Origin of the sequence: Paraburkholderia tropica (genome assembly GCF_014171495.1) — a bacterium.
Classification (GTDB): Bacteria; Pseudomonadota; Gammaproteobacteria; order Burkholderiales; family Burkholderiaceae; genus Paraburkholderia; species Paraburkholderia tropica.
Window position 1 is genome coordinate 1204447 of record NZ_CP049136.1, and the last position, 114048, is coordinate 1318494.

The window sequence follows — 114048 nt, forward strand, 5'->3', positions numbered from 1 at the left end:
CGCGTGCGGCATCACCGTCGCGCCGACGATCCCCGCCGAAAGAATCAGCGCGCCGCCGCCGGGCATCGACGGAATCAGCGCATGGCGCGCGACGTCGCTCCACGCAACGGGCGCGATGAACATCTCGACGAGATAGCACAGGCCGATCACGGCAACGAGCGCGCCGATGGCGATTTCCATCGGACGGAAGCCGTTTTTCTCGAACAGGAGGATGGCGTAAGTGACGACGGCGGTGATCGCCATGCCGGCGATCAGCGGGAGATTGCAGAGCAGGGCGAGCGCGATTGCGCCGCCGAGGAATTCGGCGAGGTCGGTCGCCATGGCGGCCACTTCGCTCACGACCCACATCGCGTAGACGGCCGGACGCGAGAACTGCTCGCGGCACAGCTCCGCGAGATTGCGGCCGGTGACGATGCCGAGTTTCGCGGACAGCCCCTGAAACAGCATCGCCACGAGATTGGCCGCGAGCACGACCCACAGCAGCGAGTAGCCGAAGCCCGCGCCTGCCTGAATGTTCGTCGCGAAGTTGCCCGGGTCCATGTACGCGATCGACGCGATCACGGCCGGGCCTGCGAACAGCAGCATCGAACGCGGTCCGCGTGGGCCGCCCGCGAGCACTTCGCGGATCGCCGTGGTGGCACGCCCGGTGAGCGTGCAGCTGTCTGTCGCCGTGTTCATCGAGCCTCCCGCATGACGCCGGGCGCCATGCGCGTGTTGCGTGTCGTTATGCGCGTGCGGCGGCGTATCGGCGAGCGACTTCCGCCCAGTCGATGACGTTGTAGAAGGCGCCGATATATTCGGGACGCCGGTTCTGGTACTTCAGGTAGTAGGCGTGTTCCCAGACGTCGAGGCCGAGAATCGGCGTGTTGCCCGACATCAGCCCGGCCATCAGCGGACTGTCCTGGTTGCCCGTGCTTTCCACCACGAGCTTGCCATGAGGATTCACGCTGAGCCACGCCCAGCCGCTGCCGAAGCGCGTGAGCGCGGCCTTCGTGAAGGCGTCCTTGAACGCCGCGAAGCCGCCCAGATCGGCGTCGATCGCGGCGGCCAGCGCGCCATCGGGCTCGCCGCCGCCGCGCGGCGACATCACGGTCCAGAACAGGCTGTGATTGGCGTGGCCGCCGCCGTTGTTGCGCACAGCCGGACGCAGCGCTTCGGGCAGCGACTCGACGCGCGCGACCAGCGCTTCGACCGGTAGATCCTGAAACTCGGTGCCTTCGAGCGCGGCGTTGAGATTGTTGACGTAGGTCTGATGGTGCTTCGAGTGGTGAATCTCCATCGTGCGGGTATCGATGTGCGGTTCGAGCGCGTCGACCGCATACGGCAGATCCGGCAAAACATAGGACATCGAAAGACTCCTTGCGAGGCTGGCCGCGTGGCGCAGCAAAAAGTTCAGTGGAGGGTCAGTGCTGCGTGGGACCGTCGACGTTCAATGCGAGGCAGGCGCTACGCAGGACGCGCGTCACGAGCGGATGCGCGCCGTGACTTGCTACGTGAGCGACGAGCGCGAGGTGCGTTTCGCGACTGTGGCGCAACGCGGCCTGGCGCAGCGAGGCGGTTCGGGTGTTGTCGAGGATCAGCGCGATGAGCGCTTCGTGCGCGCGGCAGAGATAGCTGGCGGCCGTGTCGCTGTCGCCTTGATCGATATGCAGATCGGCGAGGTTGTGACATGAGACGACGAAGGCCGCCACGCAATCCTCCGCGTGCGCGGGCGGCGGCGCGGCGAGCAGTTGACGCGCGATCCACAGCGCTTCCTCGTGGCCCGCAAGCGACGAGGCCGCCCCGGTTTCGCGCGCCGCGGCGATTGCCCGGCGCGTGATGGTTTGCCACTGGGTCAGGCTCGAATCGCGTGCGGACGGGTGGCTGGGAGCAGGCATGGCGTGCCGTTGCATGATCGAGGCTCCTGTAGGTGCCCTTTACGCAGACCGGGTGTCTACGTCGTCAGGATTTGTAAATGATAACCATTATCATTTATTGTGGGCGGAATAACCGGAGCGGCAGTTGGGTTATGTCAGTTTTTGGCGGGGACGGAAGGCGATGGACGGAGGGGAGCGGCGCGCTTATGTCGCCGATGCGCGCCGATGTCTTAGTGTGGTGCGGCCAACGCCAGTAGCGGCGCTCAGGCCTCGATGCTGCCGCTTTGCCCGGCGGCGGCGCGTGCGCGGAGGGCGCGCGACGCCAGGTTTCTGAGGCGTCTGAGACCTTTGCGCACCGGGCTGTTGGCTGAAAAGAGCGCAGTGGCGAGCATGATGACGCCGATTAAGCCCGTCGCGATCTGGTCGAGCCCGCCGAAGCCCGCGAGGATGCCGCCCGCGCCCACGGCGGCCGCGCAGGCCGACAAGGCGTCGATGCGCGCGTGCCAGGCGCTCGCGCTCAGGACGCTCGCCGCGTGGGCGTCGGTATCGGAAACCGACTCGGCGGTCGCCCCGAGCCGACGCGCCATGTACTCGCGGATCGCGATGACCGGCAACGCCGCAAGCAGCACCCAGCTTTCCGAGCTTCCACCAGTCGTCGCCGATGTTGCCGCTGCCGCTGCCGCAGTCGGATCGCCGGAGAACGCGCCCATGCCCTGCGCGAGAAGCGTCGCGCCTGCGAACGCGGATAGCGCCGTGCACAGCGTGGCCGGCGTCCACGACAGGGCGCGTGCGGGCATCCCGCGCCATTGCCGCAGGCGCAGAAAGAGCGAAGCGAACAGCACCGCGTCGACGAGCAGATCGACGAGCGTATGCGTGCCGTCGGCGATGATGGCCCGCGAATCCGCGCACCAGCCGATCGTGAGCTGCAGGGCCACCAGCGTGGCGCTCGCGAGGACGCTGAAACGGACGGCGCGCACGGATGCCCGATCGCACACTGGAGTGACGGATTGCATGCGAATCGCAGAGGGGAGTTTTCGTGACCCCCGAGCGTACAAGCCGCTTATGGCATGTTGATGACGGTGGGCGTCGCGGCTGCGGTTTGATGCGTGCGCAACGATCCATGCACTCCGCCCGTCGCCGTCGCCATCGTTTCAGCTCGCGTCCGCGAATGCCGTCAGCAGAAAATCCATCAGCAGTTTGACGCGCATGGGCACGCGCCGGCCGGCGGGATGCACCAGATGCGTGGGCAGCGAGTCGCGCTGAAACTGTGGCAGCAGCACCTGCACGTCGCCGGTGGCGATCTCCGGCGCGACGACCCACGCTGGCACTTGCGCCACGCCGAGCCCGCTGAGAATGGCCGCGCGAATCTGCTCGGCGTCGCCGGTCGTGAACGGGCCGCGCGGCAGGTAGGCCATCGCCTCGTCGCCCGAGCCGAATATCCACGGACGACGCTCCCGGCCATGCGCGAAGACCACGCACGCGTGCGCATCGAGGTCGTCGGGATGCGCGGGCGCGGCATGCGTCGCAAGATAGGCGCGGCTCGCCACGAGCACGAACGGCGAGTCGCACAGTTTGCGGGCGATCATCGCCGAATCCTGCATGCGGCCGTGGCGCACGGCGAGATCGATGCCGTCGCCGATCAGATCGACCTGGCGCTCCGAGACCGACATCTGGATTTCCACATCCGGATAGCGCCGGAAGAACGCGGGCAGCAGCGGCGTGATGCACAGGCGTCCGTGCACGGGCGACGTGCTGAGCCGGATCAGGCCGCGTGGTGACTGCTGCCGCACGCCGACCGCCGATTCCGCGAGATCGAAATCGTCGAGCAGCGCCTTTGCCGAAGCGTAAAACGCCTGCCCGGCGTCCGTGACGCTCACGCGGCGCGAGGTGCGCGCAAGCAGCGGCGCGCCCAGATAGCGCTCCAGCGCGCCGATCTGCTTGCTGACGGCCGGTTGCCCCATGCCTTCGGCGCGCGCCACGGCCGTGAAACTGCCGGTCTCGACCAGCCTGACGAAGAGGCGCATCGCATCGAGTCGATCCACGGGGTTGTTCCTTGTCGTCAATTCCAGAATGGAATGGATGGTATGTCCATTGTGGCCATTTTCGCAATGGATGCGGACCGTTAAGGTGAGGCTTTTTCGGGAGGAACAGAACGATGAAAGCGATTTGCGTGACCGCGACGCGGGACCTGGAAGTGCGTGACGTGCCGGCTCCGGCGCAGGCGGCGGCGGGCCATGTAGTGATCGAGATGACGGCGTCGGCGATCAATCACGGCGACAAGACCTTTCTCAAGCGGCCCGCGTCGGTGGGCGTCGCGCTGCCCGCGATTCAGCATGACGTCTGGGGCGCGTCGGGCGCGGGCAAGGTGATCGCCGTCGGGGAAGGCGTGCCGTCGCGCTACGTCGGCCGTCAGGTGGCGATCTACCGCTCGCTCGGGCGCAGCGCGCAAAGCGTGGGCTTGTGGTCGGAGCGTGCGCAGGTGCCGTACACCAGTTGCCTGATCCTGCCCGACCACGTCGAGTCGCGCGATTACAGCGGCTCGCTCGTCAACGTCATGACGGCCTACGCCTTTATCGAGGAGAGCGTCGCGGCCGGACATCGCGGCATCGTGGTGACGGCGGGGCATTCGGCGACCGGCAATGCGCTGGCGGTACTCGCTCGCCGTCGCGGCCTGCCGGCCATTTTCCTCGTGCGCACCGACGCGGCGCGCGATGCGCTGCGCGCGGCGGGCGTCGAGCACGTGATCGTGACCGGCGCAGGCTTCACGGCTGAACTCGCCGAACGCGCGCCCAAACTCGACGCGACGGCCGTGTTCGATGGCGTCGGCGGCAGTTTGCTCAGCGAAGTCGCCACGGCGTTGCCGGTGAATTCGACCATCTGGTGCTACGGCTTTCTGGACGGGGCGTCGCCAGTCTCGTTTCCGAGCGCGCTGGTGATGATGAAGAATCTCGTCATCCGCCGCTTCAGCAATTTCGACAGCGCCACCGTCAAGGATCGTGGGCGGCTGGAGGCCGCGCTGCAGGCGCTGGAAACGGTGATCGACGATCCGCTGTTTCGCACGCGCATCGGCGACACGTTCCGTTATGCGCAGATCGACGCGGCGATGGCGTACGAAGGCGCGGGTGGCGCGAAGGCCGTGCTGGTGCCGTGAGGCAGTTCCGGCGGGCGTCGCTCACGCTTCGGATCGCGCTCGACGCGCCAGGCGTTGCTCGCTCCGGGCGTGGACCGGATATGCATGCTCGGCATGATGGCCGTTCATGTGGGGATTCAGCAAAACGACGCAAGCGATGACATAAAAAGCCGTCGCGACCGGGGTGGACGCGACGGAAAGACCTTTTCCGGAGCGGAATCGATCTGGAGGTATCCGCGGCAACCACGCCACGGACACGAAAACGGTAACAGGGCGACGGATGCACGTCCATTTACGTAAATTACGACGGCTTACGTAGCGGATAGATGCGAGGGTGTCCAGCGAATCAATCGTTCTGGCAACTTATCCGGAATATTTGGAAATGAAGTGTTGGCTGTAGCGATTTAGCGCAGTTGATGCAAATCTTACCGTCGATTACCGTCTTGGCACGCCGTCATTCACGAACGGCGATACGCTGGAATCTGAGAGATCTCCATTGACCGACGAGTTCGCATGCCGCACTGGCGGCGGGCGGACTCGTTTGTCGCCTTCCTGAATCGGCGCTTCAAAAGCATTCACCGCGTTAAAGCACGACGAAACCACGCTCGCCTGTCATGTTTATGCAAGCCTGTTTCGCCAGTTGGCGTGATTGCACAAAAATAATCACTGCCTTAACATACGCCGGTCGCCGCAATGGTGATCGTAAGCGTTTACGTCAATCAACGCGTAACTGATCGTCAGCCTGTGGCTTGGGGCGATGATGCACTACGCCCGATTGCCGCCATGAAACCGCTTTTCGACTTTCTCGTTGTCATACCCGCCAGTTTCCTTTCGCACGTTATCGATTTCGGTGATGCCGGTCGATGGGCGAAATCGCGTTCGTCTTCAGCCATTGACGCCGCGTCTTTTCGTCCCAGTGAATCTATTCGGCGTATTTATTCGTAATCCGGATTGAATATTCGAAAGGAGTGGGCCATGACCATTACTCGCATCGATAGCACCGATATTCGCGCCGCGCTGGCCGGGATCGCGTTCGAATCGTTTTATTCGCGTCATTAAAAACGACGCACCGCCGGAGTCTGAGATTGCAAACGCACATTGAACAACCGCAACGCCCGGCAGAAGGGCAAGGCTTGCCGGAGCGCCAACGATGGCTCGTCATGGGCTGCATTCTGCTCGGCATTCTGCTGAGCAACCTCGACAGCGCCATCGCCAATATCGCGCTGCCCACGCTCGTCCGCGAACTCGGGACCAGCGATGCGGCGGTCGTGTGGGTCGTGAACGGTTATCAGCTTGCCGTGGCCGTGTGTCTGCTGCCTGCGGCGGCGCTGGGCGAGATTGTCGGGCATAAGCGCATTTACGCCATCGGGCTGGTGCTGTTCCTGATCGGCTCGGTGTGCTGCGCGAGTGCGCCGTCGCTGTCGTTTCTCGTGGCCGCGCGCGTGCTCCAGGGCGTGGGCGGCGCGTGTCTCGCGGCATTGGGTCCGGCGCTCGTCAGGTCGATTTATCCGCGTAGTCTGATCGCGCGTGGCTTTGCGTCGATTGCGCTGGTGGTGGCGATGTCGGGTGCATTGGGCCCGACGGTGGCGGCGCTCATTCTCTCGGTTGCCGCGTGGCCGTGGCTCTTTCTCGTCAACGTGCCGGCCTGCGTCGTGGCGATTCCGCTGTTTCTCGCCGTCGCGCCACGCGGTCAGGGCGTCGCGCGTCCATTCGATCTGTCGGGCGCGTTGCTCAACGCGATTGCCTTGGGCCTGCTCGTACTGGGCGTCGATATTCTCGGCCACGATACGGGCCGGGCAATCGCCATGCTGGCGGTGGGCGCGGTGTTCCTGATGGGCCTCGTCTGGCATCAAAGCCGGCGGGCGGCGCCGCTGCTGCCGCTGGATCTGCTGCGCATTCCGGTGATTGCGCTTTCGGGCGCGACATCGGTCTGTTCGTACGCGGCGCAGATCATCGCGTACATCTCGGTTCCGTTCCTGTTGCAGACCTTGCTGCATCGCTCGGCGGTCGAGACGGGCTTGCTGGTCACGCCCTGGCCGCTGCTCGTCGCCGTGGCGGCGCCCATCGCCGGCCGTCTTTCGGCGCGCTATCCGGCGGCGGTGCTCGGCAGCGTGGGCCTGGCAGTGCTGGCCTGCGGCCTCGTCTCGCTGGCGATGCTGCCGGCGTCGCCCGGCGACCTCGACATCGCGATCCGCATGGCGGTGTGCGGCGCGGGCTTCGGCTTCTTCCAGACGCCGAACAACACCACCATGATGACGTCCGGACCGGTCGCGCGCAGCGGCGCGGCGGGCGGACTCGTGGCGGTGGCGCGAACGGTGGGCTGGTGTCTCGGCTCGTCGCTCGTGACGATGCTGTTCCAGTTGAACGTTGCCGACCGGACGACCAAATGTCTCGCTGTGGCGGCGGCCTTCGCCGCAGCGGGCGCGGTCGTCAGTCTCGCGCGTGGCTTGACGACGAGTGGCGCGAGCGTGCCGACGCGCAGCTAGGCGAATCGCCTCGGTGTTCAGGCGCGCGCGTGCGGCCTGAGCACCGCTAGCCTCAGTCGGTGATGGCGATGTGCGTGCTGTCGTTGGCGTCGAGCCGGATCTCGTTGACGCGGCCGGCGCGCACGTCGAGCAGCAACCGGTCCAGCGCCTCGACCTTGGCGGGATCGCGCCCGACCGGCTTGATGAGGGTCGGCGCGCTGCCGCCGCGCGCCGTCGCGTGGGCCTCCAGCAGCAGGTGGATGACTTCCTCGCGGGTCATGAAGATGCGGTTCATGCGGTTTCCCCTGTGTGACGAAAACGATGGCCGGTTCGCCGGGCGGATTGCCGCGCCGTGGTCCGGTCCGTTATCTGGTCTGGTATTCGTATTCTGTCCGAGGGAATTGTACTCGGGCGCGGTGCAATCGGCTCCGGAACTCGACGACGCCGGACGCGAGGTCGACGCGCGCGTGCAAGCCGCCGCGCTCAATGCGCGCTTTGGATAGCCGATGCGCCGTTGAGCGGCGCATCGCGACGACCGAAACCAGGTGGCGGCAGGATTTCGGAAACGCGCATCCACCGACTGCGGCGCGTACCGGCGAGCCGCGCGAGCAAGGGCGCATCGGACACCGCGCATTCGACGGGAAAACACGGCGTGCCATGCGATGCGAGCCACAGCGCGCGCGCCACGCCGTCGATCACCGAAATGTAGGGACGTGCCGTGGCATGCGCAGCGACAAGGCGGGGCCGCACGCCGCAGCGCACTTCCACGAGCGGCACGGGATCGCTGATGCCGAGCCGGAAACCTTCCTCGGCCAGCTCGATCTTTTCGTTGAACATTGCGTCGTCGCGGCCTCGGGCCGGAAACGCGCGCATCGCGTCGGGCAGGTCGTTGCGCCACAAACCGAATAGCGCGTCGCGCCGAACCTCGACGACCGCGCGTTCGTCGTTGCCGAACTCGGTGCGGCTGACGCTCATGAAGACCTCGCCCTGGCCGGTCGTGACCTTGAACAGGGCGAGTGTCTGGCCGTTGGCCGCGCGATGCGGACCGAGATAGGTTTGCACGACGATGTCCTGATGAACGAGGCGGCGGCGCGTGCGCGACTCAGCTATACACGGGGAAGCGCGTCGTCAGTTCGGCGACCTGCGCTTTGACGCGCTCGATCGTGGCGGCGTCGTTCGGGGCTTCGAGTACGTCGGCGATCAAGTTGCCTACGCGCTCCGCTTCCTTCACGCCGAAGCCGCGCGTGGTCATCGCCGGCGAGCCCAGACGGATACCGCTCGTCACGAACGGCTTTTCCGGATCGTTCGGGATCGCGTTCTTGTTCACGGTGATATGCGCCGCGCCCAGCACCGCTTCCGCAGCCTTGCCGGTGATGTTCTTCGCGCGCAGATCGACCAGCATCACGTGGCTTTCCGTGCGGCCCGAAACGATACGCAGACCGCGCTTGACCAGCGTTTCAGCCAGCACGCGCGCGTTCTCGACCACTTGCTGCTGATAGGTCTTGAACTCCGGCGTCGCGGCTTCCTTGAACGCCACGGCCTTGCCCGCGATCACGTGCATCAGCGGACCGCCCTGAATACCCGGGAAGATCGCCGAGTTGATGGCCTTTTCGTGCTCGGCCTTCATCAGGATCACGCCGCCGCGCGGGCCGCGCAGGCTCTTGTGCGTGGTCGTGGTGACGAAGTCGGCGAACGGCACCGGGTTCGGGTAGACGCCCGCGGCGATCAGGCCCGCGTAGTGCGCCATGTCGACCATGAAGTACGCGCCGACGGCCTTGGCGACCTTGGCGATGCGCTCGAAGTCGATGCGCAGCGCGAACGCCGACGCGCCCGCGATGATCAGCTTCGGCTTCGTTTCGTGCGCGCGCTTTTCGAGCGCGTCGTAGTCGATGTCTTCGTTGGCATCGAGCCCGTAGCTCACGACGTTGAACCACTTGCCGCTCATGTTGAGCGCCATGCCGTGCGTGAGGTGGCCGCCTTCGGCGAGGCTCATGCCCATGATGGTGTCGCCCGGCTTCAGGACGGCGAAGAACACGCCCTGGTTGGCCTGCGAGCCGGAGTTCGGCTGGACGTTGGCGGCTTCCGCGCCGAACAGCGCCTTGACGCGGTCGATCGCGAGCTGCTCGACGATATCGACGTTTTCGCAGCCGCCGTAATAACGCTTACCGGGATAGCCTTCGGCGTATTTGTTGGTGAGCTGCGAACCCTGCGCGGCCATGACGGCGGGCGAGGTGTAGTTTTCCGACGCGATGAGCTCGATGTGCTCTTCCTGGCGGCGGTTCTCGAGTTCGATCGCGGCGAAGAGTTCGGGATCGACGTTGGCGATGGAAACGGCGCGTTTGAACATGGTTTTCCAGTTTCGGTTTGACGAGGCAGCCGCGATATCGGGCGGTGTATCGGCTCTCAGGTTCCAGCGTGGTGTTGATTGCCCCAGGCCGTGCAGCTATTTAAGAACATGCGCGCCGGGCGCGATAGAACGATTGCGACAAGCCGCAGGGATGGGTTTCAGGCTTCGCACATTGCGCTATCGAGCGCATGCGGACGCGTGGTGCGATAAGCGCCCGGCGACGCGTCGAATTCCTTGCGAAACTCGCGCCCGAGATGCGAGGCGTCCGAGAATCCGCACGACATGGCGATATCGGCAACCGTGCGGTCGGAGCCGGTCAGCATCCACGCGGCCATGCGCACGCGCATCTGGCGGCCGTAGACATTGGGCGATTTGCCGGTCTCGGCAACGAACAGCCGCTCGAGCTGGCGCACGGAGGTGTCGACGCGCCGCGCCAGTTCGGTCAGCGAGAGCGGATTCGCGATGTGCTGTTCCATGATGAGAATCGCGCGGCGCACCTTCGGATGCGAAGCGGGATCGAGACCCGGCGGATAGGGTTGGGGCGCGTTGCCGCGCTGCGCATCGTCGACGATCAGGATGCGCTGGGCTTTCTGCACGATCGCCGCGTCGAGATGCCGTAAAAGAATCGCGGCGGCCACGTCGATCGACGCGCGACCGCCCGAGCAGGTGATGCGCGCGCGATCGATCACGAACAGACGGTCGGCGATCAGGTTCGATTCGGGAATCAAGGGAAAGCGCTCGACGAAATCCCAATAGTGAAACCAGCTCACGCAGATCCGGTAGCCGTCCATCACGCCCGCGCGGGCGAGCGCGAATGCGCCCGTGCAGATGCCGACCAGCGTGGCGCCGCTCGCGGCGGCGGCGCGAATGAAGCGATGCGTCGCCTCGCTGGCCGAGGGCCCGGAATGCAGCAGACCGCCCACCACCAGCAGGTAATCGAACGTGCCGGTTTCGTCGAAGGTCGTCCACGGCGTGACCTGAATGCCGCAACTGGCGCGAATGGGCGCGAGCGATTCGGCGACGATGGTCCACGAGCAGCGCACGGGGCGGCTCATATCGCCGTCGTCGCTCGCGAGGCGCAGCAGATCGACGAATCCCGAGAACGCGGTCAGCGTGAAATTCGGCAGCAGGACAATGCCGAATCGAATCGGCTGACGCGTTTCGGAATGAAGAGGGGCGATCGGGTGAGACATGGAAAACCGGAGTTAAACGCCGCGATTCAGTGCGGCTGCATCGCGTCGTGCTCGACGGCGACGACGTTGCGGGCCGTGCGTGCGCGCAGTCCGAACGTGACGTAATAGAGTACGCCGGGCACGAGCAGGCTCGGAATCCAGCTCACATCCGCGCCGATGAGTTTCGCGAAGTAGCTGTGATAGAACGAGAGGTCCATGAATGGCAGCGTGCTGGCGAATCCGGCGCAGTAGATTGCGATGGTCTTGTAGTTGAAAGTGCCGTAGTGGCCGCGCGCGTCGTACATGTCTTTCACGCTGTATGCGCCGCGGCGCACGAGGTAGTAATCGACGAGATTGATCGAACTCCAGGGCACCAGCACATAAATCTGCGCGTTGAGAATATCGGCGAAATAGTCGGAGAAGTGATATTGCGTGGCGATTGCGATCCACGTCGAAACGGCGAAAAGCAGAAACAGCACGCCGAATTTGGTGGAGCGGCGAATGCGCGTCATGCTGCGAAAGCCGCTGAAAATCGTCACCGACGACATATACGCGCTATACAGGCTCAATACGTTGAAAACGAGTACGCCGAGCACGATTACAATGAGCGCCGGGCGCGCCCAGCCGCCGAACAACGCGGCGATGGCCGTGCCGGGATCGTTGACCACGGAGGTCGATACCGTGGCGAGCACCGCGCCCAACACCATCACGGCGAGCGAGCCGAGCAGGCCGCCCAGATAGGTGTACCAGAACGTGTCGCGCGTGCGCACGCTGTCCGGCAGATAGCGCGAATAGTCCGCGACGTAAGGGCCGAAACCGAGCGTCCACGAAGCCGCTTGCGCGACCACGAGATTGAAAGCGCCCACGGAAAAGCCGTGTTTCGCGGTTTGCAGCGTGACGTGCACGTGCGGCGAGAAAACCAGAATCAGCGCGGTGGCCGCGAAGACGAGAATCGACAGCACCGTCATGGTCGCGCCAAAGCGGTGAATCAATTCATAGCCGATATAGCTGATCACGAACGTCAACCCGCCGAATACGATAATCGCGGCATTGTCGGACATCGGGTAAATCGACTTGATCGATTCGCGCATCACTACGCCGTCGGCGGCGACGAACAGCACATAGGCGAGCGTCACGATCACGAGCGGCAATGCCGCGCCATACACGCCGAATTGCGCGCGGCTCTGGATCATCTGCGGAATGCCCAGATGCGGCCCTTGCGCGGAATGCGCCGCCATGAAAATCGTGCCGATCACATTGCCTACGACGAGCGCGACGAGCGTCCACGCGAGACTCATGCCCGCGACGATGCCCAGCGTGCCGACCACCAGTGCGGTCACCTGCATGTTGGCGCTGAACCAGATCGTAAACAGCCGCTTGGGCGTGCCGTAACGCTCGCCATGCGGAATAAATTCGATGCTGCGATTTTCGACATCCATGACGGGGTCTCCCTCCGGGTTGACCGTCACGCGTGCGTGCATGGCGCGCGTGACGGTGTGATGCGCCCACTCTAGGAGAGGCTTTTTTTGGCCACTATCGGATATCGGCAACCCAGGGTCGATACGGAACGCGGGGCGCGGCGCGAAGAATCAGAGCGCGGAAAAACCGTTGTCCACGAAGAGATGTGCGCCATTCACGAAACTCGATTCGTCAGACGCAAGAAAGAGCGCGGCGGCGGCCACTTCGGACGGTTCGCAGAGTCGGCCCTGTTGCTGCGCGATCGAGTTTTCCGACACATCGACGCCCATCGCGCGCAATTGATCGATTTCGCGAATTCCGTGCGGCGTGCGAATGAAACCCGGCGCGATGGCGTTGCAGCGGATGCCGCGTTCGCGATATTCGATCGCGATCGCGCGCGCGAACATATGGCAGGCGCCCTTGGTGGTGTCGTACAGCACTTCGCCGGGCGTCGCGCACACGGCGGAAATCGACGACGTGCAAATGATCGTGCCCGCCGCTTTTTCCAGCATTTGCGGCAGGACCGCCTGCGTCATCAGATACATGCTTTTGACGTTGACGGCCATGAGCCAGTCCCATTCGTCTTCTTCGATATCGAGGAATGGTTTGACGATCAGGGTGCCCGCGTGATTGAACAGCACGTCGGCGGGGCCGAAGGTTTCGCGCGCGGCGGCAACGGCACGCGCGACGTCCTGTTTGCGCGCGACATCGGCGCCAAAACCGGCGGCGCTCAAACCTTCGTCGCGCAGTATCGAGGCGAGCGTTTCGGCGGCGTCGCCGTCACGGTCGATGATCGCGACGCGCGCACCCTGCCGCGCGAACAGCGTCGAAGCGGCCGCGCCGCATCCTCCCGCACCGCCACTGATGATGGCGACCTTGCCGGCGAGCCGGCCGTCGAGTCGAGCGTTCATGATTCGTTATCCTGTGTTGCATGGCGCATGAGCGCGCCAAGGGCCAGTCGGCGCGACCGCTCGAAAGCGGCGCGGCGTGCGCATCGCAGATTAGATTTCGGCTGAACGCGTGACTATCGGATTTCGGCAATCGCGGGTTTTCCCCGGTTTTTGCAGGGTATTTTGACGCGCGAGGGTTTTCGCTAGAATGGACCGGATAGTGAATGAGTGAATTCCGAGTTCCGAGCCTGATGCGTATGCGCACCGATTCCCGTCTTCTCGCAGATCAGCCCGAGCGCGCCGTCCAGGCGATGCGTTCGGTCGCGTTTTGCGCCTTCACGGACGTGGATGAACAGGCCCGCATTTTCAATGGCTGGGATCTCGATTACACGCAGATTTCGCGCGGCGCGTTCAGCGGCTCGTCGTCCATTGCGTCGATAGGCGGCGTGCGCGTGCTGGTCGAGCATCTCGACAAGGTCATTCTTCAGCGCGGCTCGGTGCCCGCGGGGAGGATTGCGATTGCGGTGCCGCTCGAACTCGACGGCCATGCGCGCATGTGCGGACACGCAAGCGGTCGCGACAGCCTGCACGTATTTTCGAGCGTTGAGGAATTCGAATTCTTTTCGCCCGATCATCACGTGCTTGCGAATGTCGAAATTCATGTCGATGAAATCGACAGCGACGCGTTGCGTGTATTTGCGGGCTCGCTTGCCAAAACCGATATGGCGCCCGTCGTGCCGATGAGCGAAGCCACGGCGCAGCGTTTTCGCGACGTGCTGCGCCACGCGCTGTCGATCACCGTGACGCAGACCGGGCGCGAGCGTGCGATGGCGTTGCAGGGCGCGGTGTTGTCGCTGTTGTCGGAGGTGCTGGAACACGGCGCACGCGATCAAACGCGCAGCGTTGCGCCGCACGCGAGCCATGCCGCGCTGGTCGCGGCCACGCAGCGGTGTCTCGAAGTGGCCGAAACCTGCCCGCTGTCGATCGCGGAGTTGTGCGGCCAGCTAGGCGTGAGCCGCAGAACGATTCAGTACGCGTTTCAGCATGTGCTCGATCTGAATCCCGTGGCGTATCTGCGCGCGGTTCGGCTCAATCACGTGCGCCGCGCATTGCGCAGCGGCGATTCGGTCACGGCGGCGGCCACGAAATGGGGCTTTCTGCATCTCGGCAGTTTCGCGCAGGACTATCGCACCATGTTCGGCGAACTGCCTTCGGAGACGGTGCGCCGTTGCCGGCGTGCGAGCGTTTGAATGTCGCGAGGTTTGAATCACCCGTGGATCACGCTTGATTCAGGCGCAATTCATTCAGGCAAAACTCAGCGGCACATCCAGACCTTCCGGAATCGCATAGTCGGTCATATGACGGCGCGACAATTCCCAATGCGCTCTCACGAGTTCGCCCGCGCGTTCGGTATCGCGGCGCTCGATCGCGTCGATGATTTCATCGTGCTGATCCGCTGCCTGATGCATCTCGTGCTGCATGTTTTCAGTGGCGGGGTAGCGATAAAAGGTCTTGCCCAGACGCGCGTGATCGATCAGCAGGCGGCGCAGGCTGGGCATCAGATAGTCGTTCTGCGCCATCGTGCCGATTTCGAGGTGGAACTGGTCGTTGTAGAGCACCCGGTTTTCCACGTCGTGCGCGTCGATGGCCTGGCGGAAATGCTTCTGGATGGCGCGCAGTTTCGCGATGTCGGCGGCGGTGGCGTTGGCCGCCGCGAGTTGCGTCGTCGCGACGTAAATGAGCGGTGCGGCCAGAAAGAAACTGCGCAGCGAGTGATAGTTCATCGACGACACTCGCGCCGCGCGATTGGCTTCCAACTCGATATAGCCTTCGGCGGCCATCTGGCGCATCAGTTCGCGCACGGGCGGGCGTGAGAGGCCGAATTCCTCGCACAGCGCCAGTTCGTCCACCACGGCGCCCGGCTTCAGTTCCATGCTGACGATGCGGCGGCGCAGGGTTTCGGCTAAAACCGCCTTGCGGTCGATGGGGGCGTTGCTGTCGATCTGGAACTCGTCGGGGCTCGATTTCATGGGGATTCTCTGTCTACCTTTTGTGTACTATAAAGCGGCGGACAGAAAATCTCCAGATGACGCCCTGGGCGCGGTTTGCGCGAGGCGTGCTCCGCGGCCGGTCAAACGCGCTCCCCAATTCGCTTTTCTACGGCTTCGGCTTCGTTCGCGGCGGCCTTGCGCGCGGCCTTTCCCGGTCGGCGAGGGCGCGTGGCGATCCAGCACAGAATCGATCCCGCGCAGACCATCAAGGCGCCGTGCCAGAACGCGTCGGAGAGCGGCGCGTGCAGCAGCGTGGCGGCCAGGGCGGCGGAAATCACCGGAATGAAATACGACGCGCCCGCGAGCACCGTGGCGTTGCCATGCAGAATGCCGATGTTCCAGGCCGCGTAGCCGAAGCCCATCGCCGCCGCGGCCAGGAACAGATAGATCAGCGCGGGCGTGTCGAAGTGCATCGCGCCGCCGCCTTCTAGCGCGAATTTGAGCCACAGCACCGCCGAAACGAGCATGAAGAACGGCGTCACGCCGTTCTTGCCGTTCGCGATGCGCGCCGTCACCGTGCAATACGCGGCCCAGATCAGCGCGCCGCTGAACGCGAGGCCATAGCTCAGCGGATTGTCCTTGACGTTGCCGAGCATGCCCGCGAGGTCGATGCCCCGATCGCCGCCCAGCACCCAGCCGATGCCGAGCATCGAGAGCACGAAACCGGGCACGACGAGCAGATTGGCCTTCTGCTTGTTGAACACGATGGCCGAGACCAGCGTGAAGGTCGGCCACAGATAATTGACCATGCCGACTTCGATCGCCTGCCGGCCGTTATCGGCATAACCGATCGAGAGCGAAAGGCACAGTTCGTAGGCGACGAATAGCAGACTTCCCCAGATCAGATAATTTCGCGGAAATTGCCTGAAATTGGGGAAGCCGACCGTCAACGCGAGAAAGACGGACGCCACCGTGTACATCATGGCGGCGCCGCCGGTCGCGCCCAGACTTTCGCTGACCCCGCGAATCAGGGCGACGATCGACGCCCACAACATGATTGCGACGAGCCCGATCAGCGTGGCCGTATCCTTTTTCATACCTCGAACCTGCCTTGATAATTCATATTCCCCACGCGCGCGCCATGGCCGGCAGCGCAAATCCGGCCACGGCGCGCACGCCGAATGCACCTGACCGGTCAAGCGTCAGGCGGGTGCAGGCATTCACGCGGGCGTATCGATCCAGATCGTCTTGATCTCGGTGTATTGATCGTGCGCCCAGATGGACTTGTCCCGGCCGCCGAAACCCGACTCTTTGTAGCCGCCGAACGGTGTCGTGATGTCGCCTTCGCCGAAGCAGTTGACGGTCACGACGCCCGCGCGGATCTCGCGCGACAGGCGGATCGCGTGGTTCAGGTTGCTGGTGTAGACCGAAGCGGCGAGGCCATAGACCGAGTCGTTCGCGAGCGCGATGGCTTCGTCGAGGTCCGTGAACGTCGTGACGGCGAGCACCGGTCCGAAGATCTCTTCCTGGAACAGACGGCTCGTCGAACTCACGCCGTCGACCACGGTCGGCTCGACGAAGATGCCGCGCTCCGTGTCGCCGCCGAAGGCCACGCGCAGTTGCTCCGTCTGCGCCTGCACGAGATACGAGCGGACCTTCTCGAAGTGCGACTGGCTGACCATCGCGCCGATGCGGTGTTCGGGATCGAGCGGATCGCCCATCTTCCATTCGCGCATCTGCACGCCGATGCGTTCGAGCAGCGCGTCCTTGATGTCGGCATGCACGATCAGGCGCGAGGACGCCGAGCAGTTTTCGCCCATGTTCCAGAACGCGCCGTTGACGACGTGTTGCGCAACGGTATCGAGATCGTCGGCGTCCTTGAGCACCACGGCCGGATTTTTGCCGCCGCACTCTAACACAATCCGCTTCAGATTGGACTCGGCCGCATAGTGCAGGAAGCGCCGGCCCGTGGCGGTGGAGCCTGTGAAGCTCACCATGTCGACGTCCATGTGCAGGCCCAGCGGCTCGCCCACTTCCTGGCCGCCGCCCGGCAGCACGTTGAAAACGCCCGCCGGCACGCCCGCTTCGTGCGCGAGTTCGGCCACGCGCAGCGCCGTGAGCGTGGTTTCCTTCGCGGGCTTCACGACGATCGAGCAACCGGCGGCCAGCGACGGACCGATCTTCCACGCGAGCATCAGCAGCGGGAAATTCCACGGCAACACGAGACCGACCACGCCGATCGGCTCGCGCACGACCAACGAGAGCGCGCCCGATCCGACCGGCGCGGTGGAGTCGTAGATCTTGTCGATCAGCTCGGCGTGCCAGCGAATCGTATGAATCGTTTCGGGCACGTCGGTGTTCTGGCACTCGCGAATGGGCTTGCCGCTGTCGAGGCTTTCCATCGTCGCGAGTTCGTGCGCGTTTGCTTCGAGCAGATCGGCGAACTTCAGCAGAATCGACTTGCGTTGCGAGGGCGGCAGCTTGCGCCAGCGGCCGTCGCGATACGCCGCGCGGGCGCTGGCCACGGCGCGATCGACGTCGGCGGCGTTGCAGGCGGCGATGTGCGCGAGCACCTCGTTCGTGGCCGGGTTCGTGGTGGCGAACGTCGCGCCCGACACCGAAGGCTGGAATGCGCCGTCGATGAACGCCTCGGTCGGCAAGGTCAGCCGCGCGGCCAGCGCGGCGTATTCCTGAGCGGAAAGCAGATCGGCCATCAGCCCTGGCCTCCGGTCACGGCCGCCACTTCGCGCTTGAGCGCCGTGACGATGGTGTGCAGGCGCTGCTTCTCGTCGTCATTGAGACCCTTGAGCGGCGCGCGCACGCCGCCACTGCGCAAGCCGATGATTTCGCAGCCGTGCTTGATCGACTGCACGAACTTGCCTTCTTCGAGGAAGTCCATCAGCGGCAGCATCGCGGACATGATGCGGCGGCCCTTGTTGAAATCGTTTTCCACGGCGCACGCCTGGTACAGCGCGATGTGCTCGGCGGGCAAGAAGTTCGAACCGGCGCAGACCCAGCTGCGCGCGCCCCATGCGAAGAATTCCAGCGCCTGATCGTCCCAGCCGCACGACACGGACAGAGTCGGAAACTCGCGCGCCAGCATGTGCAGTTGACCCGTCTGGCCCGAGCTTTCCTTGATCGCAACGAAGTTCTTCGAAGCCTTCGTGACGATCTCGAAGAATTCGCGGCCCATCGAAACGCTCATGCGGCCGGGGTAGTTGTACAGCATGATCGGCAGGTCGGCGGCGCGGTCAATGGCGAGCGCGTGCTCGGCGTTTTCCTGCTCGGTCGGCAGCGCATAGGGCGGCGAGCCGACCAGAATCGCATCGGCCTTGATCGCCTTCGCGGCCTTTGCGTATTCGACCGAATCTTCCGTGCGCACGGCGCCCGTGCCGATGATCAGCGCGGTGCGCGAGCCGATCACTTCCTTCGCGAGCTTGCCGAGATCGAAGCGTTCCTGCGCGGTGTGCGCGTAGTACTCGCCCGTCGAGCCGCCGATGATGATGCCGTGCACGTCCGCGGCAATCAGCGATTCGAGCACTTCGGCAAAGGCTTTGTTGTCGATCTGTCCGGCGGCGTCGAGGGGCGTGATGGCCGGGGTGTAGATGCCTTCGAATTTCATGATGACTGTTTCCGTGAAGATTGAAATGAGGGAGCGTCGGATCGACGGGTTCAGTGATTGAGCGAAGCGGCTTCCTGCAGGCTCAGCGAACGCGTTTCAGGCGCGAGCGCAAGCGAGGCAGCAAGACCGACGAAGGACACGGCCGCGGCCGCATACATGGTGTTGCCGATGCCGATGCTGTTGAGCGCGATCGGCACGAGCCAGGTGCCGATCGCCGCGCCGATGCGCGAGAGCGATGCGCCCATGCCTACCGCGAAGGCGCGGATATCGGTCGGGAAAATTTCGTTGGGGTAGACGAGTTGCAGCACCTGAGCGCCGCCGATCAGCACCGCATAGGCGCCGAACAACACGAGAATCAGAATGGCCGAGCCGTTCGAGCACGCGCCGAGCGCGAGCAGCGCGAGCGCCGACCACAGGAAGCTGTGGATCACCATCGCGCGGCGGCCCAGCACGTTGATGACGCGCGTGGCGATGATGCAGCCGACCACGAACAGCAGCGTGATGGCGACCGAGCCGAGCGATTCCCAGCGGCCGGTCAGATTGAGCGCTTCGAGCACGCGCGGCGCGAACGAATAGACCGCGAACACGGGAATCACCGAGCAGCTCCAGAACAGCGTGACGAACAACATGCGCTTGCCGTAGCCGGAATGCAGCAGCGACCACAGCGAGATCTTCTTTTCGGCCTTTTCTTCAGGCAGATTGTTCAGCGAAAAATCGGGACCGTAGACCTTCTTGATGATCGCTTCGGCTTCGGCCTTGCGTCCCTTGCTGAGCAGCCAGCGCGGCGACTCGGGCGTGCCGATGCGCACGACGAACAGCACGATGCCGATCACGGCGGGACTCGCGAGCACCCAGCGCCACGCATCGTGCGCGCCGCTGCTCAGAATCAGATTGCCGACGATATACGCGAGCGCCGCGCCGAGGAACCAGATGATCGTCAGCAAGGCGAGACGCGGGCCGCGATATTTGCGCGGCATGAATTCGACCAGCAGCGAACCGGCCACCGGATATTCGATCCCCACGCCGATGCCGATCAGGAAGCGCAGGAAGAACAGCGCCTCGCCGGATTGCACCCAAAGCTGTGCGAGCGAGCAGACGAAGAAGATAACGGGCCCGAAAAAATAGGGCTTCTGGCGACCCAGGCGGTCGGACAGCCAGCCGCCCGCGAAGCCGCCCACGAAGATGCCAATCAGCGCCGAAGCGGCCACCATGCCTTCCCAGAAACTGGTCAGACCGAGCGCCGAGGAAAACTGCACCATCGCCACGCCGATGATGCTCAGGACATAGCCATCCATGAGCCAGCCGCCGCTCGAACGGATGGTCAGCAACTGATGGAATCCATTGAGCGGAACGTCCTCGATGGATACGTGATTGTTCGACATTGCCAGTCTCCTTCCATGAAAAGGGACGCAATGATTCGTTATACGAATCATGTCTGTCGCGTCCTGTGCTTCGTATAAGGTGCGATCGGTCTATATGCTGATTTGCCGGTTTATCGCGTTGCTTCGCGGTCGATATGCGAATCTGGATGCAAATCAGGCTTCGAGTCCTGCCTTGCGCTGTCCCCACCAGAGTGTTGCGTTCACGCCCACCGAGAGGAACGGCTCGGGCGGCGCCTTGTTGGGGCCGGACGTGTCGAGCAGGAAATTCGTCAGTTCATTGGGCTTGCCCGCGAGCCAGTCGGCGAGCAGCGTGCCCGTGACCGTGCCGCGCGTGATGCCGAGTCCGTTGCAGCACAGCGCGCCGTAGACGTTCGGCGCGAGTTGCCCGAAAAAGCCCTTGTGATTCTGCGAAAGCGCGAGCGAACCACTCCAGGTGTACTCGAAATCGACCTGCGGCAACATCGGGAAACGCCGTTCGAACGACAGGCGATGACGTTGCGCGAAGCGGTCGAGGCATTGCTCTCTGGGGCGGCCGTCGGGATTGAACGAGAAACTGTTGCGCACGAGGATGCGGTTGTCGTGCGTGCGGCGCAGCGTGCTGCCGAACGGGTCGGCGGGAATCACGCCCCAGACCGGCTTGCCGCCGAGTTCGGCCTGCTCCGCGGCGGTCAGCGGCCGCGTGAGGCTCGCGTAGAGAAACACCGGCAGCATCGTGCGCGCGAGGAAGCCGAAGCGCATGCCGAACGCGTTGTTGGCGAGCACCAGTTTGTCGGCCACGATGCGGCCGTTGCGATGCGCGAGCACGATCTTCTCGCCGTAATCGACGTCGGTGATCGCGGTGCGTTCGTAGAGCGTGACGTTGGGCGGCAGGCAATCGGCGAGACCCTTGACGAGACCCGACGGCTGCACGAGCACCGTGCCCGGCGTGAACAGCGCCTTGCGATAAAACGACGTGCCGATATGTTCGGGCAGCGCCGCGCCGTCGATCACCTGATACGGCTGACCCAGTTTGTCGAGACCTCGGCGATACGCGTCGAGCACGGCCACGCCGCGTTCTTCCACGGCCGCCTGGTATTTGCCGGACGCGGTCATATGGCAGTCGATGCCGTGCTCGTCGACCAGATCGCGCAGGATGGTCTGGCCGAGCAGGTTGAGCTTGAGCGTGGTGCGGGCGGTGTCGATGTCGCCGATGTAATCGTCCGCGCCGATGTCGTGCGGCAGGTCGATCGCGAAACCGGCATTGCGCCCCGAGGTGCCGAAGCCGACCTCCTGGGCGTCGATCAGCACGATTTCGTCGTCGGGGAAATTCAGGGCGAGCTGCCGGGCGGCGGCGAGGCCGGTGAAACCGGCGCCGATGATCGCCCAGCGAGCCTGCGATTCTCCCGTGTGGCCAGGCCTGGGCGTGCGTGCGCGACTCGTGTGATACCAGCCACACATCTTGTCGTCCGCGGGGAGCGAGGTAACCGTTTGCATTGCTAATTCCAATATCGCTTTTGAAACCCACTGCACCTTCGGGTGATCGCGCACCGGATGCATGCGCTGCCCCCTCGGGGCCGTACAGCGCGACGGCGTCTTCCAGACCATCGGTTGGATTCTGTATTCCGTCGTCCAACATTGCTGTATACAAATTGTAGACGCAGTATAGGTTTGAATAAGACTGAACCAGAATAAGGGTTTACGCGCTGAGATTACGCATCGCCGGCGAGACGGTACGCGCCTGTATCGGGCAAGGGTTTTCCCTTGGACTGAGCGGCGAAAGAGGGTGGCAAGGCAGGCCAGGCGAGGCGGCGAGCGCAAGCCGCGGGTGGGGGCGCACTGTCGCGACCGTTATAGGGACGGTCGGAACGGTTCTATATCCGGCGTTATTGGCTCGGGATCATGAAGGCGATCAAAGGCAATGGCCTGACGATGTCCCCGACAAAAACACGGAGGAGGAAGACAGATGCGACAGATTGATAGGCAAGCCGGTTTGATCGATGGCGCGCCCGCGGGTTACGCGGAACCTGGCCGCAGCGCTGGCGCGAGTTCCGGGTCGCACCGGCTCTCCGATGGGCTCAAGCAGCGGCATGTGGTGATGCTGTCGATCGGCGGCAGCATCGGCGCGGGGCTGTTCGTCGGTTCGGGCCACGCGATTGCGGAAGCGGGGCCCGCCGCCGTGCTGGCCTATGTGTTCGGCAGCCTGCTGGTCGTAACGGTGATGCGCATGCTCGGCGAGATGGCGTGTGCGATGCCCGATTCCGGCTCGTTCTCCACCTATGCCGACAAGGCGATCGGCTCGTGGGCCGGTTTCACGATCGGCTGGATGTACTGGTGGTTCTGGGTGCTCGTCGTGCCGCTCGAAGCGACGGCCGCCGCGCACATTCTGAACGGCTGGGTGCCCGACGTGCCGGTCTGGCAGATCTCGGTGCTCGTGACGGCCGCGCTCACGGTCGCGAACCTCGCGAGCGTCAAGAATTACGGCGAACTGGAGTTCTGGTTCGCGATCATCAAGGTGGCCGGCATTCTGCTGTTTATCGGCTGCGGGATTGCGGCGATCGCGGGGCTGATGCCGTCCGTCCACCTCACGCCGTGGCACACGCTGACCGGTCATGGCGGATTCATGCCGCGCGGCATGGCGCCGATCGTCGGTGCGTTGCTGACGACGATGTTCACGTTCCTCGGCACTGAAGTGGTGACGATCGCTGCGGCGGAATCGGAAAATCCCGCGCGGGAAATCGGCCGCGCGATTACCTCGGTGGTCTGGCGCATTTCGCTGTTCTATATCGGCTCGGTGCTCGTCATCATTTGCACGGTGCCCTGGAACGACGCCGATCTGACGGGTCTCGGCGCGTATCAGGCCGTGCTGCGCAGCTTCCATATTCCGTACGCGCGACTCATTACCGACGGCCTCATTCTGGTCGCGGTCGGCAGCTGCCTGAACTCAGCGCTGTATACGGCATCGCGCATGATGTATTCGCTCGGCCGGCGCGAGCAGGCGCCGCGCTTCGTCACGCGCACGACCGCGAGCGGCGTGCCGGCGCGCGCCGTGATGGCGTCGAGCCTCGTGGCGTTCGTGGCGTGCGGGGCGAATTATCTTGCGCCGAAATATGTCTTCGACGCCTTGCTCTCGACGACCGGCGCGATCGCGCTGCTGGTCTACCTCGTGATTGCCGTGAGCCAGTTGCGTCTGCGCCAGCAACTCGTGTCCGCCGGGCCGTTGAAGGTGCGGATGTGGCTGCACCCCTTCCTGGGCGTGCTGGTCGTTGCGTTGATCTGCGGCGCCTTCGTGGTGATGGTGCTCAGCGAAGATCACCGCGGCGAAGTGATCGCCACGTTGGGGTGTTGCGTGGCGCTCGCGGCGGTGGGTTATCTGCGTCAGCGGCGCGCTTGAACCACGACGTCCTCGCCCGTTTGCGTGCGCGGGCGAGGGCGTCGAATGCGTCTTGCGATGTCGCGTGATTGCGCGTTCAACGATCGGATTGCAGCGCCGGCAGTTCGTCGTAGCGTTTCAGGCGGTAAATGAGGAACGAAATCACCCACGCAAAAATAAACACGCCGATGATGACGAAGCCGAGGTTGTTGAAATTGTCGTTGAGGCTGCCGATTACGTTCCAGAAGCCGCCCTTGAGGTCGAAGTGATCGGCGAGCAGACCGAGTGTTTCGATACCGCCGATGAGCACCGCGACCGCGACGGAAACGAGCGTGATCGTGAGGTTGTAATAGAGCTTGCGGATGGGGCGCACGAAGGCCCAGTCGTAGGCGCCGAGCATCAGGATGCCGTCGGTCGTATCGACGAGCGACATGCCCGCCGCGAACAGCACCGGAAACACGAGCACCACGCCCATCGACACGCCTTGCGCCGCCTGGCTCGCGGAAATGCCCAGCAGGCTCACTTCGGTCGCGGTGTCGAAACCGAGCCCGAACAGAAAGCCGAGCGGCAGCATCCACAGCGGTCGAGACACGAGGCGAAACAGCGGGCGGAACAGGCGCGAAAGCAGGCCGCGGCTGTTCAACAGCAGATCGAGGTCGTCGTTGTCGTAGCGCTCGCCGCGCCGGACCTTGCCGAACGCGCGCCACACGCCGCGCAGAATGACGATGTTCATCGCGGCGATCAGAAACAGAAACAGCGCGGAGACGCTCGTCGAAATGACCCCGCCGATATCCTTCCACGCCTCGAAGCGGCTTTCGAGCGCCGCCGCCGTCGCCGCGACGGCAATCGCCACGAGCAGCACCACGGCCGAGTGACCGAGCGCGAAAAAGAAACCTACGGAAACCGGACGCCGGCCGTCCTGCATCAGCTTGCGGGTGACGTTGTCGATGGCGGCGATATGGTCGGCGTCGACGGCATGACGCAAGCCGAAACCATAGGCGAGCAGGCCGGTGCCGAGCAGCAGCGGCTGCGCGTGAAAGGCGATGAACGCCCAGATCCACGCGCCGATATTGAAGACCGCGAGCACGGCGTAAATGCCGGCGACGCGACGGCGAAGGGTTCCCGGCGCAGCGGCCGGTTCGAGAGCGATGGACATGTGACAGATCCTGAGGTCGGGGCTGTCCTGCAACGAAGCACCGCGCGAAGCGGTGGTTTGCGCATTGGGACACCCCGCCCGTTGCGGCTGCATGGACCTCGGTCGATGGCAGGTCTCCTGGCTTGCGGGTCACGGTTCTCATGCCCGCCTTCCCGGTTTCCCAGTGGCGCCGAATGGCACGAACTCGCCGCTTACAGTTGCGGGGGCAGCCGCAGACTCGACGCAATGCGTCGTCACTGCGTTCCCTTTTGATCCCGTCGCCGGGAACCATCAGCCCGCAAGCGTAATGGGCGGACGGCCCAGACGTCAATTGCACACGAGAAAAAAGCCTGGATTCGATGGCGAGGTATTCGATGGCGTGCGCTTGCGCTTGCGGTTGCCATTGCCGGTACGTCAGGCTTCGCGCCCGGCCCTGTCGATCATCCATTGCCCGAAGGCCACGACGGCTTCGTCGCGCGCGCGATCGGCGTTCATTACCAGCGTGTAGTCGGGTGCGCGCCATCCCGGCGCGGCAATCGGGCAGACGAGCCGCCCGGCGGCGATGTCCCGAGCAATCAGCGGCAGCGACGCGAGCGCGACGCCCAGGCCTTCTACCGCGCTCGCCAGCTGGAGATAGGTGTGGTCGAGTTCGATTTCACGGTGCGGCTGTAGATCAGCGGCGCCCGCCTCGCGCAGCCAGCTCGCCCATGCGGACCGCGTGGTGCTCGAATGCAGCAACGTGTGGTGGCGCAGGTCCGCCGCTTCCCGAATCGGATGCCGATGCAGAAGCGCCGGGCTGCACGCGGGTAGCCGCACGTCGGCCATCAGCGCACGGGAGATCACACCGTCGCCGGTTTCCGGCCCCGCGCGCACGCCGATATCGAACGCGTGGCCGATGTAGCGCAATTTGCGCGAGGTCGTCGACAGCCGCAGATCGATCTCGGGATAGCGGCTGCGGAAATCTTCCAGACGCGGCAGCAGCCATCCCAGTGCGAAACTGGGCTGCACATTCACGCGCACGATGCCCGACACGCGAACCGGCACATCATGGCGGCGCAAGCGGCTTGCCGCCGTGGCGAGCCGCTCGAATGTGCTGCTCACGTCGCCGAGCAGCGCGGCGCCTTCGTCGGTCAGGACCACGCCGCGCGCACGCCGCTCGAACAGCGGCACGCCGAACCAGTCCTCCAGCAGACGGATCTGCTTGCCGACCGCCCAGTGCGTGACGTGCAGGCTCGCCGCCGCCGCGGTCAGGCTGCCGTGCTGCGCGACCGCCTCGAAATAGCGGAGCGCATTGAGTGGCGGAAGCTTTTCGCCGCTTCCTGACGTGTTTCTGGTTCGCGTCATGATGTGACTTTAATTCTCATCTGCGGCGATATTAACTCATTTGATATAAGCTGCCGCCGAACCTACGATTGTCACAATTGTGGCGATCCAGTCCGCGAATTCCCGGTTATTTCTGTCAGCATTCATGCATCGAGGGGCACATGCGCTTCAACTTGTTTTCCGTGTCAGCAGCATTGTCGTCGTCATACCGGACGGATGCCGGCATGCGCTTGCGTGAATGGCGTCAGCCATGACGGGGTATCTGCTGGTTCTGGTCGTCGGCGTGATGGCGGGAACGCTCAGCGGCGTCATCGGCACCGGTTCGTCGATGATGCTGATGCCGCTGCTCGTCTTCTTTTTCGGGCCGCAACAAGCCGTGCCGATCATGGCGATCGGCGCCGTCTTGGGCAACCTCGGCAGGGTCTGCGCCTGGCGAAGCGAGATCGACTGGAAGGCGTTCGGCGCGTATTGCTCGACGGCCGTGCCAGGCGCGGCGCTGGGTGTGCATACGCTGCTGGCGCTGCCCGCGCATTTCGTCGACGTCGCGCTCGGCGTGTTCTTTATCGCCATGATCCCCACGCGTCGCTGGCTCGCGCATCGCGCGGTGAAGATCAAGCTCTGGCAACTGGCGCTGATCGGCGGTCCGGTGGGGTTTCTCACGGGCATCGTCGTCTCGACCGGTCCGATCACCGTGCCGGTGTTCACGTCCTACGGCCTTGAACGCGGAGCGTTTCTTGCCACGGAAGCCGCCGGATCGCTGGCCGTTTACGCGACCAAGATCGTGGCGTTCAAGACGTTCGGCGCGCTGCCGCTGAGCGTGTGGAGCAAAGGGCTGATCGTTGGCGCGGCGTTGATGTCGGGATCGTTCTTCGCGAGAAGCCTGGTCATCCGCATGAAACCGTCGACGTTCCGGTGGCTTGTCGACGGCTTGATGCTGGCGTCCGGCAGTTCGCTGTTGTGGGCGGCGGCGATGCGGTAGCGGGGATAACGTGCGCCGCGGGTTGTGTTATCTGCCCCCGCGTGGCTCGACTCAACGCGATAACTGGACGGGCTTTCACCGCGATCTTCGGCGGCTGCATCGTCTACGCGCGTTCGTCGATCTCGCGGTTCAGCATCTTGTCGATTAAATTCTCGTTTGACGATGGAAGGATAGCGCGCATGAACTCGCCAATCTGTGCAGTGCTTGTGTACGTGCCGGATGTGCCCGCAGCATTGGACTGGTATCAGTCCGCGTTTCGAGGCGCTGTGCGTCGCTCGCTTGAAGCGTTCAATCTGACTTACCTCGAATTCAATGGCGTCAGACTCGAAATCGTTCCTGCCGATGCGAAACTCTCGGCGGGATCGGCGGGTACGGTTGTCTACTGGAGCGTCGATGACTTCGACGAAGCGTTACGGCATTTCCTGCGCGTCGGCGCCACGCTTTATCGAGGGCCCGCACATGTGGAAGACGGCAAGCAGATGTGCATGCTGCGCGACCCCTGGGACAATTGCATCGGCCTATACGGCTAGGTCGAACTCCCCGTTCAACTTGAACCGCTAGCAAAAGCCGTCACCGCCTCGCGGCTTTTCAAACACACCTTGTTTCACGAACGGGAATCCCGCGCAAGCGTCCTGCCCATGACTGCCGAGCCGATATTCAGGTTGACGGCATGCGTGACGTTTTTTGAGGGTTATACGACCTTTGAGTCAATCCGCCTCGGTTCCATAATTTGCGCAGACACCACGCCGGCACACGAGCACCAACGCGATGACGTTCAGTGCTTTCGGCGTGGTCAAACTCGAGCAAAGAAAGGAACTGAACATGAGGCTCAAAAACAAGTCAGCGTTGATTACGGGCGGCACCAGCGGCATTGGTCTCGCGACCGCGAAGCTTTTTATTGCAGAAGGCGCGCGCGTAGCGGTGACAGGCCGCGACGAGACCGTATTCGATCGCGTGAAGGCCGAGCTTGGCGAGCATGCGCTGGTGCTCAAAGGCGATGTGCGGTCGATCGACGACATGCGGGCGATTGCCGCCGAGATGAAAGCGCAGTTCGGCGGCCTGGATATCGTGTTTGCCAACGCTGGTTGGGCGTTCCCTTCCGCGCTCAACGATATCGACGAAAAGCTTTACAGCGAGATCATGGATATCAACGTGAAGGGCGTGGTGTTAACGCTTCAAGCGGTGCTGCCGGATTTACGTGAAGGATCGTCAGTCATCCTGAACACATCGTTCGTCGCGCAGACCGGTAAGCACGGTATTTCGTTGACCGCCGCGGCGAAAGCGGCGGTACGATCGCTCGCCCGTAGCTGGTCTTATGAGTTCCTCGACCGGAAAATCCGTTTCAACGCCATCGCGCCCGGTGCGATCGACACGCCGTTGATCAGCCGATGGGGCATGTCCGAGGAATGGGTTCGCGACCGCAAAGCGGAGTTTGCCGAAGCCATTCCCGCAGGCCACCTGGGTCGCGCGGAGGACATTGCCTACGCTGCGCTCTATCTCGCCAGCGACGAATCGGCCTATGTCATTGGCACCGAATTGATTGTCGACGGCGGCGCTTCGCAGCTTTAAGTCCGCCCCTCGCGATTAAAGTGCTTCCGGCTCGCCTATACCTCGATCCCACGTCCACCACGCTTTCACGGTGTGGTGGCTTTCAATCCGGCCCAACCAGGTTGTGCACACGGATGGGCCGACGCGCAAGGAGAAATCATCTTGACCGACAGTAGTGAAAACAAGGCCGCGGACAAATCGCTGAGCGGGGCAGGTCGTTCGCGCCGCGACATGCTGAAGTTCGGCAGCATCGCCACGCTGGGCGCCGTGCTCGGTGGAGGCGCGTTGCTCGGCCACGCGACGCCTGTTTCTGCGCAGGCAGCCGGCAAGGCCGAACTCGCGCCCAGTGATCCGCTCAACATTTTGATTGTCAATTACGACGGCGGCACGCTGCTCGATTTTGCCGGGCCTAGCGAGATTTTTCATCGTCTGCCGAATACGAACGTTCGCTACGCGAGTCTGAATGGCGGCAACGTGACGCTCGAATTCGGCGTCGTGTATGGCAACACGGAACGACTGGCCGATATCGACAAGACCGATCTGATTCTGGTTCCCGGCGGCTCCAATTTAAGCGCGCCGATGCAGCCGGAGTATCAGGCGCAGATCCGGCGTCTGGCGGAAAGCGCCAAACACGTGACGTCGGTGTGCAACGGGTCGCTGGTGCTTGCCGCCACCGGCATTCTCAATGGCAAGCGAAGCGCCTGCCATTGGGCTTTCGTCAACAAGCTCTCCGAGTATGGCGCGATTCCCGTGCCGGATCGTTTCGTGGAAGACGATAACGGCCGCTTCATGAGCGGCGGCGGCGTAACGGCAGGTATCGATTTCGCGCTTCGCGTCGCGGCGAAACTGCGCGGTCAGCAAGCTGCCGAATTCACGCAGCTCGTGATCGAATACGATCCCGCGCCGCCGTTCCATTCGGGGCATCCGCGAGATGCACGGCCCGAAATTGTCGCGATGGTGGACAAACAACTGCCCGGTGCGTCCCGTGGACTCGCCCGTATTCCGGGCGTTCGCTGAAATGCGCGGCCTCGTTCGCACACACGCAACGCCTTCGATTCCCACTCCGATTGGACATTCTTCAATGCAACAGATTCGTCGATACGCTGCCGCCGTTGCAGCCTGCTTGACCTTGTGCGCGTTTGCCGCGCCGGCAATGGCTGCCGGCCCGCAGCCGCAAACCGAAGCCGCCATCAAAGCCGAGAACGCGCGATGGGCCGATGCCTTCGCACGCGGCGATTATGAGGCGATAGGTCATCTTTATACGCATGAGGGCGCGCTCTTGCCGCCTGGCGGCGACAGAGTGACGGGCGGCGATGCAATTACCGCGTACTTCGTGAAAGCGTATGCTGCGAAAAAACCGGGCGCCGTATCGTTCAGCCATTACGAGTTCTACGGCAATGAGCAGGCGGTAACGGAAGTTTCGGATGCGGAAGTCCGCGACCATGACGGCGAGCTTACCTATCGCGGCAAGCAGATTCTCATTTTCCTGAAGGAAAACGGTGCGTGGAAATTGCAGCGCGACATGTGGAATGATTACGCCGCGCAGCCATCGAATGGAAATTGAGCGTCTGCTGATTTAAAAGTATGACGCCATATCAGCGCGTGCTGTTCATTCGGCTCTCGCGCCGGATCGCCTGCGGCGGGTGGCCATGCAGTTTGATGAAAGCCCTCCGCATCCGCTCCGGATCGGTGAATCCCACGGCCAGCGCAATTTGCTCGATCGGTTCGCTGCCATCTTGAAGGCGCAATCGCGCCGCTTCGACACGCAAACGTTCGACCGCTTTCGCAGGCGTTTCTCCGGTTTCGCGGCGAAATGCGCGTCCAAATTGCCGTGGACTTAAATTGGCGGCATCGGCGAGTCGCTCCACAGGCAGCGCTTCCGCCAGATGTTCGCGTGCGAAGTTCAGCGCAATGCGGATGCGATCCGATTCCGGCTCCATCTGCGACATGGCGGAGAATTGCGATTGGCCGCCCGGTCGACGATACGGCACGACCAGCAGCCTGGACACCGCACGCGCGACGTCCGCGCCCATGTCGCGCTCGATCAGTCCGAGCGCCAGGTCGATTCCGGAGGCAATGCCCGCCGATGTCCAGACGTGGCCGTCCACGATATAGATGCTGTCGCCTTCGACGCGCGTGCGAGGGAAGCGCGATTGCAGCAACGCGGAATATCGCCAGTGCGTCGTGGCTTTTAAACCATCCAGCAAGCCGGTTTCCGCAAGCAGAAAGGCGCCGGTGCAGACGCTCGCGACTCGCGACGCCTTCGCGCCCAATTTCTTCGCCGCTGCGATATTTTCCGGTAACTGCATGGGCTCGATATCGCCGCCGACGAAAACGACGGTGTCGAACCTGCGCCTGCCGACAGGGCGCGTCTCGATGGCAAGACCCGTATTGCCGCGAACCGGGCCGCCCGACTGTGAGATGACTTGCAGATCGTACGGCGTATGGCCCGCGGCGGCGGCCACCTGATTGAATGCCGATAGCGGGCCGCCGAGATCGAGCGCGTCGTGGCCGCTGCAAACAAAGAATCCAATGCGATGCATGGTGCAGTCGTCAGCCGGATAGGAGGGGAAGTCTTATTTTACTGAAATCCCTCGAATTGCGCCTGACGGCTGCCGGACCGGAATAGCGCAACCGGTCCGGCTCAAGCCGAGCGTTAGAGGCCGTTCGATGCGAAGGCCGCGTACGCGTCGCCCGCACCGGACGAGCTCTCGTTTTTGATCACCACATAGCGGCCATAGAAGAACGGCATGCCGAAATCCATGCCGCTATCGACCAGTCCGTACACGGCGATATCGTCGAACGCATAGACGCCGCTGGTGCTCAGCAGCGACACGACGTTGCCGACCTTGAACGAGCCGGTATACGAGCCGCTGGAATCGCTTGCGCCGCTGTTCGGCGTGAACGTCACGGACTCGGTCTGGACCGACGAGGGGCAATAGTAGTCGCTATTGGAACCCGTGCAGCGCGTCAGTGTGCTGTCCTGGAAGTACAGGAAGTTCGTGCCCGAATCGATGAAGCTGCTCTGGTTGGCGGTGCCGCCATACGTCGCCTTGAATTCGAAGCTCGTGTCGAGCGGAATGCGATCGGCCGAGTCCAGCGTGTTGTTCGTCTGCGTGCCGACGCCGAAGTAAAGCGTACCGGTCGCGAGCGCCTGACCGCTATCCGACACGCTCGGCATCGAGAGGACGATGCCGTTGTTGTCGCTGCTCAGCATGCTGACCGGGTTCGTCACCTGCTGGCTCAGCGGCACGGCGCTCGACGTCGAGCAGCTCGAACCGGTTGCACACGCGTAGTACAGCGGATAGGCACTGGTGGCGCAGGTCGAGCCGCAATCGCGGATCTGCCCCTGCACGCCCAGAATGCCGTTCGCGCCCATCCCGGTGGTCGAACCCATGTCCGAGCCGGTGCCGGTGCACGCGGACGGCGCCGAACCGGCATCGGAATCGCCGATCACCTCGACCGGCACGCTCGAAGCGGTTTTGCTTCCCATCGTCACATCGGCGAGACGCAGCGAGCCCCACGTATAGCCGCTGACGAACTGGCCGCATTCGTCGATGTAATTACCCGACGACGCCAGTTGCTCGCGCGTCATGCCAGCGAGCGTCGTGGCGCTCAGCGACGAAGCCAGCACGCGCAGACCGGTCGATCCGGTATCCAGCAGGACGTGATCGATCGTGTCGCAAGTGGTGGTGCCGGGCGCGCAAACGGTCACCGTGACGAACGGTTGGTTCGGATAGGAGCCGAGGCTTTTCTGCACGATGACGGTCAGCGTGTTGCTGCTGCTCGACGAACTGGTGTTGTTCGACGAATTCGCAGAACCGGTCGTCGTCGATGTGCTGTCGCTCGACGAACCGCCGCCGCCGCACGCCGCCAGCGCGAGCAGCAGGGCGTACGCAGCGACCTGGGTGACCGGGCGGCGCGGCAACAACCGGAACGTGCGCGATACGTGGCCGGCGGAGAAGCGATGCGCGAGCAGCGCGAGACCGCAGGCGAGCACCGCGAGAGAAGACATTGTCGTCATGACTGGACAGTGGCGAGAAAAACGAGTGCGAAAGAAAGCGTAAGGGAGTGCAAGAGAGCCCATCGGCGCCGCGCGGCTTCGCATGAAGCCCGCGCGGAAGCGAGGCGGGCGTTACTGGATCACCGACGTGCTGACGCCGGTCGGCAGCAGCGACGGCAGCCAGGCCCGGCCGCGGAAGTGTCGTTGATGGCCTTGCACCTGCACGACGAAATCATCGGTGCTGATATTCACGCCACCGCTGCGCGTGCGGTCGGTCTGATTCTGCAGCGCGCTCACGTATTCGGAGAAGATCGTGCTGCCCATGAAGCTGCGCAGATCGGGCATGAAGGGACCGTCCCACGCCAGGGCGAACACGGTGCCGTCGACGTTCAGGTATTCGCGTTCGGTGATGCCGTTTGTGAGCGTCGATTCGCGCACGGTATAGGCGGTCGACGTGCTCGTTGCCGACGTGCTGCTCGTCGCCTTCAACGACACGGCGCTCGACGCCTGGGCGCTGGTCGCGGGCAGTGTCGGCGGCCCGCCGAGTTCGGCATGCGCACCGATGCAGCACGCGCTGCCCGCGACGAGTACGAGAGCATGGACAGCGGAGCGCGCCATGGCAGAGGCGCGGGCAGGAATGACGGCGGAGACATCCGCCACACGACGCAAGCTATTCACGAAGCAATCTCCTGCGTCTGTGCGAGGCAGCCGGCGGTGCCTGTCTGAAACGGCATTGCTTCGTCATTCGGGTATTGGCCGCGCAGAGAATCCGTGGCGTTTTCCATTCTTCGTTGTTCCTCTTGATCTGCAAGGTCGGTGTCGCGTGCAAGCTGATCCCACACGACGTGTCTGCAATGTTAACGGACATGCTGCAAGGAACTTGAGTCTTCGCGATGGCGTGCCGTGCGGTCGTTCATCGTGATGGGCGGTCTCGCAGATGTCGCTCTCGTGACACCTGGAAAGCCGCGAAAAAAGCTGATACCGTCGAATGCATGCCATCCCGGCAAGCGGGTTATGTCATCTGCATACATGAGTGTCAGCCATGGATGAATTGCTTGAACGTCTTTCGCAAAAGGTGGCCGCCGCACAGAGCCTGGAAGGTTTGGTGCGCCCGCTGCTCGAAATGCTGGGGACAATGACCGGACTCGAATCGACGTATCTGACGTCGATCGATTTCAGCCGCGAAGTGCAGACCGTGCTTTATTCGCGCAATGAAGGACGCACGCAGGTGCTCGAAGGCTTGCAGGTCCAATGGTTCGACACTTTGTGCAAACGCAGTCTGGAAAGCGGGCAGCGTGTTGTCAGCAACGTCAAGGAAATCTGGGGCGATTCGCGCGCGGCCGCCGAGCTGGATATCCGGACTTATGCGAGTGCGCCGGTCTGCGCCGAAAGCGGCGCCGTGATCGGCACGCTATGCGGTATTAGCCGGGAAAGTCTGGAAATCAATTCGCGTGCGCGTAGCGCGTTGAATGTGTTTGCGAAACTGATTTCGGAACATATCGAGCGCGAGCGATTGATCGAACAATTGACGCTTGCTAACGAGCATCTCTCTCAGCGCGCGCTTACCGACGATGCGACGGCGTTGCCGAATCGGCGCGCATTGCAGGAAGCGCTTGGGCGTTTGCTGGCGAATTCGTCGACGGATGGTTCATATGTGGCGCTGTGCATCGTCGACCTGGAGGGCTTTTACGCGCTGAATGACCGGCATGGCTATGCAGTCGGCGAACAGCTTCTGCGCACCAGCGGCGAACGGATGCTGGCGGCGAGTTCAGACGACGGTCAGCTTGCGCATATTGGCGCCGGACGTTTTGCGTTTGCGGGCGCATTGCCGTCCGATTTTGCACAGGCTTCCGTACAAGCCGAGGCGATTGCGCAGCGCTTGTCCGAGGCGGCGGCCGGCGACTATGTTTTGGCGAACGTGAGAATGCATTATCAGAATGCATTGGCGGGCGGCGTCGCGGTTCGCTTCGTGACGGTCGCGCAGGCGCTCGATCAGGCCGATCAGTTGATGCTGCGGCTCAAGCGGAATCGCGGCGGGGAAAGGTAGGGCGCATCGGATGTGCAAGATGCGCCTGCCTTGCCTGCGCGACTTCGACAGGCAAGGCAGGCGTAACGCGACCTTACATCAGAACTTATGGCGAATGCCGACGATCACCATCGACTGACTATCGGTGCCGCTGCGGCCGTATGAACCGATCGACGCCACTGCCGTCTGCAGCGTGCCGTCGGCTTTGCGTTGCGTGCCGCTTGCATGTTGATAGCCGGCAAGCGCATACACGTCGGTGCGCTTCGACAGGTTGTAGTCCGCGCCGAGACTGATTTCGTTGTAGGTCGCAGACGTATCGCCACCCGCCTTCACGAATTCATAGCCAACACCCGCGAGCAGCGCCGGCGTAAAGTGATAAGCGAGAAACGCTTTGCCGATGTTGTAGTGCTGCGTGCCCGAGAAATTGGAAGCCGCGTCGCTCTGATATTGCACGTTGCTGTACGACGCGCCGATCAGCAGCGAACCCAGCGCATATTGGGCCGCCGCCGACGCGACGCCCATTGCCTTCGCCGACTGATATCCCTGATTGATCGGGCTGACGAACAGCGAATCGCCGCTGCTGGTCCAGGACGTGCGCGTGGCACCCGACGACGGTTCGTTGGTCAACCGCATGTACATGGCCGCCAGATTCACCGGGCCATTCGCGTACGACACGCCGCCCGAATAGGTGTAGCCCTGACCTGTCTGGCCCGCGAGGCCGCTGAAACCGTAGACCAGTTCGACCTGCACGCCTCGCCAGTTCGGGCTGAGGTATTTGATCGAATTGTTGACGCGCATGTCGTTGTCGTTGTTGTCGAGATCGCCCGGCGTTGTAAACATCGTGCTGAAGTAATTGTCGCCGGTGATTGCCTGAATCATGTCGACAGACGCTTCGTATTGACGACCCGCCGTGAGCGTGCCCCAGTCCGCGCTGCTCAGGCCCACGTACGCGCGTCGGCCGAACAGACGCGATCCCTGACCGGCCGCGCCGGTATTCATGTTGAAGCCGCTCTCGAGCTGGAACACGGTTTTCAGACCGCCGCCGAGATCCTCCGAACCTTTCAGCCCCCAACGGCTGCCGCTCAGATTGCCGCTCGACATCGCCACGGCATTCTTGCTGCCGCTGGCGTGGTTGATGTACGCGATACCCGTATCGGCGACGCCATAGAGCGTCACGCTGTTCTGCGCATGAGCGAAACTTGCGCCAGCGAGAAGCGCGACGGAGAAACCAGCGCCAAACGTGTTGCGGGTGGACTTATTCATTTGCGAGCTCCAGGTGGTAGCGTGTGTTTAAAATTTCGTAGTCCGGATTGATCGGAAATCAGCGAGCGGAAAAGCGTTGCGGACGATCGGCATTTCCGCGCTGGGGCGGTTCAATTCAGGCGTTCAATTGGAGCACGCGAAAACCGGGGCTTTGTTCTGTATAAAATGCGCAGAAACGCGATAAATGTGATTTCGTGCCGCGATACGGCATAGGCTGCCGTTTTCGCCATAAAGGGGCGGCCTGCACAGTCGTGAATGGACTTGCGGACGGCATGCACTTTCCCGGTGATCGCCGCGAACATGACAAAAGAAAAATCCCCAGCAGTTGGCCCGCTGGGGATCGTGATGCGTCGTCCTTGAAACTCAATAGCCGAAGTCGGCAGCGTAGACGTGTTCCAGTGCTTGTCCCGCCCGGTCGGCCAGAATCGCCTTGACGACCTGGCGCGCCTTGCTCTCGCGCGACACGGCCGAAGCGATGTGCGAACTCAGCCACAGTTTCGGGTGTTGCCACAGCGGATCGTTCGGCGTTAGCGGTTCGGGGTCGAACACGTCGAGAAACGCGCTGTGCAGATGTCCGCTATCGAGGCTGGCCACCACGGCCTGAATATCGACCTGAGGCGCACGGCCCACGTTGATCAACGATGCGCCACGCGGCAGCGCGGCCAGAAAGCGGCGGTCGATCAGATTGCGTGTGGCCGCCGTATCGGGCAGCAGATTGACGACGATATCTGCATTCGCCACGCACGCGTGCAGGCCGTCATCGCCGGCAAAGCTTTCGCACTGCGCAATCTGTTTGGGCGTGCGCGACCAGCCTCTGACGCGAAAGCCATTGGCCGCAAGACGCAGCGCGCACGCGACGCCCAGATTGCCCAGACCGAGAATCGCCACGGTGGTCTCGCTTGCACGCCGACCGACGAGACTTTCGTCCCAGCGGCGCGCCGTTTGTGCGTCGCGCAGCGCGGGAAAGTCGCGCACGATGGCATAGGCGCACGCCGTGACGAAGTCGGCCATGCGCTCGCCGGTTTCGGGCGTCACCATCCGGACGATCGGCAGATGCGCGGGCACCGAAGGATCGCGCGTAATGTGGTCCACGCCCGCTGCGCTGCTCAGGATGACACGCAGCGCGGGAAATTGCGCGAGCCGTCCGGGCGTCGGCTCCCAAACCATCGCGTACTCGACCCTGGCGGGATCGAGCTCGGGATCGTCCCAACCGACGATTTCCAGTTCGGGCAACAGCGACCGGTAGAGCGATCGCCATTCCGGCATTGCTGCCGGGCCGCCCGATTTGACGACCATTAGCATGAGTAGGTCCTTTCGAAATGCGCCTGAATTCGATCGTGAATCAGGCGTCAGCCTTTAATAACACGTTGCGCGGCGCAAGCGTAGTCTTAGCGGAGTTTCGCCGATACCTTCGTCACCGCATTGCGCAGGATTGCCAGCGCTTCATTGACGATCGCATCGCTCACGGTCAGCGGCGCGAGCAGACGCAACGTATTGCGGTGCACGCCGCATTTGATCACCAGCAGACCGTCTTCACGGCATTGATCGATGACGGCCTGGGCGAAGTCGGCGTCGGGCTGGAACGGGTCGCTGTTGCGCACGAATTCGAGCGCGGCCATTGGGCCGAGACCCCGCACCGTGCCGATCGCCGCGTGGTCGCGCGCGATCTGTTCGAGACCGGCGTGAAGCTTCGCGCCGAGCGCGCGGCCCTTCGCCAGCAACTGTTCTTCTTCGAACACATCGAGCACCGCGAGCGCCGCCGCGCAACCGAGCGGATTGCCGCCATACGTGCCGCCCAGGCCGCCAGGCAGCGGCGCGTCCATGATCTCCGCACGGCCCACAATACCCGAAATCGGCAGACCGCCCGCGAGACTCTTCGCAACCGTGATGACGTCGGGTTGAATGCCGAAGTGCTGGAAGCCGAACATCTCGCCGGTGCGTCCGAAGCCCGCCTGGATTTCATCGCAGATCAGCACGATCCCGTGGCGCGTCGTCAGTTCGCGCAGCGCCTGCATGAACTCCTTGCCCGCCGGGAGAAAGCCGCCGTCGCCTTGCACCGGCTCCAGAATGATCGCCGCGACGCGGTCGGGCGCGATCTGCGTGGCGAACAGGTCTTCGAGCGAGCGCATCGCATCGGCCGCGCTGAAGTTGCGGTACGCGTCGGGATAGGGCGTGTGATAGACCTCGCCCGCCATCGGACCGAAATTCTGCTTGTACGGCGCGCTCATGCCGGTCAGCGTCGAGCCGAGCAGCGTGCGGCCGTGGAAGCCGCCGCGGAACGCGATCACGCCCGGCACCTTGCGCCACGCACGCGCGACCTTGATTGCGTTTTCGACGGCTTCCGCGCCCGTCGTCGAGAAGAACGACTTGTAGTGTGCGCCGTTTCCCACGAGCGTATTGAGGCGCTCGGCCAGTTGTGTGTAGACCTCGTAGCCGACCACCTGGAAGGCCGCGTGCGTGACCTTCGCGAGTTGCTTCTGCACGGCGTCGATCACGCGCGGATGGCTATGGCCGATGTTCTGCACGCCAATGCCGCCGACGAAGTCGATAAAGCGGCGGCCTTCGACGTCCCACAGTTCTGCACCTTGCGCGTTCTCGACGAACAGCGGATGCGCGGTGACGACGCCGCGCGGCACGTGATGCTGGCGATGTTCGATCAGGGATTGATTGTCGCGGGTCATGTCAGGTTCTCTCTGGTTTGTTTGATACCGTATTCGGACGGTGTTGAGCAAAGGTAGATCAGGCCGTTACGCGGGTTCGTCGGTGGGGGTACGCACGGGCGGGTTCGCGCTGGCGATGGCTTCTGCAAGATGCTGTGCAAGATGCTGCGCCGTGCGGCCGGTGAGCTTGCCAATCTGCGAGCGGCAGCTGAAACCGTCGGCGACCACGATGGCGTCGTCGGGCAGCGCGGCGAGCTTCGGCACGAGTTCCTTTTCGCCGACCGCTTTCGCCACGGCGGCGGTTTTGTGGTGATAGCCGAATGCGCCTGCCATGCCGCAACAGCCGGTATCGAGCACTTTCGCGCCGAGGTTTTTCTCCGCGCCCGCGCCGCCGCATGCACGCTGATGGCAATGCGTGTGCACATGCACAGATTCTGCGCGAGAACCTTCGCCAGGCAACGTCGATGGAAGATTCAGCCCGTTTTTCTGGGCATATTCTGCAACGGTGATGCACGCCGACGACAATTTGCGCGCGAGTTCGCCGGCCTCGGCATCATGGCCGATCAACGCCAGCATTTCGTCGCGGAACACGGAAAGACAACTCGGTTCGAGAATCAGCACGGGCACGCCGGCGGCAACCGGCGCGCGCATCATCTCGACGATATCGAGCAGGTTCTTCTTCGCCTCGTCGAGCAGGCCGACGTCGTAAAGCGGACGCCCGCAGCAGACATGACGCGGCGTGAGGCGCGGCGTGCCGCCTGCGGCTTCGACCACGCGCAGGGCGGCGTCGAGCACGGCGGGCGAGAAGCCGTTGTTGAACGTGTCGGTCCAGACCACGACGTCCTGTGCGCCAAAGCGCGTGGGCCACGGCGCGATCAGCTTTTTCGCCGCCGGCGTGTCGCGGAAGGCCTGCGAAGCAATGGCGGGAAACGCCGCGCCTTCAGCCAGGCCAAAGCGCTGCGATGCCTTTTTGACGAGCCTGTTGCGCATCGCGCCGTTGACGAGTCCGCTTACGCGCGTGGCAACCGGCAGCCATGCGCCGATCCTGCCGACCGCCGCATCCATCAGCGGACGGCGGCGCGTCTTGTAGTAGCGATGCAGAAATTCCGCGCGGTACTTGGGAATATCCACGTGCGTCGGGCAATCGTTTTTGCAGCCTTTGCACGAGAGACACAGATCCATCGATTCCTTCACGGCTTCGGCGTCACGCGTTTCGTCGATCACCTCGCCGTTGAGCATTTCGAAGAAGAGGCGGGCGCGTCCGCGCGTGGAATTGCGCTCCTCGCGCGTCGCCTTGAAACTCGGACACATCGTGCCGCCGTCCATCGAGCGACATTTGCCCATGCCGATGCAGCGCTCGGTTTCGCGCCCGTATCCGCGTTCTTCGAGTGTGTCGACGGGCGCGTCGTTGCTGGCGGGATTTGCCGCCATCGGATACGTGAACATGCCCTTCACGTTCCCCTGGCGATACTGCGGACCCATGCGCAGGTTCTCGTCCACCAGCATCGCGTCGATCAGCTTGCCGGGGTTCATCAGCCCTTGCGGATCCCACAGCGCCTTGAATTCGCGGAACGCCTGCATGAGGCGAGGCGTGTACATCAGATGCAGGAATTCGCCCTTGGCCTGGCCGTCGCCGTGTTCGCCGGACAGCGAGCCCTGGTACTTGACCACGAGCTTTGCGGCTTCCTCCAGGAATGCGCGCCAGTCGCGCACGCCGCTGGCGGAGCGCAGATCGAAGGTGATGCGCGAATGAATGCAGCCATCGCCGAAATGGCCGTACAGATTGGTCTTGTAGCCATAGCGCTCGACGAGCGCCGTGAATTCGCGCAGATATGCGCCGAGCAGTGCGGGCTCGACGGCGGCGTCTTCCCAGCCGACCACCGGGTCGGGCGCGGCGGGATCGCGCGACAGCGAGGTCGCCGACGCGCCGGTTTCGCGGATCGTCCACAGCCGGTTCATCAAGGCCGCGTCTTCGACGAAACGCACGCTCGGCTGTTGCGGGAAACGCTGCGCCGCGTCGGCCATCGCGCGCGCCTGGGCGATCGCGGCGTCGCGCGTGCTCGCGCCGAATTCGACCAGCAGCCACGCGTCGCCGGCGGGCAGTTCGGCGATGTCGTCGAGCTTGAGCCCCAACGCCTTGAGGCCACCGACGATGCCTTGGTCGAGCCCTTCCATCGCAATCGCACCGAGCGGCAGCAGATGCGGCACGCTGTCCGCAGCATCGAAAATGGTATCGAAGCCGAGCACGACGAGCACGCGCTCGGGCCGACCTTCGACGAGCGTGACCTGCGCGCGCAGCGTGGTGGCGAGCGTGCCTTCGCTGCCGACCAGCGCGCGCGCGATATTGAAACCGTTCTCCGGCAGCAACTGATCGAGGTTGTAGCCCGAGACGCGGCGCTTGAGTTTCGGAAAGCCCGCGCGGATATCGTCCGCATAGCGCTCGGCGAGTTCGCGCAGACCCTTGACGATGCGCGCGCGTTCGCCACCGGCTGCGAGATGCTCGGCGTACGCGGCGTCGTCGGTCGGGCCGACCCAGAAGCGCGCGCCGGTCGCGGTCAGCACGTCGAGGCGTTCGATGTTCTCGACGGTCTTGCCCGCCATCACCGAATGCGCGCCGCACGAGTTATTGCCGATCATGCCGCCGAGCGTGCAGCGGCTATGCGTGGCGGGATCGGGACCAAAGGTCAGACCGTGCGCGGCCGCGGCTTTTTTCAGCTGATCGCAGATCACGCCCGGCTGCACGATCGCGTGACCCGCTGCGGCGTCGATCGATTCGATCGCGTGCAGATACTTCGAATGATCGATACAGATCGCTGCGTTGACGGCCTGGCCGCACATCGACGTGCCCGCGCCGCGCGGCAGGATCGCCACGCCGAGTTGCGCGCACAGTTCGACGGTGGTTTCGAAGTCGTCGATCGTGCGCGGAATCACGACGCCGATCGGCGGCTGGCGATAGTTCGACGCCTCCGACGCATACATCGCGCGCGTGGCCGGATCGAAACGGATCTCTGCCGTGGTCTGCGCGCCGAGTTGCTGACGCAGCATCAGCATCTGGTTGAGATCCGGCGCGCCGGAGGTCTTGGGTCGTGTCATGGAGCGGGTTGCGATAGGTGGCCGGTTCGGCGTTTTCCACTGAGAAAAAACAGCACGTGAAGCAGTATAAAAATGGCGGCAGTTCACAAAGAATTGAAAACGCCCCTTGCCACAGCACCCCGTATCGAAATGAGCGGTCGAAACAGCAGAATGCACAGCGCCGCCGTTCGACCGCTCATCGCGAGAATGCTCAGTCGAGTTGACCCTGGCAGACGTACTTGATGTGCATGTATTCCTCGATGCCGTGCGTCGAACCTTCGCGGCCGTAACCGGAGTCCTTTACGCCGCCGAAGGGCGCAGATTCGGCGGCGAGCGCACCTTCGTTCACACCGACGATGCCGCTTTCGAGCGCATCCGCGAGACGCCAGATGCGGCGCACGTCCGTCGAATAGAAGTAGGCGGCGAGGCCGAAGGGCGTTGCGTTCGCCTGTGCGATCACATCGGCTTCGGTGTCGAAGCGCGTGATCGGCACGACCGGGCCGAAGGTTTCTTCGCACGAGCAGTCCATCGACGGCGTCGCGTCGATCAGCACGGTCGGCGCGAAATAGTTCGCCGAGGCGCACTGTTCCGACTGCACGCGCGTGCCGCCCACGATCACTTTCGCGCCGTTTTCCACGGCATTGCGCACGTGGCGCTCGATCTTGTCGACCGCGCGCGCGTTGATCATCGGGCCGATCTGCGAGGCGGCGTTGGTGGCCGGACCGACGACGAGCGCGCCCACGCGCGCGGCCAGTTTGGCAACGAAGGCGTCATGCACGCCCGCCTGCACGTAGACGCGGTTCGGGCACACGCAGGTCTGTCCGCCGTTGCGGAACTTCGAAATCATCAGACCTTCGACGGCGGCGTCGAGATCGGCATCGTCGAACACGATGAATGGTGCGTTGCCGCCGAGTTCGAGCGAGAGCTTCTTGAGCGTGTCGGCGCTGCGGCGCGCGAGATGCTTGCCCACGGGCGTCGATCCGGTGAAGGTGATCTTGCGCACACGCGCGTCGTCGAGCCAGACGTCGACCACGGCGGGCGTGTTTTCGCGCGAAGCGGTGACGATGTTCAGCACGCCCGCAGGCACGCCGGCTTCTTCGGCGAGCTTGACCAGCGCGAGCGACGTGAGCGGCGTGTCTTCGGCGGGTTTGCAGACGACCGTGCAACCGGCGGCGAGCGCGGGCGCGATCTTGCGGGCGATCATCGCGGCCGGGAAATTCCACGGCGTGACGGCGGCGATCACGCCGACCGGTTCGCGCAGCGCATACATGCGGCGGCCCGGCACGGGCGCGGGAATGATGTCGCCGTTCGTGCGCGTGGCTTCTTCGGCGAACCATTCGACGTAGCTCGCCGCGTACAGCACTTCGCCCTTGCCTTCGGCGAGCGGCTTGCCCTGTTCGCGCGAAATCAGTTTGCCGAGGTCTTCGGTGTGCGCGACGATCAGATCGTTCCAGCGCTTGATGATCGCGGCGCGCTGCTTCGCCGGGACCTTGCGCCAGGTGGCGAATGCGTTGTGCGCAGCGTCCACGGCGCGCTTCGCGTCTTGTGCGCCGCTGTTGGGGACTTGCGTGAACACGGCGTCGGTGGCCGGATCGCTGACCGGGAACGTGCTGCCGTCGACGGCTTCCACCCAGGCGCCGTCGATGTAATTGCGGCCCGGGAGCAGGGAATCGTTGCTGATGCTCAGAGACATGTTGCTTTCCTTGATCTCGTGAAGAGTGAGGGTATGAGGTCGCGGCTTGTAGCGTTACGCGACGGTTTCGGTCTTCGGCAACTGGACTTCGTCGATCCAGCCGCGCCGCAGCTCAGGCACTGAGCGCGAAAGTAGTTCGTAGTACGGATGATGTGGACCGCGATCGTAATCTTCGCGCGCGACCTGCGTCACCTTGCGGCCATGCTGCATGACGACGATTTCATCGCAGATCGCACGCACCGTATGCAGATCGTGGCTGATGAAGAGATACGACACGCCGAGGTCTTTGCGCAGATCGGCCATCAGATCGAGCACGGCTGCGCCGACGACCGTATCGAGTGCCGAAGTGACTTCGTCGCACAGCAGCAGATCGGGTTCGGCGGCCAGCGCGCGGGCAAGGTTGACGCGCTGCTTCTGTCCGCCCGAGAGCGCAGCCGGTGGGCGCTCCATCAGCGTGCGGGGCAGGCGCACCATGTCGAGCAGTTGCGCGATGCGCGTGCGCAGCGCCTTGCCCTGAAGGCCATGATAGAACTGCAGCGGCCGCGCCAGAATGCGCTCGATGGTATGCGCGGGATTCAGCGCGGTATCGGCGATCTGGAACACGATCTGGATACGGCGCAGCTCGCCGCGGCTGCGCTGATCGAGCTGCGGCGACATGGTCTTGCCGTCGAACGCAATGCGGCCTTCGAACGGTGCGATCAGACCGGCCACCGCGCGTGCGAGCGTCGTCTTGCCGGAGCCCGACTCGCCGATCACGCCGATCGCCTGCCCGCGATAGAGCTTGAGATCGACCTTGTCGAGAATGCGATTCTGCGGGCGGCCCTGCGCGTCGAGCGGACCGTAGCCCGCGCAAAGCGCGTCGATCTGCAACAGCGGTTGCGGGGCGCGGCGCGTGCCTTCGGGGTCCGTGCGCAGCAGCGGGGCGTCGGCGCGCGCGTGGACCGCATCGTCGGGTGCATCGGCGTGACGCTCCTTCGGGCGCGCGGCGGCGAGCAGGCTGCGCGTGTAGTCGTCGGCGGGCGCATGCAGAATCTGATCCGACTCGCCGTATTCGCGCATCTTGCCGTGGCGCAGCACGAGAATATGATCGGCCACCTGCGCGACCACCGCCAGATCGTGGCTCACATACACGGCGCTGGTCTTGCGCTGCTGCACCACGCGGCGGAACGCGCGCAGCACTTCGACCTGGGTCGTCACGTCGAGCGCCGTCGTGGGTTCGTCGAGAATCACGAGATCGGGGTCGGTGATCAGCGCCATCGCGGCCATCAGCCGTTGCAACTGACCGCCCGACACCTGATGCGGATAACGCGCGCCGATGGTTTCGGGATTCGGCAAGGCGAGTTCGCGGAACAGTTCGACGGCGCGTTTTTCGGCTTCGGCGCGCGGCATCGTCTTGTGGATGCGCGCCGGCTCGACCACCTGATCCATAATCGTGCGCGACGGATTGAACGATGCCGACGCGCTCTGCGCGATATACGTGACCACGCGGCCACGCAGTGCGCGCTGGGCGGCGACATCGAGCGCGGTAACGTTGCGCTCGCCGACATTGACCACACTGTCCGGCGCGATCGCGCAACCGTCGCGCGCGTAGCCCATCAAGGCGAGCGCCGTGGTGGTCTTGCCGGAGCCGGATTCGCCGATCAGGGCGAGCACCTGGCCCGGCGCGATATCGAATGCGAGGCGATCCACCAGCACGGATTCGCCTGCCATGATCGTCAGGTCCCTGACATGAATTGCCGCGCCCATTTAGCGTGCCTCCCCATCGGTCGTGGCGGCGATCTGCGCACGACGCGAAGCGTTGAATTGTTCGTTGAGCTTCGCCTGGCGACGTGCATCGCGGCTCGCCTTGCGCGCACCGCCCGGCAGGTTGTCGATCACGAGATTCACGGCGATCGTCAGGCTCGCGATGGCGAGCGCCGGCGCGATCACGGCGAGTGCGCCCTCGGCGAGTCCGTCGAGGTTTTCGCGCACGAGCGAGCCCCAGTCGGCGTCGGGCGGCTGGATGCCGAGACCGAGAAAGCTCAGGCTGGCGAGCAGCAGCACGACGTAGACGAAACGCAGCCCCAGATCCGCGAGCATCGGGCTCAGGATGTTGGGCAGGATCTCTTGCAGCATGATGTAGGCCGTGCCTTCGCCGCGCGTGCGGGCGACCGCCACATAGTCCATCGCGTGAATGTTGACGGCGAGCGAGCGCGCGATGCGGTACGCGCCGGGCAGGTAGATGATCGCGGCGGTCGCGGTCAGCATGACGGTCGAGGAGCCGAACGCCGCCACCATGATGAGCGCGAACATCTTGCTCGGAATCGCCGTGAGCGTATCGAGCGTGCGGCTCATGACGGCGTCGAGCTTCGGGCCGCCGACGATCGCCAGCAACGCCAGCGCGGTGCCCACGCCGCTGGCCAGCAGCGTCGCGATCAGCGCGAGTCCCACGGTATAGCGCGCGCCCATCATCACGCGATCGAGCATGTCGCGGCCCAGATAGTCGGTGCCGAGCAGATGGTGCGCGCTCGCGCCCGCGAAGATCTGCACGTTGTCGGTCGATGCGCTGGCGCCGTCGCCGGCCAGCGGACCCGCGATCGCGGCGGCGATCCATACGAGCACGATCGCGAGGCCGATCCAGCCCGGCACGCCGAGTCCGCTCAGCGTGCGGCGCAGGTGAATGAAACGCGGGTGCGCGCTCAGGTCGGCGGCGGCGTCGGCCGGAGGCGGCGCGAGTTTGCCTTCAGAGGTCGATTGGGTCATCTTGGTGAGCTCCACAAACGAAAGGGTGAGGTCGCGTTAGCGGTGGCGCAGACGCGGATTGCCCAGAATTCCGCAGACGTCGGCGAGCGTGACGAGGACGAGGTAAGCGAAGCAGAAAATCATCGCGCAGGCCTGCACGACCGGCATATCGCGCTGACTGACGCTGTCGACCATCAGCTTGGCAATGCCCGGATAGTTGAAGACGGTCTCGATGATGATCACGCCGCCGAGCAGGTACGAGAGGCTCAACGCAACGGCATTGGCGATCGGTCCGATCGCATTGGGCAGCGCGTGGAACATCACCATGCGGAACGACGTGGCGCCTTTGAGCCGCACCATCTCGATGTAGGGTGCCTTCAACTGATCGATCAGCGCGGCGCGCGTCATGCGCACCATCTGCGCGACGATCACGCAGCACAGACACATCACCGGCATCGCCAGCGCGCGCAGCACGCGGCCGAACGGCGCGCCATCGTCGAGATAGGCGAGCGCCGGCAGCCATTGCAGCTTGACCGCGAAAAGCAGCACGGCGAGCGACGCAACCAGAAACTCCGGCACCGAGACGACTGCAAGCACGCCGACGCTGACCGTGCGATCGAACGCGCGGCCGCGCAGCACGGCGCACAGAATGCCGAGCGCGAGCGCGATCGGCACGGACACCAGCGTCGTGATGCCGGCGAGGAGCAGCGAATGCGACAGGCGATCGCCGACGAGGCTCGCCACGCTCAGATGCGTGAGCATCGATTCACCAGCATGGCCCGTGAGCATGCCGGTCAGCCAGTGCCAGTAGCGCACGGGCGCGGGCACATCGAGGCCCATTTGCGCGCGTAGCGCCGCGACGGCTTCGGGCGTGGCGTCCTGGCCGAGCTGCGATTGCGCGGCGTCGCCGGGCAACACCGCGGTGATCGCGAACACGATGGCGGAGATCGCGAGTAGCGACAGAACGGCAGCGCTCACGCGGCGCGCCAGCAGGCGAACAATCACAGTGTTCATATCGGACACCCCTCAAATGGACCGCTCGCCGCCCATCCCTGCGATAGGCGGCGAAGTGTGCTTCGATTGCGGATCAGGCGGACAGCCATACGTGCTCGCCGAACGCGTAACCCATCATGCCGCCGAGCGGAATCGGCGACAGGCCCTGCAGCTTGTTGCTGTGGCCGTCGATGGTGGCGAGGAACAGCGGAATGCCGATACCGGCGTCGCTGCGGATCATCGTCTGCATGTCGGCGTAAATCTGCTTGCGCTTCGCGACGTCCATCTCGGCGCGCGCCGAGAGCAGCAACTGGTCGAACTTCGGATCTTTCCAGCGCGACTCGTTCCACGGCGCATCCGACTTGAAGAACTGCGTGAAGAGCGTGTCGGCGTTCGGGCGCGGATTGACCGTACCGAAACCGACCGGCGCGCTCAGCCAGTAGTTCGACCAGAAGCCGTCGGCGGGCATGCGCTTGACGTCGAGATTCAGGCCGACCTTGCGCGCGGTCTGTTGCAGGATCAGCGCCATGTCGACCGAATACATCGCGGCGGGCGACGCGACCACGGGAATCGGCGTGCTGCCGAGATTGGCCTTGGCGAGGTAGAACTTCGCCTTGTCGAGATCCATCTGCGTTTGCGGCAGGCCCGGCGTATAGAAACGGTTGGTCGGATCGATCGGCTGATCGTTGCCGGTGACCGCATAGCCGAGCGCGATCGACTGCTTCATCAGGTTGCGGTCGAGCAGCAGTTTCATGGCCTGCACGAAGTTCGGATTGGTGCCGGGGCCGGTATCGCGATGCATGATCAGATCGGTGTACTGACCCGACTGCGTGACGAAGACGCTCGCATTCGACGAGCCTTTGACGCGCGCCACCGAACGCGGATTGATCGACGCGACCAGATCCATGTCGCCCGAGAGCAGTGCGTTGACACGCGCGCTTTCGTCGCCGATGCCGACGAATTCGATTTCGTCGAGATACGGCAGGCCGGGTTTCCAGTAGTTCGGATTCCTGACGACGATCGAGCGCACGCCTGGCTGGAAGGTCTGCAACTTGAACGGGCCGGTGCCGATGCCTTTCGTAAAGTCGGTCGTGCCGTCCTTGACGATATGGAAGTAGAACGTGCCGAGAATCACCGGCAGGTCGGCGTTCGGCGCGGAGAGCGTCACCGTGACTTCGTTCGGGCCGGTTGCTTTCACGCTGTCGATCTGGTCGGCGAGCGTCTTGGCCTTCGACGCGACGGCCGGGTCCTTGTGGCGCATGATCGAGTAGACCACGTCGGCGGGCGAGAGCGCCTTGCCGTCGTGGAAGGTCACGCCCTTGCGCAACGTGAAGACCCACACGCGCGCGTCGGTCGTCTTGAACGACTCGGCCAGAGCGGGGCGCGGCGCGAGCGTGCCGTCGAGTTCGACGAGGTTGTTGTACAGCATCGTGCCGCGGCAATAGTCGGTTTTGTTCGACTGTTTGGCGGGGTCCAGCGTGTCGTTCGCCGAGCCGTTGTCGCCCGCGACGCGAATCTTGCCGCCCTTGCGCGGCGTTTGCGCGTACGCGGCGCCCGCCACGCCGTCGAGCGTGCCGGCCATCGCGAGCTGCATGCCGCCCGCTGCGAGCAGGCGCAGCACGTCGCGGCGGGTTGCGCCGTGCTGGAGCGCGCCGATCAGACGATCCGATTCCGGTGCGCCAACGAGAGTTTCGAGTTTTTTACGTTCAGACATGGCTACACGTTCCTGGAGGCAAAGTCATGGTTGAAAACGGAATTCGCTTGCGCGGGTCGTCAGGCAATGGCGTCTTTCATCTTGTAGTAGAGGCCGATCAACGGCAGGAACCACGGCGGCCCGAAGTGGCCCGGCACCGCCGGCCAGTCGCGCCCGGCCCACGGATTGGCCGCGCGCTCGCCGAGCATCGTGCGGGCGATGCAGCGGCCCGTATGCGTGGACATCTGCGTGCCGTGGCCGCTGAAGCCCAGTGCGTAAAACATGCCGTCGCGCTCGCCCGCGTGGGGCAGCCGGTCCTGCGTCATATCGACGATGCCACCCCAGCAGTGCGTGAGCGGCACGTCCGCGAGTTGCGGAAAGGTGGCGAGCAGCCCTTCGCGCAGGATCTCCCCGCTGGTGGCATCGGACTGCGGATTGGACACCGCGAAACGCGCGCGGCCGCCGAAGATCAGCCGGTGATCGGGCGACACGCGGAAGTAGTGATGCAGATTCGAGGTCGTGACGTAGGTACGGCGCTCGCGCAGCAGCGCGCTGGCGCGTGCTTCGCCGAGCGGCGCGCTCGCCACGATGAAGCTGCCGATCGGCACCACGCGGCGGCGGATCCAGCCGAAGCTGCCGTAATTGCCGTGGCGCGTTGCGCCCGTCGCGAGCAAGACCTTGTCGGCTTTCACGGTGCCGCGTGCGGTCTGCACGCGATAGCCGTGCGCCGTCTGCGCGATGCGCTCCAGACGCAGCGCCGCCGTGCGCGTATGAATCTGCGCGCCCGCGCGGATCGCGGCATCGGCGAGTCCCTTGCCGAAACGACCCATGTGCATCTGGGCGCTTTTTTTATAGAGCAGACCGCCGTGATAGCTGTCGCTGTTCACCTCGGCGCGCACGGTATCGCGGTCGAGCAGTTCGATGTCGGTGTCCACGCCATCGGCGATCAGCCGTTCGTAGCTGCGCGCGAGCGTGTCGTAATGCGCCGGACGCGACGCCAGTTTCAGCTTGCCGTGACGCATGAAATCGCAGTCGATCGCTTCTTCGCGCACGATGCTGTCGACGGTATCGACGGCGGCGTCGTAAAGCTGATAGAACGCGCGCGCTTTGTCCGCACCGATCTTCGCGGCCAGCGCCGCGTAATCGACGGCGAGCCCGTTGTTCACATGACCGCCGTTGCGGCCGGACGCTTCAGCGACCACGGTGTCGTTGGCTTCGAGCACCACCACGCGCGCGCCGGCGCGGGCCAGCGTTAGCGCGGCGGAGAGTCCGCAGAATCCTGCGCCGATCACGACCACGTCGGCGCTCGACGGCAGCGCCGCGGCGTGCTCCGTCAGTTCGACACCTTCCTTCCAATACGAATCGAGTTTCATCGACTAATGCGATCTCCAGGGTCATCCAGATTCAATCGACGCATCGTTCACGCGGATCGGCTTGCGTTTTCGGCGTGGCGACAGGGTCGGGCGGTCAGTGACCGCGCGGGTGATGAACAGTGCTGAAATTGAATCACGCCAAAACAGAGGCTTCGCGTCGTATTGACCGGTTCGCACAGGCGGAACTGCGGTTTATGGGGGCTCGACAGCATTGTTTGCCGTGCGGCGAAAATGACGTCGCGCCTGCTCGCCGATTCAGCAGCGAGTCGAAAAAATGCGCGAGTTTGCTATTGAGGTTTGTGCTAATGGACGGCGTTTTCACGCAAAAAAACAGGTGGCGTTTTTCCTATCGCGTGCAAATTCCGGCGAGTGATCATGGGGCAGATACAACCATTCGACCTTCATGAACGATTCGAACCAACATGAGCGGGTAGACGCCGCGCGCTTTTCGCTGCGCGATCTGTGCGAGGCGGATTTGCCCGTCGCGCAGCAATTCTCGGAAGAAGCAGGCTGGCCGCATCGGCTGAGCGACTGGCAGTCGTTGAGCGCGCTCGGAATCGGCCGCGTGGTGATGTGCGACGGGCAGATCGCGTCGCTCGGGCAGATCTTCGTGTGGGACGAGCACGCGGCTTCGATCAGTCTGCTGGTTTCGGACGCGGCGCATCGCGCGGGCGAGGCCGAAGCCGTCTTGCTGCGCGATCTCCTCGAACGCGCGGGCACACGCGGCGTGACGGTGCATGCGTTCGGACACTGGCGCCACGCGGTCGAGCGCCTCGGCTTTCGCGAAAGCGGCGCGGTGCTCCAGTATCAGGGCCGTCCGCGTTCGGCGCCGCTGATCGCCCTTCCTGCGGGCACGCGTCTGCGTCCGGCGAATCACGCGGATGAAGCCGCGCTCTGCGAACTGGACGCCCGCGCCAATGGCATGCGGCGCGAACGACTGATCGCCGCGTGGCTCGATCAGCACGTTCAGGCCATCGTGCTCGACAGCGAATCGTCGGATGAAGGCATTCGGGGTTTCGCCTTCCTGCGCCGCTTCGGGCGCGGCCTGCTCATCGGTCCGGTCGTCGCGTCGGAGCCGCAACTGGCGCAAGCGCTGATCGCGCATCTCTGCGGCAAGGCCGCCGGCAAATTCGTGCGCCTCGACGCGGTCGAACACTACGCGGTGCCGATCGGCGCTTGGTTCGAAAGCCTTGGGTTGACCTGCGTGAATCGTGTCCCCAAAATGACATTCGGCGACGCCGCGCATGGCGCCGCCGACCTGCACACCTTTGCCGTTGCTGCTCAGGCTCTGGGTTAGACGACCCGTATCGGAACATTAGGGAACCGCGGTATGAGTACAAATATGCAGCTGGACCGACTGGATTTGCGGATCCTGAGCCAGCTTCAGAATAACGGGCGCATGACCAACGTGGATCTGGCCGAAGCGGTCGGGTTGTCGGCGAGTCCGTGCCTCAACCGGGTCAAGCGCCTGGAGCAGGCGGGTTTTATCAGCGGATACAGCGCGCAGATCTGCATGGAGAAGATCGGTGACATCCTGACCGTGTTCACGGAAGTCACCTTGTCCGACCATCATCGCGAGGATTTCATCCGCTTCGAAAAAGCCGTCAAGGAACTCGACGAAGTGATCGAATGTCATCTGGTGAGCGGCGGCTACGATTATCTGCTCAAGGTCGTGGCGCGCGGCGTCAATCACTATCAGGAAGTCATGGAAGGGCTGCTGGAGCGCAACGTCGGCATCGAGAAATACTTCAGCTATATCGTGATCAAATCGCCTTTCATCAAGACGCATTATCCGATCGAGAAAGTCTTTGGCGGTAAAGTCTGAGTATGCCGTGACATACGATGCGCTCTCGCGATGAGAGCGCATCGTCATTCAAATGCTACGAAGTCCGAATCAATATTAATTAATATTAGTTATCGGCCATGACGACATAGACCTTGCGCAGCGGGGTCTTGATATCCCAGACGCCGGTGGTGTTCGCCGGAAAAAACAGCGTGTCGCCTGCCTTGATCGCGCGCGCTTCGCCGCCGGTCGGCGTGAACGTGCATTCGCCCGCGAGAATGTGCATGACTTCGGCATTGGCCAGATGACGCGAGAAGCGTCCCACTGACACCTCCCACAGTCCCGAGCGATTGTCGCCCGAGCCTTCGAGCGGCACTTCCAGCGTCTGCGTCGTGCAGGCCGGTTCGGTGAGCGGCGCGCCCACCGCGCCCGCGGGCGTGAGGTCCTGGCATTGCGCGCTTTGCGAAAGAATGGTGATCGGCATGATGTGATCGTGCGTCCCGTTTATTGGCCGGCTTCCACGGCATCGGCGAGTTGCGCGAGTGTGTGGAAGTGGTAGTCGGGGACCGTGTGAGCGGACTCGATCGTGCCGCCCGAGCTGGGCATGCCATGACGGCGCTCGATCCAGCAGCTCGTGATGCCCAGCTCGCGGGCGATGCCGATGTCGTGATACTGGCTCTGCGCCACGTGCAGATTGTCTTCCTGGCGGAAGCCCCAGGCCTGTTCGTAGCGACCGCGCGCGTACGCGAAATAGCGCGCGTCCGGCTTTTCGCACAGCGCGTCGTCGCAGGCGAGCAGCATCGAGAACGGCTCGCCGAGCGTCTTCGAGAAATGCGCGAGCGCCCACGTTTGCGCGTTCGTCATCGTCACCAGCTTGAAGTGCTGGGCGAGGCGCTTGAGTGCTTCAACGGAGTCCGGAAATGCGGGCCATTCCGAGACCGAATCGCGAAAGCCTTTTGCGACCTCGTCGCTCTCGGGCAGGCCGAGGCGCGGCGCGATCAGCTTCCAGCACAGTTCGAGATCGTCGGGATACCAGATCGTGCCCGCGCGCTTGCGCGCCTCGCGATAGGCGGCGAGGAAATCTTCGTCCGAGACTTTGGCGTCGCCGGCCACCTGATGCAGGTAGTTCAGCATGCCGCGCTCGAAATCGATGAGGGTACCGACGACGTCGAACGTCAAGACTTTGAAGCGTTTCAGACTCATGTATAGCTCGCGGATGAAAGGGAAGAGAAGAGAGCCGACGTGTCGCCGGTGTGATGTTGCTGAAACTGTTTGGGGCTCATCCCGCAGCTCGCTTTCATGCTGCGCGACAGATGACTCTGGTCGTAGAAGCCCGACGCCTGCGCGGCGTCGACGGGCGTGACGCCCTGGCGCAGCAGGTTCTGCGCATGCCCAACCCGAACGCGCGTCACATAGCGATGCGGCGATTCGCCGGTCAGTCCTTTGAAGATGACGGTGAAGCGCCACATGCTGAGACAGGCGCGTGCGGCCAGCGCCGCGACGCTCAGATCGCTGGCGGGGCTGGCGTGAATCTGCGCAATCGCGAGTTCGACGCCCGCACGCGTGCGCAAGCCGTTCAGCGCGCGCGTGCCGCCGGTGCGGACGCAAGATGCGTTCATGGCTGCAGCGTTGGCGGCGCTCGCTGCCTGAGCAAGGTCGGACATGAATTTCATAGTGGAGAGCTTACGATTGCTCGTGCCACCGAAAAAACTCATTTGCCCGCGTCAGGCAGTATCAAATCGCGATGACGGAGGGCGGCTCCGTAGAAAATGCGGGGGCAAGCGGGGCATCACGTCGTACAAGAAAGCGCCGCGGCGAGCCCGAGCGACGGATACGCGCTGTCGACCGCGGCGAGGTCGGCGCGCATCTCGGCCAGCAGCCAGTCGCGCACTTCCGCGACGATGGGCCGAAGCGGTCGTCCCGGCGCCCACGACAGGCAGCACAGCCGGTTCGTCACCTGCAGTTCGTCCACGGCGGGCACCAGCGCGCGTTGCGCGAGCCAGTGCATCACGACGTTGACCCAGCCGAGCGCGAGGCCCTGACCGAGCAGCGCGGCCTGCACGACGATGGCGTAATCGTTGAAGCTCAATACGCTTGCCGCGCGCCGCGTCTCGTTCGCGAACGCTGCGAAGCGCGCGTGCCAGCCGCGTTCCTCGTCGTCCATGACGATCACGGTGTCGCCGTGCGCCAGCCAGTCGACGCCGCGCGCGAGTTCCTGATAGTGCGGATTGCAGACGGGCAGCAGCACCTCAGGCATAACCCTGATGCTGTTTTCCCCCATTTCCGCTTCGTGCAGAAAACGCATGCCAAGATCGACGTCGCCGAGCGGGCCGCCGATCCGGCCCGAGATCAGCTGAAAGCGCAGATCCACGGAAGGAAACGCCTCGTTCAGGCGGCTCATGCGCGGCATCAGCCAGTGCGTGGTGAAGGCGGTCGACACCGACAGCGTGACCGGCTCGACGCCCGTCGCGCGGGCCTCGATATCGAGAATCGCTTCCTCGATGCCGTTCAGTCCCTCGGAAATCTTGCGGTACAGAATGCGGCCGTTCTCGGTCAGCTCGATGCCGCCATGGACGCGCTCGAACAGCCGCACGCCGATGTGATCCTCCATGCGCGCCAGCATGCGGCTCACGGCGGGCTGGCTGACATAGAGCTCCTGGGCGGCGCGCGTGAAGTTCCCGCAACGCGCCGCCGCCTCGAAGACGAACAGCGCGTTGGCGCTCGGCAGTTTTCGGCGAAGGTTTGGCATGACCTGATGTTATGCCTGATCCAACAATTCGGGAATTGCCGCCAAAAAAATCGCCGCCTATTCTTGGTTGAACACTGACTGAAAGGCGGGAGCACGACGATGGACGCACGAGTAAAGGCAGGCGTATCGATTCGATCGGCGGTCAAACGTTATGGCCATGTCGTCGCGCTCGACGATGTGTCGCTCGACGTCGCTCAGGGGGAATTCGTCTCGCTGCTCGGGCCGTCCGGCTCGGGCAAGACCACCTTGCTCGGGATTCTCGGCGGTTTCGTGCAGCCGTCCAGCGGCAGCGTCTGGGTCGGCGAGCGCGACATTACATTCGCGCCGCCGCACAAGCGCGACATCGGCATCGTGTTCCAGAACTACGCGTTGTTTCCGCACATGACGGTGGGCGAGAACGTCGCCTTTCCGCTGCGCGCGCGCCGCGAGCCGAAAGCGGGCTGGGCCCGCAAGGTCGCCGACGCGCTGGCGATGGTCGAATTGCGCGGCTACGAGGGCCGGCGCATCAGCGAACTCTCGGGCGGCCAGCGCCAGCGCGTCGCGCTGGCGCGCGCGATGGTGTTCGAACCGCAACTGATCCTGATGGACGAACCGCTGTCCGCGCTCGACAAGCAATTGCGCGAGACGATGCAGATCGAGCTGCGCGCGCTGCATCGCCGGCTTGGCGCGACGATCGTCTATGTGACGCACGACCAGCGCGAGGCGCTGACGATGAGCGATCGTGTCGCTGTCCTGAAGAATGGCAAGCTGGTGCAGATCGACACGCCCGAGCGCCTGTACGACCGGCCCTGCAATGCGTTCGTGGCGAGCTTTATCGGCGAGGCGACCTTGCTGCCCGTCACGCGCGCGGGCGACGACGCGGTGCGCCTCGGCGATGCGGTGCTGCGCTCCGCCGAACCGCTGCCGGACGCCGACAAACTGCTGCTCGCGGTGCAGACCGAGAAGCTCGTGATCGACAGCGGCGACGCCGCGCCCGACGCCAACCGCCTCTCGGCGCGCGTGACCGAAGTGCTGTATCAGGGCGAGAGTCTGCGCGTGTTCGCGAAGCTCGCGGACGGCACGTCGCTCAGCCTGCGCCAGCCGGGCAATCACGATGCGCGGCATCGGATTCCTGCGCCCGGCTCTCCCGTTTCCGTCGCCCTCAGTCCACGCGACACGATCGTCGTACCGGCGTGACCGTGCGGCGCGATCGCCGCGCATGCCGTCTTTCCAGCCAACCGCAACGCAATCAAGGATCCATTCATGAAGCTCACCGATTTCAAGGTGCTGACGTTCGACGTCGTCGGCACGCTGATCAACTTCGAACAAGGCGTGCTGACTTCGGTTCGCCGCCTAGGCGGTCCGGCCGCGAAGGATCTGACCGATGACCAGATTTTCGCGCCGTATCTGCGCGGCCGGGCGAAGTTCTACGGCCGGTCGAGCCACGAAATGGCCAACGTGTGGCTGTCGCTGGCCGCCGAACTGGATCTGCCGGGCGATGCGACGACGGCCGCCGCGTTCCAGCGCGACGTGCTCGACTGGCCGGCGTTCGAGGATTCGGTCGAGGCGCTGAAGCGGCTGCGCAAACACTTCCGCCTCGTCGCGATGACGAACGCCGACCGCGTCGCGCTCTCCGCGTATGCGCACACGCTCGGCGATCCGTTCGACGACACCGTCTGCTGCGACGAAACCGGCGTGGCCAAACCCGATCCGCAATTTTTTGCCTATAACCGTGGCCGCCAGGCGGCGTTCGGCTACAAGTTCGGCGAAATCCTGCACACGGCGCAGAGCCAGTATCACGACATCGGCATTGCGACCGAACTGGGTTATTCGACCTGCTGGATCGAGCGCCGACGCGGCCAGGCCGGTTTCGGCGGCACGCCGGAGCCGGAAAAAGTGACGACGCCGACGTTCTGCTTCCCGACGCTCGCGGCGCTCGCCGACGCCGTCGAAGCCGAACTCTGCGCGGCCTGACGATGCTCGCGCCGCCCGTTTCGACCTCGCCGCAGCCGGATTCGCTCTGGCGTCATCTGGCCGGCGAGGCCGGTTCGTTCGACGCGCCGGTCGGCGCGGGGCCGCTCACGCGCGATCTGCAGGTCGATGTCGCCGTGATCGGCGCCGGTTATTCCGGCCTGTGCGCCGCCCATGCGCTCCATCAGCGCGGCGTGTCGTGCGCGGTGCTCGACGCGAATCCGGTCGGGTGGGGCGCGAGCGGGCGCAACGGCGGCGTCGTGTCGTCCAAGTTTCGCCCGTCGTTTTCGGCGATCGCCAGCGCGCACGGGCTCGACGTTGCGAAGCGCATGCATCGTCTCGCGCACGACGGCGTGCGCACCGTCGAGGCGCTGTTGGAGGAATGCGGCATCGCGCGCGCGCGGTTCGAACGCACCGGCAGTCTGCGCTGCGCCCACACCGAGCGCGCGCTCGCGTCGATCGTCGCGGAAGCCGAGTGGGTGCGCGCATCGCTCGGCGACCGCTCGATGACCGTGCTGTCGCGCGAGGCAGTGCGCGCCGAAACCGGCTCGACCGGTTTTGTCGGCGGCGTGCTCAGCGCCGATGCGGGCACGATCCTGCCGCTCGAGTACGTGCTGGGCATCGCGCGCTCGCTCGCGGCGCGCGGCGTGCCGATCCACACCTCGACGCCCGTGCTCGCGATCGACCGCGCGCCCGGCGTCGCGGGCGTCACGCTGCGCACGGCGGGCGCGACGGTGCGCGCGCGGCAGGTGATCGTCGCGACCAACGCCTATTCGGACCTCACGCCCGCGACCGACGCCATGCGTCGCGAGCTGGTGCCGTTTCGCAGCGCGATGATCGCGACCGAACGTCTGCCCGCCGCGCTCGACGCGAAGCTGATGACGCAGCGGCGCAGCTATACCGAAACGCGCCGCATGATGAAGTGGTTCCGGCGCGCGGACGGTCGCATGCTGTTCGGCGGCCGCGACGCGTTCGGCAAGGAAGGCCAGGACACCGGCTTCGAGGCGCTGCGGCGCGCGATGGTCGGACTGTTTCCGGATCTCGCCGATATTCGCGTGGAGTTCCGCTGGTCCGGTTATGTCGGGATGACCTTCAATGCGCTGCCGCATGTCGGCCGCGCGGACGACGCGACGGTGTTCTGCGTCGGTTATAACGGCGCGGGCGTGGCGATGGCGAGCCTGATCGGCCAGCACGCGGCCGCGCTCGCACTCGGCGAGACGCCCGATCTTGCGCTGCTCGCGCAGGACGGGCTGCGTCCCGTGCCGTTCCACGCACTGCGTGCGCCAGGTGTCAGACTCGTGGCCGCGTGGTACCAGTTCCTCGATGCCATGGGGGCATGATGACGACTGCCAGAGCGTTTGTTTCAGACTCCGGATCCGCACCGATGCAACACGACGAGACCGACGCGGCGCGGCACCATCAGCGCCGAGAAAACCGCACGATGCTTCTGCTGATGACGCCGGCGCTGGCCGTCGTCGTGATTCTGCTCGTCGTGCCGCTCGCGTGGCTGTCGTGGCAGTCGGTCCGCCAGGACGGCGGCTTCACGCTCGCGAACTACTATCGCGTGTTCAGCGGCACCTATCTCGACACTTTCCTGCTCACGTTCAAGCTGAGCCTGATCGTGACGGCCGCGACGCTGCTGCTCGGCTATCCGGTCGCTTATCTCGCCGCGTCGGTGCGGCCGCGCTTCGCCGCGCTGATTCTCGGCATGGTGATCCTGCCGTTCTGGACCAGCGTGCTGGTGCGGACTTACGCGTGGCTCGTGCTGTTGCAGCGCACCGGCGTCGTGAACAAGCTGCTGCTGGCCTTCGGCCTCGTCGATCGCCCCGTTCAGCTCGCCTACAACGAGTTCGGGACGATCGTCGCGATGGTTCATATCCTGCTGCCGTTCATGGTGCTGCCGCTGTATTCGGCGATGCAGAAGATCCCGACCAATCTCTCGCAGGCGGCCGCGAGTCTCGGCGCGACGCCGCTGCACGCGTTCCTGCGCGTGTTCCTGCCGCTCTCGCTCGGCGGCGTGGTCGCGGGCGTGACGCTTGTTTTCGTGCTGTGCCTCGGCTTCTACATCACGCCCGAGCTGATGGGCGGCGGCAAATCGATCATGGTGTCGATGGTGGTGAGCCGCAACGTCGAAATCTATAACAGCTGGGGCGCGGCGAGTTCCGTGTGCGTCGTGTTGCTGCTGTGCGTGTTCGCGATCTTCTACCTCGCGAGCCGCGTGATTCCGCTCGACAAGACCCTGGGGGCGAAATGAGACCGAACCCGTTCGTGCGCGGCGCGCTGATCGTGCTGGTGGTGTTGATCCTCGCGTTCCTGATGATTCCGGTGCTGATCGTCGTGCCGATCTCGTTCTCCGACACGCGCTTCATGACGTTCCCGCCGCCCGCGTTGTCGCTGCGCTGGTATGCGTCGTTCTTCGGCAATCCTGAATGGCTGTCGGCCGCCCGCGTGACGCTGATCGCTTCGCTGTCCGCCGCGTGCATCGCGACGCCGGTCGGTGTGGCGGCCGCCTACGCGATCGAGCACGGCGAGCATCCGCTGATCCGCCCGCTGAAGACCGTGCTGATGCTGCCGATGATCGTGCCGATCATCATCGTCGCGGTGGGCGTGTTCTTCGTCTATTCGAAGTTCGGCTACGTGAACACGCTCGGCGGTCTGATCATCGCCGATTCGATGCTCGGGCTGCCCTACGTGCTGATTTCGGTCGGCGCCGATCTGCGCTCGTTCGATCACGCGCAGGAAATGGCGGCGCGCAGCCTCGGCATGAACCGGCTTCGCAGCTTTCTGACTGTGACGCTGCCGCAGATCCGTTCGAGCGTGATCTCCGGCGCGGTGTTCGTGTTCATTCAGGCGCTCGACGAAACGGTCGTCGCGCTGTTCGTGTCGGGCGGCGACAACCAGACGCTCACGCGCCGGATGTTCGTCACGCTGCGCGACGAAATCGATCCGACCATCGCCGCGATCAGCACGATGCTGACCGCGCTGACGCTTGCGCTCGTGCTGCTCGTGGTCGTCAGCCGTCGCAGCGGTCAGCGCCAGCTGCAGCCGGCGCGGGCCTGAAGCCGACCGGGTTTGAACCACTTTCCGCGACCGGAAACCGACATGACAGACAATGCCCTGAAGTTCTATATCGACGGCGCGTGGGTTGCGCCTGCCGCCAACGCGCGCCTGCCGGTTATCGATCCGTGCACCGAACTGCCGTTCGCCGAGATCGCGACGGGCGATACGCGCGACGTCGATCGCGCGGTGGCCGCGGCGAAGCGCGCCTTCGAATCGTTCTCGCAGACGACGCCGGACGAGCGCGTCGCGCTCGTGCGCCGCGTTCTTGAGATGTACCTTGCGCGCTACGACGAGATCGCCGCGGCAATCTCGCGCGAGATCGGCGCGCCACGCGCGCTCGCGTACGAATGGCAGGCCGGGATCGGCCGCCGTCATCTGGAAGAACTGCTGAAGACCTGCGCGAGCTTCGTCTGGGAGCGCGACAAAGGCACCACGCGCGTGCGTTACGAACCGGTCGGCGTCGTCGCGCTGATTACGCCCTGGAACTGGCCGATCAACCAGATCGTCTGCAAGGTCGCGCCCGCGCTGGTCGCCGGTTGCACGATGGTGCTGAAGCCAAGCGAGGTCTCGCCGCTGAACGCGGTGCTGTTCGCCGAAGTGCTCGATGCGGCCGGCGTGCCGCCCGGCGTGTTCAATCTCGTGCAGGGCGACGGGCCGTCGGTCGGCGCGCCGCTGGCGGCGCATCCGGATATCGACATGGTCTCGTTCACGGGCTCGACGCGCGCGGGTATCCAGATCGCGCAACTCGCGGCGCCCACGGTCAAGCGCGTGCATCAGGAACTGGGCGGCAAGTCGGCGAACCTGCTGCTCGACGATGTCGATTTCGACGTCGCGGTGACGAAGGGCGTGAACGCCTGTTTCGGCAACAGCGGCCAGTCGTGCAATGCGCCGACGCGCATGCTGGTGCCCGCCGCGCGTCACGCGCAGGCGGTCGAAATTGCGCGGCGTGCGGCGCTCGCGCACAAGGTCGGTCCGGCGGATGCGCCGGACACGACGCTGGGGCCGGTCGTCAGCGAGGTTCAGTTCGGGCGGGTGCAGGCGCTGATCGACGCGGGCATCGCCGAAGGGGCGACGCTCGTCGCGGGCGGCGTGGGGCGGCCGGACGGGCTTGAGCGCGGCTACTACGTCAAGCCGACCGTGTTCGCCGATGTGACGCCCGACATGCGGATCGCCCGCGAAGAGATCTTCGGCCCGGTGCTGACGATCATCCCTTATCGCGACGACGAAGACGCGATCGCGATTGCGAACGACAGCCCGTATGGGCTGGCCGCGTACGTGCAGTCGGCGGACGTGGAGCGCGGGCGTCGCGTGGCGTATCGGCTGCGCGCGGGCAGCGTGTATCTGAACTATCCGGATTGGGACGCCGGTGCGCCGTTCGGCGGCTACAAGCAGTCGGGCAATGGCCGCGAGTACGGCGAATGGGGCATCGAATCGTTTCTGGAGGTCAAGGGCGTGGTGGGATACGGCGAGTGAAGTTGGCCGCTTGAACTTGTCCTACGAAGTTGATCGAAGGAAGAGAGCAAAACGCGCCTGGCCCAAAAGCCGGCGCGTTTTTATTTCAGCTTACTTCAGCGTATCGGCGATCCGTTCGGCGATCATGATCGTCGGCACGTTCGTGTTGGCGCAGGGAATCGACGGCATCACGGACGCGTCGCAGACCGTCAGGCCTTCGACGCCGTGAACCGCGCCGTCCGGACCGGTGACGGCGAGCGGATCGCTGGGCGCGCCCATCCTGCACGTCCCGGACGGATGCCAGGTGCCGCCCACCGACTGCGTGACGAATTCGGTCAGCGCCGCATCGTCGGCGAGCAGCGTGTCGAGCGTCATGCCCTGCGTGATCACGCGTTCGATCAACGCAGGCCTTAACGGTCCGGCGACATCGAGCAGCCCGCTGAGCAGCCCGCGCTGCAACGCGTTCCAGTTTCCGGGGCGCGCGACCGCGGCAACACGCGGGGAATAGCTCGACGGAAAGCGCGGCCCGAGCGTGGCCGCGAGCGCCGGATCGGCGAGCGTCTGCGCGCCGAAGCGCACCGCGCCTTTCAGGCGTTCGAGATCGCGCGCGTCCGACAGCATCGAAAATTCGACGGTCGGTTCCTGTTGCGCGTGCGGCGAGGCGAGCGTCACGCGCCCGCGCGAATACGACTTGTTGACCCAGAAGAACATCGTGCCGAGCCGGTAGCCGACCGAGTGCCAGCCGGAGCGCGACAGGATCGCGCCGTGCATGTCGCCGCGCGGCGTGCCGGGCAGTCCCGACGAATAGCGGACGATGGCCTGCTCGTGATGCTCGTCGGGGAAGGGCGTGCGTGCCGCGGGCGGCAGGAACGCGGAAACGGCGATCGACGGATGCTCCATCAGATTGCGGCCAACGCCGTCACGCGCGGCGACGACGGCGATGCCGTGCGCGGCCAGTTCGTCGGCCGGACCGATGCCGCTGCGCATCAGCAACGCCGGGCTGTGGATCGCCCCCGCGCTGACGATCACGCGCGCGGCGCTGATCGAGTCGCGCGTGCCGTCGTGGTGTATGAGTTGCGCGCCGGTTGCGCGCGCGCCGTCGAACAGCACGCGTTCGACCTGGGTGTCGGTGACGATCGTCAGGTTGCGGCGCGCGCGGACCGTGTCGTCGAGATAGCAGACCGAGGTCGGAATCCGCTCGCCCGACGCGCTCACGCCGAGCGTGCCGACGAAGGTGCCGTCTTCCCACGCGCCGTTCTGGTCGGCGCGCAGCGGATAGCCGCGGCGGCCCAGCGCGTCGATCACCCCGCGCACGAACGGCGAAAGCCGCGCGCGCGGCGCGCGCGTGACGCGCAGCGGGCCGTGCTTGCCGTGCAGCGGCCCGTCGAAATCGACATCGTGTTCGAGCTTGCGGAAGAACGGCAGGCAGGTCGCCCAGTTCCAGCCGGCGGCGCCGAGCGTTTCCCACTCGTCGTAATCGGCGGGCGCGCCGCGGTTGGCCATCAGCGCGTTGATCGCGGAGCCGCCGCCGAGCAGCCGCGCCTGTTCATAGCGGCGCGGCGCGGCCGGGGCGCTCATGCGCGCCTGCAGCGCTTGCCAGAGATTGCGCGTGTCGAGATAGGCGCGGCCCGGATAGCGGCTGCGGATGTCAGGCGGCAGCGTCGCCTGGCTCAGATTGCGGCCCGCCTCGACGAGGCAGACCGTGCGGCGGGCGTCCTCGGACAGCCGCGCGGCGAGCACGCAGCCGGCCGAGCCGCCGCCGAGAATCAGGTAGTCGAACACAATAGGGAGGGCCGATTCAGAAGGACGGACGAAACGCGCGAGGCCTGCCGTGGCGTCAGGCCTCGCGCTGCACCAGCCTGGCGGCGATGGCTTATTGCTGCATGAACTTCAGCCAGCGCGCCTTCGCCTGGATGCCGGCGTCGGACGCCCACCACTCTTCGGACATCAGGGCCTGCTTGGCCGCGTTTTCCGGTGCGCTCGGCAACTCGGCCGCGCGCGCGGCGGAAATCTTGCCGGTCTTGTACGCGGCCGGATTGCCTGGACCGTAATCGATATAGGTCGGCAGATTCGCCTGCAGATCCGGCGACACCGCGACATCGACGAAACGCACGGCGGTCTGAAGATTCGGCGCGTTTTTCAGGATGCACAGCTGCGTGTTCTGCAGGATGCCGTCGTTATAGGTGAACGCGATGTCCGGATTGTCCTTGCGCACGGCGCTCGCGCGGCCATTCCAGATCATCTCCATGTCGACTTCGCCGTCGTGCAGCAACTGCGCGGACTGACCGCCCGAGGTCCACCAGACGGCGATATCCGGCTTGATCTGCTCGAGCTTCTTGAAGGCGCGATCGACGTCGAGCGGATAGAGCTTGTCGCGCGGGACGCCGTCGGCGAGCAGGGCCGCTTCGAGCACGGTCTGCGGATCGTTACGCAGCGCGCGCGTGCCGGGGAAACCCTTCACGTTCCAGAAATCGGCCCAATTCTGCGGGACTTTCTTGAGCGTCTTCTTGTTGTAGCCGATGACCGTCGAATAGAACTCGTACGCGACGGAATAGGGCGTGCGATATTTTTCCGGAATCGAGGCGGCGTTCGGCATCTTCGAGAAGTCGAGCTTTTCGATCAGCCCTTCGCGGCCGCCGCGCAGACAGTTCGACGTGGGCGTGTCGATGACGTCCCAGATCGGCTTGCCGGTCGCGCCTTGCGCTTTCACCTGCGGCCACGCGTCGGGGATGCTGTCCTGCGCGATCGTGATGCCGAGTTGCTTTGCCGCCGGATCGAGGATGGCTTTCGTCTGCGCTTCCTGATACGCCCCGCCTTGCGAGACGAAGGTGATTTTTCCGGCGGCCTGGGCGGAGTGGCTCGCCGTGGCCACGAGCGCGGCGATCGACGTCATTGTTATGGCGACCGGGCGCCAGCTCTGCAGTTTGATCACGACTCTTCCTCGACAGGGTTGAAGGGGAAAGCTTGCCCGGTCGGGCGCGTCGGCTTGAGGGCGCGCCTGACTGGGGGATTCGGGCATCGGGTTGATTCGACTATAGTGAGTCAATTTCGGCGCTACAACGCCGAAATTGTTGGAGCCGGCATAACTTGATGTCATGGCCGGTGGGGCCGGGGAGCGGTCGCTTTCAGGGATTCGCGCTGGGCGTTGGCGCGCGCGTTGAAGCGGCGGTCGGTGTCTTTGATGATGGCGCGACGGCGTGATGTGTGTCGGGCGCCGAGGGTTATCCGCGTATCACTTCGCCGGCGGCGCGGCGGCCAGCAAGCTGCGCAAGAACACCATGATCATGTGCCCGATCGGCGCCTCGGAAAGCAGGGGCCGCTGCAATGCGAGCCCTTGCGAGAGCCCCATGAAGGCCGCGGCCAGGACGGCCGGCGATTCCGGTGGCACCTTCTCCAGTCGGGCGAAGATCTGCGTGATGCAATAGGCCAGACCATCGCGGTGCGCGTTCAGCAGTGCCTCGGAAGCCGTGGCAAAGAGGGGATTGCGACGGCCCTGAAGCTTGAATTCCACGCCCAGCACCGACCACTCCGGCTCGGCGTCGAGCGTCTGCGCCCAGATCTCCAGCGCATTCAATATTTGCTCCGCTGAAGCTGACGGGTCGCCCAGCGCCTGCGCAATGTGAGTGACTTGCGCCTTCGAGCGCTCCCGCATCAATTCCACGAACAGCGCTTCCTTGCTGGCGAAATTCGAATAGAAAGCGCCCTGCGTGTAGCCCGCCTCGGCCGCAATATCCCTGAGCGAGGTGGCGCCGAAGCCTTTTTCGACAAACAACCGTTTCGCCGCTGCAAGCAAATGCGCACGAGTCTGCAATCGACTTTCTTCGCGGCTTCGCCGCGGTGAGGTGGGGGCCGCGTTCATGGCCGCAAGGATATCAGTTGATATTTAAATATCAAATGGATATTATTACATTCGCATATCAACTGATATGTGATCGTAATGATGATACCCGTGCATTTCACCAGGACCTAACGAGCGCGCCTGCAAAGGCAGGGCGCGCGCAATGGCAATAAAACTGGACGTGCGTTGCACCAACCAGGCCATGCAATACGGAAAGAGCGCATGAACAACAAGGTCAGAGTGTTGGAAAAGCAACTCGTGCAACTCAATGAACGCATTACGGCCGCGTGGCAACAGGAGCAGAAAGCCGCGATCGAGCACATTCGCCAGGTCATGAATGTTTTCAACCTGGTGCCGAATCAATTGCGTGTCGATCGGCGCGGCATCTATAACACCAGGCCTGTTCAGATGAAGTATCAGGATCCCGTTACGGGCGCGACCTGGAGCGGTCGCGGTCGCGCACCGTCCTGGATTCGTAATCGGAGCTATCACGACTTTCTGGTGCGGCAGCCCGATGACGCAGAAGCCAATAGCAAAGGCAAATCCAGTCAGTCGAATGCCGATCGGAATAACAGGCGTTGAAATGAGGATAATGCGGAACTCAGCGCACCGATTAATGCTTCCGGTATTCGCATTGCGCTGTGAGACTTACGCGTGCGGGAATGGGTATTTGCCGCGGCGCGTGCGGACACGCGCCGGGCAAGTTCTGATGAAAGCCCGAGCGCAATCTCGGGCAATCGCTTTTTACGCCGCGTCGGCCTGCTCGCGCATGCGGCGGGCTTCGTCGCGCAGGAACTGCTGGTAATCGTCCAGATCGCCGTCGAAGGGTTCGACGCCGCCCTTTGTGACCAGCCAGAATTCGTCGCACACGGCGCGCAGCAGCGCGCGGTCGTGGCTGACCAGCATCACCGTCCCCTCGAATTCGTTCAACGCCATGGCGAGCGCTTCACGCGTGGCGAGGTCGAGGTGGTTGGTCGGCTCGTCGAGCAGCAGCAGGTTGGGGCGCTGCCACACGATCATGCACAACACGAGCCGCGCCTTTTCGCCGCCGCTCATCGTGCTCACGGCCTGGTGAACCGTATCGCCGCTGAAATTGAAGGTGCCGAGGAAGGTGCGAAGCGATTGCTCGGTGCCGCTCTGGCCGGGCGCGCGCATGTGCGGCGGCGTGTCCCGGGCGAGGCGGATCATGTGTTCCATCGGCGTGTCCTGCGGGCGCAGCACGTCCAGCTCTTGCTGCGCGAAATAGCCGATGTTCAGCCCCTTGCCCTCGCTGATTTCGCCGGCAATCGGCGCGAGCGCGTGCGCCACCGTCTTCACGAGCGTGGACTTGCCCTGGCCGTTCGCGCCGAGAATGCCGATGCGCTGCCCGGCCAGCACGGAGCGATTGATCCCGCGCACGATGACCGTGGGCGGCGTGTCCGGCGCGGCATCCTCCGGCGCGGGGTAACCGAAGCTCGCGTCCAGCATCGACAACAGCGGGTTCGGGACGTTGAGCGGTTCCTTGAACTCGAAGTTGAACTCCGCTTCCGCCAGAACCGGTGCGATTTTCTCCATGCGTTCGAGCGCCTTGACCCGGCTCTGCGCCTGTTTCGCCTTCGAAGCCTTGGCCTTGAAACGGTCGATGAACTTCTGCAGATGGGCGATCTTGTCCGCCTGGCGGGCGAGCGCGGCCTGCTGCAACTCGAGCTGTTCGGCGCGCATGTCTTCGAACTTGCTGTAGTTGCCGCCGTAGCGCACGAGCTTCGCGTTATCGACGTGCACCGTCACCTGCGTCACCGCATCGAGGAATTCGCGGTCATGGCTGATCACGACCAACGTGCCCTGATAGCGCTTGAGCCACGCTTCCAGCCAGACCAGTGCGTCGAGGTCCAGGTGGTTCGTCGGTTCGTCGAGCAGCAGCAGATCGGACGGGCACATCAGCGCGCGTGCCAGCTGGAGTCGCATGCGCCAGCCGCCGGAGAAGCTGTTGACCGGCTGATCGAGCTGCGCGGCCGTGAAGCCCAGACCCAGGATCAGCGCCTGTGCGCGTGCGGGCGCATCGTGTGCGCCGGCGTCGTGCAGGGCCATGTAGGCGTGCGCCATGCGCATGCCGTCGTCGCTGGCCTCGGCGGCGGCGACTTCAGCCTGGGCCGCCAGAAGGGCCGTGTCGCCCTCGACCACGAAGTCGGTTGCGCCCTGTTCGGTCTCCGGCATGTCCTGCGCGACCTGACCCATCCGCCATGCAGCGGGAATCGAGAATTCGCCGCTGTCTTCGTGCAGCGAGCCGTTGAGCAGGCCGAAGAACGACGACTTGCCGGCGCCATTGCGGCCGACAAGACCGATCTTTTCGCCAGGGGTGAAAGTGACGGTGGCGCTGTCGAGCACGACCTTGACGCCGCGGCGCAGCGTGACATTACGGACGGAAATCATAAGAAGCTACTTCGGAGAGGAATGGCATGATAGCCGACCGGGCGAACCATGCCGTTTTTTTTGAGCGCCTGGGCTGTCTGCGCTGTGTGCGATCCAGCCGGCTGCGCGCGTTCCTCAGTCCAAAGTCAGATAGCCGGGTATTTCCGGCAGATATGCGGTTTCAGCCCATTCTGTCTCGACGGCCGAGATGAAATCGCCAGTTTGAAGCGCGGCGGTATCGGCGCCCGCAATCGGGCGTTTTCGCATGGCCTGCCGCAAGATCTGAGGCGCGTGCTCGTAAAAGCGTTCGAGTTGCCGCGCATCCGATGCGTGAGGCGCGAGGTCAAACACGTCCTCGAGCGTCCGGCGGGACAGATGAAAACGCTGAAGCCCGCGAATCACGCGAACCTGAAACACGACCCCGTCACTATTGTGAGGGATTGCAGCCCATACCAGCGCACTGCCCATAACATGCCCCCATTTGGCGACAAACCTGAATCAAGGTTTGTTGCGCCATGATGGCTTTAAAAAAATCCATTTCAAAAATGCGAGCGCCCGATTTGGCATTTTCGCCACACGAAAAGGGTGAGCGTTGATTGCTGATCCGGCGCTCGCGCTCGCTCGGGTGCGAGCGAACGCGTCAGGCCGGCGCGGTTTTATCCGCGCGTATCGACCCAGTTGCGCGCCCAGCGCGTTGAAAATTCCAGCGCCTGTTCTTCGCTCTCGAAGTAATCGAGCGAATAGAACCGGTAGGAGGCTTCGGCTTGCGCGCTGTTAGTGCGTTCGAGAAGCAGATTGGATGAAAAACACCCGTCAGGCAAACGATGCGCGGACGGTTGGACGGCATAGCCGTTGTACTGCTGAGTATGTTTGGTATGCATTTTTAATTCTATTAATGTCTGAATGCGCGCGTGACGTGAGGACGTGCACGGGCGAGCCGATTCAAAGCCATTGCGAGCCGAATCTGAGGCAGACGGAAAGCGAAAAGGCGTAGTCGCCGAAGGGGAGAATGAGGTGCAACGAGGCGTGTGGCGTCGGGCAGGTTGCCGGATATAGCGGCAACTCAATGCGATCGCGCCAACTTAGGGAGACATTGCTCCGCGAGGGTGTCGCTGCAACCCGGCGTCCGTTGTCGGAGGCCGGGTCCTTCAAACTTTACAGCGGCTTGATGTTAGCCGCTTGCAGACCCTTCGGGCCTTGCTTGGTTTCGAAGCTCACCTTCTGGTTTTCAGCGAGCGTCTTGAAGCCGTCGGTCTTGATCTCGGAGAAGTGAGCGAACAGGTCGTCGCCACCCTTGTCCGGGGTGATGAAGCCAAAGCCCTTGCTGTCGTTGAACCACTTAACGGTACCGGTTTCCATGAAAAATCCTTGATGAAAAAAAACGAGAATTCACTCTCATAAAGAGAGTACGTGAAGCGACAAGGAGGGAGAGGACCACGAATACCGCTGAGGAGCGAGCAATTGATGAACAGCAATCGAACTTCTTGACCTTCGGGCGACACACTAACCTTGCAGGTGTGTCAACGTCAAGATCTGATTTGTAACTGTTTTGCCATGCGCCTGTCTGGCGGCTGCCGAATATGGCCCTGAATCTCTGCCTCGCCCGTCGTTGCCTGGGTCAGTAGCGCTTTTTCGGCGGCATCGACCGTTTGATCTGCTTGCGCACGCGCGCGACCGCAGCGGCCTTTTTACGCTTACGGACCGTAGTCGGCTTTTCATAGGCGGTCCGGGCACGCAGCTCCGGAATCAGGCCAGTGCGCTCGATGGCGCGACGGAAGCGGCGCAGGGCAACGTCCACGGGTTCGTCAGGTTTCAGAATTACAGTAGTCAACGCGTTCCTTTGTTGTGATCCGGCACGATTGAAAAAAGCGACTGGGCGCGATTTCCCTCGACTAGGCAGCGTTCGGGCGGATCGTGGTGAGCATCAGCGACGCTTGTGCTTGCACCTCGCTGCAACGCCAGTGTAACAATTGCTGGCGCTTTTCGGGCGCCTTAAAGGGAAAGTGCTGAGATAGCCGGGTGTAAACCGCAATTCTCGTCCTACCGATGCGCGCCAGGATCGTCCTTGGTCAGCAGGAGCGTAATTGGACGCGTTGCCGGAAACGCGGAAAAGATAATCGTCAGCGCGACGGTGCCGGGAATCGCCAGAAACGAACCCGCGGCTCCCCACATCGCGGTCCATACCGCGAGACTCATCAAAATGACTGCCGGGCTCAGATTCATGGAGCCCGCCATCAACCACGGATCGAGCACATTGCCCATCACGAAGTTAATGGAAGCCAGCACGATCAGAATGGCGAGCGGCTCGCTCCATTGTCCGAACTGCAGGGCGGCGAGCAAACCCGGCAGTACGACGGAAATAAGCGAGCCCGCGTACGGAACGAAATTCAACACGACGATGAGCACGGCGAGGAGAGAAGCGAATTCAAGTCCGGCTATCCACATGCAGATCCAGCTCAGCACGCCGACCACGACCCCGAGCAAGGCTTTCAGTGCGAGATAGGTTCCAATCTTGGAGTTGATGGCGTAAATGAGCGGTGCGAGATTGGCTTTTCCGCCCATGAACGTGAAGAGTTTATGCTGAAACCTGCCGATCTCCATCATGAAGAACAGCGTGTAGAGCATGACGAGCAGCGTCGTGGCCAATATCGACGAAATAGAGCCGACCAGCAACGAAATCATCGACTTGATATTGAGGGTGTCGAGAAGAATCCGGCGAAATGTCGTCCACGATGCATCGGTTTCGATATGGAGCAGCGCCGCCATTTTGCCGAGCAGTGCAAGCAAGGTGGCTTCGTATTTCGGACCAACGGCTTCGATTCGCGCGCTGTCGATGAGCAATAGCTCGATCGCGCCGTATGCCGCTGCGAAAATGAGCAAGGCCGAACACCAATAGCGAACGCCTGCGCGCAAATGCGCGCCGAGACGCGGCAGGCGATGCAGCATCTCGGCAAGTCCGTAAATGACATAGCAGGTGATGATCGAGAATGCGATCGGTATCAGAACCGGACGCCCAACGTACAGTACCGCACCGGCAATGAACGTAATGATGCTGATACACGTGGCCGTAATGAGTTCTCGACGCATGCCTTGGGGTGTCGGGGAGTGGGCCAGGGCGGTTGAGCGCGAATGGTGTGACGCGCTGAACTAGAATTCCACCGCATCGCGAATGATCGGACACGTCATGCAATGTCCGCCGCCGCGGCCGCGGCCCAGTTCCGCACCGACTATCGTCACGACCTCGATCCCGGCCTTGCGCAGCAGCGTATTCGTGTACGTGTTGCGGTCATACGCAAACACGACGCCGGGCGAGGTGCAAACGAGATTCGCACCGCTGTCCCACTGCGTGCGTTCGCGTTGATAATCGCTGCCTCCAGCTTCCACCACGCGCATTTTCTTCAATCCCAACGCTTCGGTCACGACTTCCACGAAGGACTTCTTTTCCTGGTGCAATTCCACACCGGCCGGATGATCGCTCGGCCGGTAGGAGAATGTGCGCGTGCGTGCCATGAAATCCGGTGCAATCAGGACGCAGTCGCGGTCGGCGAACGTGAATACGGTGTCGAGATGCATGGCCGCGCGGATCTTCGGCATGGCCGCCACGATGACCCGCTCGGCGGCGCCGCGGTTGAACAAGGTCGCCGCGAGCTGGCTGATGGCCTGGCGAGACGTGCGTTCGCTCATGCCGATGAGTACCGTCTTGTTGCCGATCGGCATGACATCGCCACCCTCGAGCGTGGCCAATCCGTGATCTTCGGTTGGATCGCCCCACCACACATTGACCTTGCCCGCGAAGTCAGGATGGAATCGATAAATCGCGGCCGCAAGAATCGTTTCCTCATGGCGCGCGGGCCAATAGAGCGGATTGAGCGTCACGCCGCCGTATATCCAGCAGGTGGTATCGCGCGTATAAAGCGTGTTCGGCAGCGGTGCGAGAAGATATTCCGTTGCGCCCGCCGCTTCGCGTACGACCTTGAGCGCCGCGCCGCCGTGAGCTTCGGGGAAGTCGTGAATCGAGAGGCCGCCTAGCAGGGTTTCGGCCAGTGCGCGATCGTTGAGTCCTTCCAGATAGCTGCGCAATTCGTCGAGAAAACCGAGGCCAACCTGATTGGGAACGATCTGGTTATCGAGGATCCATTTTTTCCCCTCGGGCACGGCGACCGTTTCCGCGAGCAGATTATGCATCTCCACGACTTCCACGCCGCGATCGCGCATCTTCGTGACGAAATCGAAATGATCCCGCTTGGCGTTGTCGACCCAGAGCACATCGTCGAACAGCAGTTCGTCGCAATTGCTGGGCGTGAGGCGGGAGTGTGCGATGCCGGGGGCGCACACCATGACTTTCCTGAGTTGCCCGACTTCCGAATAGACCCCCAGCGGGCTATCGGAATGGGTCGATTTTTCATCAGCAGTTTTAGGCTTTGTCACGTCGATCTCCGCTCGTAATGGCTAGAGTTGAATGGAGCCAGTGGCCATCAGAACAATGCCCGCGATGGCGGCCAGCGTTGCCACGATGAAAATGATCCAGTCGCTTCCGCGAACGAAGACTGGGATGTTCCGTTCTCGCCGCGCCCAGACATAAAGCGCAGTACCCGGTGCATAGAGAATCGCGGACAGCAATATGAAAGTCAGTCCACCCGCGATGATCATGAACACGGTATAGATCACGGCGATCGCCGCGAAAGTCAGGTCGCGATTGCGTTCCTCGGGGCGTATTTCGTAGCTCTCCGAGCGTTTGGCGATCATCAGCCCGTAAGCGGCCACAAAGAGATAGGGAATCAGCGACATCGAACTGGTCAGGTTGAGCATCAGTGCGAAGGCGTCGCTGGAAAAATAGGTGCTGGCGACCAGAAGCTGAATGATGATGTTCGTGATCCAGAGTGCGTTGGCCGGGACGCCATTCGCGTTTTCGCGCGAGAAGAGGGCGGGCATGTCTTCGTTACGCGCTGCGGCAAACATGACTTCCGCGCAGATCAGCGACCACGCCAGATAGGCGCCGAGGACCGAGACAACGAGCCCGATACTCACGAAAATTGCGCCCCACGGACCGACCAGACTTTCGAGCACGGCAGCCATCGAAGGTTGGCGCATGCCGGCCACGTCGCCGCGCGGCAAGATCGCGAACGGCAACATCGAAACGAGCACCATGAGTGCCGTCACCGCGCAAAAACCAAATATCGTCGCGCGGCCCACATCGGCGCGTTCTTTCGCGTAGCGCGAGTACACACTCGCGCCCTCGATGCCGATGAAGACAAAGACGGTCACCAGCATCGTTGCCCGAACCTGCTGGACGATGCTGCCTTCCTGAGCGGCAGCGTGAATGTTCAGCGTGAACATGTCGAGCTTGAACGCGAACACCAGAATGACGATGAAGACGACGATGGGCACGACTTTCGCCACGGTCACGACGGTGTTAATGAACGCCGCCTGCTTGACGCCACGCAGGATCAAAAAATGAAAGAGCCAAATGCCGATCGACGCGACGATGATCGCGACTAACGTGTTGCCATTGCCGAAGATGGGAAAAAAGGCGCCCAGCGTCGATTTGATCAGCACCCAGTACGACACGTTACCGATGCAACTGCCGATCCAGTATCCGAATGCGGAGAGAAAGCCGGGGTAATCGCCAAAGCCGACTTTTGCGTAGACGAACACGCCCGCGTCGAGATTGGGCTTGCGTTCCGCGAGCGCCTGAAAGACCCGTGCGAGCGCATACATGCCGGCACCGGCGATTATCCACGCGATGGCGGCGCCCACAGGCCCTGTTGCGTTTGCAAACGTACGTGGCAACGAGAAGATGCCCGCGCCGATCATGCCGCCGACTACCATGGCGGTCAGCTGCAAGCGACTCATTTTCTGCACGGATTCACTCATCGGAGTCCTCATTGTCTCGTGTTGTAATTCGTCTGGCAGTGCGTCAGGCCGATAAAAATATCGTGTATTTATTTACAAATTCGAATCCGGCGGGTTGTTGTTTTCGATGTTTTAAACAAAGGAAAATTATCGAGTCACGCGGACCGTATGAGAGCCAAATAGCACGCGCACGCGATCGCCTGGTGAAAAATGTTGGTCCGCATCTTGCGTCACCGCGATTAATTGTCCGGAGTCGAGTCGGACGGAAATCTCCAATCCGGCGCGCCGCGTTGCGTTTGATTCGACCGCATTGCCGGCCATGCCGCCGAGCACAGCACCGCCTATGCCTGCTGCCAGCGAGCCGTTGCCGCGCCCGATCGCACTGCCGGCCGCAATGCCGCCGAGTGCGCCGCCTGCGATCGCGCCTACACCGCTTTGCTGCGGCTGGATGGTAACGGGCCGTACCCATTCGACCACGCCAACCTCGATTACCTGAGCTTGTTGAGCTTGAGACGGCGTGAACGTGCTGGCGGATGTTGGATGCTCGCAGGCAGTCAGAGAAAAAATCGAAGCCGCGCAAACCATGCAAGTCAAGGCAGGCGTTCGCATCATGCTTTCCGATGGTGAGTCAATCACGATGTCTCGCCAGACATCACGCAAGAACGTTGCAAAAGATTAGTCGCTTTGGAATGATCGCGCCAGTCAAGTGTATTGAAATGCCGATGCATCGATAACTATGTTCGCAATCTTTATCGAAAATTGACACCTGATGGCGTTGAAAAAAATTTCTGGATTAAGATGATCTAGACATCGTTCCATAACTTCGAATTCGGAGGTGAAATGGGCGAATTGATTCTTTAAGTGATGCTAATTTCGGTGTTGTTTTTGAGTTGTATCCATACCTGAAAAGGCATGCTGACTTCGTGCCTGTTGCTTGCGAAATGCTTGCGGAACGCCTCGTAGTGGCGTTTGTCGCCGTGATGGCGCAGTTGGATCTTGTGCAGATGTTGACTGATCGACTGGATAGATGTGAGTGCGCAGTGTCCATCGCAGTTTCCATGATAAAGAGGAGGTTGCATGGCACGGGAACCCGCATTTCGCAGGCGACACGGGTTGAGAACAGCACCGCGCACGCGAATGCTACGGCGAATGCTGGCGTGTTCTGCACTTTCCATCACGACATATGCCGGCTACGTGCCAACGACTAGTGCGGCGGTGTCCGTCATGCGACCGCCACGAGAGGCCAGGTCCGACGAGCCGCTCGTCGTGACGATTGTCTATTCCGGCGACGCGCCGACCGGTTCCTCGTTCGATGTGCCGCGTACCTTGCTCATCACGCTCACGAACGGCGAGCAACAGCCGCGGGCGGTTCAGATCACGCGCGAGTCGGGTGCGCCGGAACATGTGAAGCTCGCGGCAGGCGAGATGAAGGCCGTGAGCTATAGCGCGCCGTGGCCGGACTGGGCGCGCGGTGCGGTTCGAGTGGATGTGCCAGGCGTGGACGTGTCGCCTTCGCTGGTTCTGCTGACGCGCAAAGCCAGTGTCGCGGCCAATAGCGCCGCGTCCGGAGCGACGGCAGCGTCTGCCGCGCAAACCGCAACGTCGGCTTCGAACGCGCCCGGCAGCGCGGGGGACAACGACGCCATGGCGGGCAACGAAGCCATGGCAACGCAGATGCCGCCGTCGGCGGTCAAGCCATCGAATGCGGTTATTCCCGATCTCGGCACATTCCTGGCGGGCCGTTTCTCGTTCTACGAGCCCACGTACTTCGCCGACGGCTGGTCATCCGATGAAACCAGTCTGGCCAAATTCCAGATCAGTTTCAAATTCCGCTTTGTTTTACCCGACGATCCGCGCTCGCGCGGCTTCGTCGACAATCTCTACTTTGCCTATACGCAGACGTCCTTGTGGGATATCCGCAAGTATTCCGCGCCGTTCCGCGATACGAGCTACAAGCCCGCGCTGTTTTACTATCTTGCGGACACGGGTTGGAAAGCCAACTGGTTTAGCCGAATGGGCATCGAGACGGGCTATGAGCACGAATCGAACGGTCGGGACGGGCCCGAGTCGCGTGGGATCGACATTCTGTATGTCAAACCGATCTGGGACTTTGGCGACATCCATGCGAATCATTTGACGGTCGCGCCCAAGGTCTATTGGTACGAGCATATTGCCGGAGAGAATTCGGATATTGCCGATTACCGCGGCTATGTCGATCTGTTGATCAAATACGGCAGCCCCGACGGCTGGCAACTCGCAACGACCCTGAGAAAAGGCACGAAATCGACCTACGGCAGCGTCAACGCGGAATTCACCTACCCGTTGGCCAAGCTGTTCGGCAACGCGTGGGGCGGATACCTGTGGGTTGGTTACTTTAATGGCTATGGCGAAGATATTCTCGACTACAACCAGCACCGCTGGGCCGCGCGAATTGGCTTCAGCCTCTCGCGCTAGCGCGAACGTGTCGCGAGAAGCGGGACCCCATGCTGTCGTGGCAGCGTAGGCCGACGCTTACGGCGAGAGAAGGGAGGGTGGCATGAAGCGGCCCGCATCACCGCAACCTTTGTCGTTATTCGAAGCGCTGGTGCCTGTCGTGGCGCTTATTCTGCTCGTTGGTCTCTCCTATTATCTGTTCGGTAATGAAGGCGCAAGCGGGCCAAACCAGGTGGCGCTCGTTGTGGCGGGCATGCTCGCGGTTTTGGTCGGGTGGCGGCGCGGTCATTCGCTCGCCTCGCTGGGCGAGGCCGCCAACGCGAGTATCAGTTCCGGCGTTGGCGCGATACTCATTCTGTTCGCTGTGGGAGCACTGATTGGAACATGGGCGCTCTGCGGCACTATTGTCGCGATGGTGTATTACGGACTGAAACTGCTGAGCCCGGATTACTTTTACGTCACGGCAGCGTCGATCTGCGCGCTGATTTCATTTTGCATCGGCACATCGTGGACCGTTGCAGGAACGATAGGGATTGGCTTGATGGGCATCGCGCAGAGTATGGGACTCAGCACGGCCATCACAGCCGGTGCCGTGATTTCGGGTGCGTATTTTGGCGACAAGTCGTCGCCACTCTCCGATTCCGCGAATCTGGCGGCGGCTGCGGCGGGTGTTGGACTTTACGAGCACGTGCGAGAGACGCTGGTGACTTCGCTTGTCGCGCTCGTCATTACGCTATTTGTATTCTATTGGCTGGGTGAACCGAATCACTTCGATGCCAGTTCGGAAGTCGCGGCCATGCAGAATGCGTTTCATCTTTCCCCTGTGCTGTTTGCGCCACTCATTCTGGTTGTGCTGCTGACACTGCTCAGACTGCCGCCCTTTACGACGATTTTCCTTGGCGCACTGGCCGGCGGTGTCGTGGCCGCCGTGGTCGCGCCAGGGCGAGTGATCACATTCGCTGCGGCACGCGAGGGCGTGCCGAACTGGATCGCCGTGATCAAAGGCATCTGGCTTGCCATCGCAAGCGGCTACAAATCGACAACCGGCGAACCGGTGATCGACGCGCTCCTCACGCGCGGTGGCATGGATAGCATGTTGAGTACGATCTGGCTGATCATCGCCGCGCTGGGATTTGGCGGCGTGGTGGAGAAATGCGGCGTCATCGAACGACTCATCGCGCCCGTGGTCAGTTGGGCCAAAGGCCGTGGTGCATTGGTGGCCTCCGTGGTTGCAGCCACGATTGCCACGAACGTGGTGGCGGCAGACCAGTTCATTGCTGTCGTCCTGCCTGCGAGAATGTTCAAGAACGCGTTTGCTGCACGTGGCTATGCGCCTACTGTGCTATCGCGGTCGGTGGGCGACTCGGCCACTACGACGGGGGCATTGATACCCTGGAACAGTTGCGGGGCGTATATGGCCGCGACGCTTGGCGTATCGACGTTCGTCTACGGTCCTTACGCGGTGTTTTGCATGCTCAGTCCGATCATCACCATAGCGTTTGCGTATGCTGGCATCCGCATGCCGCGTACTTCTCACGCGGCCACGGAAGCGTCGGAAAACGAGGCGTCTGAGTGACATGCGCATCGATCATTCAACCTAGAATCGATGTCGAATACCGAAGCTCACCAGTATCTGGTTATCGGTGCTCGCCTGGTTTCCATAGGAACCTATGGATGCGGTTGCCGGGACGAGGCCGCCACCCGTACCGCCTTGCGATGGCACACGCTGATCGCCGGCGGCATGCTGCCAGGCACCCACGAGGTACAGATCGGTTCGTTTCGACAGCGCGTAGTCGCCGCCCAGCGACACCTGGTTATACGTCGCCGATGCGTCGCCCGTTGCGCGGACATAGGCATAACCGACGCCGATCAGACTCGCAGGCGTGATCTGATGGCCGAGGAAAGCGCGACCGATGTTGTATCGCTGCGTATTCTGGAAAGCTGAAGCGGCGTCAGGCTTGTATTGCGCGTTGCTGTAGCTGATGTTGCCCGTGAATTGTCCGTCTTCATACTGAAATGCCACGGACGCAATGCCAATCGATTTGGCCGTGACGTAGGCGCTGTTGATGCCCGCAGAGTCTGGAAATCCTGAGTTGAACGTGGCTGCCCCGGTCGTTCCGCCCCATCCGGTGCGCGGTATCGACGAGGACAGGTTGTCGGTGTGAAAGTAGCCCGCCGCCATGCTGAATGGACCGCCCGAGTAACCGGCTGCGGCCGACCACGATTGCCCGGATCCGGTCGATCCCGCCTGGCCGCCCAGCGCATACATGCCCTCGATTTGCACGCCATAGAATTTCGGCGAGACGTACTTGATCGAGTTATCGACACGGAAACTGTTGTCGTTATTATCGACGTCGCCGGGCGTCGCGAAGGGGGCGCCGAAATATCCGTCACCGGTCAGCGGTTGAATCATGTCGACGAGCGGATCGTATTGCCGTCCGGCGGTCACGGTCCCCCATGTTTCCGCGCTCAGCCCGACATAAGCTTCGCGACCAAAAAGACGGCCGCCCTGGCCGAGTTTTCCGGTGTTGATGTCAAAGCCGTTTTCCAACTGGAATATGGCCTGAAGACCGCCGCCGAGATCCTCATTGCCTTTCAGGCCGAACCGGTTTCCTTGAAGATTTCCGCCGAACATTTGCCAGAGGTAACCGCCGGACGGTGTGGCATTGCTGACATATTGAACCGATTGATCGAGCAAGCCGTAGAGCGCGACGCTGCTTTGAGCGCTGGCACTGCTTGCGGCGCCAAGGAGCGCCAGGGAAACGGTGCAAACAGGCATTGACTTCATCGTGTCTCCTTTGTCACGTCGCTGTGCCACCACGCGATGCCCTGCCATACGGTTGGTTATGCCAGCGAGCGCTTGTCAGGTTGAGTGTCGAAGAACAACATTCGCATACGTGACATCTCAAATCGATGTCGCATTGACAGGTTTCAGCGTATTTCATGTTGATTTGGATGACTAATAAATGTTCAGAATAAAGAGTGAATTCTGAAAATTATGACGCTTTTTCCCAACATGAATTGAATCAGGCGGTCGAGATCAATCCGGCTCCCGACCGTCTTCCCATCGTGGATCGGCGGTGATCTGTATGGTTAGACGGTTTTCTATTGGAATCGACCCCAGCGACTTCCATATCTGCTCCCGCAGGCGGTCCTGCGCGCCAATGTCGCGCAACGTCGACAGGGCATCGACAAGCATATTGATCTCGACGAAATTACGTCTTCCCGCCTGGACGACATGGGTGTAATGGCGAATGATGCCGAAATCGCGACTGATGTCGTCGAGCATGGTTTCAATGCCCAGACGCGGATTGTTCTCATCCGGAGTCATGTGCAGCAATTCAGCAAAGCTGCTGCGAATGATTTTCACAGGAACAAGGAGGAAGAGCAGCGACAAGCCCGTTGTCATGACGCTGTCGACGTACGGGTACCATTGATCACGCATCCCCGCCGGCAGCACTGAATACACAACGAAGCCGAGCAGCGTGGCCGCACTGAACGCGAACTTCATGATCCATTTGAAACTGTCAGTCTTCAAGAGTTTGGAGTTAATCCGTCTGGCTGTTGCTTTTTTGTAAACGACCATCGCGAAACAGACCACGCAGCTCGCGACGCTAAACCAGATAACGCCACGCGCGTCGATCGCATGACCGCCCGAGCGAATGCCCTCTATGCCGTTCACGAGGCCGTAGACGCAGACAATCAACATCATCAGGCCGTTGATGCCGTTCACGAGCGGCTCCAGAAACCAGAATCCATACTGAAACCGGTCGGTCGCGGGACGGTTGACGAGCGATGCCGCCATCCACCCCAAGGCAGAACTCACGAAATTGAGCAGATAAAAAATCGCGGTCAGGATCAGCGTGTCGGACTGCACGAAAAAGCCGTAGCCGACGTTGGAGACGAAGCCCAGGCAAACCACGTACATCGACACCTTCATGGCGCGCTGTTCGGCCGTCGCCAGTTGGGATCGTTTCAGGGCGGAGCGGATGGACATGGAGTTTTTCCATACCAGGAGGCGCATCGAGACGGGAGAGTCATCGTGAGCGATTCGTTAGGATACGTTTGCGGGAAATGGCAATAACACGGCGGACTCGTGAGTTTTGAATTTCCACTTCACCTATTTCTTATCGGTTCAACCGCGTGAGCAGTGCCGCGCGAGTTCGACGGTCTGATCATAATCGCTATTTAAACGTGTCGATGCGCAGATTGCCACGCGTCGCGTATGAAACTCGTTTTTAAATATTCAGCTATGCTCGCCTCAAATCGGATCGCGTACTTTTCGCACTCGATTCATTCAGCGACGTTCACGAACGTTTCTGCGTCGCTGATCATGTGTTGAATAGGTATTGGGCAATGTCACTGAGAGGGGACGGATGAGCATCGTGGATGCCTGTTCACACTCGAATTCCGGTGCCAACGCAACGGCCGGTCATTCTGCGCGTGTGCGCGGTCGCGAGGTCTGCTCTCTCGTGTTGCTCGTTTTCATGTTGGGGGCGTGCGGAAAGCCCACACCCAGTGAACAGGCGAACGAGCCGCGCATGGTGGAAATCGCGCCCGTGGGTGAGAGCGGAGCAAGTGAGTTGCGCGTGTTTTCCGGACAAGTCGAAGCCACCAACGTTTCCGCGCTCGCCTTTGAAGTATCGGGCCGCGTGGTGCAGATTGCGGTGCTCGACGGCGCGCGCGTCACGCAGGGCCAGTTGCTTGCCCGCATCGACGACGAGCCTTACCGCCTTCAACTGCAACGTGCGGACGCGCAATATCAGCAGCTCGCCGACGACCTCAAGCGCAAGGCAGCGTTGCGTGACGAAAACATTCTCTCCGGCGCGGCGTACGACCAACTCAAAGCCGCTGTGGAAATGGCGCGGGCCCAGCGCGATCTCGCGAGCCGCGACTTACGCAATACCCGACTGCTGGCGCCGTTCGACGGCCGGATTGCACGGCGCACGATCGAAGCGCAGCAGATTGCGCAAGCCGGCGCACCGGTGTTTCAACTGGAAGCGCGATCGCGCCTCGAAGTCGGCGTGGCGCTGCCGCAGAATATCGCCGACTCACTGCCGTTCGATCGCACATTGAGCGCCGAGGCATGGCCGCCCGACCGGCCCTCGGCAATCTTTCCGCTCGTCTATCGCGAGCACTCGACGCTCACGACACCTGGAGGCAGCGTGTATCGTCTGCTGTTTTCTCTCGCGCGACCGGACAATCTCAATCTGCTGCCGGGCATGGCGCTGCGTGTGCGCGTTCGCGTTCCCGCGTCGGCCACTGCGCAATCCGCGCTCGTCGTGCCGGTCAACGCACTGGTCGTTAGCGGCGACGATAGCCGCGCGGTCTGGAAATACGACACGACGAGTCATCGCGTGACGCGCACTGCCGTGGCGTTGCGCGAGATTCGCGGAGACGATGCCGTCGTGACCGGCGCGTTGCAGGTGGGCGATCAAGTCGTGGCAGGCGGAGCCCAATTCGTTACCGAAGGCGAAGAAGTCCGTCCGATGGAAACGAATCCATGAACCTGGCGCGCACGCTAATCGAGAGGCCGCTAATCGCATGGATTATCGCGTTGGTGTCGTTGATCGGCGGGATCATTGCGTATATCGACATTGGGCGGCTGGAAGATCCGAAATTCACGATCAAGACGGCCGTGGTGGTTACGCTTTATCCGGGCGCGAGCGCCAAACAAGTCGAGAGCGAGGTGACCGATCGCATCGAAAGCGCCGTGCAGCAACTGGAGCAGGTGGATTTTATTCGTTCGCGTTCGATGGCGGGTTATTCCGAAGTGCGTATTCAGATTCGCGATCAGTACATGTCGAATCAATTGCAGCAGATCTGGGAGCAATTGCGGCGGCAGATTGGCGACCTCACGCCACGACTGCCGCCAGGCGCAGGTCCGCCAATCGTGCTGGACCGTTTCGGCGACGTGTACGGTCTTTTCTATGCTATTACCGGCAAAGGTTATTCACAGGCGCAGTTGTTCGATTACGCGCGCGAATTGCGCAAAGACCTGCTCACTTTGCCGGACGTCGCCGATATCGTGATTGCGGGTAATCAGCAGCAACAGGTGACGATCACGGCCGACCAGTCACTGCTTGTCGCCAACAATCTTTCGTCGGACGACATTGCTCAGGCGCTGGGCGTGCAAAACGAGGTTCGCAGCGCGGGGCGCGAGCGTGTCGGCGACCAGTTGATCCGTATTTCGCCGACCGGCACGCTCGACACGCTGGCGTCGGTGCGCGCATTGCCGGTCGGCACGACGCCGGGCGAATTGCTGCTCGGCGACGTGGCCCGCGTGAATTTCGGCTACGCGAGCATACCCACGCAGGCGATTCGCTATAACGGGCAGGATGCGCTGACGATCGGGATCAGCGCGCGCTCGGGGGTCAACGTCGTGAAGGTCGGCGACGAGGTGAAAGAAAAGCTGAAGGAACTCGAACGGGTCCGGCCGTTAGGCATCGAATTGCACGTGCTTTACGACCAGCCCGATTCCGTCGATGTCGCCGTGCGCGGGTTCGTGCTGGATGTGATGCTCTCGGTCGGCATCGTAACGGTCGCGCTCGGTATCGGGCTGGGATGGCGCGCGGGTGTCGTGCTTGGCATCGAATTGTTCTTGTCGATTCTCGGCACGCTCTTTGTCATGTATGCGGCGGGTATTGAATTGCAGCGCATTTCGCTCGGCGCACTGATCATCGTGATGGGCATGCTGACCGACAATTCGATTGTGGTGTGCGAGGGTATGCTCGTCCGCGTTCAAAGAGGACTTTCGCACATCGAGGCCGCAGCGGAAGTGCTCAAACAAGGGCAATGGTTGCTGCTTGCATCCACGGTCGTCGGCATTCTCGCGTTTTCCGGCATTGGCATGTCGCCCGATGCGGTAGGGGAGTTTTGCGCATCGCTTTTCGCGGTCGCGGCCATTTCGCTGCTATTTAGCTGGGTGATTGCCATCGCACTGACGCCGCTGCTCGGTTTTTATTTTTTCAAACGAGGCGAAGGCGAACAGAAGAATCCGTTCGACACGCGGCTGTATCGGCAATACGGGCGGCTATTGGGCTGGGTCGAACGCAGGCGACTCTGGGTCATCGGCTCGATGGTCGTGTTGCTCGTCGTTTGCATCTGGGGTTTTCGGTTCGTCGAGCAGAGTTTCTTTCCGGCGTCGACCAATCCGATTTTCTATGTCGATATGCGTTTGCCGCGCGGCGCCGATATTCGCACCGTGATGGAACGAACACGAGGTCCGGAAAAACTGTTGCTCGCGCAACCCGGTGTGGAGAGTGTCGGAACGTATATTGGCGGCGGCGCGACGCGATTCATTCTGGTCTACGATCCGGAGACGCAGGACCCGTCGTATGCGCAATTCATCGTGACAGTCGATGACGCCGCGCGTATCGACACCCTGATTCCGACGCTCGATCACGACTTGCGCGAACAGTTTCCCGACGTGAACTGGTCCGTCACGCGCCCGAACTTCGGTCCTTCCAGCGGGCTGCCGATTCAGGCGCGCTTTCTCGGTCCCGATCCTGCCGTGCTACGCAAACTGGGCGCGCAGGCGCAGGCCGTATTGCGTAAAGACGGTGGCCTGCAATCGATCAGCAACGATTGGGAAAACCGCGTCAACGTCGTGCGTCCCGTGTTCGACGATACGCGGGCGCGCTCGCTCGGCGTGACGCGGCGGCAACTCAACGACACGTTCGCGTATGCGACGGAAGGCCTGCGCGTGGGCTTGTTTCGCGACGAGGATCTGCTGCTGCCCATCGTGCTCAACGAGCCGCCCGGCATGGGTGGCATCGAGCGTCTGCAGGGGTTGCAGGTGTACAGCCTCGGCCAGCGCCGCTATGTGCCGATGGCGGACGTGCTCGGCGGTGTCACGTATGGCACGGAAGACGGTGTGATCGCCCGGCGCGACCGAATCCGCACGCTCACGGTGTCGGCGGGCACGCGCTATGGCGAGAACAGCGTGGCCGCCTTCGACCGTGTGCGCGCGCCCATCGAGGCGATCGCGCTGCCGCCCGGTTACGAACTTGAATGGGGCGGCGAATACGAGTCGTCGAACAAAGCGAAAGAGAGTTTATTCACGCAATTGCCAATTGGTTTTGCAGGCATGTTGTTACTCGTTCTTTTTATGTTCGGTCGCCTGAAACCCGCGTTGATCGTGCTGCTGGTCGTGCCCATGTCGATCTGCGGCGTGACGATCGGCCTGCTGGCGTTTCGTGGCGCATTCGGTTTCATGTCGCTGCTCGGCTTGCTCAGTCTCATCGGCATGCTGATCAAGAACGGCGTCGTGCTTGTCGATGAAATCGATCTTCAGATCGCGTCCGGTGTGCCGCGCATGCGTGCCGTCATCGACGGTTCGAAGAGTCGTTTGCGACCGGTGGCGCTCGCGGCCGGCACGACGATACTCGGCATGGTGCCGCTGCTTTGGGATCCTTTTTTCAAGGACATGGCGATTACGATGATGGCCGGCCTCGCGTTCGCAACGGTGCTGACGATGGCCGCGGTGCCCGCGCTTTATGTCGTGTTCTTCTCGATCCGCAGCGACGAGACGGGGCCGGGCGCGGGCGACGGAGAACGTCATGAGGCCACGTGAATTCGCTGTGCGCGGCAGCTGTAAGGCGTCGATCTGCGCCGTCGCTTTCACGATCGTGTCCGCGCTTTGCGCATGCAATGGACCGTTGAAGCTCGATCACCCGCCCGCGATGCCCGCCGGTTTCGAGCAGCAACAGAACGCGGCGGAAGCGAACGCGCAGCAATCGATCGACGAAACCAGACTCGTGAACTGGTGGACCCAGTTCGATGACCCGGCGCTCAATGCGCTGATCGAACGAGCGCTGAAAAACAATTACGATCTCCGGCTCGCCGCCGCCCGCGTCGACGATGCGCGCTCCAATATTCTGGCCGCGCGCTCGGCGTTGCTGCCGAGCGTGGGCGTCGGGGTCGAGGCGGCGAAATATCACGGTGGCGAAACCCAGCTCGAATTCGCGCAGTTTCTGGGTGTCAACGATCTCGACGCGCAATTCTGGCGTGTTGGTTTGCAGACGCAATGGGAGATCGACGTATTCGGGCGTGGCCGCGCGAGATTGGCCGCCGCGCGTGCAATGACGTTGGCGGCGGCAGGCGACGCACAGGCCGCGCGGCTAGCGGTCGTCGCGACGGTGGCCGACGCGTATATGACTTACCGCGGCCTGATCGTGCAGCGTCGGCTGATCGAGCAGAGCCGCGCAATTGCGGAAGACTTCGTCGTGATCGCGCAGCACAGTTTCGTCGCGGGCGTCGTGCTGAGTACGGATATCGATGCCGCGCGCGCCGCCCTGGCGCAAATTCAGGCGCGCGAACAGGAAGTCGATCGTGCGCTCGTGAGCGCGCGTCTGTCGATCGAGCAGATCTGCGCGGCGCAGCCCGGTGAACTCGCGAGTGTGCTCGACGAAACCACTGAGCTGCCGCAAGCGTTGCCGGCTATCGCGCCGGGACAGCCGGTCGATCTGCTGGAGCGGCGTCCGGATCTGATTGCGGCACGCGATCGTCTGTTTGCCGCCGTGCGTCAGTCGGATGTCGCGCGCCTGAATTACTGGCCGACGTTTTCATTGAGCGCCGTGCTCGCGCGCAACGGATGGGAAATCGCGGGACAGTCGCTCGGGCCGAGCACACTCTGGTTGTTCGGCGCGGCCGCCATGATGCCGCTGATCGATTTCGGCGCGCGCGAGTCGCGCGTTCAGGCCACCGATGCGCAGGCGCGCGCGGCGGAACTGGCCTACGAAAAAGCGGCGCAGGGCGCGCTTTTCGACGTTGAGCAGGCGCTCGCGCGGCTCTCGCGGCAAGCGCAGTTGCGCGACGTGCGCACCAACGAAGTCGCGCAACGCCGCACGATTCTGCGCAAGACGCAAACGCAGTTGCGCGTGGGCGAAGTGGGGCGCATGGATCTCGATCGCGCGCAACTCGCGCTCGTGGACAGCGAAGCCGCGCTCGTGCGTGAGCAGGTGGGCGAGTTGAGCGCGCAAATCGCGCTCTTCAGGGCGATGGGCGGAGGCTGGGAACGCACGGGCACACCGTTGGCGCTTTCGCCTTCCGCAGGCGCGATCTGGTAACGCTGGACGCGATGTGCGATGCGGTCAACGCAATTGCGCGTCGATGGTCTTCGTCAGCGGTGAATTCACGTCGCCGGTGTGTTTGGTCTGCACGGGTTCGATCAGCACGATCCAGCATTCCTCGTCGGCGACGGGATTGTGCAAGGTGCCGCGCGGCACGACATGCATCGAACCGGCGGGCAGATCCACTACGCGCCCGCCTTCATATTCGATCTTCAGATGCCCGCGTAAGACGTAAAACAGTTCGTCTTCGTGAGTGTGGTCGTGCCACACGAGTTGACCGCGTACCTTGGCGACTTTCACGTATTGATCGTTGACCTGGGCGACGACTTTCGGCGACCAGTATTCGGATACGCCGGCGAACACGTGTTCGAGATCGAACGATTCGGCGAAGGGAAGGGAAGTCATCGTTATCTCCATGCGGGAATGATGGATGCGGCCAGCAACGCGCCCATCGCAAGATTCAGAATGCGCCAATGACGCGGCGTGCGAAAGAGCCGCGCGAGCAGCACGCCGAGCGCGCACCACAGCGCGAGCGACAGACAGGCGGCGGTGCCGAACGACGCGCCAAGCAGCATCGCAAGCCGGTTCGGATTGCTGGCGAGCAGCGCGAAAGACGCCGCCGCGCTCACCGTCATCGCCCAGCTTTTCGGGTTCAGAAGCAGCAGGACGAAGCCGCCTGCGAGCGTGATCGGGCGCGCGGGACCGGCGCCGCCGACCGGCGGAGCGCTGCGCGCGATGCGCCACGCGAGCCATAGCAAATACGCGGAGCCGATTGCCTTCACCGCCGCCTGCAGCGAGGGCAGCGCGATCAGCAGGCCGCCCAGCCCGAGTCCGGCGACGGCGGCCAATAACGCGAGGCTCATCGCGATGCCGAATATCAGCGGAATCGAGCGCACGAAGCCGAAGCGCGCGCCCGATGCGGTGGCGAGCGTGGTGGCGCCGCCGGGCGTCACGGTCGCGACGGCGACAAACAGGAGAAGCGGCAGGATCGAGGTCATCGGCGCAGGTTCACGTGGTAAAGACCTGCACTGTACGGACCGCCGACACATCAGAAAAGGCAATAATTCTGATGTGATCCATTACGCGGCATAATGCGTGAATGAGCCGAAATCTCGACATCGATTTGATCCGCACCTTTGTGACCGTCGCCGACAGCGGCAGCATGACGGTCGCCGCGAATCTGCTGCATATGACGCAAGGCGCCGTGAGCCAGCAGGTGAAGCGTCTTGAAGACCTGCTCGATTGTCTGCTGTTCGTGCGCAAGGCGCGCAAGCTGGAACTGTCGCGCCATGGCGAGCAGTTTCTGGTGAAGGCGCGTCAGTTGCTCAGGCTGAACGACGAAATCTGGGCGGGCATGACCGGCCGTTCGCTCGCCGGAAGCCTGCGTGTGGGCGTACCTTACGATCTCGTCACGCCGCTCGCGCCCGCGATGAAGGCGTTCGCCGAGGCCTATCCGCAAGTGGAGATTTCGCTGGTGTGCGCGGCGTCGCCGGAGTTGAGCGAGGCGGTGAAGAACGGGCGCGTGGACGTGTCGCTGGTCGAATACGTGGCGAGCGAAGCCGAGGGCGAAGTGGTGCGGATCGAGCCGCTGGTGTGGGTCGCGGGTCAGCGCAGCGACGCCTGGCAGAAGCGTCCGCTGCCGCTCTCGATGGTGGACGAGCGTTGCGCGTTTCGTCCTGTGGTGCTCGGCGCGCTTGCGGATCAAGGCATTGCGTGGCGCACCGTGTTCGAGAGCGGCAACATCGAGGCGACGGCCGCCACGGTGCGCGCGGGACTCGCCATCACGGCGTGGCTCGTCTCCACCGTGCCCGCTGATCTGGAGACGCTTGCGCCTCACGCGGCGGGTTTGCCCGCGCTGCCGCCATTCGCGATCTGCCTGCAATTACCCGCGACGGTGAAGCCAACGGCGCAGGAATTCGCGCGCTATGTGCGCGAATCGATGTCGACGGATGCAGTCGGCACACACGGACGTCTGGCGAAAATCGCGTGAAGGGGCGCGTTTGTGCGATCAATATGGCGTGACTCGTCGACGCGTGGTTGAGTGTCGATTGATTCATTGAGCTATTGAATCCACGATCCGTTCGCGACACTTGATCGAATCGACCGAGCGTCGCTTTCTCGCCTGAGTGCAGGCCGCCGCGCGTCATTGATTGATGACGCGCTTCGACGTTAATCCACCTTGTTGGCCTGCTCCTTTGCAAGCAGACGTTGCGCCTGCCTGTCGCCCCGGTTGGCTTCCTGCGCGGTTTGCACCGATGTTTCCGTGGCCTCGGCAAATGCGGCGCGCGCGAGGCTGCTGATATTCACCGTGTAGGAAGCCGATGGCGTCGAACTTTGCGTCGACGTGCCGGACTGCGTTTGCGATTGCGCCTGTGTCGTGGCAGTCGTTTGCGAGGCGCTTGCCGCTTGCTTCTGCGTTCCGGCACTCGTGGTTGCCGCTGCGCTTACGCTTGCGGGTTGGCTGGAAACGGCGGGGATGGTCATAGAAGAATCTCCAGAAAGAAAAGAAAACCGCGTACTGCGCCCGGTTTATCGGAAGATCTTTCAAACTCTTAAGAAGTATTTATTTTCCGGTAATGAGTTTCCTTAAGGCTTGCATAAGCTGCGGTTTGATTCGCGCGGCGCCGAATCAAAATGGCACCATGTCAGCCAGCCCATCGAAATCGTCGATGGAATGCCTGGAATGACAATGCCTTTTATTCAGTCTGAAAGCGGACGGATTGCGTTCTTTTGAAAATGACGCGCCAGATTGGAGATTGCTTTCGAATTGCATTCGAATTGCAATCGTTAAGGTGCTCATCAGAATAGAAAGCTAGCATTGCGCCGCTCGCTCGAATTCCTGTGGAAATCACCTTGTCACTGCACACGAACACTGCCACTCACGATAACTGGTCCACATGGATTCTCCGGCAGCGTCATGGCGATGACCGCGCGCATGAGCGCAACGTCCGTGTCGAAACTACGAAATACGCTGACCGTGTGCTCGATTCCGTTCGACTGCGCCCAGGCATGACATTGGCCGACATCGGCACGGGAGACGGTCTCGTTGGGTTCCGGGCGATCGAGCGCGCCGGTGCGTCGCTCAACGTGGTGATGACGGATATTTCGCGGCCTTTGCTGCAACATGCCGAAGCGACCGCGCGCAGTCTCGGTGTCAGCGGGCAGTGCGCTTTCGTTCACGGCTCTGCCGAGCGGCTTGAGGATATCGCCGATGCTTCCGTCGACGCCGCCACGATGCGCGCCGTTCTGGCGTATGTGGAAGACAAGCCTGCCGCGATGCGCGAGTTGTTCCGCATACTCAAACCGGGCGGCCGTTTCGCAATCGCAGAGCCGATTCTGCGCGACGAAGCGCTCGAGGTTTGCATGCTCAAGCGCCTCGTCGATGAAGGCACTTTCCACGCCGACGATCCGTTCTTTCCGCTCTTGCTTCGATGCCGCGCCGCGCAGTTTCCCGATACCGAGGAGAAGTTGCGGTCGATGCCCATTACGAACTATGGCGAGCGCGATCTCGTGCGGTATGCGATGGACGCGGGATTCACGGACATTCATCTGGAATTGCATATCGACGTACGCACCGAGGACTGTCTGCCTTGGGAGATGTTTATTCGCACTTCGCCGCATCCGTTGGCGCCGCCTTTGGACGAGATTCTCGATACGGCGTTTACACGCGACGAGCGCGCGTATCTCGAAGTGCGCATGCGCGCGATTTTTGAAAGCGGAAAGCAGCTTGGCGCCGAGCGGATTGCGTATTTGACGGCGAAGCGGGCGTAACACTCATGCCTTCATGCCGCAGACGCATCGAACGCACTCGTCGTCTGGCTGGCGGTGCGCCGTGCAAATCTTCGGCGGGCGCGATGTAACATGGTGGGCATATTGCTGGCAGCGCAACCTGAACAAGGAATCCGCCTATGTCCTACGTTTTGTTTTACAGCCCCGGCGCGGCGAGTATGGCCGTGCACTGGATGTTGCTGGAGCTGGGCGTGCCGTTCGAAACGCGACTCGTCGATATCGACACGGGTGCACAGCGTTCGCCGGAGTATCTGCGCCTGAATCCCACGGGCCGTGTGCCGACGCTGCTTGTCGACGGCGCACCGCGCGGCGAGTCGACCGCCTTGTTGATGCTGCTTGCGGAACGGCATCCCGAGTCCGGGCTTGCGCCGTTGCCGGGCGAACCCGAACGCGCCGAGTGGCTCGAGATGATGATTTATCTCGCGAATGCCGTGTTGCCGGCCATGCGAGGCTGGTTCTACGCAGACACCGACGGCGAGCCGGAAGGTGCGGCCGCAGTCAGAGCGTTCGAGCGTCGGCAGATCGAAACATCCATGGACAATCTCGATCGTCTGCTGGGCGACGGACGCCATTATCTGGTCGGCAATCGGCTGAGTACGGCCGATTTCCTCGCGATCACGCTGATGCGCTGGACGCGCAACATGCCGCGTCCGGCAACGACGTGGCCCCATCTCGCGCGCTACATCGAGCGCTTGCGTGCGAGGCCGGCATTCCTGGACCTCAATGCACGCGAGAAGTTGACGGAGTGGCAGAACGCGCTGTGATGCCGGCGGTCGCTAGATTCTAGCGAGCATGACGTCGACGAGGGCCTTGTGCTGCAGCGCGGCCATCCAGCGCCCGGGTATGGCGTCTTCGCCGTACACGATCCCCGCGAGGCCGCCTGCGATGGCGGCGGTCGTGTCCGTGTCGTTGCCAAGCGAGATCGCGCGCTTGACGCAGTCTTCGTAGCAACGCGTCGACAAGACACAGTGGATGGCGGACCAGAAACTGTCGACGACATAGCCGGACCCTTGAGGCGCGTCGAAGCGTCCGTCCAGCACGATCTTCAGTTCGGCTTCATCGGGTGAATCGGCGTAGCGCTGCAGCAGTTCGTCTTCGGCGGCGCGCACGGCATCTGCGGCAGACAGGCCTTCGACAATGCCGAGCGCCGTCACGCAATAGAGCGCACACGTCAATTGCGCGCGCGCGTGTCCGTGTGTGACCCGACTCTGCTTGCGCGCCAGATGAATGGCTTCGTCGCGCGAGGTCGTCACCAGGACGACGGGCAGACATCGCATGAGCGAGCCGTTGCCGTTATCGCGTTCGTCGTCGGGGCCCGCGTTCGCTGCGGGAACGCCCGACCGAAGCTGCTCGAATGCACGCTGCGTCTGCAATCCCACGTCGAAGACCCGACCGTCCGGCGTGAACGCGCCGCGCTGAACCCAGTCGAGCAGATTGTCGGCAAACGTATCGAGGTCGAGTTCGCGGTTGTGCAGGAGCGCGTCGAGCAGCGCGAGCGCTTGCGCGCCGTCGTCGCTCCAGGTGCCGGGCGGGACGCCTGCGTGCGCGCGCTCGAAGTGCGCCGGCGGCGTCATCTCAATCGCGCTCGATTCGGGTATCGATGCGGCGCTGTGGAATTCGTAGGGAACGCCCAGGGCGTCGCCGATCAACAGGCCGAACAGGCCGCCGCGCAGGCGGGAGGGCTGGGACAGATTCATCGTCGGTAGTGCGGTCGGTAGTGCCGTTTGTCATGCGGAGTCGATGGCTTCGGACCATTGTCGGCGATTGGCGCGTGCTTGTCGAAGGACGGCGGTCTGCACACACCCATCATCACGATGGCGAGCGAGCGCGCTAACGCAGGCTTCGCGGTTCACGCGCCCCCACTGCGCTCCGATCTCGCCCGCCCACTCAAACTACGCTGTAGCGCCTTATGGTCGATCGGTTTGATCAGATGCTCGTCGAAGCCGGCCTCGCGCGTGTGCTGATCATCCTCGGGCTGACCATAGCCCGTGATCGCCACGAGGCGAATGCCCGCGAGTTGCGGCATCGCGCGCAACCGCCGCGCCAGTTCGTAGCCGCTCATGCCGGGCAGTCCGATGGCGAGCAACGCCACTTCGGGCAGGAACGTCTGCGCCCGCGCAATCGCTTCGTCGCCGCGATACGCGACCACCGGCGTGTGTCCCTGTAGCGCGAGCAGCATCGCGAGCGAATCCGCCGCGTCGCGGTTATCGTCCACGACCAGCACGCGGCGCGGGCTGATCTTCGCGACGTCGGTTTCGACCGCGCTTTCGCTCGGCCACGCGATGCGCGGCAGCAGGATTTCGAAGGTCGCGCCGTGACCGACGCCCTCGCTATGAACCGCGATCTCGCCCTGATGCATGTGGACGAGCCGCTTGACGACGGCCAGCCCGATGCCGAGTCCCCCCTGGGCGCGATCGAGCGTGCGCGTGCTCTGCACGAACAGATCGAAGACGTGGGGCAGCAACTCGGCGGAGATGCCGGAGCCGTTGTCCGAAATGCCGATGACGGCGTGCGCGCCGCGCGGGCGCGTCCAGACGCGAATCACGCCGCCTGGGTCCGTGTACTTCACGGCGTTCGTGAGGATGTTGCCCACGCACTGGACGAGCCGCGCCATGTCGCCTTCGACGAACAGCGGTTCGTCGCTCGTCGTCGTTTCGACCGTCAGCGTATGACGTTTTTCGCGCAGCCGCGGCTCGACGGTTCCGATGCCCTGCGTCACCACGCCCGCGAGATCGACCGGGCCGCGCTGCAGCGTAATGCGCCCCTGCGTGATGCGCGAGATATCGAGCAGTTCGTCGACGAGACGGGTCAACTGCGCGGCTTGACGCTTGATCATGTCGAGGGCCGCCTGTGCGCCCGGATGGCCGGTGAGCACGCGCGTCAGCAGTTCGCCCGCGTTGGCGATCGGCGCAAGCGGATCGCGCAGTTCGTGCGCGAGCATCGCGAGAAACTCGTCCTTCTGGCGGTCGCCGCGGCGCAGCGCCTCGACGCCGTGCGCGCGTTCGTCGGCTTCCTGCTGGCGCGAAATGATGATGGCCGCCGACTGCGCGAAGCGCATCGCCAGTTCGCGGTCGCGCGCCGTCGGCTCGCCCACCTCCTCGCGATAGAGCGTGAACGTGCCGACGACCTTGCCGCTCGTCGCCTCGACCGGAAACGACCAGCAGGCGCGATAGCGATACGCCTGCGCGAGCCACGCCCAGTCCTTCCAGCGCGGGTCGGTCCGCACGTCGGGCGTGATCACGGCTTCGCGCTTGTAGGCCGCGAGTCCGCAGGCCAGCGAATTGGCGTCGATGGGCACGACGCCCACGCTCGCGGCGTAGTTTCGCCGGGTCCCATCAGGCAGCGGGCGTCGGTAGCGGACTGGGCTTCGGGTGCAGCTTCGGGCTCGCGAGGGAGCGGAATCGGTTCGGCGGTCCGGTCTTGCGTGGTGGACATGGTCCCATTGCCCTGTACCGTCTTCTGGATGCGCGAACTGGACGCGGTCGAAGCCGTTGCGGCTTGCGCCGGCTTTGCAACCTGGCTTTGCAACTGCGCACGAGCATTCAACCGATTATGCGGACGGATTGACGCGATAACGTTGCGACTTTACCGCCATTCGGCGACGAGCGGCGCAGTGCGCGGTCCGTTTCGCTCTTCGTTGCGCGGCTATCAAGCGGCTATCAAGCGGCGATTAAGCGATGATTACACGCCGATTGCGCGATTTACATCGCGCTCACGCAATGCTCCTCGACCCAGAGCATCGCGCGCTCGCGGGCAAACGTGAGCGCTTCGTGCTCGTCGATGAAATTCTCGTCGAGACACAGATCGTGGACGTCGTCGTCGAATGAACCGTCCGAAGCCGGGCTGAAGATTCTCGCGTTCGCCACGATTCTTCCGTCATCGATGCTCGCGCAAGTGCTGATCAGGCACGATTGAAATACGAATTGCATGGCCGGCTCCGTGGTGGGTGGATCGACGGGATAGTCGACACGCCTTCCATGAGCAATTGCTGTGCCGCGCAAGAAATATGCGGCACTGCCGCGAATGATCAGGCCGATGTTCGCTTCGAACGCGACGGGCAGGGCGCGCTCGATTCCCGCGCGCCCCGAATGCGCCCGCATCACACTCAGATCTGCTGCTGGCCGCCATCGACGAACAGTTCGACGCCGTTCACGAAGCTCGCGTCGTCCGAGGCGAGGAACAGCGCGGCGCTGGCGATTTCGTTCGGCTCGCCCAGACGGCCCATCGGGATCTGCGCGGCCAGATAGTCGGCCAGACCCTGGCGCTGGGCGGCGTCGTCGCCGGCCAGGTCGAGCAGGCCGGGCGTGCGGGTCGCGCCGGGGCTGATCGTATTCACGCGGATCTGGCGGTCCTTGAGATCGAGAATCCAGTTGCGGGCGAACGAACGCACCGCCGCCTTCGACGCCGCATACACGCTGAACGCCGCCGTGCCCGCGCTGCCCGCCGTCGAGCCCGTGAGAATCACCGCTGCGCCCTTCGTCAGCAGCGGCAGCGCCTTTTGCACCGTGAACAGCACACCTTTCACGTTGCGATCGAAGGTGTCGTCGAAATGTTCTTCGGTGATGTTGCCGAAGGGCAGCATCGAGCCGCCGCCTGCGTTCGCGAACAGCACGTCCAGATGGCCGTGCTCCTCCTTGATCTGGGCGTAGAGCGCGTCGAGTTCGTTCAGCTTCGTCGAATCGACGCGTACGCCGGTCGCCTGGCCGCCCGCTTCGCGGATGCTCTTGACGGCGGCATCGAGTTCGGCCTGACGACGGCCCGTGAGGTAGACGTGCGCGCCTTCGGCGGCGAAGCGCTGGGCGGTGGCGAGGCCGATGCCGCTGGTTGCGCCGGTGACGAGGGCGATCTTGTTGTCGAGTTTGCGTGCCATGGTGAAGCTCCTTGTGTTTCGTTCAGTGGATGTTTGGGTTGGGTGTTGCGTGCTGCGATGTGAGAAGAATATCGACGGGCCGGTCTTTTCGAAATAGAATTGATTGCAATCCAACGTTGCAGAAATGAAAAGATGAGGGGAAATGGCGAAGCTGCCTGATTTCGAAGGACTGGCGATGTTCGCGAAGGTCGCCGAGGAGGGCTCGTTCGCGGCGGCGGCGCGCGCGATGGGCGTGTCGGTGGCGACGGTCTCGCGCGGCGTGGCGCGTCTGGAGGACCGGCTGGGCGCGCGGCTCTTTAACCGCACGTCGCGCCAGCTGGCGCTGACCGAGTTCGGCCGCACGATCTGCGAGAAGGCGGGCGAGATTTACCGCCAGGCCGAGGAGGCGGAAAGCGCCGCGCGCGAAATGTCGGTGCAACCGCGCGGGCTGGTGCGGCTTGCCGTGCCGATGTCGTTCGGCTTGCGCTGGGTCGCGCCGCTGCTGCCGGGTTTCTTCCGCGCGTATCCGGCAGTGTCGATCGACCTGCATCTCTCGGATGCGTCGGTCGATCTGGTTGCCGATGGCTTCGACGCCGCGCTGCGGATCGCCGCGTTGCCCGATTCGTCGCTGGTGGCGCGGCGGCTGTGCGCGGTCACGCAGTTCGTGGTGGCGTCGCCCGAGTATCTGAAGCGCGAAGGGCGGCCCACGCATCCGCGCGAGCTGGCGGATCGGCCGTGTCTCTCGTACGCGTATCGCGCGCGTAGTGATGTCTGGCGCTTCACGAACGACGCGGGCGAGGAAGAGCCGGTCATGCCGACCGGCCCGCTGCGCGTGACGAACTCCGATGCGCTGCTGCCTACGCTTCTGGATGGGCTGGCGATTGCCGAGTTGCCGGAATTCATCGCGGGCGAATATCTGGCCGATGGCCGCCTCGAGGCGATTCTCACCGACTGGTCGCTGACCAGGGGCGGCCTGTACTTCGTCACGCCGTCGGCACGCGCGCGGCCCGCGAAGGTGGCGGCGCTGTCCGATTACTTCGCCGAGCATCTTTCCGATCCGACGTGGCGATGGCCCAAGCCATAAGGGGACGCCCCATCATTGCATTTATGCAATGATGGGTTTCAAACACTTCTATTTCGCAAATATCTCCGGATCCGTATTCTCCTTTCCATCGGCTGCACGACATGAAGTCGCCGGCCACTCAACCACACGAAAGGAGAATCACGATGACCACGCAAGCCACCCCGAACACGCCCGACACCGCCACGGTCGCCTTCCTCGCGGCACTCAACAGCGGCACCGGTCCGGCCATCGAAACGCTCACGCCCGCCGAAGCGCGCGAAGTCCTGGCCGGCGCCCAGCGCAGTGTGGAAGTGGACGTCTCGGGCATCGAGGTCACGCGCCGCACGATCGAGCAGGATGGCCTGAGCGTGCCGCTCGTCGTGGTCAAGCCGCAGAATGCGCAAGGCGTGCTGCCCGTGTTCATGTTCTTCCACGGCGGCGGCTGGATTCTCGGCGATTACCCGACGCATGAGCGTCTCGTGCGCGACCTCGTGGTGCAGTCGGGCGCGGCGGCCGTGTTCGTCGACTACACGCCGTCGCCCGAAGCGCGCTATCCGGTCGCGATCAATCAGGCTTACGCCGCGACGAAATGGGTGGCCGCGCATGGCGAGGAACTCGGCGTCGATGGCGCACGGCTGGCGGTCGTCGGCAACAGCGTGGGCGGCAACATGGCCGCCGTCGTGAGTCAGATGGCGAAGGACCGCAACGGCCCGGCCATCCGCTTCCAGGGCCTCATGTGGCCGGTGACGGACCACGCATTCGACAACGCCTCTTACGAGGCTTTCGAGAACGGCTATTTCCTGAGCCGCGACATGATGAAGTGGTTCTGGAACGCCTATATCACCGACGCGACCGACGCAGGCGAGCGCAAGCAGCGCTATGCCTCGCCGCTGCGCGCCACGCTCGACGAGTTGAAGGGCTTGCCGCCCGCGCTGATCCAGACCGCGCAGTTCGACGTGTTGCGCGACGAAGGCGAAGCCTATGGATATCGGCTCGACCAGGCGGGCAACGACGTCACGACCACACAGTACAAAGGCACGATTCACGATTTCGGCCTGCTCAACGTACTCGCCGCCGACGCCCCGACGCGCGCCGCCATGCAGCAGATGGCGACGGCATTGAAAACGCGTCTGCAATAACACGCCCCCACCAACACGAATATCGAGAGTCCATCATGAACAACGCTAAACAACTGCTTGCCGCTTACCTCGCATCGATTCGCGACCCGCATGCGGCCGCCGCATTATTCGCCGACGATGGCGTGCTGGAACTGCCGTATCTGAAATCGCTCGGCATCGACGGACGCGCGCAGGGACCGAAAGCGATCGAAGGTTTTATTGCTTCGCTGATTGCGAAAGTGCCGGATTTCCAGTTCAAGAACGTGCGCTATCTGATTGAAACGCCGGAGCAGGTTTTCGCCGAATATGAAGTGGAAGCGCTCGTGCCGTCGACGGGGAAAATCTATCGGCAGATGTACGCGGGGCGGCTCGTTGCGCGCGACGGCAAGATCGCGCTGCTGCGTGAAGCGCTCGATACGGTGGCGGCCGCCGATGCATTCTCGCCGACGCGCGCCGATTGATATACGCGCGGGAGTCAGGCCGAGGGTTTGTGAGCCACGTGCGCCGTTTGTTTTAATATCGGTCGACACAGCCTTTGCGCATGCGCGAATGCATGCGTGAATTCACGAACCTCGAACGCCGCTGACCGTGCGACGCGCGCATCACGCGGCCTGACCACCATGTCCATTCATCCCGATATCGTCAAAGCCTTTGCCCCCACCGGCACGCTGCGTGCCTCCATCAATCTCGGCAATCCGATTCTCGCCAATCGCGATCCGCAAACGGGCGAGCCGTTCGGCGTCTCCATCGATCTCGCCCGGGCGTTTGCGAAACGGCTGGGCACACCGCTCGAACTCGTGGTGTTCGATGCAGCCGGTAAATCGGTCGAAGCGGTCAGCGACGAGCGCGCCGATTTCGGCTTTTTCGCCGTCGATCCGAAACGCGGCGAAACGATCGCCTTTACCTCGCCATATGTGCTGATCGAAGGCTTTTATCTGGTGCGCGACGATTCGCCGATCCGCAGCAACGCGCAGGTGGACGACGCGCGCCATCGCATGGCCGTAGGCAAGGGCAGCGCCTACGATCTGTTTCTCACGCGCGAATTGAAGGCGGCTGAGATCGTGCGCGCGCCTACGTCGCCGACGGTCGTGCAGACGTTTATCGAGCAGCAGCTCGATGTGGCGGCAGGCGTGAAGCAGCAACTCGAAGCCGATGCCGCGAAGGTGGGCGGCTTGCGTCTGCTCGACGAGCGCTTCATGGTGATCCGCCAGGCGATGGGTGTGGCGAAGCATCGTGGCGAAGCGGCCGCGACGGAATTGCGCACGTTTGTCGAAGAGATGAAACGCTCGGGTTTCGTGGCCGATGCGCTCGCGCGTCACGGCATTCAGGGCGCTTCGGTCGCGCCGAACGAATAACGCGCGTTTAATGCGAAGCGGCGTTGCGCGTGCAAATACGCGGAAAAATATATAACTTATGGGAATGGTTTATTGAAAATTAAACAATAGACATTATGAATTCGTGGCGGAACAATGGCGGCAAATACACCACGGAGACAGCCATGATTGACCGGGTTCTTGCGACCGCTTCCGCGCCGTTGCGCACGCGGTGTACACCATTCCGCAAGACTCGTTGCCGCGCCTGAGCCTGCCATGAGCGAGCGAGACGCCATTCAGGCCGGCATCGTGCCGTTCTCCGCGGGAACGGACGCGCCGCATTTCAGAGCGCCGGATCTTGCGTGCGATTGCCACATGCATGTCTATTCGCCGCGCTTCGCCGTTGCCGCCGATGCGCATCTGAAGCCGCCCGCCGCATCCCTTTCTGACTACCGTTCGCTGCAGCGTCGGCTCGGCACCACGCGCAACGTTTTCGTGCAGCCTTCGACGTATGGATTCGACAATGCCTGCGTGCTGGACGCGATCGCAGATACCCGCGAAACCGCGCGCGGCATTGCCGTCGTGAGCAATACGGTGAGCAGCGCGGTAAGCAGCGCGGTGAGCGAACGCGACCTCGACGAACTGAGCGCAGGCGGCATCGTGGGCCTGCGTTTCAATCTGGTTCGCTCGGGCACGGATGCGCTGCGCGATGCCGTGTCGCTGGCGCCTGCGCTCGCGGAGCGCGGCTGGCATCTTGAGATCCACGTGAACGGCGCGCAATTGCCCGGGCTGGCGGCGACGCTCGCGCGTCTGCCGTGCGATGTCGTCATGGATCATTTCGGACGCGTGCGCTTTAACGAAGGCGTATCGCAACCGGCGTTCCGCACGCTGCTCGCGTTGCTCGACAACGGGCGGACGTGGGTGAAACTCAGCGGCGCCTATCTCGACGCGCAAGCGACGCGCGCCAGCATCGTTGAGATTGGCCGCGCGCTGGTCGAGCATCGCGCCGATCGCCTCGTCTGGGGAAGCGACTGGCCGCATCCCGCCGCCGCATCGTTACCGGACGACGCCGAGCAATTCGACTATTTGCGCGAATGGGCGCAAGACGAATCCACACGCGAACGGATTCTCGTTGATAACGCCGCTGCGCTTTATCGCTTTTAGTCGACGAAACACATTCATAAACAGGAGACCGGATGAAGTCCACTTCATCTTATGCGCTGCCCCACGCAGGGCGTGCCGATATGAGCGTCGCAGCGCCGGACGTGCAGGAACAGGCGCAATTGTGTGAGCGCGCCGTGCGAAAGGCGTCGATTCGCTTGCTGCCGGTTTTATTGCTCGGCTATATCTTCAGCTATCTCGACCGTATCAATGTGGGCTTCGCCGCATTGACGATGAATCACGATCTCGGGCTCACGTCGGCGCAATTCGGTTGGGGCGCGGGTCTTTTCTTTGTCAGCTACGCGTTGTGCGAAGTGCCGAGCAATCTGGCCTTGCATCGATTCGGCGCGCGTCTCTGGCTGTCGCGCATCATGGTGACGTGGGGCGTGCTCTCGGCCGCGATGGCGTTTGCCGTCGGTCCTCATTCGTTTTACGCGCTTCGTTTGATACTCGGCGTGGCCGAAGCGGGCTTCTTTCCCGGCGTTGCGTTCTATCTGACTTCGTGGTTTCCGCGTGCGTATCGCGTGCGCGTGCTTGCGTGGTTCACGCTAGGGATTCCGCTCGCGTCCGTCATCGGCGGCCCGCTTTCGGGTGCGCTGCTGAGCATTCACGCATTCATGGGGCTCTCGGGCTGGCAATGGCTGTTTATTGCGCAGGGTTTGCCGGCGACGGTGCTCGGCATCTGGGCGTGGGCCGTGCTGTCCAATTCGCCAAAGGACGCCACGTGGCTCAGTCACGAAGAGCGCGGCGCGCTGGTGAATCAACTGGAAAGCGAAGTGACGGCGAGCAGTACGCAAAGTTTTCGCAGCGCCGTCGCCGATCCGCGCGTGTTGCTGTTGACGCTCGCGCTGTTCACGCTCTCGACCGGCATCGCGGGGATCGGCATGTGGCTTCCGCAGATCATCAATCGTGAAGGGCTGGGTCTGTTCCGGACCGGCATGCTCTCGACGATTCCTTACGCGTGCGCCGGGCTGGCGATGGTCGTGGCCGCGCGATGGATGGACAAGGGCCGCGATTACGCCGCGAGCCTGACGATGAGTTCGGCGGTGGCGGCGTTGGGTTTCGTGGTGTCGGCCGTTTCGGATTCGGTCGGCGTCGCGCTCGTCGGCATCACGATTGCGATGATTGGCGTGAATATCGCACGCACGGCATTGTGGGCGATTCCGCCGACTTTCCTCTCGGGCGCGGCGGCGGCGGGTTGCATCGCGGTCATCAACGCCGTGGCCAATTGCGCGGGTTTTGCGGGACCGGCGATGGTGGGTGTCGTCAAGGAAATGACGGGATCGTTTACGGCCGGGTTGATGACACTGGCTGTTGCGCTCGCCGTGACGGCGGGTCTCGCGATTGTGCTTGGCCGTATTCGACGATGACCGTTTGCCAGGCATCGCGCGCGAGTCAATCCGCGCTGCTTGCAACGAGGAATGATCCATCGACGTGCTGGCGGTTCGACTCGCGACGCTCGAATCCTAGCCCCTGCGTGTTGCCGACAGCGCTTCACGAAACGTCGCAATCAGCCGATTGTCGTCGCCCGCGCGCGTGATCATGACCAGCTTCGTGCGCAGATCGAGATCCTTGACCGGAATGAAGCGCACATCGCGTCGATTGTTTTTCGCCGTCGATCGCCCGACCAAAGTCGCGCCCAAACCCGCACCGACGAGCGCGAGCGCCGTATGAATTTCGATCGCTTCGTGCGCGACGCGCGGATCGCCGCCGGCCGCCTTCAACGCGGCCAGCAGTTGCTGACCGAACGGGCTTCGCGAGTCTTTCGGGTAGTGAATGAACGGCAGACGCGAGAGTTCGGCCGCCGTGACCGAACGCTGCTTCGCCAGTGGATCGCCTACCGGCACGACGGCGACGAACGGCTCGTTGAGCATGACGGTGTAGTCGAGATCCGGATTGGGATCGAGCGGGCCGATAAAACGCGCAATGCCGAGATCGATCCGGCCTTGCCGCAAGCGCTCGGGTTGATATTCGGAGAGCGCTTCGACGAGATCGAGATGCACATCGGGACAGCTTTCACGGAAACGCCGCACGGCCGCGGGCAGGATCGAATACGCGACCGAACGCACGAAGCCGATGCCGAGCCAGCCTCGCTGCCCCGATGCGATGCCTCGCGCCTCGTCGTCGAGCCGGCCGAAATGCGAGAGCAGTTCCTTGGCGCGCGGATAGAAATATTTGCCGAGCGACGTGAGTTCCATCGGCCGGCGCGAGCGATCTAACAGTTCGCCGCCCAGGTGCGCTTCGAGTTGGGACAACTGCATGCTGATGGCGGTCGGCGCGACGTACAGGGCGTCGGCGGCGCCCGACGCGCTGCCCGCCTCGACCACCGCACAGAAGTAGCGAACCTGGCGAAGATTCATTTTTATTGAACTAAGGCTCAGAAAACGATGTTTGATGTTGCTGAAACTTTATCTAAAACTAGCAGCACGATCAAATTCCAAAAATCGAACATGAGCAGTCACGAGACATCTACCGACCTGATCGCGGCGCTGCGCGCCCTTGGCAGCGCAACCGTCTACGAAGCCCAGGGCGCCTATGGCGCGCTCGACAGCGGCATCAAACCCATCCATCCCTCGATGTGCGTGGCAGGCCCGGCCGTCACCGTGGACACGCGTCCCGGCGATAACCTGATGCTGCATTACGCCATGCTGAAAGTGAAGCCGGGCGATGTGCTGGTCGTCGACGCGAAGGGCTTTCTCGAAGCCGGTCCCTGGGGCGACGTGTTCACCGAACTCGCGCTGCAGAAAGGGTTGGCGGGGCTCGTGATTCACGGCGCGGTGCGCGATGCGCGCACGATCATCGAGCAGGGTTTTCCTGTATTTGCGCGCGGGCTCTGCATCAAGGGCACGGGCAAGAATCAGCCGGGACGGCTGAACGTGCCGATCACGATTGGCGACGTGCAGATTCAACCGGGCGACATCGTCGTCGGCGATATCGACGGCGTGGTGGTCGTGCCGCAGCACGATGTCGCGCGCGTGGTCGAAGTGAGCCGGGCGCGCGAGGAAAAGGAGCTGGCGTTCCGGGCGAAGATTCGCGAGGGCGCGACGACGGTCGAACTGCTGGGGCTGGAATCAACCTTGCGCCGTTTCGATCTGACCTAGTTCGAGTTGCACTTCGTCGAGTCGACAAAGCGGACCCGGACGGGTCACGCCAGAATAGAAAAAATGGAGCGAGACACATGAGAAAAGACACGGCATTGCCCGCGTCGAATGCCCTGGCGGCTTCGGCGCGTCCCACGCGCTATCGTTGGGTGGTCGCGACCCTCTTTTTCCTGATCTATACGATTGCCGCCGCCGATCGCGCGAACCTCGGCATTGCGCTGCCGTTTCTGCGCAAGGAATTCTCGATGACCAACGCCGAGGCCGGCGCGCTCGTCAGCGTTTTCCTGATCGCGTATGCGTTGGCGCAATTGCCGTCGGCGCTGATCATTTCACGCTTCGGCGTGCGTCGCGCGCTGCCGATTTCGATGATCCTGACTTCGATCGCGACGGCGATGACGGGCGTCGTCGGCTCGCTCTTTTCGCTCAAGCTGTGCCGTCTCGCGCTCGGTTTCGCCGAAGGCCCGCTGCCACTCGGCATTGCGGCGACGATTAATAGCTGGTTTCCGGCGAAAGAGAAAGGCACCGCGTCGGGTTTGTTTCTGTCGTCCGTGAAATTCGGGCCGGTCATTACGCCCATTCTCGGCGTGGCGATTATTTCGGTGTGGGGCTGGCAAGCGATCTTCCTGGTGTTCGCGATGCCGGGCGTGCTGTTTTCGATCGTCTGGTATTTAATGGTCGCCGACAAACCGGCCGACAGCCGCGGCGTGAACGAAGCGGAGCGCGAACTGATCGACGCGGCAAGCCCGAAGGCGGGGACGGCCATGCGCATCGAGCGCACGAAAGCGATGCCCTGGCTCGACCGGATCACGCGCGTGCGCAGCGAGAAACCGCTCGAAACGACGCGTGCTGTGGTGACCTCGTGGAATATCTACGGCTGCGCGCTTGGCTATTGCTGCCAGCTCGGAATTTCGAGCGTGATGCTCGCGTGGATTCCGACTTATCTGCTCAACGTGAAGAAGTTCAGCGTGGCCGGTACGGGTTTCGTGGCGGCGGCGCCGTGGGTGGGCGCGGTGGTCGGTAACATTCTCGGTGGCTGGCTTTCGGATCGCGCGCTCGGCAAGCGGCGCAAGCCCGGCATGATGTTCTCCGCCGTGGCGACCGCGCTGATGATGATCGTCCTGATTCAATCGCCTGCTTCGCCGGTATTGTATGGATTCCTGATCTTTATGGCTGGTGTCGCGCTGAGTATTGGATTCTCCGCGTATATGGTCTATCCGACGTCGTTTGTCGCGAAAGAGAAGTTCCCGCTTGCGAATGCCATCGTCAATATGGGCGGCCAGCTTGGCGGTGCGGCCACGCCGTTTATCGCGGGTCTGCTGCTCGATCATTTAGGCTGGGACTACGTATTCGGCTTTATGTCGGTGATCTCGGCGTTCACTTTCGTGATTCTGCTGACGATCACGGAGCCGCTCGAAACGGTAGCGCGCGGCGCCGTGCAACGTAACTAGCGATCCGAATGTGAATCACTGATTCAGGTGCGTACGCGTCGAACGGAGCGGCGCGCAGCCGCATGACTACGACATCGACTATGAAAAGCGCGGGCGCGTTTCGCACCGGGACGTGCATGGTCGCGCGTGGATCGCCCGGCAGAAGGTGTATAGCCAGGCGCACAAACCCGTCGCACGACAGGACGTGGCCGTGGAGCACGCGGTGCGCATCTTGCGCGCGCGAGCGGCGGCGCCGCGAAACTGGAGGTGTACAAGACCATCGGGCGCAACATGGTGGCGCGGCAGATTGCGTCGCTCGGGGTGAATCGCGGCGAGGGCGAAATGCGCGTGTGGGCGAACGAGGATCGAGTCGTTGCGCGCGCAGCGAGCGCAAAGACGAAATTGGGCCTCGTACAGAGGCCCAATTCACGCGTTCGACAGCGTCATGCGGTGCAGGTCAGTGCTTGTGCACCTTTTCCAGCGCTTCGGGGCGATGGACCGCGTGCTCGCCGCTCTTTTCACTTTCGACCTCGTAACGCGGGTCTTCCTTCGACGCAGCGACGTTGTGTCCGTCAAGCTCCGTGTCGCGGATGATTCTGCGGACAACCGTGCCAGTCGTCATGCCTTGCGGGGTGTTCCACGTCACGCGATCGCCAGTCTTGAGTCGATGGGACATGATTTTGCGCTCCGGTAGTTGAAACCTCGTTATCGGCGCATTCTGCGTTCCCGAGGTTGCGCGGGCGGATTTCGCGGTCGTTGTCGCGCGGGGCGATCAGTCCCGATGCGCTGTGCTGGCGTAGACGTGGCAATCCCGCGCGATCTCGCCGAACGCCGGAAGCCGGAGCCATTTGCGCAACATCCCTTCGTGCTGGAATCCCAGTTTATCGAGCACGCGCTGCGAGCGCGTGTTTTCCACGTCGCATACGGTCCAGATTCTTTGCGTATGCGGCGCGCGCCACAGCGATGACAGCGCCGCCGCACCGGCTTCGGCGACGAATCCGCGGCCCCAGAAGCGCTTGCCGATGCCAAAGTGGATTTCGGTCTTGTGGCCCTCGGGAATCGCGAGAAAAATGCCGATTGCCTCGTCGTCCTCGCGTGTGCTGATGACCCACGAAAATGGCGTATCCGGCCGTTCCCAGTCTTGCTTGCACCAGTTGTCGATCATCGCCTCGGTGCGGGCCACGTCCGCGTGAGGCAGGCGCTGGAGAAAGCGCGAACAGTCCACGTTTCCCGTGTAGTTCTCGAATAGCGCGACGGCGTCATTGCGACGCGCCCGGCGCAGACGCAGACGCGCCGTGAGTATTTCAGTGCGATCCGCCACCAGCCGTTTCTCCTGTTTGTTTTTTCGTTGGTTGCCGCCAGAAGGTGACAGCGATGTGACCGGAACACCCTTCGATCAGCCTCATATTTTCATTGACCGCCACGATAGAAATATGCAGGTCGGCCAATTCTTACCATCGAAACACGGGGTAACGTTACGGGATTTTTCAGAATGCTGCCTGACATCGTGAAAGCCTTATTGTTCAAACGCTGACCGATTAGCTGTTTCGAACAAGAGGAAATCACACATGAAAAAAAACCTGTTTGCTGTCGCTTCGATCGCGATTGCGGCGGCCGTGTCGCTGCAAGCGCGCGCGGACGAACCGTTGCCGCCGCCGCCGCATGGCGGTCCGGCCTTCGCGGGTGAGCCGGGCATGCACCCGCCGTTCCCCGGTCCGGGCTTCGATGTCATCAACGATCTTGAGCAACTGCGCCGCCTTTACAGCCTCTCGGGCCACCCCGATGAGATCGTGCAGGTCTATCACGAAGTGCTGGACAAGTCGCATGATCCGGTCGTGCGTCGCTTTACGTACGATGCGCTCGCCCGCGAGCAGCTGAAGCCGGCCGATCCGGCCGCCGCTATCGCGACACTGCACGCGAGCCTCGAAGAAGACGTCGAGCGCGCTAATAAGCCGCCGCGCTTCGAAGGCGCCGACAAGAAGGGCGCGCCGCGTCCCTGAGCGTCACAGCGGCCGCGCACGTCGACAGACGCAAGCGGCCGCACGACCTGCAAGACCCCGCTGCGGACGCTTCCACCGCGACGCACGCCTTACCGTCCCTTATCGTTCCTTCCGGCGATCGTCGCCGTCACGCGCGTCACGCCTCGCCATTTCCCCGCAGTTCGCCGGGCCCTTTGCCTGTCCATCGCTTGAGCGCCCGCCGGAAGTTGGCCGTGTCGCTGAACCCCAGCAGCATCGCAATATCGTCCGTGCTCAGCGGCGTCGTCTTGAGATATTCGAGCGACAGCGAGCGGCGCACGTCGTCGAGAATCGCCAGAAATGAGGTCTCTTCCGCGAGCAGGCGACGACGCAGCGTGCGCGTCGTCAGATGCATCGCATTCGCGACTTCGTCCATGCCCGGAAACACGCCGGGCTTGCTCATCAGGATCTGATAGACCTCGCCGGCCACGCCCGAGGACGTCTTCGCCTGCCCGATCAGACGGTCGCAGGTTTCCTGCAGCAGCGTGGCCGTGAGTTTGTGCGCGAGCTGCGGCTTCTGATCGAGAATCGCGCTGTCGTAGACCAGTTCGCATTGCGGTTCGCCGAACAGGCACGGGCAGCCCAGATACTCGCGATAGAGATCGGCGTGCGGCGGCGCGGGATACGAAAAGCTCGCGCGCACGGGCGGGCAGTCGTGTCCGGCCACGTCCTGGAGATGCGTGACGTGCTGCATGTACTGCTGCTCGATGATGAACGCGCCCAGCTCGCGCGAGGGACTCGACACGAAGGCATCGGGGAAGGTCCAGACCATCCGGTCCGGGTATTCGGTCCAGTCGATCGTGACCGTGGGCGTGGCGAGGCGATGGTATTTCACGCCCAGCTTGAAGTAGTCGCGCAGCGAGAGGCACGACATCAGCGCATAGCCGTACATGCCGTAGGCGGACAGATGCAGCCGCCTGCCGACCTTGAACGGCGTAGCCGGGTCGCACGCGAGCGACACCGCATTCCGGCACACGGTCGCGTACTGGCCGATCGACGTCATGACCGACGCATCGTAGATTTCGCCGATCTCCACGCCCGTGCCCTTGAGGCTGTCGGCGGGCGCAATGCCCTGTTCCGAGAGCACTTCCACCAGCGCGGCGATTTTGTACGGCGCGTAGATGCGCTCGTTGAGCGGTGGCCGGGTCGATGCCATGTCCAATCCTCAGTGTGTCCAGTTTGTCCTCAAGGGACGGCGGGATGTCCGAAAATGACCTTATCGGCGCGATCCTACCCGACTACCATCGCTATCACAAGACAAGCACAAGACAAGCACAAGACAAGCCGTATCGAACCAGGAGACGCGATGAGCGAAGCGAGCCGAAAGGTCATCATTTCATGTGCCGTGACGGGCGCGACCCATGTACCGTCGATGTCCGAGCATCTTCCGCTGACGCCCGCCTCGATCCGCGAGCAAGCCATCGACGCGGCGCGCGCGGGCGCGGCGATTATCCATCTGCACGCGCGCCACCCTGAAGACGGGCGGCCGACGCCGGACCCGGCCATCTTCGCCGAATTCGTCCCCGATATCGCCCAGGCCACCGACGCCGTCATCAACATCACGACGGGCGGCAGCACGCGCATGACGCTCGAAGAGCGGCTCGCCTATCCGCGTTTGCTGAAGCCGGAAATGTGCTCGCTGAACATGGGCTCGATGAACTTTTCGATTCATCCGCTCGCGCAGAAGATGACGTCGTGGCGTTACGGGTGGGAAAAGGACTTCGTGGAAGGCATGGAGGACATGATTTTCCGCAACACCTTCCGCGACATCAAAAAGATCATGCTCGAACTCGGCGAGCACGGCACGCGATTCGAGTTCGAGTGCTACGACCTCGGGCATCTGTACAACCTCGCGCATTTCGTCGACGAAGGGCTCGTGAAGCCGCCGTTCTTCATTCAGTCGGTGTTCGGCATCCTCGGCGGCATGGGACCGGACCCGGAGAACATGAGCGTCATGCGCACGACGGCGGACCGGCTGTTCGGCCGCGATCAGTATCAGTTCTCGGTGCTCGGCGCGGGCCGTCATCAGATGCCGCTCGTGACGATGGCGGCCATCATGGGCGGCAATGTGCGCGTCGGTCTGGAGGACAGCGTGTATCTGTCGAAGGGCGTCAAGGCGGAGTCGAATGCGCAGCAGGTCGCGAAGATCCGGCGGATTCTCGAAGAGCTGTCGTTCGAGATCGCGACGCCGGCGGAAGCGCGAGCGATGCTGGGTTTGAAGGGCGCCGACAAGGTGTCGTTCGAGGCCGCGCTGGCCTGAGGCTGCGGCGCGGTCGTTTGGGTTGTTCAGCGTTTCATGGCAGTCAGACACAACAAGACAAGAAAAGCCGGTTAATCAGGAGACACGGTTATGACGAGCGCTTCCGGTATCGAAAGCGCCGATGCGTTGCATCGGCAGGCCACGCGCAAGGCAATGGCGCGGCTCATTCCCTTGATGTGCGCGATCTATTTCATGTCGTTTCTGGATCGCACCAACGTTGCGCTCGCGAAAACCCAACTCGCGATCGACGTGGGCATTCACGCGGCGGCCTATGGCCTGGGCGCGGGGATCTTCTTCATCGGCTATGCGCTGCTCGAAGTGCCGAGCAATCTCGCCGCGCACCGTTTCGGGCCGCGCCGCTGGATCGCGCGCATTGCCGTGAGCTGGGGCGTGCTCTCGACGCTCATGATGTTCGTGCAGGGACCGTGGTCGTTCTACGGGCTGCGCGTGCTGCTCGGGATCGCGGAAGCCGGGCTGTTTCCCGCGCTGATGTACATGGTGACGCTGTGGTTCGCGACGCAGGACCGGCCGGTGGCCGTGGGCTGGATCTACACGGCGCCGGCGCTCGCGCTCGTCATCGGCAGTCCGCTCGGCGGCGCGCTGATGCAACTCTCCGGACTCGGCGGCCTGCGCGGCTGGCAGTGGATGTTCATGATCGAAGGCTTGCCGAGCATCCTGGTCGGCGTGCTGCTGTATTTCAAGCTGCCCGATCGTCCGCGCGACGCGCGCTGGCTCACGCCCGACGAGGCAGGCGTGCTGGAAACCCGCGCGGTCATCGATACGCACGGTCATGCGGACCTGACCTCGGCCGACTGGGTCGCCGCGCTCAAGCGTCCGAGCACGGTGCTGATCGGCCTCATCTACTTTCTGAATCAGGTGGCGTTCGTCGGCCTGTACTTCTTCGCACCGGCCATGATTCACCAGATGAACGTGACGTCGCCATTCATGGTCGGCGTGCTGTCTGCGAGCGTCGGCGTGGGCTTTCTGCTCGGCGTGCTCGTGCTGCCGCGCATCCATCGGCGCGGGTCGAGCGATTGCGGTTTTCTCGCCTGGCTCACGGGCGGCGCAGTCGTCGGCGCGGCTGCGTATATGAGCGCCCACGATCCGGCGGCGCGCATTGCGTGTCTCGTCGTCACGGCGTTCTTCGGCGGCGGTGTGCTGCCTTCGTACTGGTCGATCGCCATGAAGCGCGTGCAAGGCATCCAGGCCGCCGCGGCGCTCGCCTTCATCAACACGCTGGGCCTGCTGGGCGGATTCGCGGGACCCTATCTGTTCGGTCTCGCGGAAGCGGTCTCGGGCCGCAGCGACGCCGGCTTCACGGTGATTCTCGTGGCGTCGATCGGCGGACTCGCGCTCGTGCCGCTGCTCGCCCGCGTGATTCGCCAGGAAAGCGGCAGACCGTCACTGGCGGTGCCGGCCGGTGGCGCGCAGCATTGACGTCATACACACGCAATCCAGTATCAAACAGGGAACCAGTATGAGATTAAAGGGCAAGGTGGCGATCGTCACGGGGGCGGGGCAGGGGATCGGCGCGGCAACGGCGCGCAAGTTCGCACGCGAAGGCGCGGTCGTCGCGATCTGCGATCTGAACGCGGACGCCGTGGCGCAGGTGGAAAGCGCATGCCGCGAAGCGGGCGCGCAGGCCAACGGTTATGTGCTCGACGTCGCGAACCGGGACGCCGTGGGGGCGATGGTCGCGGACGTGATCGCGCGTCATGGCCGCATCGACGTGCTCGTGAACAATGCGGGCATCACGCGCGATGCACGTCTGCAGAAGATGACGCTCCAGCAGTTCGACGATGTGATCGACGTGAATCTGCGCGCGGTGTTCAACGCGACGCAGATCGTCGCCGACATCATGGTCGAGCAGGGCGCGGGCGTCGTGCTCAATGCGAGTTCGGTCGTCGGCATTTACGGCAATTACGGGCAGACGAATTACGCGGCGTCGAAGTTCGGCGTGATCGGCTTCACGAAAACGTGGAGTCGCGAACTCGGGCCGAAGGGCGTGCGCGTGAATGCGGTTGCGCCCGGTTTCGTCGATACGCCGATTCTGTCGACGGTGCCCGACGCGGTGCTCGACAAGATGCGCAGCCAGGTGCCGCTCGGCCGCCTCGCGCAGCCCGAGGAAATCGCCAACGTCTACGCGTTTCTCGCGAGCGACGAAGCCAGTTATATCAACGGCGCGGTGCTGGAAGTGTCGGGCGGCATGACGCTTTGAATCCGGCCGCGCGCCGGCGCGGCCCGGATGATTCACCAAAGAACACTGAACGAGGTCATGAATGGGTACGTTGGATCTTCTGAAACCGAGACCCGGTTTGCGGGTGCTCGTGTCGGGCGCGGCGGCGGGCATCGGCGCGGCGATTGCCGATGCGTTTCTCGAAGCGCAGGCGCAGGTCGTGATCTGCGACGTGGACCCGGCTGCCGTCGAAGCGGCGCAGTCGCGCCATCCCGCGCTGCGGGCGAGCGTGGCCGATGTGTCGAAGCGCGAACAGGTCGATCGCGTCGTCGACGAGGCGGCGAGCGCGATGGGCGGCATCGATGTGCTCGTCAATAACGCGGGCATTGCGGGCCCGACGGGAAATGTCGAAGATCTGGACCCCGAACAATGGGAGCGTACGGTATCGACGAATCTCGACAGCCAGTTTTATTTTCTGCGGCGCGCGGTGCCGGTGCTCAAGGCGTCGTCGGATTGCGCGAGTATCGTGGCGCTGTCTTCGGTGGCGGGGCGGCTCGGGTATGCGTTCCGTACGCCTTATGCGTCGACGAAATGGGCGATCGTGGGACTCGTCAAGTCACTCGCGGTCGAACTCGGGCCGAGCGATATTCGGGTGAATGCGATTCTGCCGGGCGTGGTGGAGGGCGAGCGGATGAACCGCGTCATCGCGGCGCGCGCCGAGGCGTTGGGGATTGCGTTCGAAACGATGCGCGAAGCGTATCTGAAGAAGATTTCGCTGCGGCGGATGGTGACGGTGGAGGATATTGCGGCGACGGCGTTGTTTCTTGCTTCGCCTGCGGGCCGCAATATCACCGGGCAGGCGATTAGCGTGGATGGGAACGTCGAGTATTTGTGAGGGGCGTGTGCCCCTCACGGGGGGCACGCTTCGATCAGGATGCGGCTCTGGCCCGGCCGTCGAATGCGCCGCCAGTCTGCACGTTGCCGGCCGTCGTGACGGCCTGCTTGCCGGGCAGCAGCGGGAAAACGAGTTCGGCGAAACGCCACGCTTCTTCCAGATGCGGATAACCGGACAACACGAAGGACTCCGCGCCCGCATCGGCATATTCGCGCAGTCGCGCCGCCACGGTAGCCGGGTCGCCCACGAGCGCCGTTCCCGCGCCGCCGCGCACGAGGCCCACGCCCGCCCACAGGTTCGGGCTGATCTCCAGCTTGTCGCGTCGGCCCTGATGCAGTTCGGCCATGCGGCGCTGGCCCACCGAATCCATATTCGCGTAGTTCTGCTGCGCGCGCGCGATGTCTTCGTCGGTGAGCTTGCTGATCAGCGAGTCAGCGGCGGCCCACGCTTCTTCATTCGTCTCCCGGACGATCACGTGCAGACGCACCCCAAAGCGCACCTTGCGGCCGTATTTCGCGGCGCGCGCGCGAACGTCCGCGAACTTCGCCGCCACCGCTGCGGGCGGCTCGCCCCACGTCAGATACGTGTCGATATGCTCGCCCGCGATTTCGTGCGCCGCGTCCGATGAGCCGCCGAAATACAAAGGCGGATGCGGCTTCTGCACCGGCTCGATGAGGTTCTGCGCCTTCTCGACGCGAATATGCCGGCCGTCGAAATCGACCTGCTTTTCCGCGAACAGCCTGCGCCACACCGTGAGGAATTCGCCGGCGTGCTCGTAGCGCTCGTTATGCGAGAGGAACACGCCATCGGCGGCGAGTTCCGAGGCATCGCCGCCCGGCACGACGTTCAGCAAAAGCCGGCCGCCGAGCGCTTCGTCGAGCGTGGCCGCCTGACGCGCGGAAGCCGTCACATTGCCCAGCGAAGTGCGCAGCGCCACCAGCAGTTTGATGCGTCGCGTGACCGGCGCGAGACTCGCGGCCGTGACCCACGGATCGAGGCAACTGCTGCCCGTGGGGATCAGGAGGCCGTCGTAGCCGAGTTCGTCGGCGGCGACGGCGATCTGGCGCATGTACGCGTTGGTCGGCGCGCGGCCGGAGTCGGATTTGCCGAGATATCGCGTGTCGCCGGAGGTTGGCAAAAACCAGAAGATGTCGAGGCTCATAATGATTCGCTTCCTTAGGAGGACGGGCTGCGTGTGCTTGAGCAGCGATGGCGATCATTACAGCAGACGCGGTGTTCTCTCCCTACCAATGAGCAGGAAGTAGCTTATTCCTGCGAGGCACATGCCAGACGGGGCGGGCGCTGGCGGACCGTTCGCGACGAATCGACGCAAGCGCGGCGGGGTCCGGCGCCCATCATGCAATCGAAATTGAATAGACAACTCATCGATTCGATGGCTGTCAATTTTGTCGGATACTTCACGGTTGTGAACGGGCGAAGGGCGTGCAATGAATAGCGCCTTGATCAGCGTTCGACCGCTATATCCCGATCGTCGCCCATGCCGTGATAGCCGCCCTGGAATATGACCGTCACGTTGCGAGGATTTCGCGCGCGATAGACGTTGGCATAAATCGGGGTGGACACGGTGCCCGTGCCACAGGGGAATTTCAGTTCTTTATCGACGCGTCCGCTTTTGATATCGACGAGCCGCAAGCGGGACATCGAAGGCGGGCAATTGCTGGCCGATTCGTACACGCCCAGCAATAGATAGTGTTTCGTGTGATGCCACATCGGAATTTCAACCGTGCCGCCAAGGCGAGGGGAATCGCCGGTGTCGTTGAGACTCCCAATCTGATGCAGCGAGATCGGCAGATTCTTTTTGCCGTCGCGCCACTCGCCCGATGCTTGCTCGCCGTTCACGCTGAGCGAGATAGGGCAAGGAACCGGATGCGTGGCCGATGCCTCCGGCACTTTGGGTGAATCGCCGAACGTGGCCGGCTCCCCGGCTTCGCACAGTTGCAGCGAGCCATCGGCGAGTCGTTTGCCTTGCAGCGGAATGGGCGTTCGATGCGCGTCGTAATAGTAACTGCCGTCCACGTGTGATTCACGCGAATTGTCGCTCATTTGAATCGACAGATGCACAGGCAGGTCGCCGATGGTTCCCGCGTAGTTTTGAACGTCGTACCATCCGGCATGCGCCGACGAAATGACAGAAAATAAAAGCACGCCCAAGGTCGCGCGAGAAAAGTCGGTGTTGTACTTCATCGGTTTGAATTCTTTTTCGAATTTTTCTGTGACGGATTATGCGTCGGTGTTTTTCACGGGTAATGCCGTGCCAGATGCCGTCGAAACGCGATGGTCGCGCCGATGCCACGAACGTATCGCGCACAAGTTTGAGCGTGCTGGCGATGCCTTGCGTCCACTTGCCGGCCAATGTCACGTCGTCGGCTTCCAGCGCGCCGGACCAGCTCGCGTTCGCTGCGGGCACCGTGAATTCGAGCGTGCGCCCAGGCGTATCGGCAATCGTGCACGCGAGATCGTATGCGCCCTGGTCGGGGCTGTCGAACGTGAGCGTCAACTGGCCCGCGTCGCTCCACGCGCAGTGCAGAACGATGGGCAGACCGGCGAGGCGGCCGTTGTACGAACCGGCTGGAATCTGTTGAGCCGCGGGCATAGGGGACGCTCTGCTTGGTCAGTGCGTTGCGGTTGCAATCCGTGACGCAGCGGTCGTGTGCGCGGGTCGCCGGCATCGCCACGTAACGTGGCGGGAATTGTAGCGTCGATCCGCCATTTATCTGCGCTGGAACGCCGGGCGCCCGCCGCTTCCTGTTAATCATGCTTCGCGCATGGGGCCGAATGGTTTTCCGACTCCCGGTCCGCCCGCAACGGGCTTTCCACGCGATCCTTTCATAGCTTTCAATCTCCGCGAGATCACCCGGAACAGTGCATAAAACAGTACCTTGCATAAAACAATACCGCCTGCTACATTGCAGTCCATGATTTCGCGGAAACACGTTGTACGCACCATGCGTGTATTGCAAGGTACTGTGTGATGCACACTATCGAAGACGGATTTGAATGAAGACCCAGCTCAAGAAGGGAACGCTCGACATGTGCGTGCTGGCCGTGCTGGCGCGCGGCGACAGCTACGCCTACGAACTCGTCTCGACGCTATCGGAAACCATGGAAATCAGCGAAGGCACGATCTATCCGCT

The 114048-nt window shown here is 63.1% G+C and carries 107 protein-coding genes and 1 riboswitch (2 of these 108 cut by a window edge); of the genes, 41 read left to right on the top strand and 66 right to left on the bottom strand.

The window, feature by feature from the left end:
- The 5 genes from G5S35_RS28900 to G5S35_RS28920 all read right to left on the bottom strand — a co-directional run.
- Nucleotides 1-678: the 5' portion of an Nramp family divalent metal transporter gene (locus tag G5S35_RS28900; protein WP_074986230.1), read on the bottom strand. The gene continues 633 nt to the left of window position 1, outside the view; the window shows 678 of its 1311 coding nt (coding positions 1-678); it begins with the start codon at nt 676-678; its stop codon lies beyond the left edge, outside the window.
- A 46-nt stretch (nt 679-724) separates the two neighbouring features.
- Entirely contained in the window at nt 725-1348 is a 624-nt protein-coding gene (locus G5S35_RS28905) for a superoxide dismutase (protein WP_074986231.1), read from the bottom strand.
- Nucleotides 1349-1403: 55 nt separating this feature from the next.
- Nucleotides 1404-1892, bottom strand: coding sequence for a DUF2753 family protein (locus G5S35_RS28910; protein WP_080180387.1), 489 nt, complete (start codon nt 1890-1892; stop codon nt 1404-1406).
- 227 nt (nt 1893-2119) lie between these two features.
- On the bottom strand, nt 2120-2833 hold the full coding sequence (locus G5S35_RS28915) for a cation diffusion facilitator family transporter (RefSeq protein ID WP_183039611.1): 714 nt from the start codon (nt 2831-2833) through the stop codon (nt 2120-2122).
- A 174-nt stretch (nt 2834-3007) separates the two neighbouring features.
- Nucleotides 3008-3898, bottom strand: a complete 891-nt coding sequence (locus G5S35_RS28920) for a LysR family transcriptional regulator (RefSeq protein ID WP_074986234.1) — start codon at nt 3896-3898, stop codon at nt 3008-3010.
- A gap of 113 nt (nt 3899-4011) precedes the next feature.
- Between G5S35_RS28920 and G5S35_RS28925 the strand changes: the two genes are divergently transcribed.
- Nucleotides 4012-5007, top strand: a complete 996-nt coding sequence (locus tag G5S35_RS28925; RefSeq protein ID WP_183039612.1) for a zinc-binding dehydrogenase — start codon at nt 4012-4014, stop codon at nt 5005-5007.
- 1064 nt (nt 5008-6071) lie between these two features.
- A complete protein-coding gene (locus G5S35_RS28930; RefSeq protein WP_237181565.1) occupies nt 6072-7472 on the top strand; it encodes an MFS transporter in 1401 nt (466 codons plus the stop codon).
- Nucleotides 7473-7524: 52 nt separating this feature from the next.
- Here G5S35_RS28930 and G5S35_RS28935 read toward each other — a convergent pair whose 3' ends face one another.
- The 6 genes from G5S35_RS28935 to G5S35_RS28960 form a co-directional block, all read right to left on the bottom strand.
- Nucleotides 7525-7746 carry a hypothetical protein gene (locus G5S35_RS28935; protein WP_065060586.1) on the bottom strand — a complete coding sequence of 74 codons (222 nt, stop codon included), beginning with the start codon at nt 7744-7746 and terminating at the stop codon, nt 7525-7527.
- A gap of 188 nt (nt 7747-7934) precedes the next feature.
- Complete coding sequence (locus G5S35_RS28940; RefSeq protein WP_183039613.1) at nt 7935-8513, bottom strand: plasmid fertility inhibition factor family protein; 579 nt, start codon at nt 8511-8513, stop codon at nt 7935-7937.
- 40 nt (nt 8514-8553) lie between these two features.
- Nucleotides 8554-9798 (bottom strand): serine hydroxymethyltransferase, encoded by a 1245-nt coding sequence (gene glyA / locus G5S35_RS28945; protein ID WP_183039614.1) that lies wholly within the window; start codon nt 9796-9798, stop codon nt 8554-8556.
- 158 nt (nt 9799-9956) lie between these two features.
- Nucleotides 9957-10991, bottom strand: coding sequence for a GlxA family transcriptional regulator (locus G5S35_RS28950; protein ID WP_183039615.1), 1035 nt, complete (start codon nt 10989-10991; stop codon nt 9957-9959).
- A gap of 26 nt (nt 10992-11017) precedes the next feature.
- Nucleotides 11018-12409 carry a purine-cytosine permease family protein gene (locus G5S35_RS28955; RefSeq protein ID WP_183039616.1) on the bottom strand — a complete coding sequence of 464 codons (1392 nt, stop codon included), beginning with the start codon at nt 12407-12409 and terminating at the stop codon, nt 11018-11020.
- Between the two features lie 150 nt (nt 12410-12559).
- Nucleotides 12560-13339: an SDR family NAD(P)-dependent oxidoreductase gene (locus G5S35_RS28960; RefSeq protein ID WP_074987743.1), complete on the bottom strand. Its 780-nt coding sequence runs from the start codon at nt 13337-13339 to the stop codon at nt 12560-12562.
- Nucleotides 13340-13575: 236 nt separating this feature from the next.
- On the opposite strand from G5S35_RS28960, the gene G5S35_RS28965 reads away from it, so the two are divergent.
- Nucleotides 13576-14568 (top strand): helix-turn-helix domain-containing protein, encoded by a 993-nt coding sequence (locus tag G5S35_RS28965; protein ID WP_183039617.1) that lies wholly within the window; start codon nt 13576-13578, stop codon nt 14566-14568.
- Nucleotides 14569-14622: 54 nt separating this feature from the next.
- Here G5S35_RS28965 and G5S35_RS28970 read toward each other — a convergent pair whose 3' ends face one another.
- The 6 genes from G5S35_RS28970 to G5S35_RS28995 form a co-directional block, all read right to left on the bottom strand.
- The gene (locus tag G5S35_RS28970) at nt 14623-15348 is read right to left on the bottom strand and encodes a GntR family transcriptional regulator (protein ID WP_074987744.1); all 726 of its coding nucleotides are present in this window, start codon (nt 15346-15348) and stop codon (nt 14623-14625) included.
- A 101-nt stretch (nt 15349-15449) separates the two neighbouring features.
- Nucleotides 15450-16406 (bottom strand): aromatic amino acid DMT transporter YddG, encoded by a 957-nt coding sequence (gene yddG / locus G5S35_RS28975; RefSeq protein WP_110330010.1) that lies wholly within the window; start codon nt 16404-16406, stop codon nt 15450-15452.
- A 123-nt stretch (nt 16407-16529) separates the two neighbouring features.
- Nucleotides 16530-18023, bottom strand: coding sequence for an aldehyde dehydrogenase (locus G5S35_RS28980; RefSeq protein WP_074987746.1), 1494 nt, complete (start codon nt 18021-18023; stop codon nt 16530-16532).
- Nucleotides 18023-18931 (bottom strand): dihydrodipicolinate synthase family protein, encoded by a 909-nt coding sequence (locus G5S35_RS28985; protein WP_183039618.1) that lies wholly within the window; start codon nt 18929-18931, stop codon nt 18023-18025. Before G5S35_RS28985 ends, G5S35_RS28980 begins: the two co-directional genes overlap by 1 nt.
- A gap of 50 nt (nt 18932-18981) precedes the next feature.
- Nucleotides 18982-20313 carry an MFS transporter gene (locus G5S35_RS28990; protein ID WP_074987748.1) on the bottom strand — a complete coding sequence of 444 codons (1332 nt, stop codon included), beginning with the start codon at nt 20311-20313 and terminating at the stop codon, nt 18982-18984.
- Nucleotides 20314-20466: 153 nt separating this feature from the next.
- Nucleotides 20467-21786: an NAD(P)/FAD-dependent oxidoreductase gene (locus G5S35_RS28995; RefSeq protein ID WP_176079916.1), complete on the bottom strand. Its 1320-nt coding sequence runs from the start codon at nt 21784-21786 to the stop codon at nt 20467-20469.
- Between the two features lie 601 nt (nt 21787-22387).
- Between G5S35_RS28995 and G5S35_RS29000 the strand changes: the two genes are divergently transcribed.
- Nucleotides 22388-23683, top strand: a complete 1296-nt coding sequence (locus tag G5S35_RS29000; RefSeq protein WP_234774658.1) for an amino acid permease — start codon at nt 22388-22390, stop codon at nt 23681-23683.
- Nucleotides 23684-23759: 76 nt separating this feature from the next.
- Here the strand turns inward: G5S35_RS29000 and G5S35_RS29005 are convergent, their stop codons facing one another.
- Together G5S35_RS29005 and G5S35_RS29010 are read right to left on the bottom strand one after the other, a co-directional pair.
- A complete protein-coding gene (locus tag G5S35_RS29005; RefSeq protein ID WP_074987750.1) occupies nt 23760-24818 on the bottom strand; it encodes a HoxN/HupN/NixA family nickel/cobalt transporter in 1059 nt (352 codons plus the stop codon).
- 90 nt (nt 24819-24908) lie between these two features.
- Nucleotides 24909-25105, bottom strand: a riboswitch (cobalamin riboswitch).
- 106 nt (nt 25106-25211) lie between these two features.
- Entirely contained in the window at nt 25212-26141 is a 930-nt protein-coding gene (locus G5S35_RS29010) for a LysR substrate-binding domain-containing protein (protein WP_110330008.1), read from the bottom strand.
- Between the two features lie 229 nt (nt 26142-26370).
- On the opposite strand from G5S35_RS29010, the gene G5S35_RS29015 reads away from it, so the two are divergent.
- From G5S35_RS29015 to G5S35_RS29035, 5 genes are all read left to right on the top strand, one after another.
- Entirely contained in the window at nt 26371-27099 is a 729-nt protein-coding gene (locus G5S35_RS29015) for a sulfite exporter TauE/SafE family protein (RefSeq protein ID WP_074987752.1), read from the top strand.
- A gap of 179 nt (nt 27100-27278) precedes the next feature.
- A complete protein-coding gene (locus tag G5S35_RS29020) occupies nt 27279-27629 on the top strand; it encodes a VOC family protein (protein ID WP_183039619.1) in 351 nt (116 codons plus the stop codon).
- 292 nt (nt 27630-27921) lie between these two features.
- Nucleotides 27922-28668, top strand: a complete 747-nt coding sequence (locus G5S35_RS29025) for an SDR family oxidoreductase (protein WP_110330013.1) — start codon at nt 27922-27924, stop codon at nt 28666-28668.
- Nucleotides 28669-28809: 141 nt separating this feature from the next.
- Nucleotides 28810-29664 (top strand): DJ-1/PfpI family protein, encoded by an 855-nt coding sequence (locus G5S35_RS29030; protein ID WP_183039620.1) that lies wholly within the window; start codon nt 28810-28812, stop codon nt 29662-29664.
- 64 nt (nt 29665-29728) lie between these two features.
- Nucleotides 29729-30211 (top strand): YybH family protein, encoded by a 483-nt coding sequence (locus G5S35_RS29035; protein WP_176079919.1) that lies wholly within the window; start codon nt 29729-29731, stop codon nt 30209-30211.
- Between the two features lie 31 nt (nt 30212-30242).
- On the opposite strand, the gene G5S35_RS29040 is transcribed toward G5S35_RS29035, so the two are convergent.
- The 4 genes from G5S35_RS29040 to G5S35_RS29055 all read right to left on the bottom strand — a co-directional run bounded on the left by G5S35_RS29040 (nt 30243) and on the right by G5S35_RS29055 (nt 33492).
- Nucleotides 30243-31190 carry a GlxA family transcriptional regulator gene (locus G5S35_RS29040; RefSeq protein WP_074987756.1) on the bottom strand — a complete coding sequence of 316 codons (948 nt, stop codon included), beginning with the start codon at nt 31188-31190 and terminating at the stop codon, nt 30243-30245.
- Nucleotides 31191-31303: 113 nt separating this feature from the next.
- Nucleotides 31304-32662, bottom strand: coding sequence for a DUF3443 family protein (locus tag G5S35_RS29045; protein WP_176079921.1), 1359 nt, complete (start codon nt 32660-32662; stop codon nt 31304-31306).
- A gap of 120 nt (nt 32663-32782) precedes the next feature.
- On the bottom strand, nt 32783-33268 hold the full coding sequence (locus tag G5S35_RS29050; RefSeq protein ID WP_074987757.1) for a DUF2844 domain-containing protein: 486 nt from the start codon (nt 33266-33268) through the stop codon (nt 32783-32785).
- Nucleotides 33269-33324: 56 nt separating this feature from the next.
- Complete coding sequence (locus G5S35_RS29055; protein WP_161495577.1) at nt 33325-33492, bottom strand: hypothetical protein; 168 nt, start codon at nt 33490-33492, stop codon at nt 33325-33327.
- 200 nt (nt 33493-33692) lie between these two features.
- Here G5S35_RS29055 and G5S35_RS29060 point away from each other — a divergent pair, with 200 nt between their 5' ends.
- Nucleotides 33693-34697 (top strand): sensor domain-containing diguanylate cyclase, encoded by a 1005-nt coding sequence (locus G5S35_RS29060; protein WP_110330002.1) that lies wholly within the window; start codon nt 33693-33695, stop codon nt 34695-34697.
- A gap of 78 nt (nt 34698-34775) precedes the next feature.
- Here G5S35_RS29060 and G5S35_RS29065 read toward each other — a convergent pair whose 3' ends face one another.
- The 10 genes from G5S35_RS29065 to G5S35_RS29110 all read right to left on the bottom strand — a co-directional run bounded on the left by G5S35_RS29065 (nt 34776) and on the right by G5S35_RS29110 (nt 50144).
- The gene (locus G5S35_RS29065; RefSeq protein WP_074987759.1) at nt 34776-35939 is read right to left on the bottom strand and encodes a porin; all 1164 of its coding nucleotides are present in this window, start codon (nt 35937-35939) and stop codon (nt 34776-34778) included.
- A gap of 363 nt (nt 35940-36302) precedes the next feature.
- Nucleotides 36303-37241 (bottom strand): 2-hydroxyacid dehydrogenase, encoded by a 939-nt coding sequence (locus G5S35_RS29070; RefSeq protein WP_183039621.1) that lies wholly within the window; start codon nt 37239-37241, stop codon nt 36303-36305.
- Nucleotides 37242-37327: 86 nt separating this feature from the next.
- On the bottom strand, nt 37328-38620 hold the full coding sequence (gene gabT / locus G5S35_RS29075) for a 4-aminobutyrate--2-oxoglutarate transaminase (RefSeq protein ID WP_183039622.1): 1293 nt from the start codon (nt 38618-38620) through the stop codon (nt 37328-37330).
- Nucleotides 38621-38686: 66 nt separating this feature from the next.
- A complete protein-coding gene (locus G5S35_RS29080; protein ID WP_183039623.1) occupies nt 38687-41692 on the bottom strand; it encodes an FAD-binding and (Fe-S)-binding domain-containing protein in 3006 nt (1001 codons plus the stop codon).
- Between the two features lie 190 nt (nt 41693-41882).
- Entirely contained in the window at nt 41883-43364 is a 1482-nt protein-coding gene (locus tag G5S35_RS29085) for an NAD-dependent succinate-semialdehyde dehydrogenase (protein ID WP_124263350.1), read from the bottom strand.
- A gap of 54 nt (nt 43365-43418) precedes the next feature.
- Nucleotides 43419-45110, bottom strand: a complete 1692-nt coding sequence (locus G5S35_RS29090) for an ABC transporter ATP-binding protein (protein WP_183039624.1) — start codon at nt 45108-45110, stop codon at nt 43419-43421.
- Nucleotides 45111-46106, bottom strand: a complete 996-nt coding sequence (locus G5S35_RS29095) for an ABC transporter permease (protein WP_080180153.1) — start codon at nt 46104-46106, stop codon at nt 45111-45113.
- A gap of 36 nt (nt 46107-46142) precedes the next feature.
- Entirely contained in the window at nt 46143-47099 is a 957-nt protein-coding gene (locus G5S35_RS29100) for an ABC transporter permease (RefSeq protein WP_074987636.1), read from the bottom strand.
- A gap of 73 nt (nt 47100-47172) precedes the next feature.
- Complete coding sequence (locus tag G5S35_RS29105) at nt 47173-48792, bottom strand: ABC transporter substrate-binding protein (RefSeq protein ID WP_183039625.1); 1620 nt, start codon at nt 48790-48792, stop codon at nt 47173-47175.
- A 59-nt stretch (nt 48793-48851) separates the two neighbouring features.
- Entirely contained in the window at nt 48852-50144 is a 1293-nt protein-coding gene (locus G5S35_RS29110; RefSeq protein WP_183039626.1) for an NAD(P)/FAD-dependent oxidoreductase, read from the bottom strand.
- Between the two features lie 403 nt (nt 50145-50547).
- Here G5S35_RS29110 and G5S35_RS29115 point away from each other — a divergent pair, with 403 nt between their 5' ends.
- Nucleotides 50548-51441: a GNAT family N-acetyltransferase gene (locus tag G5S35_RS29115; protein WP_074987633.1), complete on the top strand. Its 894-nt coding sequence runs from the start codon at nt 50548-50550 to the stop codon at nt 51439-51441.
- A gap of 33 nt (nt 51442-51474) precedes the next feature.
- Nucleotides 51475-51969, top strand: a complete 495-nt coding sequence (locus G5S35_RS29120) for an Lrp/AsnC family transcriptional regulator (protein WP_065065067.1) — start codon at nt 51475-51477, stop codon at nt 51967-51969.
- Nucleotides 51970-52054: 85 nt separating this feature from the next.
- Here the strand turns inward: G5S35_RS29120 and G5S35_RS29125 are convergent, their stop codons facing one another.
- The 4 genes from G5S35_RS29125 to G5S35_RS29140 form a co-directional block, all read right to left on the bottom strand.
- Nucleotides 52055-52411 carry a cupin domain-containing protein gene (locus tag G5S35_RS29125; RefSeq protein WP_074987632.1) on the bottom strand — a complete coding sequence of 119 codons (357 nt, stop codon included), beginning with the start codon at nt 52409-52411 and terminating at the stop codon, nt 52055-52057.
- 20 nt (nt 52412-52431) lie between these two features.
- A complete protein-coding gene (locus G5S35_RS29130; RefSeq protein ID WP_183039627.1) occupies nt 52432-53130 on the bottom strand; it encodes an HAD family hydrolase in 699 nt (232 codons plus the stop codon).
- Nucleotides 53127-53546, bottom strand: a complete 420-nt coding sequence (locus G5S35_RS29135) for a helix-turn-helix domain-containing protein (RefSeq protein WP_183039628.1) — start codon at nt 53544-53546, stop codon at nt 53127-53129. Before G5S35_RS29135 ends, G5S35_RS29130 begins: the two co-directional genes overlap by 4 nt.
- Nucleotides 53547-53716: 170 nt before the next feature.
- Complete coding sequence (locus G5S35_RS29140) at nt 53717-54676, bottom strand: LysR family transcriptional regulator (RefSeq protein WP_074987629.1); 960 nt, start codon at nt 54674-54676, stop codon at nt 53717-53719.
- A 99-nt stretch (nt 54677-54775) separates the two neighbouring features.
- Between G5S35_RS29140 and G5S35_RS29145 the strand changes: the two genes are divergently transcribed.
- From G5S35_RS29145 to G5S35_RS29170, 6 genes are all read left to right on the top strand, one after another.
- Nucleotides 54776-55852, top strand: coding sequence for an ABC transporter ATP-binding protein (locus G5S35_RS29145; RefSeq protein ID WP_074987628.1), 1077 nt, complete (start codon nt 54776-54778; stop codon nt 55850-55852).
- A 66-nt stretch (nt 55853-55918) separates the two neighbouring features.
- On the top strand, nt 55919-56629 hold the full coding sequence (locus G5S35_RS29150) for an HAD-IA family hydrolase (RefSeq protein ID WP_065065062.1): 711 nt from the start codon (nt 55919-55921) through the stop codon (nt 56627-56629).
- A gap of 2 nt (nt 56630-56631) precedes the next feature.
- Nucleotides 56632-57966 (top strand): NAD(P)/FAD-dependent oxidoreductase, encoded by a 1335-nt coding sequence (locus G5S35_RS29155; RefSeq protein ID WP_183039629.1) that lies wholly within the window; start codon nt 56632-56634, stop codon nt 57964-57966.
- Nucleotides 57967-58010: 44 nt separating this feature from the next.
- Nucleotides 58011-58880, top strand: a complete 870-nt coding sequence (locus tag G5S35_RS29160) for an ABC transporter permease (protein WP_237181568.1) — start codon at nt 58011-58013, stop codon at nt 58878-58880.
- Entirely contained in the window at nt 58877-59686 is an 810-nt protein-coding gene (locus tag G5S35_RS29165) for an ABC transporter permease (protein ID WP_074987625.1), read from the top strand. The genes G5S35_RS29160 and G5S35_RS29165 overlap by 4 nt, the downstream gene beginning before the upstream one ends.
- A 42-nt stretch (nt 59687-59728) precedes the next feature.
- Nucleotides 59729-61159, top strand: coding sequence for an aldehyde dehydrogenase family protein (locus G5S35_RS29170; RefSeq protein WP_074987624.1), 1431 nt, complete (start codon nt 59729-59731; stop codon nt 61157-61159).
- Nucleotides 61160-61249: 90 nt separating this feature from the next.
- Here G5S35_RS29170 and G5S35_RS29175 read toward each other — a convergent pair whose 3' ends face one another.
- From G5S35_RS29175 to G5S35_RS29185, 3 genes are all read right to left on the bottom strand, one after another.
- The gene (locus G5S35_RS29175; protein WP_183039630.1) at nt 61250-62920 is read right to left on the bottom strand and encodes a GMC family oxidoreductase; all 1671 of its coding nucleotides are present in this window, start codon (nt 62918-62920) and stop codon (nt 61250-61252) included.
- A gap of 91 nt (nt 62921-63011) precedes the next feature.
- Nucleotides 63012-64031 carry an ABC transporter substrate-binding protein gene (locus G5S35_RS29180; protein ID WP_065065056.1) on the bottom strand — a complete coding sequence of 340 codons (1020 nt, stop codon included), beginning with the start codon at nt 64029-64031 and terminating at the stop codon, nt 63012-63014.
- Between the two features lie 339 nt (nt 64032-64370).
- Nucleotides 64371-64997, bottom strand: coding sequence for a TetR/AcrR family transcriptional regulator (locus tag G5S35_RS29185; RefSeq protein ID WP_183039631.1), 627 nt, complete (start codon nt 64995-64997; stop codon nt 64371-64373).
- Nucleotides 64998-65198: 201 nt separating this feature from the next.
- Here G5S35_RS29185 and G5S35_RS29190 point away from each other — a divergent pair, with 201 nt between their 5' ends.
- The gene (locus tag G5S35_RS29190) at nt 65199-65558 is read left to right on the top strand and encodes an H-NS histone family protein (protein WP_065065054.1); all 360 of its coding nucleotides are present in this window, start codon (nt 65199-65201) and stop codon (nt 65556-65558) included.
- A gap of 162 nt (nt 65559-65720) precedes the next feature.
- Here G5S35_RS29190 and G5S35_RS29195 read toward each other — a convergent pair whose 3' ends face one another.
- From G5S35_RS29195 to G5S35_RS29240, 10 genes are all read right to left on the bottom strand, one after another.
- Entirely contained in the window at nt 65721-67385 is a 1665-nt protein-coding gene (locus G5S35_RS29195; RefSeq protein ID WP_065065053.1) for an ABC-F family ATP-binding cassette domain-containing protein, read from the bottom strand.
- Nucleotides 67386-67499: 114 nt separating this feature from the next.
- Complete coding sequence (locus G5S35_RS29200; RefSeq protein ID WP_074987621.1) at nt 67500-67832, bottom strand: hypothetical protein; 333 nt, start codon at nt 67830-67832, stop codon at nt 67500-67502.
- 188 nt (nt 67833-68020) lie between these two features.
- Nucleotides 68021-68245 carry a hypothetical protein gene (locus G5S35_RS29205; protein WP_065065052.1) on the bottom strand — a complete coding sequence of 75 codons (225 nt, stop codon included), beginning with the start codon at nt 68243-68245 and terminating at the stop codon, nt 68021-68023.
- Between the two features lie 274 nt (nt 68246-68519).
- Entirely contained in the window at nt 68520-68723 is a 204-nt protein-coding gene (locus G5S35_RS29210) for a cold-shock protein (RefSeq protein ID WP_065065051.1), read from the bottom strand.
- A gap of 259 nt (nt 68724-68982) precedes the next feature.
- Complete coding sequence (gene rpsU, locus G5S35_RS29215; protein WP_065065050.1) at nt 68983-69195, bottom strand: 30S ribosomal protein S21; 213 nt, start codon at nt 69193-69195, stop codon at nt 68983-68985.
- Between the two features lie 209 nt (nt 69196-69404).
- Entirely contained in the window at nt 69405-70451 is a 1047-nt protein-coding gene (locus tag G5S35_RS29220) for an AI-2E family transporter (RefSeq protein WP_183039632.1), read from the bottom strand.
- A 60-nt stretch (nt 70452-70511) separates the two neighbouring features.
- Nucleotides 70512-71702: an arginine deiminase gene (locus G5S35_RS29225; protein WP_202035018.1), complete on the bottom strand. Its 1191-nt coding sequence runs from the start codon at nt 71700-71702 to the stop codon at nt 70512-70514.
- A 111-nt stretch (nt 71703-71813) separates the two neighbouring features.
- Entirely contained in the window at nt 71814-73238 is a 1425-nt protein-coding gene (locus tag G5S35_RS29230) for a basic amino acid/polyamine antiporter (protein ID WP_065065047.1), read from the bottom strand.
- A 126-nt stretch (nt 73239-73364) separates the two neighbouring features.
- Entirely contained in the window at nt 73365-73826 is a 462-nt protein-coding gene (locus G5S35_RS29235; protein WP_408583151.1) for an outer membrane lipoprotein, read from the bottom strand.
- Between the two features lie 248 nt (nt 73827-74074).
- Entirely contained in the window at nt 74075-74392 is a 318-nt protein-coding gene (locus G5S35_RS29240) for a hypothetical protein (RefSeq protein WP_183040051.1), read from the bottom strand.
- 91 nt (nt 74393-74483) lie between these two features.
- On the opposite strand from G5S35_RS29240, the gene G5S35_RS29245 reads away from it, so the two are divergent.
- Both G5S35_RS29245 and G5S35_RS29250 read left to right on the top strand, forming a co-directional pair.
- Nucleotides 74484-75671 (top strand): phospholipase A, encoded by a 1188-nt coding sequence (locus tag G5S35_RS29245; protein WP_237181570.1) that lies wholly within the window; start codon nt 74484-74486, stop codon nt 75669-75671.
- Nucleotides 75672-75753: 82 nt separating this feature from the next.
- Nucleotides 75754-77226 (top strand): Na+/H+ antiporter NhaC family protein, encoded by a 1473-nt coding sequence (locus tag G5S35_RS29250; protein WP_074987616.1) that lies wholly within the window; start codon nt 75754-75756, stop codon nt 77224-77226.
- A gap of 21 nt (nt 77227-77247) precedes the next feature.
- Here the strand turns inward: G5S35_RS29250 and G5S35_RS29255 are convergent, their stop codons facing one another.
- Nucleotides 77248-78438, bottom strand: a complete 1191-nt coding sequence (locus G5S35_RS29255) for a porin (RefSeq protein ID WP_183039634.1) — start codon at nt 78436-78438, stop codon at nt 77248-77250.
- A 252-nt stretch (nt 78439-78690) separates the two neighbouring features.
- Nucleotides 78691-79647 carry a cation diffusion facilitator family transporter gene (locus G5S35_RS29260; RefSeq protein WP_161495529.1) on the bottom strand — a complete coding sequence of 319 codons (957 nt, stop codon included), beginning with the start codon at nt 79645-79647 and terminating at the stop codon, nt 78691-78693.
- Between the two features lie 544 nt (nt 79648-80191).
- Between G5S35_RS29260 and G5S35_RS29265 the strand changes: the two genes are divergently transcribed.
- The 3 genes from G5S35_RS29265 to G5S35_RS29275 all read left to right on the top strand — a co-directional run bounded on the left by G5S35_RS29265 (nt 80192) and on the right by G5S35_RS29275 (nt 85720).
- Nucleotides 80192-81157: an efflux RND transporter periplasmic adaptor subunit gene (locus tag G5S35_RS29265; protein WP_237181572.1), complete on the top strand. Its 966-nt coding sequence runs from the start codon at nt 80192-80194 to the stop codon at nt 81155-81157.
- Between the two features lie 53 nt (nt 81158-81210).
- Nucleotides 81211-84225 carry an efflux RND transporter permease subunit gene (locus tag G5S35_RS29270; protein WP_237181759.1) on the top strand — a complete coding sequence of 1005 codons (3015 nt, stop codon included), beginning with the start codon at nt 81211-81213 and terminating at the stop codon, nt 84223-84225.
- A gap of 85 nt (nt 84226-84310) precedes the next feature.
- A complete protein-coding gene (locus G5S35_RS29275; protein ID WP_231957812.1) occupies nt 84311-85720 on the top strand; it encodes an efflux transporter outer membrane subunit in 1410 nt (469 codons plus the stop codon).
- A 24-nt stretch (nt 85721-85744) separates the two neighbouring features.
- Here the strand turns inward: G5S35_RS29275 and G5S35_RS29280 are convergent, their stop codons facing one another.
- The gene (locus G5S35_RS29280; RefSeq protein WP_183039636.1) at nt 85745-86128 is read right to left on the bottom strand and encodes a cupin domain-containing protein; all 384 of its coding nucleotides are present in this window, start codon (nt 86126-86128) and stop codon (nt 85745-85747) included.
- Nucleotides 86129-86130: 2 nt separating this feature from the next.
- Nucleotides 86131-86721: a LysE family translocator gene (locus G5S35_RS29285; protein ID WP_065065843.1), complete on the bottom strand. Its 591-nt coding sequence runs from the start codon at nt 86719-86721 to the stop codon at nt 86131-86133.
- Between the two features lie 101 nt (nt 86722-86822).
- Here G5S35_RS29285 and G5S35_RS29290 point away from each other — a divergent pair, with 101 nt between their 5' ends.
- Nucleotides 86823-87713 (top strand): LysR substrate-binding domain-containing protein, encoded by an 891-nt coding sequence (locus G5S35_RS29290; RefSeq protein WP_183039637.1) that lies wholly within the window; start codon nt 86823-86825, stop codon nt 87711-87713.
- Nucleotides 87714-87892: 179 nt separating this feature from the next.
- Here G5S35_RS29290 and G5S35_RS29295 read toward each other — a convergent pair whose 3' ends face one another.
- Nucleotides 87893-88207 carry a hypothetical protein gene (locus G5S35_RS29295; protein ID WP_074987609.1) on the bottom strand — a complete coding sequence of 105 codons (315 nt, stop codon included), beginning with the start codon at nt 88205-88207 and terminating at the stop codon, nt 87893-87895.
- A 357-nt stretch (nt 88208-88564) separates the two neighbouring features.
- On the opposite strand from G5S35_RS29295, the gene G5S35_RS29300 reads away from it, so the two are divergent.
- On the top strand, nt 88565-89494 hold the full coding sequence (locus G5S35_RS29300) for a class I SAM-dependent methyltransferase (protein ID WP_183039638.1): 930 nt from the start codon (nt 88565-88567) through the stop codon (nt 89492-89494).
- A 137-nt stretch (nt 89495-89631) separates the two neighbouring features.
- Nucleotides 89632-90276, top strand: a complete 645-nt coding sequence (locus tag G5S35_RS29305; RefSeq protein ID WP_183039639.1) for a glutathione S-transferase family protein — start codon at nt 89632-89634, stop codon at nt 90274-90276.
- A gap of 12 nt (nt 90277-90288) precedes the next feature.
- Here G5S35_RS29305 and G5S35_RS29310 read toward each other — a convergent pair whose 3' ends face one another.
- From G5S35_RS29310 to G5S35_RS29325, 4 genes are all read right to left on the bottom strand, one after another.
- Nucleotides 90289-91209 carry an ADP-ribosylglycohydrolase family protein gene (locus G5S35_RS29310; RefSeq protein WP_183039640.1) on the bottom strand — a complete coding sequence of 307 codons (921 nt, stop codon included), beginning with the start codon at nt 91207-91209 and terminating at the stop codon, nt 90289-90291.
- Nucleotides 91210-91361: 152 nt separating this feature from the next.
- Nucleotides 91362-92810, bottom strand: coding sequence for a hybrid sensor histidine kinase/response regulator (locus G5S35_RS29315; protein WP_183039641.1), 1449 nt, complete (start codon nt 92808-92810; stop codon nt 91362-91364).
- A gap of 403 nt (nt 92811-93213) precedes the next feature.
- Nucleotides 93214-93441, bottom strand: a complete 228-nt coding sequence (locus G5S35_RS29320) for a hypothetical protein (RefSeq protein ID WP_065065850.1) — start codon at nt 93439-93441, stop codon at nt 93214-93216.
- 176 nt (nt 93442-93617) lie between these two features.
- On the bottom strand, nt 93618-94382 hold the full coding sequence (locus tag G5S35_RS29325) for an SDR family NAD(P)-dependent oxidoreductase (protein ID WP_183039642.1): 765 nt from the start codon (nt 94380-94382) through the stop codon (nt 93618-93620).
- 142 nt (nt 94383-94524) lie between these two features.
- On the opposite strand from G5S35_RS29325, the gene G5S35_RS29330 reads away from it, so the two are divergent.
- From G5S35_RS29330 to G5S35_RS29355, 6 genes are all read left to right on the top strand, one after another.
- Nucleotides 94525-95445, top strand: a complete 921-nt coding sequence (locus G5S35_RS29330; protein WP_183039643.1) for a LysR family transcriptional regulator — start codon at nt 94525-94527, stop codon at nt 95443-95445.
- Nucleotides 95446-95588: 143 nt separating this feature from the next.
- Nucleotides 95589-96563, top strand: coding sequence for an alpha/beta hydrolase (locus G5S35_RS29335; RefSeq protein WP_156773819.1), 975 nt, complete (start codon nt 95589-95591; stop codon nt 96561-96563).
- A gap of 35 nt (nt 96564-96598) precedes the next feature.
- Complete coding sequence (locus G5S35_RS29340; protein ID WP_074983411.1) at nt 96599-97003, top strand: nuclear transport factor 2 family protein; 405 nt, start codon at nt 96599-96601, stop codon at nt 97001-97003.
- Nucleotides 97004-97162: 159 nt separating this feature from the next.
- Nucleotides 97163-97897: an ABC transporter substrate-binding protein gene (locus G5S35_RS29345; RefSeq protein WP_183039644.1), complete on the top strand. Its 735-nt coding sequence runs from the start codon at nt 97163-97165 to the stop codon at nt 97895-97897.
- 234 nt (nt 97898-98131) lie between these two features.
- A complete protein-coding gene (locus G5S35_RS29350; RefSeq protein ID WP_183039645.1) occupies nt 98132-99019 on the top strand; it encodes an amidohydrolase family protein in 888 nt (295 codons plus the stop codon).
- Nucleotides 99020-99099: 80 nt separating this feature from the next.
- Entirely contained in the window at nt 99100-100386 is a 1287-nt protein-coding gene (locus G5S35_RS29355) for an MFS transporter (RefSeq protein WP_183040041.1), read from the top strand.
- Between the two features lie 96 nt (nt 100387-100482).
- Here the strand turns inward: G5S35_RS29355 and G5S35_RS29360 are convergent, their stop codons facing one another.
- Nucleotides 100483-101376: a LysR family transcriptional regulator gene (locus G5S35_RS29360; RefSeq protein ID WP_183039646.1), complete on the bottom strand. Its 894-nt coding sequence runs from the start codon at nt 101374-101376 to the stop codon at nt 100483-100485.
- A gap of 90 nt (nt 101377-101466) precedes the next feature.
- On the opposite strand from G5S35_RS29360, the gene G5S35_RS29365 reads away from it, so the two are divergent.
- Together G5S35_RS29365 and G5S35_RS29370 are read left to right on the top strand one after the other, a co-directional pair.
- Nucleotides 101467-102117, top strand: coding sequence for a 4-carboxy-4-hydroxy-2-oxoadipate aldolase/oxaloacetate decarboxylase (locus G5S35_RS29365; protein WP_065061600.1), 651 nt, complete (start codon nt 101467-101469; stop codon nt 102115-102117).
- Nucleotides 102118-102194: 77 nt separating this feature from the next.
- Nucleotides 102195-103565 carry an MFS transporter gene (locus G5S35_RS29370; RefSeq protein ID WP_183039647.1) on the top strand — a complete coding sequence of 457 codons (1371 nt, stop codon included), beginning with the start codon at nt 102195-102197 and terminating at the stop codon, nt 103563-103565.
- 436 nt (nt 103566-104001) lie between these two features.
- On the opposite strand, the gene G5S35_RS29375 is transcribed toward G5S35_RS29370, so the two are convergent.
- Nucleotides 104002-104220 (bottom strand): hypervirulence associated TUDOR domain-containing protein, encoded by a 219-nt coding sequence (locus tag G5S35_RS29375; protein WP_065061598.1) that lies wholly within the window; start codon nt 104218-104220, stop codon nt 104002-104004.
- A 96-nt stretch (nt 104221-104316) separates the two neighbouring features.
- Entirely contained in the window at nt 104317-104865 is a 549-nt protein-coding gene (locus G5S35_RS29380) for a GNAT family N-acetyltransferase (RefSeq protein ID WP_161495570.1), read from the bottom strand.
- A gap of 247 nt (nt 104866-105112) precedes the next feature.
- Here G5S35_RS29380 and G5S35_RS29385 point away from each other — a divergent pair, with 247 nt between their 5' ends.
- Nucleotides 105113-105544, top strand: coding sequence for a hypothetical protein (locus G5S35_RS29385; protein WP_065061596.1), 432 nt, complete (start codon nt 105113-105115; stop codon nt 105542-105544).
- A 136-nt stretch (nt 105545-105680) separates the two neighbouring features.
- Here G5S35_RS29385 and G5S35_RS29390 read toward each other — a convergent pair whose 3' ends face one another.
- Nucleotides 105681-106718 carry an AraC family transcriptional regulator gene (locus G5S35_RS29390; RefSeq protein ID WP_065061595.1) on the bottom strand — a complete coding sequence of 346 codons (1038 nt, stop codon included), beginning with the start codon at nt 106716-106718 and terminating at the stop codon, nt 105681-105683.
- A gap of 150 nt (nt 106719-106868) precedes the next feature.
- Between G5S35_RS29390 and kce the strand changes: the two genes are divergently transcribed.
- From kce to G5S35_RS29410, 4 genes are all read left to right on the top strand, one after another.
- Entirely contained in the window at nt 106869-107822 is a 954-nt protein-coding gene (gene kce / locus G5S35_RS29395) for a 3,5-dioxohexanoate:acetyl-CoA acetone transferase (RefSeq protein ID WP_074983420.1), read from the top strand.
- A 90-nt stretch (nt 107823-107912) separates the two neighbouring features.
- Nucleotides 107913-109259: an MFS transporter gene (locus tag G5S35_RS29400; protein ID WP_183039648.1), complete on the top strand. Its 1347-nt coding sequence runs from the start codon at nt 107913-107915 to the stop codon at nt 109257-109259.
- Between the two features lie 40 nt (nt 109260-109299).
- Nucleotides 109300-110040, top strand: a complete 741-nt coding sequence (fabG, locus tag G5S35_RS29405; RefSeq protein ID WP_065061592.1) for a 3-oxoacyl-ACP reductase FabG — start codon at nt 109300-109302, stop codon at nt 110038-110040.
- Nucleotides 110041-110101: 61 nt separating this feature from the next.
- The gene (locus tag G5S35_RS29410; protein ID WP_074983423.1) at nt 110102-110893 is read left to right on the top strand and encodes an SDR family oxidoreductase; all 792 of its coding nucleotides are present in this window, start codon (nt 110102-110104) and stop codon (nt 110891-110893) included.
- Nucleotides 110894-110927: 34 nt separating this feature from the next.
- On the opposite strand, the gene ssuD is transcribed toward G5S35_RS29410, so the two are convergent.
- The 3 genes from ssuD to G5S35_RS39630 form a co-directional block, all read right to left on the bottom strand.
- On the bottom strand, nt 110928-112055 hold the full coding sequence (gene ssuD, locus G5S35_RS29415; RefSeq protein ID WP_065061590.1) for an FMNH2-dependent alkanesulfonate monooxygenase: 1128 nt from the start codon (nt 112053-112055) through the stop codon (nt 110928-110930).
- Nucleotides 112056-112357: 302 nt separating this feature from the next.
- Nucleotides 112358-113041, bottom strand: a complete 684-nt coding sequence (locus G5S35_RS29420; protein WP_237181760.1) for a hypothetical protein — start codon at nt 113039-113041, stop codon at nt 112358-112360.
- On the bottom strand, nt 112938-113507 hold the full coding sequence (locus G5S35_RS39630) for a hypothetical protein (protein ID WP_237181581.1): 570 nt from the start codon (nt 113505-113507) through the stop codon (nt 112938-112940). The genes G5S35_RS29420 and G5S35_RS39630 overlap by 104 nt, the downstream gene beginning before the upstream one ends.
- A gap of 404 nt (nt 113508-113911) precedes the next feature.
- On the opposite strand from G5S35_RS39630, the gene G5S35_RS29425 reads away from it, so the two are divergent.
- Nucleotides 113912-114048, top strand: the start of a protein-coding gene (locus tag G5S35_RS29425; protein WP_065061587.1) for a PadR family transcriptional regulator. It continues 205 nt past the right edge of the window; 137 of the gene's 342 nt are visible here — the first part of the coding sequence; the start codon lies at nt 113912-113914; the stop codon falls past the right edge of the window.

Excerpts from the sequence above, each read along its gene's own strand:
- G5S35_RS29115 (WP_074987633.1), top strand. The coding sequence starts at position 50,548 with ATGAACGATTCGAACCAACATGAGCGGGTAGACGCCGCGCGCTTTTCG.
- G5S35_RS29045 (WP_176079921.1), bottom strand. The coding sequence starts at position 32,662 with ATGTCTTCTCTCGCGGTGCTCGCCTGCGGTCTCGCGCTGCTCGCGCAT.
- G5S35_RS28990 (WP_074987748.1), bottom strand. The coding sequence starts at position 20,313 with ATGTCGAACAATCACGTATCCATCGAGGACGTTCCGCTCAATGGATTC.
- G5S35_RS29005 (WP_074987750.1), bottom strand. The coding sequence starts at position 24,818 with ATGTCCATCGCTCTCGAACCGGCCGCTGCGCCGGGAACCCTTCGCCGT.
- G5S35_RS28950 (WP_183039615.1), bottom strand. The coding sequence starts at position 10,991 with ATGTCTCACCCGATCGCCCCTCTTCATTCCGAAACGCGTCAGCCGATT.
- G5S35_RS29360 (WP_183039646.1), bottom strand. The coding sequence starts at position 101,376 with ATGAATCTTCGCCAGGTTCGCTACTTCTGTGCGGTGGTCGAGGCGGGC.
- G5S35_RS29325 (WP_183039642.1), bottom strand. The coding sequence starts at position 94,382 with ATGGCACGCAAACTCGACAACAAGATCGCCCTCGTCACCGGCGCAACC.
- fabG (WP_065061592.1), top strand. The coding sequence starts at position 109,300 with ATGAGATTAAAGGGCAAGGTGGCGATCGTCACGGGGGCGGGGCAGGGG.
- G5S35_RS29065 (WP_074987759.1), bottom strand. The coding sequence starts at position 35,939 with ATGAATAAGTCCACCCGCAACACGTTTGGCGCTGGTTTCTCCGTCGCG.
- G5S35_RS29340 (WP_074983411.1), top strand. The coding sequence starts at position 96,599 with ATGAACAACGCTAAACAACTGCTTGCCGCTTACCTCGCATCGATTCGC.
- G5S35_RS29130 (WP_183039627.1), bottom strand. The coding sequence starts at position 53,130 with ATGAGTCTGAAACGCTTCAAAGTCTTGACGTTCGACGTCGTCGGTACC.
- yddG (WP_110330010.1), bottom strand. The coding sequence starts at position 16,406 with ATGAAAAAGGATACGGCCACGCTGATCGGGCTCGTCGCAATCATGTTG.
- G5S35_RS29050 (WP_074987757.1), bottom strand. The coding sequence starts at position 33,268 with ATGGCGCGCTCCGCTGTCCATGCTCTCGTACTCGTCGCGGGCAGCGCG.
- G5S35_RS29350 (WP_183039645.1), top strand. The coding sequence starts at position 98,132 with ATGAGCGAGCGAGACGCCATTCAGGCCGGCATCGTGCCGTTCTCCGCG.
- G5S35_RS29015 (WP_074987752.1), top strand. The coding sequence starts at position 26,371 with ATGACGGGGTATCTGCTGGTTCTGGTCGTCGGCGTGATGGCGGGAACG.
- G5S35_RS29370 (WP_183039647.1), top strand. The coding sequence starts at position 102,195 with ATGAGAAAAGACACGGCATTGCCCGCGTCGAATGCCCTGGCGGCTTCG.
- G5S35_RS29225 (WP_202035018.1), bottom strand. The coding sequence starts at position 71,702 with ATGGTGTGCGCCCCCGGCATCGCACACTCCCGCCTCACGCCCAGCAAT.
- G5S35_RS29265 (WP_237181572.1), top strand. The coding sequence starts at position 80,192 with ATGGTGGAAATCGCGCCCGTGGGTGAGAGCGGAGCAAGTGAGTTGCGC.
- gabT (WP_183039622.1), bottom strand. The coding sequence starts at position 38,620 with ATGACCCGCGACAATCAATCCCTGATCGAACATCGCCAGCATCACGTG.
- G5S35_RS29090 (WP_183039624.1), bottom strand. The coding sequence starts at position 45,110 with ATGGGCGCGGCAATTCATGTCAGGGACCTGACGATCATGGCAGGCGAA.
- G5S35_RS29155 (WP_183039629.1), top strand. The coding sequence starts at position 56,632 with ATGCTCGCGCCGCCCGTTTCGACCTCGCCGCAGCCGGATTCGCTCTGG.
- G5S35_RS28965 (WP_183039617.1), top strand. The coding sequence starts at position 13,576 with ATGCGCACCGATTCCCGTCTTCTCGCAGATCAGCCCGAGCGCGCCGTC.
- G5S35_RS28985 (WP_183039618.1), bottom strand. The coding sequence starts at position 18,931 with ATGAAATTCGAAGGCATCTACACCCCGGCCATCACGCCCCTCGACGCC.
- G5S35_RS29410 (WP_074983423.1), top strand. The coding sequence starts at position 110,102 with ATGGGTACGTTGGATCTTCTGAAACCGAGACCCGGTTTGCGGGTGCTC.
- G5S35_RS28910 (WP_080180387.1), bottom strand. The coding sequence starts at position 1,892 with ATGCAACGGCACGCCATGCCTGCTCCCAGCCACCCGTCCGCACGCGAT.
- glyA (WP_183039614.1), bottom strand. The coding sequence starts at position 9,798 with ATGTTCAAACGCGCCGTTTCCATCGCCAACGTCGATCCCGAACTCTTC.
- G5S35_RS28980 (WP_074987746.1), bottom strand. The coding sequence starts at position 18,023 with ATGGCCGATCTGCTTTCCGCTCAGGAATACGCCGCGCTGGCCGCGCGG.
- G5S35_RS29390 (WP_065061595.1), bottom strand. The coding sequence starts at position 106,718 with ATGGCATCGACCCGGCCACCGCTCAACGAGCGCATCTACGCGCCGTAC.
- G5S35_RS29250 (WP_074987616.1), top strand. The coding sequence starts at position 75,754 with ATGAAGCGGCCCGCATCACCGCAACCTTTGTCGTTATTCGAAGCGCTG.
- G5S35_RS29290 (WP_183039637.1), top strand. The coding sequence starts at position 86,823 with ATGAGCCGAAATCTCGACATCGATTTGATCCGCACCTTTGTGACCGTC.
- G5S35_RS29365 (WP_065061600.1), top strand. The coding sequence starts at position 101,467 with ATGAGCAGTCACGAGACATCTACCGACCTGATCGCGGCGCTGCGCGCC.
- G5S35_RS29185 (WP_183039631.1), bottom strand. The coding sequence starts at position 64,997 with ATGAACGCGGCCCCCACCTCACCGCGGCGAAGCCGCGAAGAAAGTCGA.
- G5S35_RS29120 (WP_065065067.1), top strand. The coding sequence starts at position 51,475 with ATGAGTACAAATATGCAGCTGGACCGACTGGATTTGCGGATCCTGAGC.
- G5S35_RS28970 (WP_074987744.1), bottom strand. The coding sequence starts at position 15,348 with ATGAAATCGAGCCCCGACGAGTTCCAGATCGACAGCAACGCCCCCATC.
- G5S35_RS29295 (WP_074987609.1), bottom strand. The coding sequence starts at position 88,207 with ATGACCATCCCCGCCGTTTCCAGCCAACCCGCAAGCGTAAGCGCAGCG.
- G5S35_RS29385 (WP_065061596.1), top strand. The coding sequence starts at position 105,113 with ATGAAAAAAAACCTGTTTGCTGTCGCTTCGATCGCGATTGCGGCGGCC.
- G5S35_RS29235 (WP_408583151.1), bottom strand. The coding sequence starts at position 73,826 with ATGCGAACGCCTGCCTTGACTTGCATGGTTTGCGCGGCTTCGATTTTT.
- G5S35_RS29010 (WP_110330008.1), bottom strand. The coding sequence starts at position 26,141 with ATGACGCGAACCAGAAACACGTCAGGAAGCGGCGAAAAGCTTCCGCCA.
- G5S35_RS28960 (WP_074987743.1), bottom strand. The coding sequence starts at position 13,339 with ATGAACGCTCGACTCGACGGCCGGCTCGCCGGCAAGGTCGCCATCATC.
- G5S35_RS29105 (WP_183039625.1), bottom strand. The coding sequence starts at position 48,792 with ATGTCTGAACGTAAAAAACTCGAAACTCTCGTTGGCGCACCGGAATCG.
- G5S35_RS29165 (WP_074987625.1), top strand. The coding sequence starts at position 58,877 with ATGAGACCGAACCCGTTCGTGCGCGGCGCGCTGATCGTGCTGGTGGTG.
- G5S35_RS29260 (WP_161495529.1), bottom strand. The coding sequence starts at position 79,647 with ATGTCCATCCGCTCCGCCCTGAAACGATCCCAACTGGCGACGGCCGAA.
- G5S35_RS29230 (WP_065065047.1), bottom strand. The coding sequence starts at position 73,238 with ATGAGTGAATCCGTGCAGAAAATGAGTCGCTTGCAGCTGACCGCCATG.
- G5S35_RS29135 (WP_183039628.1), bottom strand. The coding sequence starts at position 53,546 with ATGAACGCATCTTGCGTCCGCACCGGCGGCACGCGCGCGCTGAACGGC.
- G5S35_RS29310 (WP_183039640.1), bottom strand. The coding sequence starts at position 91,209 with ATGAATCTGTCCCAGCCCTCCCGCCTGCGCGGCGGCCTGTTCGGCCTG.
- G5S35_RS29220 (WP_183039632.1), bottom strand. The coding sequence starts at position 70,451 with ATGCGTCGAGAACTCATTACGGCCACGTGTATCAGCATCATTACGTTC.
- G5S35_RS29180 (WP_065065056.1), bottom strand. The coding sequence starts at position 64,031 with ATGACGTCGATCGCCGCGCTCGTGGCCACGGCGAGCCACTCCGCCCAG.
- G5S35_RS28905 (WP_074986231.1), bottom strand. The coding sequence starts at position 1,348 with ATGTCCTATGTTTTGCCGGATCTGCCGTATGCGGTCGACGCGCTCGAA.
- G5S35_RS28955 (WP_183039616.1), bottom strand. The coding sequence starts at position 12,409 with ATGGATGTCGAAAATCGCAGCATCGAATTTATTCCGCATGGCGAGCGT.
- G5S35_RS29150 (WP_065065062.1), top strand. The coding sequence starts at position 55,919 with ATGAAGCTCACCGATTTCAAGGTGCTGACGTTCGACGTCGTCGGCACG.
- G5S35_RS29060 (WP_110330002.1), top strand. The coding sequence starts at position 33,693 with ATGGATGAATTGCTTGAACGTCTTTCGCAAAAGGTGGCCGCCGCACAG.
- G5S35_RS29320 (WP_065065850.1), bottom strand. The coding sequence starts at position 93,441 with ATGCAATTCGTATTTCAATCGTGCCTGATCAGCACTTGCGCGAGCATC.
- ssuD (WP_065061590.1), bottom strand. The coding sequence starts at position 112,055 with ATGAGCCTCGACATCTTCTGGTTTTTGCCAACCTCCGGCGACACGCGA.
- G5S35_RS29100 (WP_074987636.1), bottom strand. The coding sequence starts at position 47,099 with ATGAACACTGTGATTGTTCGCCTGCTGGCGCGCCGCGTGAGCGCTGCC.
- G5S35_RS29170 (WP_074987624.1), top strand. The coding sequence starts at position 59,729 with ATGACAGACAATGCCCTGAAGTTCTATATCGACGGCGCGTGGGTTGCG.
- G5S35_RS29205 (WP_065065052.1), bottom strand. The coding sequence starts at position 68,245 with ATGCATACCAAACATACTCAGCAGTACAACGGCTATGCCGTCCAACCG.
- G5S35_RS29255 (WP_183039634.1), bottom strand. The coding sequence starts at position 78,438 with ATGAAGTCAATGCCTGTTTGCACCGTTTCCCTGGCGCTCCTTGGCGCC.
- G5S35_RS29110 (WP_183039626.1), bottom strand. The coding sequence starts at position 50,144 with ATGAAACTCGATTCGTATTGGAAGGAAGGTGTCGAACTGACGGAGCAC.
- G5S35_RS29330 (WP_183039643.1), top strand. The coding sequence starts at position 94,525 with ATGGCGAAGCTGCCTGATTTCGAAGGACTGGCGATGTTCGCGAAGGTC.
- G5S35_RS29145 (WP_074987628.1), top strand. The coding sequence starts at position 54,776 with ATGGACGCACGAGTAAAGGCAGGCGTATCGATTCGATCGGCGGTCAAA.
- G5S35_RS29070 (WP_183039621.1), bottom strand. The coding sequence starts at position 37,241 with ATGCTAATGGTCGTCAAATCGGGCGGCCCGGCAGCAATGCCGGAATGG.
- G5S35_RS29190 (WP_065065054.1), top strand. The coding sequence starts at position 65,199 with ATGAACAACAAGGTCAGAGTGTTGGAAAAGCAACTCGTGCAACTCAAT.
- G5S35_RS29020 (WP_183039619.1), top strand. The coding sequence starts at position 27,279 with ATGAACTCGCCAATCTGTGCAGTGCTTGTGTACGTGCCGGATGTGCCC.
- G5S35_RS29285 (WP_065065843.1), bottom strand. The coding sequence starts at position 86,721 with ATGACCTCGATCCTGCCGCTTCTCCTGTTTGTCGCCGTCGCGACCGTG.
- G5S35_RS29200 (WP_074987621.1), bottom strand. The coding sequence starts at position 67,832 with ATGGGCAGTGCGCTGGTATGGGCTGCAATCCCTCACAATAGTGACGGG.
- G5S35_RS29085 (WP_124263350.1), bottom strand. The coding sequence starts at position 43,364 with ATGTCTCTGAGCATCAGCAACGATTCCCTGCTCCCGGGCCGCAATTAC.
- G5S35_RS29240 (WP_183040051.1), bottom strand. The coding sequence starts at position 74,392 with ATGGAAAGTGCAGAACACGCCAGCATTCGCCGTAGCATTCGCGTGCGC.
- G5S35_RS28995 (WP_176079916.1), bottom strand. The coding sequence starts at position 21,786 with ATGCAAACGGTTACCTCGCTCCCCGCGGACGACAAGATGTGTGGCTGG.
- G5S35_RS28925 (WP_183039612.1), top strand. The coding sequence starts at position 4,012 with ATGAAAGCGATTTGCGTGACCGCGACGCGGGACCTGGAAGTGCGTGAC.
- G5S35_RS29335 (WP_156773819.1), top strand. The coding sequence starts at position 95,589 with ATGACCACGCAAGCCACCCCGAACACGCCCGACACCGCCACGGTCGCC.
- G5S35_RS28935 (WP_065060586.1), bottom strand. The coding sequence starts at position 7,746 with ATGAACCGCATCTTCATGACCCGCGAGGAAGTCATCCACCTGCTGCTG.
- G5S35_RS39630 (WP_237181581.1), bottom strand. The coding sequence starts at position 113,507 with ATGCCCGCGGCTCAACAGATTCCAGCCGGTTCGTACAACGGCCGCCTC.
- G5S35_RS29000 (WP_234774658.1), top strand. The coding sequence starts at position 22,388 with ATGCTGTCGATCGGCGGCAGCATCGGCGCGGGGCTGTTCGTCGGTTCG.
- G5S35_RS29375 (WP_065061598.1), bottom strand. The coding sequence starts at position 104,220 with ATGTCCCATCGACTCAAGACTGGCGATCGCGTGACGTGGAACACCCCG.
- G5S35_RS29035 (WP_176079919.1), top strand. The coding sequence starts at position 29,729 with ATGCAACAGATTCGTCGATACGCTGCCGCCGTTGCAGCCTGCTTGACC.
- G5S35_RS29080 (WP_183039623.1), bottom strand. The coding sequence starts at position 41,692 with ATGACACGACCCAAGACCTCCGGCGCGCCGGATCTCAACCAGATGCTG.
- G5S35_RS29355 (WP_183040041.1), top strand. The coding sequence starts at position 99,100 with ATGAGCGTCGCAGCGCCGGACGTGCAGGAACAGGCGCAATTGTGTGAG.
- G5S35_RS29140 (WP_074987629.1), bottom strand. The coding sequence starts at position 54,676 with ATGCCAAACCTTCGCCGAAAACTGCCGAGCGCCAACGCGCTGTTCGTC.
- G5S35_RS29025 (WP_110330013.1), top strand. The coding sequence starts at position 27,922 with ATGAGGCTCAAAAACAAGTCAGCGTTGATTACGGGCGGCACCAGCGGC.
- G5S35_RS29160 (WP_237181568.1), top strand. The coding sequence starts at position 58,011 with ATGCAACACGACGAGACCGACGCGGCGCGGCACCATCAGCGCCGAGAA.
- G5S35_RS29400 (WP_183039648.1), top strand. The coding sequence starts at position 107,913 with ATGACGAGCGCTTCCGGTATCGAAAGCGCCGATGCGTTGCATCGGCAG.
- G5S35_RS29125 (WP_074987632.1), bottom strand. The coding sequence starts at position 52,411 with ATGCCGATCACCATTCTTTCGCAAAGCGCGCAATGCCAGGACCTCACG.
- G5S35_RS29280 (WP_183039636.1), bottom strand. The coding sequence starts at position 86,128 with ATGACTTCCCTTCCCTTCGCCGAATCGTTCGATCTCGAACACGTGTTC.
- G5S35_RS29095 (WP_080180153.1), bottom strand. The coding sequence starts at position 46,106 with ATGACCCAATCGACCTCTGAAGGCAAACTCGCGCCGCCTCCGGCCGAC.
- kce (WP_074983420.1), top strand. The coding sequence starts at position 106,869 with ATGAGCGAAGCGAGCCGAAAGGTCATCATTTCATGTGCCGTGACGGGC.
- G5S35_RS29040 (WP_074987756.1), bottom strand. The coding sequence starts at position 31,190 with ATGCATCGCATTGGATTCTTTGTTTGCAGCGGCCACGACGCGCTCGAT.
- G5S35_RS29195 (WP_065065053.1), bottom strand. The coding sequence starts at position 67,385 with ATGATTTCCGTCCGTAATGTCACGCTGCGCCGCGGCGTCAAGGTCGTG.
- G5S35_RS29345 (WP_183039644.1), top strand. The coding sequence starts at position 97,163 with ATGTCCATTCATCCCGATATCGTCAAAGCCTTTGCCCCCACCGGCACG.
- G5S35_RS29210 (WP_065065051.1), bottom strand. The coding sequence starts at position 68,723 with ATGGAAACCGGTACCGTTAAGTGGTTCAACGACAGCAAGGGCTTTGGC.
- G5S35_RS29305 (WP_183039639.1), top strand. The coding sequence starts at position 89,632 with ATGTCCTACGTTTTGTTTTACAGCCCCGGCGCGGCGAGTATGGCCGTG.